Annotated in this window: 108 protein-coding genes and 6 pseudogenes (1 of these 114 running past the window's edge); 25 read left to right on the plus strand and 89 right to left on the minus strand. The window is 32.5% G+C overall.

The genetic code is table 11. The features are described from left to right. Window positions 1-525: 525 nt before the first annotated feature. From VF726_RS26250 to VF726_RS26265, 4 genes are all read right to left on the minus strand, one after another. A complete protein-coding gene (locus VF726_RS26250; protein WP_440173098.1) occupies window positions 526-2,007 on the minus strand; it encodes a UDP-N-acetylmuramoyl-L-alanyl-D-glutamate--2,6-diaminopimelate ligase in 1,482 nt (493 codons plus the stop codon). 280 nt (window positions 2,008-2,287) lie between these two features. Beyond that, the gene (locus tag VF726_RS26255) at window positions 2,288-2,917 is read right to left on the minus strand and encodes a methyltransferase domain-containing protein (RefSeq protein WP_440173100.1); all 630 of its coding nucleotides are present in this window, start codon (window positions 2,915-2,917) and stop codon (window positions 2,288-2,290) included. 221 nt (window positions 2,918-3,138) lie between these two features. Continuing rightward, window positions 3,139-3,306 (minus strand): hypothetical protein, encoded by a 168-nt coding sequence (locus tag VF726_RS26260; RefSeq protein WP_440173101.1) that lies wholly within the window; start codon window positions 3,304-3,306, stop codon window positions 3,139-3,141. Window positions 3,307-3,524: 218 nt separating this feature from the next. Continuing rightward, window positions 3,525-4,451, minus strand: coding sequence for an alcohol dehydrogenase catalytic domain-containing protein (locus VF726_RS26265; protein WP_440173103.1), 927 nt, complete (start codon window positions 4,449-4,451; stop codon window positions 3,525-3,527). A 111-nt stretch (window positions 4,452-4,562) separates the two neighbouring features. Between VF726_RS26265 and VF726_RS26270 the strand changes: the two genes are divergently transcribed. Then, a complete protein-coding gene (locus VF726_RS26270) occupies window positions 4,563-4,805 on the plus strand; it encodes a hypothetical protein (protein ID WP_440173104.1) in 243 nt (80 codons plus the stop codon). A gap of 27 nt (window positions 4,806-4,832) precedes the next feature. Here the strand turns inward: VF726_RS26270 and VF726_RS26275 are convergent, their stop codons facing one another. The 3 genes from VF726_RS26275 to VF726_RS26285 all read right to left on the minus strand — a co-directional run bounded on the left by VF726_RS26275 (window position 4,833) and on the right by VF726_RS26285 (window position 6,951). Further along, on the minus strand, window positions 4,833-5,036 hold the full coding sequence (locus tag VF726_RS26275) for a hypothetical protein (RefSeq protein ID WP_000290888.1): 204 nt from the start codon (window positions 5,034-5,036) through the stop codon (window positions 4,833-4,835). 176 nt (window positions 5,037-5,212) lie between these two features. Next, window positions 5,213-5,560, minus strand: coding sequence for a carboxypeptidase regulatory-like domain-containing protein (locus tag VF726_RS26280; protein ID WP_440173105.1), 348 nt, complete (start codon window positions 5,558-5,560; stop codon window positions 5,213-5,215). Window positions 5,561-5,580: 20 nt separating this feature from the next. Then, on the minus strand, window positions 5,581-6,951 hold the full coding sequence (locus VF726_RS26285; protein ID WP_440173107.1) for a PLP-dependent aminotransferase family protein: 1,371 nt from the start codon (window positions 6,949-6,951) through the stop codon (window positions 5,581-5,583). A gap of 127 nt (window positions 6,952-7,078) precedes the next feature. On the opposite strand from VF726_RS26285, the pseudogene VF726_RS26290 reads away from it, so the two are divergent. Both VF726_RS26290 and VF726_RS26295 read left to right on the plus strand, forming a co-directional pair. Beyond that, window positions 7,079-8,016: pseudogene (locus tag VF726_RS26290) on the plus strand (DMT family transporter). Window positions 8,017-8,033: 17 nt separating this feature from the next. Beyond that, window positions 8,034-9,725 (plus strand): M3 family oligoendopeptidase, encoded by a 1,692-nt coding sequence (locus VF726_RS26295; RefSeq protein ID WP_440173109.1) that lies wholly within the window; start codon window positions 8,034-8,036, stop codon window positions 9,723-9,725. A 14-nt stretch (window positions 9,726-9,739) separates the two neighbouring features. Here VF726_RS26295 and VF726_RS26300 read toward each other — a convergent pair. After that, window positions 9,740-10,828 (minus strand): annotated as a pseudogene (locus VF726_RS26300) (helix-turn-helix domain-containing protein). 190 nt (window positions 10,829-11,018) lie between these two features. Here VF726_RS26300 and VF726_RS26305 point away from each other — a divergent pair. Further along, entirely contained in the window at window positions 11,019-11,966 is a 948-nt protein-coding gene (locus tag VF726_RS26305) for a phosphotransferase enzyme family protein (protein ID WP_440173110.1), read from the plus strand. A gap of 40 nt (window positions 11,967-12,006) precedes the next feature. Here VF726_RS26305 and VF726_RS26310 read toward each other — a convergent pair whose 3' ends face one another. From VF726_RS26310 to VF726_RS26320, 3 genes are all read right to left on the minus strand, one after another. After that, window positions 12,007-12,801 (minus strand): VOC family protein, encoded by a 795-nt coding sequence (locus VF726_RS26310; RefSeq protein WP_440173112.1) that lies wholly within the window; start codon window positions 12,799-12,801, stop codon window positions 12,007-12,009. A gap of 259 nt (window positions 12,802-13,060) precedes the next feature. Then, window positions 13,061-13,813, minus strand: coding sequence for a class I SAM-dependent methyltransferase (locus VF726_RS26315; protein ID WP_440173114.1), 753 nt, complete (start codon window positions 13,811-13,813; stop codon window positions 13,061-13,063). Between the two features lie 264 nt (window positions 13,814-14,077). Then, the gene (locus tag VF726_RS26320) at window positions 14,078-14,410 is read right to left on the minus strand and encodes a winged helix-turn-helix transcriptional regulator (RefSeq protein WP_440173116.1); all 333 of its coding nucleotides are present in this window, start codon (window positions 14,408-14,410) and stop codon (window positions 14,078-14,080) included. 195 nt (window positions 14,411-14,605) lie between these two features. Here VF726_RS26320 and VF726_RS26325 point away from each other — a divergent pair, with 195 nt between their 5' ends. Continuing rightward, on the plus strand, window positions 14,606-15,322 hold the full coding sequence (locus VF726_RS26325) for an SDR family oxidoreductase (RefSeq protein WP_440173118.1): 717 nt from the start codon (window positions 14,606-14,608) through the stop codon (window positions 15,320-15,322). Window positions 15,323-15,364: 42 nt separating this feature from the next. Here VF726_RS26325 and VF726_RS26330 read toward each other — a convergent pair whose 3' ends face one another. Beyond that, window positions 15,365-15,940: an NUDIX hydrolase gene (locus tag VF726_RS26330; protein ID WP_440173120.1), complete on the minus strand. Its 576-nt coding sequence runs from the start codon at window positions 15,938-15,940 to the stop codon at window positions 15,365-15,367. A 512-nt stretch (window positions 15,941-16,452) separates the two neighbouring features. On the opposite strand from VF726_RS26330, the gene VF726_RS26335 reads away from it, so the two are divergent. Further along, window positions 16,453-17,109 carry a hypothetical protein gene (locus VF726_RS26335; RefSeq protein WP_440173122.1) on the plus strand — a complete coding sequence of 219 codons (657 nt, stop codon included), beginning with the start codon at window positions 16,453-16,455 and terminating at the stop codon, window positions 17,107-17,109. Window positions 17,110-17,224: 115 nt separating this feature from the next. On the opposite strand, the gene VF726_RS26340 is transcribed toward VF726_RS26335, so the two are convergent. The 13 genes and pseudogenes from VF726_RS26340 to VF726_RS26400 form a co-directional block, all read right to left on the minus strand. Beyond that, window positions 17,225-17,857, minus strand: a complete 633-nt coding sequence (locus VF726_RS26340) for a type 1 glutamine amidotransferase family protein (RefSeq protein WP_440173124.1) — start codon at window positions 17,855-17,857, stop codon at window positions 17,225-17,227. Window positions 17,858-17,931: 74 nt separating this feature from the next. Then, complete coding sequence (locus tag VF726_RS26345; protein ID WP_440173126.1) at window positions 17,932-18,894, minus strand: helix-turn-helix transcriptional regulator; 963 nt, start codon at window positions 18,892-18,894, stop codon at window positions 17,932-17,934. Window positions 18,895-18,957: 63 nt separating this feature from the next. Then, window positions 18,958-19,195 (minus strand): annotated as a pseudogene (locus VF726_RS26350) (helix-turn-helix domain-containing protein); the annotation flags it as partial. 231 nt (window positions 19,196-19,426) lie between these two features. Continuing rightward, the gene (locus VF726_RS26355; protein ID WP_440173128.1) at window positions 19,427-20,236 is read right to left on the minus strand and encodes a MerR family transcriptional regulator; all 810 of its coding nucleotides are present in this window, start codon (window positions 20,234-20,236) and stop codon (window positions 19,427-19,429) included. A gap of 115 nt (window positions 20,237-20,351) precedes the next feature. Next, entirely contained in the window at window positions 20,352-21,803 is a 1,452-nt protein-coding gene (locus VF726_RS26360) for a serine hydrolase (RefSeq protein WP_440173130.1), read from the minus strand. Beyond that, on the minus strand, window positions 21,803-22,315 hold the full coding sequence (locus VF726_RS26365; RefSeq protein ID WP_440173132.1) for a hypothetical protein: 513 nt from the start codon (window positions 22,313-22,315) through the stop codon (window positions 21,803-21,805). Before VF726_RS26365 ends, VF726_RS26360 begins: the two co-directional genes overlap by 1 nt. Next, window positions 22,312-22,653: a PadR family transcriptional regulator gene (locus tag VF726_RS26370; RefSeq protein ID WP_000376290.1), complete on the minus strand. Its 342-nt coding sequence runs from the start codon at window positions 22,651-22,653 to the stop codon at window positions 22,312-22,314. The genes VF726_RS26365 and VF726_RS26370 overlap by 4 nt, the downstream gene beginning before the upstream one ends. Window positions 22,654-23,038: 385 nt before the next feature. Beyond that, complete coding sequence (locus VF726_RS26375; RefSeq protein WP_440173134.1) at window positions 23,039-26,209, minus strand: ATP-binding cassette domain-containing protein; 3,171 nt, start codon at window positions 26,207-26,209, stop codon at window positions 23,039-23,041. 79 nt (window positions 26,210-26,288) lie between these two features. Continuing rightward, complete coding sequence (locus VF726_RS26380; protein ID WP_440173136.1) at window positions 26,289-26,768, minus strand: SRPBCC family protein; 480 nt, start codon at window positions 26,766-26,768, stop codon at window positions 26,289-26,291. A gap of 263 nt (window positions 26,769-27,031) precedes the next feature. Continuing rightward, window positions 27,032-27,592 carry a class I SAM-dependent methyltransferase gene (locus VF726_RS26385; RefSeq protein WP_440173137.1) on the minus strand — a complete coding sequence of 187 codons (561 nt, stop codon included), beginning with the start codon at window positions 27,590-27,592 and terminating at the stop codon, window positions 27,032-27,034. Between the two features lie 186 nt (window positions 27,593-27,778). After that, window positions 27,779-30,013, minus strand: a complete 2,235-nt coding sequence (locus VF726_RS26390; RefSeq protein ID WP_440173139.1) for a SpaA isopeptide-forming pilin-related protein — start codon at window positions 30,011-30,013, stop codon at window positions 27,779-27,781. Window positions 30,014-30,151: 138 nt separating this feature from the next. After that, window positions 30,152-30,955, minus strand: coding sequence for a class C sortase (locus VF726_RS26395; protein WP_440173141.1), 804 nt, complete (start codon window positions 30,953-30,955; stop codon window positions 30,152-30,154). Between the two features lie 92 nt (window positions 30,956-31,047). Further along, window positions 31,048-32,709: a SpaA isopeptide-forming pilin-related protein gene (locus VF726_RS26400; RefSeq protein ID WP_440173143.1), complete on the minus strand. Its 1,662-nt coding sequence runs from the start codon at window positions 32,707-32,709 to the stop codon at window positions 31,048-31,050. Between the two features lie 544 nt (window positions 32,710-33,253). Here VF726_RS26400 and VF726_RS26405 point away from each other — a divergent pair. Continuing rightward, the gene (locus VF726_RS26405) at window positions 33,254-34,480 is read left to right on the plus strand and encodes a helix-turn-helix domain-containing protein (RefSeq protein WP_440173145.1); all 1,227 of its coding nucleotides are present in this window, start codon (window positions 33,254-33,256) and stop codon (window positions 34,478-34,480) included. Between the two features lie 261 nt (window positions 34,481-34,741). On the opposite strand, the gene VF726_RS26410 is transcribed toward VF726_RS26405, so the two are convergent. The 7 genes and pseudogenes from VF726_RS26410 to yqeK all read right to left on the minus strand — a co-directional run bounded on the left by VF726_RS26410 (window position 34,742) and on the right by yqeK (window position 41,684). Next, window positions 34,742-37,399 (minus strand): M4 family metallopeptidase, encoded by a 2,658-nt coding sequence (locus VF726_RS26410; RefSeq protein WP_440173147.1) that lies wholly within the window; start codon window positions 37,397-37,399, stop codon window positions 34,742-34,744. Between the two features lie 170 nt (window positions 37,400-37,569). Next, window positions 37,570-37,944 (minus strand): hypothetical protein, encoded by a 375-nt coding sequence (locus tag VF726_RS26415; protein ID WP_440173149.1) that lies wholly within the window; start codon window positions 37,942-37,944, stop codon window positions 37,570-37,572. A 108-nt stretch (window positions 37,945-38,052) separates the two neighbouring features. Further along, the gene (locus tag VF726_RS26420; protein ID WP_440173151.1) at window positions 38,053-38,901 is read right to left on the minus strand and encodes a GNAT family N-acetyltransferase; all 849 of its coding nucleotides are present in this window, start codon (window positions 38,899-38,901) and stop codon (window positions 38,053-38,055) included. Between the two features lie 102 nt (window positions 38,902-39,003). Next, complete coding sequence (locus VF726_RS26425) at window positions 39,004-39,639, minus strand: SDR family oxidoreductase (RefSeq protein ID WP_440173153.1); 636 nt, start codon at window positions 39,637-39,639, stop codon at window positions 39,004-39,006. A 15-nt stretch (window positions 39,640-39,654) separates the two neighbouring features. Continuing rightward, complete coding sequence (locus VF726_RS26430) at window positions 39,655-40,392, minus strand: phosphorylase family protein (protein ID WP_440173314.1); 738 nt, start codon at window positions 40,390-40,392, stop codon at window positions 39,655-39,657. Continuing rightward, window positions 40,392-41,062, minus strand: a pseudogene (locus tag VF726_RS26435) (DUF3885 domain-containing protein). Before VF726_RS26435 ends, VF726_RS26430 begins: the two are co-directional and overlap by 1 nt. A gap of 13 nt (window positions 41,063-41,075) precedes the next feature. Then, window positions 41,076-41,684, minus strand: coding sequence for a bis(5'-nucleosyl)-tetraphosphatase (symmetrical) YqeK (gene yqeK / locus VF726_RS26440; protein ID WP_440173155.1), 609 nt, complete (start codon window positions 41,682-41,684; stop codon window positions 41,076-41,078). A gap of 192 nt (window positions 41,685-41,876) precedes the next feature. On the opposite strand from yqeK, the gene VF726_RS26445 reads away from it, so the two are divergent. The 3 genes from VF726_RS26445 (at window position 41,877) to VF726_RS26455 (ending at window position 44,917) form a co-directional block, all read left to right on the plus strand. Further along, complete coding sequence (locus VF726_RS26445) at window positions 41,877-42,572, plus strand: response regulator transcription factor (RefSeq protein WP_440173157.1); 696 nt, start codon at window positions 41,877-41,879, stop codon at window positions 42,570-42,572. Further along, the gene (locus VF726_RS26450) at window positions 42,562-43,719 is read left to right on the plus strand and encodes a sensor histidine kinase (protein WP_440173159.1); all 1,158 of its coding nucleotides are present in this window, start codon (window positions 42,562-42,564) and stop codon (window positions 43,717-43,719) included. Before VF726_RS26445 ends, VF726_RS26450 begins: the two co-directional genes overlap by 11 nt. A gap of 181 nt (window positions 43,720-43,900) precedes the next feature. Next, entirely contained in the window at window positions 43,901-44,917 is a 1,017-nt protein-coding gene (locus VF726_RS26455; protein ID WP_440173161.1) for a D-alanyl-D-alanine carboxypeptidase family protein, read from the plus strand. 88 nt (window positions 44,918-45,005) lie between these two features. On the opposite strand, the pseudogene VF726_RS26460 reads toward VF726_RS26455, so the two are convergent. From VF726_RS26460 to VF726_RS26475, 4 genes and pseudogenes are all read right to left on the minus strand, one after another. Beyond that, window positions 45,006-45,092, minus strand: a pseudogene (locus VF726_RS26460) (alpha/beta hydrolase); the annotation flags it as partial. Further along, complete coding sequence (locus VF726_RS26465; RefSeq protein WP_440173162.1) at window positions 45,085-45,645, minus strand: hypothetical protein; 561 nt, start codon at window positions 45,643-45,645, stop codon at window positions 45,085-45,087. The pseudogene VF726_RS26460 and the gene VF726_RS26465, both read right to left, overlap by 8 nt. A 51-nt stretch (window positions 45,646-45,696) precedes the next feature. Beyond that, the gene (locus tag VF726_RS26470) at window positions 45,697-46,236 is read right to left on the minus strand and encodes a GNAT family N-acetyltransferase (RefSeq protein ID WP_141525978.1); all 540 of its coding nucleotides are present in this window, start codon (window positions 46,234-46,236) and stop codon (window positions 45,697-45,699) included. A 106-nt stretch (window positions 46,237-46,342) separates the two neighbouring features. After that, window positions 46,343-46,699, minus strand: a complete 357-nt coding sequence (locus VF726_RS26475) for a hypothetical protein (protein WP_000535574.1) — start codon at window positions 46,697-46,699, stop codon at window positions 46,343-46,345. Between the two features lie 571 nt (window positions 46,700-47,270). On the opposite strand from VF726_RS26475, the gene VF726_RS26480 reads away from it, so the two are divergent. Beyond that, entirely contained in the window at window positions 47,271-47,735 is a 465-nt protein-coding gene (locus VF726_RS26480) for a hypothetical protein (RefSeq protein WP_440173164.1), read from the plus strand. 294 nt (window positions 47,736-48,029) lie between these two features. Here the strand turns inward: VF726_RS26480 and VF726_RS26485 are convergent, their stop codons facing one another. The 15 genes from VF726_RS26485 to VF726_RS26555 all read right to left on the minus strand — a co-directional run bounded on the left by VF726_RS26485 (window position 48,030) and on the right by VF726_RS26555 (window position 64,665). Continuing rightward, on the minus strand, window positions 48,030-49,970 hold the full coding sequence (locus VF726_RS26485; RefSeq protein WP_440173166.1) for an AMP-binding protein: 1,941 nt from the start codon (window positions 49,968-49,970) through the stop codon (window positions 48,030-48,032). A 49-nt stretch (window positions 49,971-50,019) separates the two neighbouring features. After that, a complete protein-coding gene (locus VF726_RS26490) occupies window positions 50,020-51,561 on the minus strand; it encodes an acyl-CoA carboxylase subunit beta (RefSeq protein ID WP_000886752.1) in 1,542 nt (513 codons plus the stop codon). Window positions 51,562-51,563: 2 nt separating this feature from the next. After that, complete coding sequence (locus tag VF726_RS26495) at window positions 51,564-52,352, minus strand: enoyl-CoA hydratase (RefSeq protein WP_440173168.1); 789 nt, start codon at window positions 52,350-52,352, stop codon at window positions 51,564-51,566. Window positions 52,353-52,356: 4 nt separating this feature from the next. Then, the gene (mvaB, locus tag VF726_RS26500; protein WP_440173170.1) at window positions 52,357-53,268 is read right to left on the minus strand and encodes a hydroxymethylglutaryl-CoA lyase; all 912 of its coding nucleotides are present in this window, start codon (window positions 53,266-53,268) and stop codon (window positions 52,357-52,359) included. Window positions 53,269-53,289: 21 nt separating this feature from the next. Continuing rightward, window positions 53,290-53,505, minus strand: coding sequence for an acetyl-CoA carboxylase biotin carboxyl carrier protein subunit (locus VF726_RS26505; protein WP_001985297.1), 216 nt, complete (start codon window positions 53,503-53,505; stop codon window positions 53,290-53,292). Between the two features lie 26 nt (window positions 53,506-53,531). Continuing rightward, a complete protein-coding gene (locus tag VF726_RS26510; protein ID WP_440173172.1) occupies window positions 53,532-54,869 on the minus strand; it encodes an acetyl-CoA carboxylase biotin carboxylase subunit in 1,338 nt (445 codons plus the stop codon). A 15-nt stretch (window positions 54,870-54,884) separates the two neighbouring features. Next, on the minus strand, window positions 54,885-56,030 hold the full coding sequence (locus VF726_RS26515) for an acyl-CoA dehydrogenase (protein ID WP_440173174.1): 1,146 nt from the start codon (window positions 56,028-56,030) through the stop codon (window positions 54,885-54,887). Window positions 56,031-56,245: 215 nt separating this feature from the next. Beyond that, window positions 56,246-57,214, minus strand: a complete 969-nt coding sequence (locus VF726_RS26520; RefSeq protein ID WP_440173175.1) for a YbgA family protein — start codon at window positions 57,212-57,214, stop codon at window positions 56,246-56,248. 4 nt (window positions 57,215-57,218) lie between these two features. Beyond that, window positions 57,219-57,872 carry a TetR/AcrR family transcriptional regulator gene (locus VF726_RS26525; RefSeq protein WP_440173176.1) on the minus strand — a complete coding sequence of 218 codons (654 nt, stop codon included), beginning with the start codon at window positions 57,870-57,872 and terminating at the stop codon, window positions 57,219-57,221. A 24-nt stretch (window positions 57,873-57,896) separates the two neighbouring features. Next, on the minus strand, window positions 57,897-58,916 hold the full coding sequence (locus tag VF726_RS26530) for an ABC transporter permease (RefSeq protein ID WP_440173178.1): 1,020 nt from the start codon (window positions 58,914-58,916) through the stop codon (window positions 57,897-57,899). After that, complete coding sequence (locus tag VF726_RS26535) at window positions 58,913-59,638, minus strand: ABC transporter ATP-binding protein (protein WP_440173180.1); 726 nt, start codon at window positions 59,636-59,638, stop codon at window positions 58,913-58,915. Before VF726_RS26535 ends, VF726_RS26530 begins: the two co-directional genes overlap by 4 nt. Window positions 59,639-59,822: 184 nt before the next feature. Continuing rightward, the gene (locus tag VF726_RS26540) at window positions 59,823-60,074 is read right to left on the minus strand and encodes a hypothetical protein (protein ID WP_000548621.1); all 252 of its coding nucleotides are present in this window, start codon (window positions 60,072-60,074) and stop codon (window positions 59,823-59,825) included. A 208-nt stretch (window positions 60,075-60,282) separates the two neighbouring features. After that, complete coding sequence (locus VF726_RS26545; protein WP_440173183.1) at window positions 60,283-61,125, minus strand: metallophosphoesterase; 843 nt, start codon at window positions 61,123-61,125, stop codon at window positions 60,283-60,285. 256 nt (window positions 61,126-61,381) lie between these two features. After that, window positions 61,382-62,329: a class A beta-lactamase Bla1 gene (bla, locus tag VF726_RS26550; protein ID WP_440173315.1), complete on the minus strand. Its 948-nt coding sequence runs from the start codon at window positions 62,327-62,329 to the stop codon at window positions 61,382-61,384. 206 nt (window positions 62,330-62,535) lie between these two features. After that, a complete protein-coding gene (locus tag VF726_RS26555; protein WP_440173185.1) occupies window positions 62,536-64,665 on the minus strand; it encodes a peptidoglycan D,D-transpeptidase FtsI family protein in 2,130 nt (709 codons plus the stop codon). A gap of 330 nt (window positions 64,666-64,995) precedes the next feature. Here VF726_RS26555 and VF726_RS26560 point away from each other — a divergent pair, with 330 nt between their 5' ends. After that, a complete protein-coding gene (locus tag VF726_RS26560; protein WP_440173187.1) occupies window positions 64,996-66,759 on the plus strand; it encodes a peptidoglycan D,D-transpeptidase FtsI family protein in 1,764 nt (587 codons plus the stop codon). A 14-nt stretch (window positions 66,760-66,773) separates the two neighbouring features. Here the strand turns inward: VF726_RS26560 and VF726_RS26565 are convergent, their stop codons facing one another. The 6 genes from VF726_RS26565 to VF726_RS26590 form a co-directional block, all read right to left on the minus strand. Next, a complete protein-coding gene (locus VF726_RS26565; RefSeq protein WP_440173189.1) occupies window positions 66,774-67,601 on the minus strand; it encodes an SH3 domain-containing protein in 828 nt (275 codons plus the stop codon). Beyond that, a complete protein-coding gene (locus VF726_RS26570) occupies window positions 67,591-68,124 on the minus strand; it encodes an RNA polymerase sigma factor (RefSeq protein WP_440173191.1) in 534 nt (177 codons plus the stop codon). The genes VF726_RS26565 and VF726_RS26570 overlap by 11 nt, the downstream gene beginning before the upstream one ends. A gap of 353 nt (window positions 68,125-68,477) precedes the next feature. Then, window positions 68,478-70,445: a penicillin-binding transpeptidase domain-containing protein gene (locus tag VF726_RS26575; RefSeq protein ID WP_440173192.1), complete on the minus strand. Its 1,968-nt coding sequence runs from the start codon at window positions 70,443-70,445 to the stop codon at window positions 68,478-68,480. 391 nt (window positions 70,446-70,836) lie between these two features. Next, window positions 70,837-71,430 carry an SGNH/GDSL hydrolase family protein gene (locus VF726_RS26580; RefSeq protein WP_440173193.1) on the minus strand — a complete coding sequence of 198 codons (594 nt, stop codon included), beginning with the start codon at window positions 71,428-71,430 and terminating at the stop codon, window positions 70,837-70,839. 379 nt (window positions 71,431-71,809) lie between these two features. Then, window positions 71,810-73,123, minus strand: a complete 1,314-nt coding sequence (locus tag VF726_RS26585; protein WP_440173194.1) for a D-alanyl-D-alanine carboxypeptidase family protein — start codon at window positions 73,121-73,123, stop codon at window positions 71,810-71,812. A gap of 463 nt (window positions 73,124-73,586) precedes the next feature. Continuing rightward, window positions 73,587-74,246, minus strand: a complete 660-nt coding sequence (locus VF726_RS26590; RefSeq protein WP_440173195.1) for a CatB-related O-acetyltransferase — start codon at window positions 74,244-74,246, stop codon at window positions 73,587-73,589. Window positions 74,247-74,700: 454 nt separating this feature from the next. Here VF726_RS26590 and VF726_RS26595 point away from each other — a divergent pair, with 454 nt between their 5' ends. Next, window positions 74,701-75,171, plus strand: a complete 471-nt coding sequence (locus VF726_RS26595) for a DUF5065 family protein (protein WP_440173197.1) — start codon at window positions 74,701-74,703, stop codon at window positions 75,169-75,171. Window positions 75,172-75,755: 584 nt separating this feature from the next. Here the strand turns inward: VF726_RS26595 and pepD are convergent. Continuing rightward, complete coding sequence (pepD, locus tag VF726_RS26600) at window positions 75,756-77,225, minus strand: beta-Ala-His dipeptidase (RefSeq protein WP_440173199.1); 1,470 nt, start codon at window positions 77,223-77,225, stop codon at window positions 75,756-75,758. A gap of 216 nt (window positions 77,226-77,441) precedes the next feature. Here pepD and VF726_RS26605 point away from each other — a divergent pair, with 216 nt between their 5' ends. Beyond that, window positions 77,442-77,831 carry a YxeA family protein gene (locus tag VF726_RS26605; RefSeq protein WP_440173200.1) on the plus strand — a complete coding sequence of 130 codons (390 nt, stop codon included), beginning with the start codon at window positions 77,442-77,444 and terminating at the stop codon, window positions 77,829-77,831. 18 nt (window positions 77,832-77,849) lie between these two features. Here the strand turns inward: VF726_RS26605 and spoIISB (VF726_RS26610) are convergent, their stop codons facing one another. Then, complete coding sequence (spoIISB, locus tag VF726_RS26610; RefSeq protein ID WP_410985837.1) at window positions 77,850-78,026, minus strand: stage II sporulation protein SB; 177 nt, start codon at window positions 78,024-78,026, stop codon at window positions 77,850-77,852. A 318-nt stretch (window positions 78,027-78,344) separates the two neighbouring features. Between spoIISB (VF726_RS26610) and VF726_RS26615 the strand changes: the two are divergent. From VF726_RS26615 to VF726_RS26625, 3 genes and pseudogenes are all read left to right on the plus strand, one after another. Beyond that, window positions 78,345-78,573 (plus strand): annotated as a pseudogene (locus VF726_RS26615) (hypothetical protein); the annotation flags it as partial. Window positions 78,574-78,576: 3 nt separating this feature from the next. Next, window positions 78,577-78,837: a hypothetical protein gene (locus VF726_RS26620; RefSeq protein WP_440173316.1), complete on the plus strand. Its 261-nt coding sequence runs from the start codon at window positions 78,577-78,579 to the stop codon at window positions 78,835-78,837. A gap of 26 nt (window positions 78,838-78,863) precedes the next feature. Further along, on the plus strand, window positions 78,864-79,139 hold the full coding sequence (locus VF726_RS26625; protein ID WP_440173201.1) for a hypothetical protein: 276 nt from the start codon (window positions 78,864-78,866) through the stop codon (window positions 79,137-79,139). A gap of 43 nt (window positions 79,140-79,182) precedes the next feature. Here VF726_RS26625 and spoIISB (VF726_RS26630) read toward each other — a convergent pair whose 3' ends face one another. The 5 genes from spoIISB (VF726_RS26630) to VF726_RS26650 form a co-directional block, all read right to left on the minus strand. After that, entirely contained in the window at window positions 79,183-79,359 is a 177-nt protein-coding gene (gene spoIISB / locus VF726_RS26630) for a stage II sporulation protein SB (protein WP_440173202.1), read from the minus strand. Window positions 79,360-79,434: 75 nt separating this feature from the next. Next, window positions 79,435-79,560 (minus strand): D-alanyl-D-alanine carboxypeptidase, encoded by a 126-nt coding sequence (locus VF726_RS26635; protein ID WP_113741361.1) that lies wholly within the window; start codon window positions 79,558-79,560, stop codon window positions 79,435-79,437. Between the two features lie 111 nt (window positions 79,561-79,671). Then, a complete protein-coding gene (locus tag VF726_RS26640) occupies window positions 79,672-80,409 on the minus strand; it encodes a type II toxin-antitoxin system SpoIISA family toxin (protein WP_142286541.1) in 738 nt (245 codons plus the stop codon). 188 nt (window positions 80,410-80,597) lie between these two features. Further along, window positions 80,598-81,335, minus strand: coding sequence for a 2,3-diphosphoglycerate-dependent phosphoglycerate mutase (gene gpmA, locus VF726_RS26645; protein ID WP_440173203.1), 738 nt, complete (start codon window positions 81,333-81,335; stop codon window positions 80,598-80,600). 166 nt (window positions 81,336-81,501) lie between these two features. Then, window positions 81,502-81,984 (minus strand): MarR family winged helix-turn-helix transcriptional regulator, encoded by a 483-nt coding sequence (locus tag VF726_RS26650; protein ID WP_440173204.1) that lies wholly within the window; start codon window positions 81,982-81,984, stop codon window positions 81,502-81,504. A 107-nt stretch (window positions 81,985-82,091) separates the two neighbouring features. On the opposite strand from VF726_RS26650, the gene VF726_RS26655 reads away from it, so the two are divergent. Then, on the plus strand, window positions 82,092-83,777 hold the full coding sequence (locus VF726_RS26655) for an alpha-keto acid decarboxylase family protein (RefSeq protein WP_440173206.1): 1,686 nt from the start codon (window positions 82,092-82,094) through the stop codon (window positions 83,775-83,777). Between the two features lie 121 nt (window positions 83,778-83,898). On the opposite strand, the gene VF726_RS26660 is transcribed toward VF726_RS26655, so the two are convergent. From VF726_RS26660 to VF726_RS26690, 7 genes are all read right to left on the minus strand, one after another. Next, window positions 83,899-84,681: a class I SAM-dependent methyltransferase gene (locus tag VF726_RS26660; protein WP_440173208.1), complete on the minus strand. Its 783-nt coding sequence runs from the start codon at window positions 84,679-84,681 to the stop codon at window positions 83,899-83,901. A gap of 338 nt (window positions 84,682-85,019) precedes the next feature. Beyond that, window positions 85,020-85,427, minus strand: coding sequence for a VOC family protein (locus VF726_RS26665; protein ID WP_440173210.1), 408 nt, complete (start codon window positions 85,425-85,427; stop codon window positions 85,020-85,022). A 119-nt stretch (window positions 85,428-85,546) separates the two neighbouring features. Beyond that, window positions 85,547-86,257, minus strand: coding sequence for a class I SAM-dependent methyltransferase (locus VF726_RS26670; RefSeq protein ID WP_440173212.1), 711 nt, complete (start codon window positions 86,255-86,257; stop codon window positions 85,547-85,549). A 101-nt stretch (window positions 86,258-86,358) separates the two neighbouring features. Continuing rightward, entirely contained in the window at window positions 86,359-87,120 is a 762-nt protein-coding gene (locus tag VF726_RS26675; protein ID WP_440173213.1) for an ABC transporter ATP-binding protein, read from the minus strand. A gap of 11 nt (window positions 87,121-87,131) precedes the next feature. Continuing rightward, window positions 87,132-89,471: an ABC transporter permease gene (locus VF726_RS26680; RefSeq protein WP_440173215.1), complete on the minus strand. Its 2,340-nt coding sequence runs from the start codon at window positions 89,469-89,471 to the stop codon at window positions 87,132-87,134. Window positions 89,472-89,477: 6 nt separating this feature from the next. Beyond that, entirely contained in the window at window positions 89,478-90,731 is a 1,254-nt protein-coding gene (locus VF726_RS26685) for an MFS transporter (protein WP_440173217.1), read from the minus strand. Window positions 90,732-90,792: 61 nt separating this feature from the next. Continuing rightward, window positions 90,793-91,428, minus strand: coding sequence for a TetR/AcrR family transcriptional regulator (locus VF726_RS26690; protein ID WP_440173219.1), 636 nt, complete (start codon window positions 91,426-91,428; stop codon window positions 90,793-90,795). Between the two features lie 449 nt (window positions 91,429-91,877). On the opposite strand from VF726_RS26690, the gene VF726_RS26695 reads away from it, so the two are divergent. Continuing rightward, window positions 91,878-92,090: a hypothetical protein gene (locus VF726_RS26695; protein ID WP_440173220.1), complete on the plus strand. Its 213-nt coding sequence runs from the start codon at window positions 91,878-91,880 to the stop codon at window positions 92,088-92,090. Between the two features lie 586 nt (window positions 92,091-92,676). Next, window positions 92,677-93,180 carry an exosporium protein ExsF gene (exsF, locus tag VF726_RS26700; protein WP_001257912.1) on the plus strand — a complete coding sequence of 168 codons (504 nt, stop codon included), beginning with the start codon at window positions 92,677-92,679 and terminating at the stop codon, window positions 93,178-93,180. 1,533 nt (window positions 93,181-94,713) lie between these two features. On the opposite strand, the gene VF726_RS26705 is transcribed toward exsF, so the two are convergent. Then, window positions 94,714-96,078 carry a DEAD/DEAH box helicase gene (locus tag VF726_RS26705; protein WP_440173222.1) on the minus strand — a complete coding sequence of 455 codons (1,365 nt, stop codon included), beginning with the start codon at window positions 96,076-96,078 and terminating at the stop codon, window positions 94,714-94,716. A gap of 73 nt (window positions 96,079-96,151) precedes the next feature. Next, window positions 96,152-96,421: a hypothetical protein gene (locus VF726_RS26710; RefSeq protein ID WP_440173223.1), complete on the minus strand. Its 270-nt coding sequence runs from the start codon at window positions 96,419-96,421 to the stop codon at window positions 96,152-96,154. A 29-nt stretch (window positions 96,422-96,450) separates the two neighbouring features. On the opposite strand from VF726_RS26710, the gene VF726_RS26715 reads away from it, so the two are divergent. Next, complete coding sequence (locus tag VF726_RS26715) at window positions 96,451-97,239, plus strand: hypothetical protein (RefSeq protein WP_440173224.1); 789 nt, start codon at window positions 96,451-96,453, stop codon at window positions 97,237-97,239. 45 nt (window positions 97,240-97,284) lie between these two features. Here VF726_RS26715 and VF726_RS26720 read toward each other — a convergent pair whose 3' ends face one another. Together VF726_RS26720 and VF726_RS26725 are read right to left on the minus strand one after the other, a co-directional pair. Further along, window positions 97,285-97,971 (minus strand): MBL fold metallo-hydrolase, encoded by a 687-nt coding sequence (locus tag VF726_RS26720; protein WP_440173225.1) that lies wholly within the window; start codon window positions 97,969-97,971, stop codon window positions 97,285-97,287. Window positions 97,972-98,144: 173 nt separating this feature from the next. Next, window positions 98,145-98,405, minus strand: coding sequence for a hypothetical protein (locus tag VF726_RS26725; RefSeq protein WP_071712235.1), 261 nt, complete (start codon window positions 98,403-98,405; stop codon window positions 98,145-98,147). A gap of 597 nt (window positions 98,406-99,002) precedes the next feature. Here VF726_RS26725 and VF726_RS26730 point away from each other — a divergent pair. Then, complete coding sequence (locus VF726_RS26730) at window positions 99,003-99,332, plus strand: YkvA family protein (RefSeq protein ID WP_166705456.1); 330 nt, start codon at window positions 99,003-99,005, stop codon at window positions 99,330-99,332. 60 nt (window positions 99,333-99,392) lie between these two features. On the opposite strand, the gene tdcB is transcribed toward VF726_RS26730, so the two are convergent. The 8 genes from tdcB to VF726_RS26770 form a co-directional block, all read right to left on the minus strand. Beyond that, window positions 99,393-100,394 carry a bifunctional threonine ammonia-lyase/L-serine ammonia-lyase TdcB gene (gene tdcB, locus VF726_RS26735; protein ID WP_440173227.1) on the minus strand — a complete coding sequence of 334 codons (1,002 nt, stop codon included), beginning with the start codon at window positions 100,392-100,394 and terminating at the stop codon, window positions 99,393-99,395. Window positions 100,395-100,480: 86 nt separating this feature from the next. Further along, a complete protein-coding gene (locus VF726_RS26740) occupies window positions 100,481-102,064 on the minus strand; it encodes an aminotransferase class V-fold PLP-dependent enzyme (RefSeq protein ID WP_440173229.1) in 1,584 nt (527 codons plus the stop codon). A gap of 69 nt (window positions 102,065-102,133) precedes the next feature. Then, window positions 102,134-102,682 (minus strand): glycerol-3-phosphate 1-O-acyltransferase PlsY, encoded by a 549-nt coding sequence (gene plsY, locus VF726_RS26745; RefSeq protein ID WP_440173230.1) that lies wholly within the window; start codon window positions 102,680-102,682, stop codon window positions 102,134-102,136. Between the two features lie 132 nt (window positions 102,683-102,814). After that, window positions 102,815-103,714: a BadF/BadG/BcrA/BcrD ATPase family protein gene (locus VF726_RS26750; protein WP_440173231.1), complete on the minus strand. Its 900-nt coding sequence runs from the start codon at window positions 103,712-103,714 to the stop codon at window positions 102,815-102,817. 19 nt (window positions 103,715-103,733) lie between these two features. After that, window positions 103,734-104,882 (minus strand): anhydro-N-acetylmuramic acid kinase AnmK, encoded by a 1,149-nt coding sequence (anmK, locus tag VF726_RS26755; RefSeq protein ID WP_440173233.1) that lies wholly within the window; start codon window positions 104,880-104,882, stop codon window positions 103,734-103,736. A 16-nt stretch (window positions 104,883-104,898) separates the two neighbouring features. After that, on the minus strand, window positions 104,899-105,165 hold the full coding sequence (locus tag VF726_RS26760) for a hypothetical protein (RefSeq protein WP_440173234.1): 267 nt from the start codon (window positions 105,163-105,165) through the stop codon (window positions 104,899-104,901). 78 nt (window positions 105,166-105,243) lie between these two features. Further along, window positions 105,244-106,527 (minus strand): PTS sugar transporter subunit IIC, encoded by a 1,284-nt coding sequence (locus VF726_RS26765; protein ID WP_440173236.1) that lies wholly within the window; start codon window positions 106,525-106,527, stop codon window positions 105,244-105,246. 11 nt (window positions 106,528-106,538) lie between these two features. Further along, a complete protein-coding gene (locus VF726_RS26770) occupies window positions 106,539-106,844 on the minus strand; it encodes a PTS sugar transporter subunit IIB (RefSeq protein ID WP_440173238.1) in 306 nt (101 codons plus the stop codon). A 226-nt stretch (window positions 106,845-107,070) separates the two neighbouring features. Between VF726_RS26770 and VF726_RS26775 the strand changes: the two genes are divergently transcribed. Continuing rightward, complete coding sequence (locus tag VF726_RS26775; RefSeq protein WP_440173240.1) at window positions 107,071-108,624, plus strand: glycoside hydrolase family 10 protein; 1,554 nt, start codon at window positions 107,071-107,073, stop codon at window positions 108,622-108,624. Between the two features lie 55 nt (window positions 108,625-108,679). On the opposite strand, the gene VF726_RS26780 is transcribed toward VF726_RS26775, so the two are convergent. The 3 genes from VF726_RS26780 to VF726_RS26790 form a co-directional block, all read right to left on the minus strand. Next, window positions 108,680-109,513 carry a DUF3974 domain-containing protein gene (locus VF726_RS26780; protein ID WP_440173242.1) on the minus strand — a complete coding sequence of 278 codons (834 nt, stop codon included), beginning with the start codon at window positions 109,511-109,513 and terminating at the stop codon, window positions 108,680-108,682. Between the two features lie 24 nt (window positions 109,514-109,537). Beyond that, the gene (locus VF726_RS26785; RefSeq protein WP_141539182.1) at window positions 109,538-110,650 is read right to left on the minus strand and encodes a toxic anion resistance protein; all 1,113 of its coding nucleotides are present in this window, start codon (window positions 110,648-110,650) and stop codon (window positions 109,538-109,540) included. 314 nt (window positions 110,651-110,964) lie between these two features. Continuing rightward, entirely contained in the window at window positions 110,965-111,558 is a 594-nt protein-coding gene (locus tag VF726_RS26790; RefSeq protein ID WP_440173243.1) for an O-methyltransferase, read from the minus strand. A 303-nt stretch (window positions 111,559-111,861) separates the two neighbouring features. On the opposite strand from VF726_RS26790, the gene VF726_RS26795 reads away from it, so the two are divergent. Then, window positions 111,862-112,020 (plus strand): hypothetical protein, encoded by a 159-nt coding sequence (locus VF726_RS26795; protein WP_001100983.1) that lies wholly within the window; start codon window positions 111,862-111,864, stop codon window positions 112,018-112,020. Window positions 112,021-112,060: 40 nt separating this feature from the next. Here VF726_RS26795 and VF726_RS26800 read toward each other — a convergent pair whose 3' ends face one another. The 3 genes from VF726_RS26800 to VF726_RS26810 form a co-directional block, all read right to left on the minus strand. Further along, window positions 112,061-112,924 carry a sigma-70 family RNA polymerase sigma factor gene (locus VF726_RS26800; RefSeq protein ID WP_440173245.1) on the minus strand — a complete coding sequence of 288 codons (864 nt, stop codon included), beginning with the start codon at window positions 112,922-112,924 and terminating at the stop codon, window positions 112,061-112,063. Further along, complete coding sequence (locus tag VF726_RS26805) at window positions 112,902-114,212, minus strand: phytoene desaturase family protein (RefSeq protein WP_440173247.1); 1,311 nt, start codon at window positions 114,210-114,212, stop codon at window positions 112,902-112,904. The genes VF726_RS26800 and VF726_RS26805 overlap by 23 nt, the downstream gene beginning before the upstream one ends. Window positions 114,213-114,304: 92 nt before the next feature. Further along, complete coding sequence (locus VF726_RS26810) at window positions 114,305-114,610, minus strand: luciferase domain-containing protein (protein WP_429606261.1); 306 nt, start codon at window positions 114,608-114,610, stop codon at window positions 114,305-114,307. 229 nt (window positions 114,611-114,839) lie between these two features. Between VF726_RS26810 and VF726_RS26815 the strand changes: the two genes are divergently transcribed. Then, on the plus strand, window positions 114,840-115,343 hold the 5' portion of the coding sequence (locus VF726_RS26815; protein WP_440173248.1) for a cupin domain-containing protein. It continues 129 nt past the right edge of the window; the window shows 504 of its 633 coding nt (coding positions 1-504); it begins with the start codon at window positions 114,840-114,842; the stop codon falls past the right edge of the window.

Raw genomic sequence — 115,343 nt, forward strand, 5'->3', positions numbered from 1 at the left:
CGCTTTATGGATAAGCACCGCTTTTCACCTCACTTCCTTTTTTTATTTGTTTACAATCTTTTTCATGATATACATGGGAACGATATCATGATATAACCAAATAATACTGATCACGTATTATTTCTTCTTTTTTGTCGAAAGTCCTCTGTCCCTTTCAAAAAAATACAAATGAAACAATTTCGTAGATGTAAAAATTCCTCTGAGCTATAACATTTTCTTTCTATAGGAACGAACTGATTACGATACCGGTACCTTATACTGATTCTTCACCAAGAAGAACCTTTAGCTGTTGCCTAGCCGTCATTCAGCTCCCACCTACTCATTGGAACATGTCCTACCCATTCCTTGAGGTGGGAGTTTTCTGTCGGGAAATGATAAAAGGTAAGGTTTTCCCCTCATATATTCATAGAAACACCCTTACCTTTCAATTATAAATTCTTCAAAAAATTGCTTCGTTATTAGTTTTAGTTTCATCTAAAACATTATTTTTATTAGAAATACTATTTAGCTATTAATTGAATCCATTCATTTTTTATTAATAATTGCTTGTCGAGCTTTTTCTTTATCGTCAAAATGAATAGTCGAATCTTTTAAAATTTGATACGTTTCATGCCCCTTCCCAGCAACCAAAACAATATCATTAGAAGATGCCATGTTTATTGCATGATTTATTGCAAGTTCACGATCTACTTCTACTTTATAATTCAAATTATTATTTTGTGAAAATCCTTTTTCAATATCTTTAATGATTGCCTTTGGGTCTTCCGAACGTGGATTATCAGAAGTAATATAAACAAAATCACTATAACTTCCAGCAATTCCACCCATTATAGATCGTTTTTTTGCATCTCTATCTCCACCGCAACCGAAAACAGTAATAATTTTACCTTTTGAAAACTCGCTAATTGTAGAGAGGACATTTTCTAACGCATCTGGTGTATGAGCATAGTCCACGATTACAAGGAAATCTTGATTTTCGTCTATGATTTCCATTCTACCTTCAATGCTCTTTACACTAGATAAACTGTCACTAATGTTTGTAAGCGGAATACCTTCAACCAATGCAGCTGTTATTGCTGCTAATGCATTATATACATTAAAACGGCCTACCAGATTTAGATGGGTTTCTATTTCTCCATTAAAGGATGCGACTACAAAACGAATTCCTTTTGGGCTTAAAGTTATGTTCTTCGCTTGAACATCAGCTCTATTATGTATCCCATATGTAATAACCTCAGCTGAAGTAATTTTTTTAAAGTATTGTACCGACGGATCGTCTGCATTCAATACAACAAATTTTTTATCTGTAGTAGAAAAATCATTTCCTAATCTTGAAAATAGAAGACCTTTTACATGCTTATATTCCTCAAATGTTCCATGGTAGTCCAAATGATCTTGAGTTAAATTTGTAAAAACAGCGGTTTTAAAGTTACACCCTTTAACTCTTTCCATATGTAAACCCTGTGAGGTAACTTCCATAATACAATAATCTGTATTATGATTTTTCATCGTTTGCAAATTCCGCTGAAGTATCGGTGGTTCTTGCGTATTAATATCAGTAGGATACCATTTCGAACCAACTTTCACTCCGTTATTCCCCATAAGCCCTGTTTGAAATCCATAATCAGTCAAAATCTTTTCAAGTAAATAGGAAGTAGTTGTTTTACCATTTGTTCCTGTTATTCCAATTAGCTTAATTTTATTAGATGGGTAACCATAGAAATGTGACGCAATAACTGCCATAGCATACCTAGCATCTTTAACAATTATTTTAGGTATTTCAATATTTACATCTCTTTCTACAATTAACGCCACAGCGCCATTTTTCATTGCATCTTCAACAAATTGATGTCGATCTTCAAGAAACCCATCGATACCTGATACACATATAAATAAATTTCCATTAGTTATTTTTCTAGAATCCATTTCTAATCCCGTAATTTCTATATTCATATCCCCAATGGTATCTTTAATCAATAACAAATCCGCCAGCTCTTTTAGTTTCAAATCCCTCGCCCCCTTACACATTTACCCTACTTATTTTACCACTTCATATAAAATAATGGTTTAAAATTCCATTTCAGTCGAACGAATTTTAATCATCTTCAATATACATAAATAAAAGAGCACTTGTTTCCGCAAGTGCTCTTTTCAGGGATTTTGAGATGCCCTATTAACGAAAGTTAAGGTTACTTAAAGTTAAGAGGTATTTATATTATATGCTTGTCCTTTTTAATTGTGCATAATCAATATATAAACATCTTTAGTAATATTTAATAACTTTTATTTATAGTTTTTTCTTACATTTTACCATTAAGAAATTAATTGAAGGCTTATTTTCCATGATCTTATTTGGTTCGTCAATTTCTGAAACTTGTACTAATCCATATTTAGTAAAATCTTGTTTTATAGATTCAGAATCATAAAAGAACATTTTTACCCCTTCCATTATCTCATAATAGTCTTTACCCAACTCGCTTCCTTTTCCATACATTGGAGCTTTTTTAGAAACTGTTGTAAAAACCATATACCCACCTGGTTTTAACTGATTATAACAATCTTTAATAAATTTCTCTCTTTCCTGCTCATTCAACAAATGAAGAAGTGCATGACTAAATATCCCATCATATAGTTTATTATCAAAAGGCATTTCGTTTACTGAACCGTGATACATACGAACATCTTCTAATCCATTTTGTTTTGCTAAATCAATAGCTGTTTTTGAAATTTCAATACCGGTTACATTTATACCATTATCGATAAACACCTTTGCGTTTCTACCGTATCCAATACCTGGAACTAACATGTCCTTAACGTTCTTTTCTAGAAAAAAATCTTTTGTCAAAATTGCAGATTCTGTAGGTTCAAATCCCCACATCATTTGTTTTTCAATAAAGCTTGATTCCCAAAATTCCATTTATATTTCTATCTCCTTATTCTTATCTCATGCTTAGCATCACATGAAAGACCTATTAATTTTAACGCTGCTGTTTTCACCACAGTCACTATAGGTCCATTGAATATAGCATATTAATAAGCCTATATCTATTTTAAAGATTGGTTGAATATCTATTCTACATATCAATTTTACATTTAGAAAAAATAAAAAGCACCCGAATGGATGCGTATAAATTATACTTATTCATTATTACTTTCTCCACTTTTATCATCAACTGATTTCAAGTCTAACATGCTACCTATATCAGGTGGTAAAGCTAACTCTATACCAGCTACTGGTTGATTATCTTCATTAAACCATTGTTTCTTAAATTTACTCAATTCTTCATTTTTCTTATTTTCATCCATATTACCCCGCCTTTTATGTACATGATATTAAACACTTTACTTAATATGTACATTGGGAAAGATAATATACGATTTGTACATAATGAAAGAGCAACAACCAACCTCTATTTACAGAACGCGTTGTACCTATTAAGAACCTCCCGTACATGCTCCCCCTCGTTTTATTATCATATTAATGACAAAATATATGTGAACTACATGACAATTACGTTGTCATTTTATTCATATGAGACAAATACTTTTAAAGGAGTAATTATTCCTTCACTTAATTCCTCAAAACATTTTTTTATTGCAGTATAATGGATTTCATGTTGAAAAATCTCTTCTATCCATGGCGTCTGTTCTATTTGATTAAAAAACCAATCTGCATGTTTTTGATAATCATATCCGTCACTTGAACCAATGATTTGCAATTCATTTCGATAAAAGTCGGCGGTTAATGTTAAGTCTTCTATATTACCATCAGAAAGAATACATATCGCCCCATTACTTTTAACAGCCTTTTGCAATGTGTGAAACCCTCTATTTGTAGCAGAACATTCGAAACCGTAATTATATGTTTCTATTATTTGTTCTTCTGAATCATATATGTTTTTCACACCAAACTTCTTTGCAAAATCTCTTCTATTTTTATTAGGTTCAACTACATCCACTTGCTCTACACCTACATAGTATTTAAAAAAATAACAAGTGAGTAAACCAATCACTCCCATTCCAGTTATAAGTACCTTTTCATCCTTTCGCGGATTTAGTTTTAATACTCCTTTAGCAGCATCACACGAAAGAATAGATAATAACGCAACTTTAGGTTTTATATAACTAGGCACTCGAATTACTTTATCCCCCTTGACTATTCCTATTGTTTCATGTCCATAAAAAGAAACTACTTTATCACCTACGTTTAAATTTGTTACTTTATTACCAACTTGAATGACTTCACCATAACTTTCATATCCAGTTTTTCTTGGATAAATAGGATTTGTATCTGTAACATCCGATTCTTTATACTGTGGTAACTCTGCTCCAATACTTATTGCACCTGCAATTGTTTTAACGATAATTTCATCATCCTGTATAGACTTAATTTCGCGCGTTTCCCACTTAAGACGTTTTGGTCCTTCTAAAACTAATTTATTTTGTTCCATTTATAACCCTCACATTTTATAAAAATATATTCTCACTACATTTCAAACAATGTATAATAAATTCATCTAAAATTTAAGCTATAACGTTGGCTAGCACCCAACAGTGATAATATGATAATTGAATTTGATGGATATGGAATTAATGAGTATGTTTTTGGCCGTAACTGTTCTCTTAACAAGTTAAAAACAATGTATTTAACTGTTAAAAATAAAGAGTTATCTAATAAGGATCTTCTACGTTTATTTTGTTTACACTATCATTATGAAATTATTCCAAAGTCACTACAAGAAGACGGCACGAGCGATGTTGTCATCGATTTAGACACAGACTATATTTATATTCCAAAAAGATAACAGTAAACTAGATTGAGTGAATAGAAATTACGATTCAGCTAAGTGTTTAATAAAATAAGTCATTGCCCAAATTAATGTCGCAAATTGAGTGACAAAATACATTGTCCATTCAAAACGAGTCAATTTTCTCTCTCGTTTCACTTTCTTTAAGTATCTGTAAAATATAAATGTACTTAAAAACATAAGTAACAACGATAATTGCTGTAAATCATCGACTATACGTACTGCCATAGCCTCCATCACCCTCCTATTCAAAATAAATGCTACACTTTAAGATTAACATTTATTGGTAGTTTATTTCCATTTAAATTACTTATGCCCAAAATAAAAAGAGCACTCAGCTATTGGGTGCTCTAAAAAATATCAATTTAACACATTTTTCTTGTACTGGCTGCATGTAATTTCTATTACTTTTTATACCTCAGTTCTATCACTTCCGGTATATGGTTGCTATCATATTTCCTCGTATAGATTTCACCATCTGGAGTAACGAATTGTAATGCAAGCTCACCACAAACTCCATTTAGTATTTCAAATTCGCCTTGTGTATTTGAAATACTGTGTTCCTTACTTTCGATTGAATCTTCATAAATTTTCACATTAGATATAGGTTCGTTATTTTGATCTACGATAATACCTCTTGAATACTTACCAACTGCCATGCATTGATCCTCTTTTTTATTATATTTCGTTACAACCACCGCTCCAATTATTATAGCGATACACCCAATCAAGAGAATCAATTTGCGTCTCACAACAATCCTCCTTATTCATTTTATTCTTTTTTAAATTGAAAATTTAGACGTTCCACTTGTTTGATTTCCTCAATTACTTTATGAATTCCTTCTTCAATCCTATCTTCCTTCACATTTGATACGTTTAACTTTAATAGTCTTTCTTTCGGAAAACCTCTCACATAATTTTTATCAATCGTATCAATACATATTTGCATTTCATTTAATCTTTGGAATAACTTTTCAGAAATACTTGTTTTCTGTAATTCTAAACAAGTGTGAATTCCAATTGTATTATGTTTTTTATATGTGAATAAAAGCGGATTTTCACTATGCATTCTTTCTAATGCTTCTGCTAGTTTTTTAGATCTATTATTATAGGAAGATTTAATTTTATTTTTATGACGTTCAAACATGCCACTCTTTATATAAATTTCTAAAGCTGCTTGGGATATCATTGGGCTATCGATATCTAAAATCTTTTTATATGTATGGAAAGCACTCGAAATAACCGGTGGAATAACTGCTACACCAACTCGTAAACCTGGAAAAATAATTTTCGAATAACTTTTCAAATATATGACATGATTATCATGATTTAAGCTATATAACGGATCAGCTTTTGAATCCGTTTCTAAATCTGCTAAATAATCATCTTCTACTATAAATACATCATATTTCTTAGCCAATAATATGATTTTTTCTTTCTCATCTTTAGAATAAGTAGTTCCAAGCGGATGATGATATCTTGGTATTGTATAAAAGAATTTTATTTTACCTGTTTGAAAAATACGCTCCAATTCATTTAAATCAATACCTTCATTCGTACGTTTAATACCGATTACCGGAATTTTGTTTATTTCTAGGTACTCAATATATAGATGATATGTTGGTTGTTCAATTAATATCGTTTCATTTTCATTTGGAAATGGTATAGAAGTTAAGATTGCAAGAGCTTGTTGTACACCTGACGTTATAAAAATATTTTCTTCTTTAGTGAAGACTTGATAGTTTGCTAATTGCTTTTGAATAACCGGAATTAAAGACGGTAAACCTTTTGGCGTTCCATATACAAACAAGTCATTTTTATATGTATCAATGGCTTTATTAATACAATGTTGAAAATCTAAGTATGGAAAAACATCTGGATCTGGTGCTGAAGAAGCAAAATCAATTATCTCGTCGTTTTCTATAGTACTCCCTGACTTTCGAACAACGTAGTATCCACTTTGAGGGACGGAATAAATAATATGACGCTTTTCTAATTCATGTAGTGCCCGTATAACTGTCGCCTTATTGCATTCATATTGCGTAACAAGCGATCGTATAGACGGTAATTTCTTTCCTTCTTTTATCACTCCATGTTGAATCATGTTTTCTATATCGTTAAAAATATGTAAATACTTATACATCATTACCACCTCAACATTTAATTTGTACCGGTACAGTTTGTATTTGTTCACATTGTAGCACTAGATTATAAAGATTACTATGTACGTATACTGGCCAGTAAAAAATCAGTTACTATGAGGTGTAATTATGAAACTTACAACAAAGGCATATTTATCAGCTTTAGTCTATTCATTTATTATTGGATTCTCCTTTATGTTTGTGAAATTAGCACTAACAGTTACGAACCCCCTTGATACTCTTGCTCATCGTTTTACAGTTGCTTTCGTAGCTGCAAGCATTCCCATTGTTTTCGGTTTCGTAAAGTTAAATATGTCATTCAAAAATATACTTGCCCTATTACCACTTGCAATATTTTATCCAGCACTATTTTTTGCTTTCCAAGCATTTGGCTTAGTGTATACAAGTTCATCCGAAGCTGGAATTATACAAGCGGCGATTCCTATATTTACGATGATGTTAGCTTCCTATTTTTTAAAAGAGTATACAAATACATGGCAAAAAATATCTGTACTCATTTCTGTCATCGGTGTCATTTATATATTTATCATGAATGGTATAGGGATTCATGAAACTAGTTTCATAGGTGTTATTCTTATTTTGCTATCGGCATTATCATCTGCTTTCTATAATGTGTTAGCTAGAAAAATGACGAAGAAATTCAAACTAATGGATTTAACTTACACAATGACAGTAATCGGCTTTATTAGCTTTAATTTAATCGCGTTCGCCAGCCATATAAGCAAAGGTACAATAACAGCATACTTTAAACCGTTTACGAATGGAACATTTCTTATCTCCATTTTATATTTAGGGTTACTATCTTCCTTGCTGACGGCATTGCTATTAAATTATTCCTTATCATATATTGAAGCCGCTAAAATAAGTGTTTTTAGTAACTTATCTACACTTATTACAATTATCGCAGGCGTTGTTTTTTTACACGAGAAAATTTCTTATTTTCATATCATTGGCACAATAATGATTATTTTTGGTGTAATAGGTACAAATTTTTTGGGCAAAAAGGAATTTTAGTGAAAAAAAAGAATATCTCCATGAATAAATAAAAAGCGAGGGATATATAATGCAGCGCATAAATACGATTGATATTAATAATGTATTAGAATTAGAAAAAGCTCTTTCTACTTTATTAGATGAAGTGATTTCTTCAAAACTAGAACTTGAAAACTGGTTAAAAAAACAATCTACAGTCATTTGGGAAATCGAAGAACAATTAACATCGCACTATATCGCCTTTCAATGTAATACAGATAATAAAAAAATAAAAGATACTTTTGAATATGATCAGCAATTTGTGAGACCACTTTTGAAACGTTATCAAAATTCATTTGATAATAAATATTTAGAGTCTCCTTTTCGAATGGAACTTGATCCAAAAACATATAGCTTACTAGATAAAAAAATTAAGAATGCGCAAACATTATTTTGTGAAAAGAACATTGATTTAGAGATAACTGAAGACAAACTAGTAACAGAGTACTTCGAAATTACAGGTGGTTTAACTGCACTATGGGACGGTGAAGAAAAAACAATTACTGAACTACAGTCTTACTTACAAGATCCTAATCGTGATATTCGAAAAAAAGCAAAAACACTCATTTCTGAAACATTCTTATCTGTTGAAGATACATTACAACATATATTAAATGAATTAATCACAATCCGTCACCAAAAAGCAAAAAACATTCAATTAGATAATTATCGTGATTATATGTTTAAAAAACATGAACGTTTTGATTATACACCTGATGATTGCTATGAACTTGCTGAATCTATTCGTAAATACGTAGTACCACTTATTGATAAAATATTTAATGAGAAAAAATCTGAACTTCAAGTAGATTTCCTTCGTCTGTGGGATGTAAAAGCAACCTCACCAAAACAAAAAGCATTAAAACCAATCGAAGATGCCAGTGAATTAATCGAAAAAAGTTCTCATATTTTACACAAACTAGATCCTGAATTTTCTACATTACTGGACCGTATGCGTAAAAATAATTGCTTAGATTTAGAAAGTCGTAAAGGAAAAGGACCAGGAGGATTTTGCGAATATTTACCTGCTTCTCAATTATCTTTCGTTTTCATGAATCTCAATCATACACATTATGATGTTACTACTTTCCTCCATGAAATGGGTCATAGTATTCATAATGAATGTATGAAGCAGTTAGAACTTCAAAAATATTTGGAAATCCCTTCTGAATCAGCAGAACTCGCTAGCATGACAATGGAATTATTTTCGATGGAGTATTGGGATACATTTTATGAGAATACAGAAGAATTTATAAAAGCAAAATTAGATTTCTTTAAAGATATTGTTAAGTATTTACCACCAATGCTTATCGTTGATCAATTCCAGCATTGGATGTATGAGAATCCTAATCATACTGCCAAAGAAAGAAATGCAAAGTATTTAGAATTACATAACACTTACCAATCGAACGTCGTAAATATTGAAGGGTATGAAAATTGGATTGCAACTGGTTGGTTACCTGTACTACACATATTCGAAATACCATTCTATTACATCGAATATGCTATTGCACAACTCGGTGCGTTGCAAATGTATAAACAATATAAAGAAAATCCTAAACAAGCAATAGAAAATTATAAAAAGGCTTTATCATTAGGTAGCTCTAGATCTTTAACGGAAGTATATGAAGCAGCTGGAATTCGTTTTGATTTTTCTAGCGAAACAATTAAAGAACTAATGTTATTTATAGAGAGCGAATTAGCGTTACTTGAACAATTGTAAGAAGGAAGCTGTTCCTATATTTTAGGTTCAGCTTCCTTCTTTATTTTATTTATCAGTTCTATGTATTGAGAATCACCATATCCGATTGTTGGAAAAAGTTGAAACAACTTTATTAATAATTCTTGATTTGATAAACCTTGATTTTTAAAGATGAATTTCATTACGATATTATCTTCTTTTAGCATTTCTAAATATAAGTCTATAGCCTGATACATTACAGATGGTACCTAATGAGAAGTCTTTTTATGGTTTACTAATACTTCATTATATCTGGAAGAATAATTTCCCAATTCAAGTTCAATTTGATTTACTTTAAATTCATCCTCTCTGAAACTATTTAAGTATACTTTCCCTTCATAACAAGACTGTTCCAGGTATGAAAGTATAGTAAGTAGATTCATTTGGCAAAACATATCTTCACCAAACCATAAAACAATGCATTTATACTTTTTCGTAAAAAGATTTTCTAACGGATCTATGACCTTTTTTGTATAACTTTCTACTGAACTGTTATGACCTTCTGCTCTTATTTTAATAAACTCTTCATCAAAAACTTGTGCAGTAGCGCTATTTACACACATGGCCTCATTAAATGGGGCATAATCAGACTCACCCATTAGCTTCTCCGTTTTAAATTCTTCATACATCATTTGACCATTCAATATGTTAAGTACATCTTTATCAAACAACTCATTATTATTGCTACGTAACTGCTCAACCTCTAATTTTCTAGAAATATTCATTTTTAACTCCTCTTCTATTTTTAGTTTAATAAATGATTGAATAGGCATTTTGTTAAGTTGGAATTCCCTTGGATTCATTCCAAAAACATTTTTGAAAGCTCTACTTTAAGCCTCTTGCGAAGAATAATTGTAATCCAATGCAATATCTATTATCTTTCTATCATTCTTCAAATCCCCCGTAGATAAATACAGTCTTCTTAAAAGAATATAACGCCTAATACTAATGTCTGTTACTTGGTGAAATCTAAAAGAACAGTAATACGGAGAATAACCCATATAACGCGATAATTCATTTAATGAAAATTCTTCTTTTAAATTGTTCTCAATCCAATCAATCATCTGTTGTATATGTTCATTCATTTCCTTCATTCCTTATTTATAAGTATAAAAGAGAGTCGTTTCTTTCTTTTGATATTTCTTGTGTTTTATAACATGGGCCATTCATTACATCGCTTCATTTTAAAGGATATCAAAAATAAAACACGAATGTTGTAAATTAAGAATCTTTTCGTTCTATAGAAAAAAATTAAAGTTTGGAAAGGACGTTACAATGAACGAGCTAGAAAAAGAAATACTCCAATTAATAAATGAACGCTATCCATTAAATTTTATTAACATTAAACCTATAACGAATGAAATGTATCAATGTCACGCACAACAAGGTACTTACTTCATTAGAATTACAAACTACAAAACATATGAAGAACAGTTAGAAGAAGTTACATATACGAACTTTTTATATGAAAACGGTTTAGCAGTTCCTCCAATAATACCTTCTCTTAATGGGAATTTAGTAGAAGGGTTAACATTAGACAAGGAGATTTTTTCTGTATTATATAAAGCTGCGCCTGGTATACATTTACCAAGGTGCGAATGGAATTCTAATATATTTAAAAACCTTGGTAAACAAATTGGAAAATTACATCGTATTTCTAAAAGTTTTGAAAAGGCCAACCCGGTTAAACATATAAACGATTGGTATGAAAATGAAGAATATAATTTTCTTAAGTATATCCCTAAAGAAGAAACTACTATAAGAGAAATTTCATCTGACGTTTTAACTTCTATAAAAAGGCTAGAAAAATCCACTTCGAATTACGGCTTAATCCACGGTGATTTATGGTTAGAAAACATTTTAGTTGAAAACAACTCAAACTTAACAATGATTGATTTTCAAGACTGTGAAAAACATTTTTACATATTTGATTTAGCAGTTCCTATTTATAGTGCGATAGAATATTCATTTGCTGGAAATGGGAATATCGCAGACTATGAGCGTTCTATTACAAAAGCAATATTTGACGGATATCAAGAGGAAAATGAACTATCTAAAGAGATGATAGACAAGTTGCCTATCTTTATTAAATTAAAGGAGATTTTTGAATATAGCTTAATGCATATGTATTGGGATAAAGAAGAAATAACTGAGGAACAAGTACGGATAATGAACCTTTATAGAATGAAGATCGAAACTAAATATACCTATATCAATGTTTAAAAATGCTGTTGTTTAACTACAAGGAAACCACTTTCTATTCTTAAATAGAAAGTGGTAAGTTTAGTTGTTTAGGAATATCAGAATGCAACTCTGGTCTATACAAAACGGTAAATGAATATCCCTGTTGAATGAACGATACTTCATTATGTTTACACTCAAATGGAATACTATTTTTCTTAAATTTATTTTGGATTCGTTGTAAAAATGCTTGATCAGGAGTTGCGAAAGAAACATGTACTTTCGGTGGTAAAGCTTTCATCGCAATTGGAATCCACGGTCGCTGCCACCAAGTTGCAACAATGTATGCAGTGCCACCTATAACAAAGTTAAAAATATCCCCATCTTCCATCGTTTTCATATTTAGATTTGATTTTAACCATTCCGTAAATACAGGTACACTTTTAACGGGAAGACCGATTTCTCTTACATATAAAATGTTTAATGGTGAATGCGGTACTAATACATCTTCTTTAACATAGCTATGCGCGATGATTTCCAGAAGATTCCCATCTCCGTCTTTAAAGTATAAATTGAATAGATCGTTCTCCTCACCAATTGTATTTCCATCTTTCCATTTCACAATAAGTAACCCAGACTTTTCAAGCCATTTTGCAGTTTCATGAAATTTTGAATATGAAATTTCAAAAGCGAAGTGAGCAGGTGCAAGTGGCTCATACACTTCTTGAAAGCTAATTGTTGTATAAGGTGTTACCTCAAATTGAATAAATGACGCTGTTTCTTTTTTTATTGGAAAAGATAATATGTCCTTATAAACTTGTTTTACCCCTTCTATGGAAACCGTTTGTAGTTTTATATCTGATATATGTGTAATCACGTTACATTCCCCCTTGTTTCTTATTATCTATTCGTATTGTATTACACTTATAAACAGATGAAATCAAACGGAAGGATTGATTTTTCATATAAGAACTACAACTTTAGTATGAATATGTTAGCTTCTTTCATTGTTAGTACAGTAACGTTTTAAAACAATTATCCTCCATATTTCTATTTTTTCAATTTTCTCCTGCATTGTTTCCATATAAAAAAGCTGCCTTTCCTTAAATGAAAAGCAGCTTTTTTAATATAATACATTAAGATTTCACAGCAATAATTATAAACCTTTTTGAATTTGTACGAATCCCTTTTTCAGAACTATTTGCATCAATGAAATTTTGTAAAATAGTAAAATCCTCTTCCTCTTCTCCAAATCTAGGAATAATAGGTGTATGTTTTAACAAGAAAATAAGATCTTCAGGCGAACTGTAATAATCAGTAACATTATATTCACTTACTTGCACGAGTTCAAATCCTGCATTTATAAGTTCACCCATATACTTTTCTTTTAAAGTTCCATCTCTTTCACCTAAGCATTGTCCTCTTCCAAATGCCTCTTTCAGGTTCAATTTATCATGTTCGCTAACTTGTTGTGTTAAAAACAGAGCACCTTTTTTCATTACTTTTGCTAATTCGGATGCTACAAATGGTGCATGACAACTTGAAGCTATATCAAAATGTGCATGTGGAAACGCTAAAGCTTCAGAATCCATTTGAAGAAACTCAACATTTTGTACACCTAATTTTTTCAAGTTAGAATGTGCTGTTTCAATCATTCCGGTAGAATTATCTACTCCAATTAACAATTTAGCCGAAGTTGCTATGTTAAGTATATTTTCTCCTCCGCCTGTACCAACATCAAGTAAAATATGTGATGGTTTGCATCTTTCTTTTACCTCTCTATAAAAGTCCCATGAATCTCCTACAGTTTCACATTTTATTTTACTAAAATCCCATCCATTTAATCTTCCTACTTTATCATAAAAGTTTTTGTACTCTAATTCGTTCATTTTATTATTTCCCCTTTGTTACTATGTATGAAATGTTTAATCCTGAAGCCCCCGAATTAGACTCATAGTTTATATTTTCGTAAATCTCTTTTTAAATCCGGTACACATCTTTCAGTTTCAAACAACTACTTTCTTTGAGCAATACATAATTTCATCTATCCCATCTCAATCAAAAGATTATACCATCTAATTATACATATTATAAAATACAAATTATTGAAATAGCAACTTTCTGTTTTTTTAATTTACATAATAAATTTATAGTTAATCTCTATTGATATATTCTAAATGTTTCCTTCCCCAACCACACATACTATCCAAAACAACACTTACTGTTTTTCCATGCTCAGTTAAGCTATACTCCACTTTAGGTGGTATTTCTTGATAAATTTCGCGTTCTATTAGTCGATCTAACTCTAATTCTCTAAGTTGCTTCGCTAATGTGCCCTGAGATATATCATGTATTAATCGCTTTAATTCACCAAATCGTTTCGTTCCATCTGTTAGCAAAATAAATAAAATGAGTGGCTTCCATTTTCCACCGATTATTTGTAATGTTGCTATTACCCCTTTTAACTTTGGTTCTTGTAAATCCATTTTTCTCACCTCTCCTCAGATATCATAAACCATATTTAGCAATTTTTCATATTACTTATCCGCATGAATAGCAATTAGTACGAAATTTGCGACTATGTACATATAAAGTGCGTACTTTTCACTTGCTATCTTTTAGCGAATAATAAAGGCATAACAGTTTTATTTTAAAGTTTTTATTAAGGGAGTGGCTTAAATATGTCTATAACTACATTAAAAGGTAGCCGTATCGTTATCATTGGTGGGAGTTCTGGCATTGGATTCGCAACAGCAGAACAAGCAATTGAACAAGGAGCACATGTAATTATTGCAGGACGTTCGAAAGAAAAGTTAATGGTTGCTCAAGAAGTGATAAATAACAACCATCTTCAAACTTATGTATTGGATAATCAGGATAAAAACCAATTACAAGATTTTTTCAAACAGGTTGGGAATTTTGATCATTTATTTACACCAGGAGCCTCTTACACACTTGGACCAATAACCACTACTGATGATATTGCTGAAAGCAGCTTCATTGGAAAGTTTTGGCCTCAATATTATGCCGTGAAATATGCAATTCCTTTTCTTTTAGACTCTGGATCTATCGTATTAATGTCCGGTGCATTTAGTCAAAGGCCACTTAAAGGAGCGCCTGCTTACGGAGCATGTAATGGCGCTATTGAAAGTTTAGGGAAAGCTTTAGCTGTTGAACTAGCTCCAATTAGAGTTAATGTTGTTTCCCCCGGAACGATACAAAGAGAGAATGAACAAAATGAAAATAGACTAGCTGCTTATGAAACTTATAAATCTCTTTCTCTTGTAAAAAGACCTGGGCATAATGATGAAATTGCACATACTGTACTATATTTAATGCAAAATAGTTTTTCTACAGGTAATGTACTGTTTCCTGATGGAGGATACACTTACCATTAAATTATGTAAAACAAAAGCCACTTATAAAGGTGGCTTTTGTTGCTAATTTAGAAACTGCTGAAGTAATACAGGATCCTCTTTTAAAAGTTCTGCTAAAAACATAAATTGCGGATAAGGTTGTAAGATTAAGTCTATATCCATTTTTTCTTTCAATATAGCTATTCCACCTTGCTTAATATAATCTTTTAGTGTTATTTCCTTACTACAAATTAGCCTAATATCACTTAAAGAGAGTAATAGTAGCCCATTCGTTTCAGAAGATGGATTTGGCTCATTTTCTGAATGTGCCATATACATAATAGATAAAGTTTCATCTGCACTATCAATAATTAATATTGGATTGATTTCATTTTCTGCCTTTATTTTCTTTGATTGCGCATTCCAATTCTCTTTATAATATGTACTTGGTGAACTCAAAATAGTAATATCGATAGTAGCTTCTTCTCTCACTTCTCTTTTAGCAGTTTCTACTGCTATTTCATCGGCTTCTTTATGTCCCCCCAGCCTTATTACACCTAATGTATCCCCTTTACTCGTTGGACCAACTTGAAAAACAAATAAATTTTTATACACTACATACGCACCAGCTGTTCGCACATTCCTATCTATTTGTATCAATATTTTCCCTCCTAACGACCTTTGAACAAAATAGTTTACTATAATTTTATTATGTATTTAAATTATCTTCAATCCAACACACTGCATCAAGTAGGTTTTGCGCTATATACTCAGGTACTGTTTCTTTCCACGAATTTCTATACTTTGTTAATGAGCTTTCTCCCCATCCTGTTCATACTAAAATCTTTTTCATAATACTGCCTTCATTTTCATTTCCTCCTTTAGATTTTAAAATACCTCTAAAAAGTAGGATTCATCTAAAAATTACAGAATTCTATACATAACAAGTATTGGACGGATGATTTTCAAATTCCTCTATATAAAGCGACTTGATCCATCCAGTATGCAATGACGCATTTTAGGATTTCCACATACTTATTCCATTAGCTATGCCACCGGGAACATTAGTAGATCATTTTTTTCAGCTTGCAATCATTTGCTGTAGCTACTTTTACTAAATTTATAACATTATGTACCCGATAAGAAAACTATGATGAAAGGAAGTTATATGAATGTTTGATTGGTTAATTGAAATAGATGAACCAAAATACTCGGAATCAAATATAGATGAAAATTTTCATATTAAAAAAATTCCAACAGTCTCATCAACACCTAATATAAGTCCAATTTGCCAACTTTTCAGTGGCATGGATGTCATACTTAAAGAAGACGTTTATACGTCCTTTCCCATTACAAATGACGTTACTTTAAATATAGTTAAAAATGAATTAACCCCTCATTATAAAGATGTGAAACAAGTTTTTATTAATAATGAATTGCATGAAATTTTCATGATAGGTTTAAAGGAAGAATCAAAACAAACTTTAAAAGAACTTCTAACAAACGGTATATATCCTGTAGTGCCTGATTTATACCGAAGTTGTTCTTTTAATAGAATTGTCGGTAGAAGAACATTAAAATATTATTCTGTACTATTCGATTGCATTGATCCGATGTTCTTAAAAGAAACTCAAGAAATAGCATATTTCCTCAAACATTCATTCTTTGAAAAAGAGGATTGCATTTCTTTAGTACCAACAGGTTGGATTTTAGAAGATTCATTAAAGGAGTCCATTACACTCCGCTCATTTTGTACATTTGCAAATAAAATTGTACTAGTAGTTGACGAATCGAATCAAGAAGTAATTTCTCTTGATATTTACGGATAAATTGATAAATGGCTAGCGTCAGGAAAATGCGGATTTACAACGATAAGGAAAGTCCAAATTAAAAAGCTCATTATCTCTACAAATCGAAATAGAGAAAATGAGCTTTTCAGTTACTTCATTTATTTATTGAATTCATTAACTGGAAGAAGTATTCAGGTTTATGAGTCTTATTTAGGTTATACCATGCATGTAATGTATCTGGTGTAAATACATCTATTTTTCTCAGTACCTCCATTGCAAATTCCAGAGGAGCTATTCCTGATGCAGTAACTAAATTCGCATCAGATACCGCAGATCCCAACTCATAGAACTTTTCTCCTTTATAGTTAGGACATACCATTTTAGTATATTCTAAGTTATTACTTGTATGCTTTCGAGTATCTAAGTATCCCATATTCGCGAGGCCCTCAGTTGCACCACAAATTGCAGCAACAATAGTACCAAGATTTAAAGCGTGGCCAATTCTTTCCAAGATGGGTTGATGAATTTCTTCACTCCAAGTAGTCCCTCCTGGTAAAATTAAAAGATCTTTACTCTCAAGAGTACATTCATCAAGGGAAATATCTGGTTTTATGCTCAGTCCTCCCATAGTAGTAATCATTTCTTTATTGGCTCCTACTGTAATTACTTTTAAAGGTGCTAAATCTTTTTTGAAATATCTTCCTGAGTTTAATTCAGCAATTAAATATCCATATTCCCAGTCCGACATTGTATTAAATACATATAGAAATGCTTTTTTTGTTTGCATCCAATAACACTCCAATCACAATTTATATAGCTATTATAATATAACTTCCCTGACAGTTAACGTCAGGGAAGTTATCATACTTGATGAAATTTTATTAATTCCGAAAGAACTTCAATAAGCCTTTTCTTAAGACTTATTGGCTCAATAACTTTAATAGATTTATTGTACGGTAAAAGTAAATAAGGTACATATGTATGTAATATATCTTTTTCAAGAAGAAAAACTGCTTGATTTGAAGTCCGTTCTTGTAAATAATGTCCTAAAAACCAATGTTGGCAAATATCAGCCAATACACTTTTATCCCCATTAATAACCAAATAAATAGTCCCTTCCTTATCTTCTATAGTTGGAAGAAGACCATTTATAAAAAAGTCACGTGCTGAAAAATTTTCTGGTCGGTTAAACTTACTTTCTGTAAGCATTAGACTTTCAATTCGATCTACTCTAAAACTACGGATATCATTCCTAAGATGACAAAATCCAATCACATACCACTTATTATTCCAATAGATAATTTTATACGGATCGACCAATCTATAATTTAATTGCTTTTCGCCACTTTTATAGTAAAGAATTTTTACTGAGTAGCCGTCAGCTACGGCCTGCTCCAACTCCTTCAAAAAAAGTTCCATAGAGAGTGAACTTAATCCACTTATTACTTCAAGACTAGCTAAATGTTGGTTTATCTTTGTTTCCTGCTCTTGATTTGAGTATTTACTTAGTTTTGAAATGGCCCTATTTAGTGCTTCACCTCCATAATATCCGGCTTCTTCTGCAAAAACAGCAGCGTGAAATAGTGCAGTTTGCTCCTCAAAATCAAAAAAAAGAGGAGCCTCAATAAAATTGTTCAATAAAGTGTATCCACCGTTATTTCCTGGTTCTGAAACGATAGGTACGCCACTTGTTGAAATTGTATCAATATAACGATATACAGTCCTTATATTCATCTCTAACTTTTCTGAAATTTGTTTTGCAGTAATTTTTTCACCTGAACGAAGCATCCATAGAATTGCTAACATATTGTCAATTTTAGGCATATAATTCCACCTCTATATGAAATTTATTTTCTATTATATATTCCCTATTTTTAGTATAACTCATCAACTGTTCCTTTCCGATAGCTTTCTATATAATGAGACCCTAGACACATTTGTAATTTCACAAATTTGATTTACAGTCATATCTCCCTCTTTATAAAGCTTTACTGCAGAATTTTTATGGTACCTTCTTTAACCGACCCTTACACTTTCCTTCTTTCTTAGCCAATTCAATTCCTTCACGCTGTCGCATATAGATAAGATCACGTTCTAATTGGTTTACACCCGCCATAACCGTTATATTGCACCATATTTCACCTTTAGGCTGGGAATATTAATTTGCTAGGAGAATAACATTTTAATTCGGAGAAAGTGATCTCATTAGATTCTTTAAGACCACTGAAACTTTCTTAACATTGTTAAAAACGAGAGTAACGTCATGACTATAGGCTTAGCGTTGTCAACCCACTTTTCCCTGACGGTACCCCACAAAGAAAAAAAGGCATATAATTAATGCCTTTTTTCTTTGTCATCATTTAACTGGATAACAAACTTCTGTAACCCATTTATTAGGATCCGATTCCATCGCTGGACTCACATGATAAATATTAAACATCGGACCTGCTAATTTGTAACCTTCTGTCTCAATCCATTTTGCTGCAGCCTCATTTACAGCTGTCATCTGTTCATAACTTCCATTAACCGTTATGGAAGCTACATGAGTTGATTCAATATTTTTAAATGTAACGTCTTTTGTATTTTCGTACTTCCCTAAAATACTTAGTTGTATTTCTACATCTACATTATTTTCTTTGTATTCTTGATCATGGAAGACAGCGATACTATAACTCGGATGGGCCATACTAATATTTTTAATATGAATTTCTCGCATCAATATACTCCATAACTCGCCTTCACAATTATACGATGGAATAATCTTTCTAACACTAGCTACATTTCTTTCTGGAATTGCTTTTATTGAAACGTGGTAATTCATCTCAACAACATCCTCTCTCATCGTTTTCATTGAACCTTCGAGGAGACGTAATTGTTTTTGGAGGTTAGTCATGTCTTCTTTAATTTGAGCACTACGATTTAAAAATTGCTTCTTAATACCATCTATATTATCGCATTCTATTATTTCTTTAATGGTAGCGATATTAAACCCCATTTCTTTTAACGTTTGAATTTGATTTACTTTCTTTAATTGGGCTGCTGAATAGTATCGGTACCCACTCTGCTCATCAACTTTTATTGGTTGTAATAATTCCACTTTATCGTAGTGTCTCAACATCCGAATACTAATTGAAGATAGTTTTGAAAAGTCTCCTATTTTAAACATGATTTCCTCCTATAAGTTACATCTACTTCGAAGCTCAACTTCATCTTAAACAATGACATTGTGTGAGAGTCAACTGTTTATAACACTTGAATTATATTTCTTTAATTATTTCTCCTTATACTTTCTTCCTTCTTAAGGCTATAAGAATTGATATTAGTCCGTTCACAGCTAATAAAGTTACAATAATACTTGTAACTAAAGCTACGTCTGGCGCAAATATTTTAATCGTACGCCATGGTGAACTTGTACTATAAGTAAGTAGTGAGATGAAAACAATAGATATTAGTAGGGATAGACTCCCTATGAATAACCAAATTAGCTTTTTTACAGTTTTCATATGTTTATACTTTTTAATTAACATAATTGATATTATGAAAAGAATAAGTGTAACTATCAACAAAACAATTTGTATTAATGGTGTGTTTTTAGGGATATTAACCGGTTCTTCTCCATTCAAAATACTAATAATCCCATTTTTCAGTACTGATAGTGCGGTTTCTTCTAATACATGATTTTTATTCGTTAAAATTACACCACCCCAGCCACTTTTGTTTAAAGTAAATAATTCAGCACGAGCATCGGGCGTTGATCCTGAATGCCAAATCATCGTTTCGCTTTCATTTATATTTGTTGTTCTTAATCCAAAACCATAACTTTTTTCTGAATTTATTTTATAAAGTGGTGATAAATAAAGATTCATGTTTTCTTGCTTTAAAAATTGAGCATCCTCTGGACGATTCAAAAACATAATATATTGAATCATATCTTCTAAATTTGCAGTAATATAGCCATAAGGTGCCCCGGCATTATCATAGGACACTACACTTTTTCTTGGAATGCCAAACCAAAACTGATAACCTGTTAAATAACCTTTTTCATATGCAGTTTCTTTACTTGCTGCCGCACCATTCATATTTAACGGCTGAAAAACATGCTTTTCCATATATGATGAATACGTTTCATTTGTGACCTCTTCAATAAGTGCACCTAAAACAATATAATTCGCATTACTATATTGATATTTTTCTCCTGGTAGGGCATTTAATTTTACATTTAAAAGTTTCTTTACATTTTCTTTTATAGCTGAAGAACTTTTGGATTGTATATCTGATAATGCCAAACCTTCGTATGTGTTTATTCCGCTTGTATGAGTTAGTAGGTGTCGGATTGTTATAGTGGAGGTTAATTGATTGTCTTTTAGTTTAAACCAAGGAAGGTGTTGTTGAACGGGATCCTCTAATTTTATTTTTTTATCTTCTATTAATTTCACGATAGCTAAAGCTGTTAAAGATTTACTTATTGAGCCGATTGCAAATGGAGTTTTACTAGTTACCTTTTTTTCAGATTCTCCAGTAATCCCTATCGTTTTTGTGAAGAATACATCTTTATTATGTACAATTGCAACAGAAGCTCCCGGAATGTTCTGCTCTTTTATAAATTTTTCAATATACTTATCTAATGTAACTTTAATATTTTGCTGAGCATAAACTTTTGAATCTGTAATACATAACATTAATACATTACAAAGAATATAAATTAGAGACATTTTATAGATCGTATTCTTCATTATGCTTTAGACAGATTTCTTTTTTTATAACTTACTAAACTAATAAATACTACTACAGAGAGCATAAAACTAATCATTATTAATAATGAATTCCACCATTGATTTTCTGAAATACGATATAAAAGATTATACTGAAATGTATTTTTACTATTAGTTGGATTAAATGATCTAGTTAAAAATATTGTGAATGTAGTTTGCGAGATGAGGTAAGTAATAATTGCGATGAATATGCCGCGTAAGATAGATGTGTTTAATTTCCCCTTTTCATTTTTAAGTTTTTTCATTTTAACTTGTAAATCAATCTCATTTATTTCTAAATAATCTTGAACAAATAATTGAGGTGTACCTAAATCATCTATACTATCTTCACCATGTTCATGACATTCTTGAAAATGTTCTAATATTTGTCGCTTAATATTTTCCCTTTCTTCTAAACTAATATCGTATTGCTTTAATTCCTTAAGTACGTCTGTTAAAAATTGTTTTTCTTTACCTAGTAATCTATTCCTCATTTCAGAAGGTCTCCTTTCAAACCGCTTTTTAATAATGTTTGAATATCCGATTGCAATTCTAACCACTCATTAATTTTCTTCTCAAGACGTATTTTTCCGTTTTCATTAATTTCATAATAAATCCTAACTTTACCACTGTCTGTTACTACTTGATAAGTATTAACCCACTCTTGATTTTTCAACTTAGTTAATATGGGGTAAATACTTCCTACTCCTTTCAATTTTAAATTGTTTACTTCAAGTTCTTTCATAATCTCATAGCCATAACTTTTCTTTTTCGACAAAATAGATAATACACACATTTCTAAATGACCTTTAATTAAACTTGTTCTGTCCATAGGATAAATTTAACAGAAATATATACTTCATTCAAGTATATATTTCTGTTAAATACAAAAAATCAGACAATAGAACAAAGATATTATAAGCAAAAGATATTACTTGCAAACTGTTTTCACCCCTAAAAACCACTTTTATAATATAATAATTACATAATATATCAACTGTTTGTCCCTTTAATTTTTCTATCTCTCTTCCATATCTTAGTTGGAAATATAGTATACGGGACATAAAAATACTAAAAAATCCAATCCCTTAATTTTCACATTAAGAAATTGGATCTTCTTTCATTACCTTGTAATACTCATACTGCGTTATTATAAACATTATAAAGAATATACGTTTTATATAAGTTTTGTTAATAACACATAAACTAATATAACTTTACTGATTACTCTCAAGACATTCATAAACCGCCATCATATCTCGTTTATCCAATTCGCGAATACGATTAAAAATTGGTATTTGCGAAACAGCTTCTGTTAATAAGCTCTCATCCACAACATCATTAACTTTTCCAGTTAACCATGTTTGTACATCTACGCCCTCAACAACTTCTTTTAACCCTTCGTCATTAATACCAGTTGCATTACAAGTTACACATGGGATTGTTAATTTAAAGACACCATCATGTAAATTATCTTCCGTTATAACTTTCTTTCCTTTACAAAATGGACATGGATTACTTTTTTTAATTTTATTAATTTGGGTAACTAACTTTTTGTATCCAAACGCTTCGTATACATACGTAAGTTTTTTATATTTACCATTTGTGAAATACTTATCTATAATGTTTTCTCTCGTTTCATATACATTCGGGAAATCACAAACAGTTACTTTATTATTAACACTAATAGATTCAATATTTCCTTTTATTTCGCCCCAAAATGGTAAGACATTTTGTAACACCATTTCATAGTTTGAAAAGCTAGCCTGTTCTAATTCAAACATTTTCAGTGCAACTTGTGCTTTTCTTGGCAATAACGAAACATCTTCTGTCAATTTCATATCGCCACCAACTATAGACTTTAATTTATGAAGTGCAGGTAAATCACCGACTATTTTCAACAAATCATCAACTGGTTGATTGATAATTTCACGAATATCGAAGTTACCAAATTTAAGCGGTTTATGATGATTTAATACCGTTCCCTCACAAATTGGACATGTCATCATTTCTTTAGAAGACTTAATTTCTTCTTTAATAGCTGCTTTTGAAATAACAATATACCCACCGATGATTGTATTAAATCCTACCCATGTTCTGCGTGTTTTTCCTTTTTTATCATAAAATGATTTTTCAAAATATCCGTACCAAAACGTATGCTTTTCTTCCTCTGACATACCGTTATAGCTCTTTGATAAATCGTGACCAAGCTCATTTTTAATTTCTTCAAATAAAAATTCTATTTTTTCATATTGATAAAATTTTAATACTTTCATGATTTCTGGATCAAATAAACCATCCCAAAATGGAATGTTTTTATCTTGAATTGTAATATCTTTATCGAAAACTTCAATTTGAAGACGTCCAGAACAAGATGGACAGTGATTGTCCTGTGAATAGAAATCAAAACTTCCCGTATCTTTATTAGTTGGATGAGCAGCTACAATATGATTAATTAGTCCCCCAATCTCATATAAGAAACTATATTGACTATATAAATGTCTTTCAAGATCAATAGCAACAACAGGTGCAATTGTATCTGATTCATATTCGCCATAAATTAAACGGGCCATTGATGATAAACTTTTTAAAATACCACCCTTATAAATGTTTTCCGCATTTTTAAAATAGTTAATATGATTTTCTTCTAAATAGTGAACGCCTTCTTTATGTTTAAGTGCTGAAGAAATATGTATTTGCTCAGCATGATTCACACTACTTTTTTGACGATAATAATCTTCATGACTTACTACATCAAGATGTTTTATAGATTCAAGCTGTCTTTTCCCGAAATCTACAATATAATCAGAGTTTTCTAACATATAGCTATTATGTTCAATCATAATGATAGAGACCGATTCATCTTGTAATATCCCTCTAACACTATCTATAAATTGATTTAAAATATTTTGTGATAAACCTTTTGAAGGCTCATCAAAAATAAATAATGTATGTGGATTTCTAGTGTTTGCAAATAACTCCGAAACTAAATGAACACATTGAAACTCACCTGTTGATAATGTTTGTGTTTTTCGCTCTAACGTTAAATAACCAAGTCCTAATTTAATTAGCAGACTTAAGCGTTTATACGTAATATCTTCATTTGGGAGTTCATCTATAATATCCTCAATCGAACGCTCAAAAATATCCTCAATTTCTTCGCCATACTTTGTTAGTTTCTTTTTAATATCTAGGAAAGTGGCTACAGTTGATCGACTTGTAATAGATTGATTTCGATCTTGTCCTACCATAACTAATTTATCTTTTGGATATCGTTTCATGAAATCTGTAGCTAAACATTCGTTAACAAGTGTAGATTTCCCGCATCCAGATTCTCCTGTAACCGTTACAAGCCTATTTTTAGGAATTTGAAACTCCACCATTTGGATATTACGGCAATATAATTCTTGGAATGTATAATATTCTGTTGGCACTTCTTTATTTAAATCCCACAGTATTGGTTTTGGTCTTGGTGACTCTTTCACAATTTGCCCACCATATTTCCCGCTACCAGGTCCAAAAAACAATTGCTCATCTGTTGTATCCAATACCGTATCTGAATGATCAATGAGCCAAATTTGATTTTTACACCCTAACTGCTTAATCTCTTCTAATATTTGTAATAATGTTTCATGATCAAGTCCGACTGAAATCTCATCAATAATAATTACAGCATTTTCACTTACTGCCATGAATTCAGCCAAATATAGTCTTGTTAACTCTCCACCTGACAACGTACCCATAATTCGATTTAATGTTAAATAACCAATGTTCATATTAATTATATTTTGCAATATATGTTGCTTCGCATCACTAATATTTAACTCTTCCGCTAACGAGAGAATAGACTCAACACTTAAATCATTTATATTTGAAATTGTATGTGGTTTAGCAAATAAATCTATCGTATGTTGTTCGATTTCTTCACTATAACGTTTTCCTTTACATTTTTTGCACTCAATATTTTTAGTAGTACCTCGACCTTTACAGCCAGTACACCAGCCTAACTGGTTATTGAATGAAAAAACCTCAGGTGAAAGATGAAATACATCGGCAAGTTTTTCACGTACCTCTGTGAAAACACCAGTATGTGTACCGATTGTTGAACGTGGATTGGAAGAAATCGATGATTTTCCTAGAAAAAGAACTAAAGGCATATCTTCCATCTTAATAGCACTAAAATTCGTTTCCATAATGTTAGGAAATAAATATTGATATTCAGCCTTTGGCAATAAAGAAACTAATCGTTTTTTTGATTCTTCGCCAATCGTTTGGCAAAAAGTTGTTTTACCTGATCCTGATAAACCAGCAATTCCAAACGACTTATTAAATGGAATTGCTGTATCTAATTTATTTATGTTATTAGCAATTAATTGATTTACTTTCATATTAACCTCTATTCTTATTTTTCATTAAAATCATTTTTACAGTGTAATAATTACATAATTAATATAACCTTTTATATAATTACCCTCTCACTTCAAGGATCTTATCCTTATATATTTCAAACCATTGTTGCCATTCATCTTTAGAAAATTCTTTTTCTTTCCCTTCTAGTACGGAGGAAAAAAGATTTAAGCAAATATGCCAACCAGCTATATCTTTTGGAGTATGATCCGTTAATTCATGAATGTACTCTTTAAGAAGTAAAAGAGTACCATTTTCCTCTTTATGTATTTCAAATCGGACACGATCTTTATCCCAGGTAAATTCAAGTAATGAGTTTACTTGACACTCTAAAATAGCAATATTTATAAATGAACCGTCCATCATGTCAAACTTGATTATTCCACCTGTTTTAAGGCTTTCAATCTGCAAATTAGACATCCATTTTTTAAGCTTACTGTTTTCTGTTAAAACAGACCAAACTTCCTCTATTGTATATGGAAATTGGCATTCGAATTTTACAATATACCCATCAGTTACTTTTTCAATTTCAGCTATCATATTGATTACCCCCTATATAGAATGTATGTTCTCACTTTATTTTACACGAATATAAATATAAAATAAATATTTATGTCACCGAAGTATTAATTTAAAGTTAATGGCGCTGAAAAACTTAAATATTTTCTAAATCAAGTTATATTTTGTTAGGAATTAAATATCATGTATGTCCATTTCCTTATTAAATATAAACTTACGTACAAAAAAAGCCGCATTTGCGACTTTTGAAATGATAGAATTTACTCTTGTTTTTGTTGAATGATTTAGCGCTTAATCGCATCGACAATTAGCGATGGAAAACCAAGTTTATCGCCTTTATTTCTAGAATCATACCTTTTAGAACGGAAAATAACACCTTCGTTTGCATCCCATTCGTTGTAATAAAATTGACCATTTTCATCACAATATTCAAGTAAAACCACCTCAAATCCAGCAGTTTCAAACATTTGCGTTAATGTTTTATAATTATGAACGATTTTATGACTTGCTGCTGGATGATCTTTCGGACCTGGTCCGCCTATTTGAACTATATTTTGGTACGCTTCATCTTGGAAAAACGCATCAGGAACACCGCACCGAATGTGCCCTGCTGGCTTTAAAAATTCATAACAAATTTCTGCTGCTCTTACACCTTCTTCAAACGTAAGGTGTTCCCATACATGCTCAGCTAAAATAGCCGAAATAGAATTGTATTCAAATCTTTCTTCCCACGTAGCTTTATCTAGTAAATTAAGTTCATCTTCTTGCGTTTGAATCCAACCTGGATTATTATTAAACACTCCAGCTCCAACTACTACTTTAATGTCTTCTTGTATCATTGCCATAACTTTCACCTCGTAAACATTTTAATTATTAATATATTCTATGTTTACTAATATCCTTCCTTCTTCAACAAATTTATTAGCATGAATCCAGTACAATACCGAACTCATGCCCCAAAAACTATCTAATGCAGCGATTTGTCTAACTTTATAAAATTAGTTCATAATATACAACGGTTTTTATACTATTTATATACGATTTTTCATACATAAACATAACACACCAAACATTAACATAAAACCAATCACGTAAAAACTTGTTGTTCCGCTGCCACCAGTATTAGGGATTATCCAGTTATTTTTCACATTTTCCACCGTTAGTTTCTGTATCCTTACCGCTTCTGTAATTTCTATTTCTATTGGATCTCTAAGTAACATATATCCGTTTGGTGCTTTTATTTCTTTAATCATATACTTTCCAAGTGCTAATTGGTTGGAAATCACCTTTCCTTTTTCATCCGTTGTTAATCTACTAACTTCTTTATCTTCTTTATCTAAGACTTGAAATACAGCACCTTTTAGTTTTAAATTATTATCCTTATCATCGACTTTCTCAATTTCAATTTGCCCAGTCAGATTTTGTAATTTCCTATTTCCTATTCTAATTTCTACTACTACATCTTTTTCTATTTTTATAGCTGTCTTATTTTTTAATAATTCATAACCATTTGGTGCTTCTACTTCTACTAGGTTATAGTTACCTACTGGTAGATCCTTTGATATCGCTTCTCCTTTTTCATCTGTTACTAGCTCTCCAACTACTTTTCCTTTAGAATCTTCAATATGAAACTTTGCTCCTGCTAGTTTTTTATTATTATCGCTCGTATCTACTTTTACTAACTTCATTTTCCCCATTGGATCTGGTAATTTCTTATTCCCTATTTTAATTTCTACTACTGTATCTTTTTCTATTTTTACAGCTATTTTATCCTTTAATAATTCATAACCTATGGGTGCTTCTACTTCCAATAGGGTATAGTTACCTATTGGCAATTCTTTTGATATCGCTTCTCCTTGTCCATCTGTTACTAACTCTCCAACTACTTTTTTATTTGAATCTTCAATATGAAACTTTGCCCCTGCTAGCTTTTTATTATTATCGCTCGTATCTACTTTTACTAACTTCATTTTCCCCATTGGATCTGGTAATTTCTTATTCCCTATTTTAATTTCTACTACTACATCTTTTTCTACTTTTACAGCTATTTTATCTTTTAATAACTCGTAACCTTTAGGCGCTTCTGTTTCCACAAGAGTATAGTTACCTATTGGTAATTCTTTTGATATCGCTTCTCCTTTTTCATCTGTTACTAACTCTCCAACTACTTTTTTATTTGAATCTTCAATATGAAACTTTGCCCCCATCAATTCTTTATTATCATTATTACTATCAACTTTTTTTATTTTTATCTTTCCTGTACTAGGCTTGTTCCATTGTTGCCAGTTAAATTTGAAATTGTGAAATTCAAATCCACCAGTTTGTTGTACAGTACTGACAAATGCTTGTCCATTAATTGAGCCGCCTTTTGTTTCTAATACAGCATTTGGAGCAAACACACTCCCAACAACACCATACCCCTCTGTTGTGATCTTTTTCGCATTAGGAAAAACCCAAATCATTTTCCCATATAGCTCAGTAAACGGTGAATTAGGAGAATAGGGTTGAGATGTAGGAATTATATCCGTAGCCCTTCCAATATTGTTCGTGTCATATAGAATGGACCCATTTTTAAATGTAACCTCTATTGCATCCGAATACATAACGATAAAATCTTTTCCTTTAGCATTGGGTAAAAATACATCTCTTATATCTAAATTGATTTTCCCTGTCAATTCTGATGAAACATAAATATTAGGATTGTTTATATCTTTTCCGATTCCATAACTCATATTTGGAATTGGGGTATTCGTTTTATATTGACCTGCATTTTTACTGACTTGGTTCACTATGTTGTGAAATTCATTAAATTTCGCGTCAATTTCTAGTTTTTCTTTATAAACGATACGATCATAAGAAGAATGTATGATACGATCTGGATCACTCTCTTTTGTCATTACGACTATTCCGTTTTGAATGATAAAAGATTCCTCTCTTGATTTTTTAAATTTTCCAGACAATAACAAGGATGGATATCCCTCATCACTCCATTTTTCACCTACTATATTAGATGTTCCCGCTGCTGCACCTACAATTGTATAACCAGATGCATCCATATCACCTTGAACTGCAATTGCGCCTTCAATATCGCCACCTACTGCTTTATGGTTACCAAAGACAACAGCATTATAACGCGATATATCACCTAGACCTTCTAAGTTTATCGTGGATCCATACGCTTCTTTTGGTACATAGACGACAAAACTTACACATAACATCAACAAAGCCATAAAATGAATACTTACCAGTTTTAATCGTAGCCTCAATTCCTTTATTCCCACCTTTACCGTATTTTTCTACAGTCGAATAAAGTGCACTTTTATTAGTGATCCTTCCCTACATACGTTCTGTGCTTTTCCCTAAATTTTCGGATACATTATTCATTAATACGGGATAGATACATTCTATCTAATTATTTTTTTCTTATAAATTACGACCAGAAGCGTACATAACAATAGGATTGGAACTATTACCGTCCACTTATTAAACATAGATACCTCTGTACTGATTCCTTGCTTTTCTTCCTGGTTGAACTCTACACGCTCACCTCGAACCAGTAATCTATTTGTGTTTACTCCATAAGGCGTACATGTAATTAATGTTATATAATCTTTATTTTCCACAATTTTTAAATCGTCCGTTTCGTGTGGTAACACTACTTTAATTTGATCTACTTTATAAGCAAGAATTTTGTCTAAAGAATGAATATAAAAAAGATCTCCTTCACTCAACTTATCTAAATCTGTAAATAATTTTGCTGATGGTAAACCACGATGCCCTGTTAAAATAGTGTGCGTATTTTCTCCACCTACCGGAAGTGAAGAATAATCTAAATGACCTACCCCGCGATTTAAAACTTCCTCAGAGGTCCCTTGATAAATTGGTAGTTTTATATTAATTTTCGATATTTCAATATACCCCATTACATCACCTAAATTTAACGCATCAGCATACGCTTGATGATTACTTTTTTCTTCAGAAAATGGATCTGCAAATGTTTTCATGGAAGTTTGAACTTGTTTATTATATTCGGTTGCTTCTTTTTCCCTACGTTCAACTTCTTTCTTTTGTAGTGCTTTGATCCTCTTATCGTAGGAGCTAATCTCAGAATAATGTGCACGAGTCGCCAACCAATTACTAATAGTAGGATATAAAAATATAGATAATCCAAATAAAAAAATACCTCCTAAAACAAGATTTCGTTTCATATTTCCACCTCTGTATATACTAAAATATCGAAAAGAGGGAAGCATTTTGCTTCTCTCCTTTTCAAATCACTTGGTTACATGTTCCTAAAACCTTAATTATTAGCAAACTTTTTTCTAAAGAAAACAAATGCCGCTGTAGCCATTAACGCAAGGCCTAGTACAGTAAATAGCGTTGTTCCGATACCACCCGTTACAGGAAGAATCCATCCACTTTTATTATTTTCAATCGATAATTTAACCGTTTGATTATTTTCGCTAATCTTTACATCAATAGGGTCCTTTAATAATTGATATGAAGCTGTTGTACCATCTTCTTTTGTATAAGTTGGTGCTTTCGTTTCAAAAATTTGATAGTCTCCATACGGAATGTTAGTCCATTTAATAACACCATTTTCATCTGATATACCTGTGACTTCTTTACCTGCCACAACAACTACTTTTCCATTTTTATCTTTAAGTACAAACTCCGCACCTTTTAATTTCTTCTTATCAGCACCATCTACTTTTGTTAACTCGATAATTCCAGTTGTCGGAACAACAACTACAGGTTTAGATTCCTTTTCTCCAATTACATCATTTTTATTTATAAAATCAATTTTTGCTGTATTTAAAATTTCGGCACCAGAAGCTACTCCTTCTTTTACTTGTGATTTAATTTGCAAATGAAATTCTTTTTTACCATCTAATTTTGTGAAATCTTTTACTGTAGCTGTTACTTTTTGACCTTCTACAGCTACCTCTACAATACTTGTATTTACTTCCGCTCCATCAATCTTCACAATTGGCTTTCCTTGAACCATTAAACGATTGTCCAAAGTATCTGTTACTACATATTTTTTGTATTCTTTAATGTCTTCTGGTATTAATGTTTTGATATCATAATTGTAATTAGTTAACGGATTTATTGGTAACGCTTCCAAATTTCCGTTAATCTTTTTATTAATAGTTGGTTCTTCATAGTTTTTCACTTCTACTTTAACTACTGTACCAGAAGTAATTGTTCCATCTTCATTAATAGTTCCGGTGTTCTTTATAAAAAACTCTCGTTTAGTCGGATCTATTACATACCCTTTCGGCGCCTTTGTCTCTTGGAAATAGTATTCCCCATACTCTAATCCTTGCACGCGAATATGCCCATTACCATCTGTTGCTAACTCTTTTTTCACTTCTGTACCATCTTTTTTAAATAAAGAGAATACTGCACCTGCTAATGCTTTTTCATTTGCACCAGTCTTTACTAAATCAACTGCACCACGTTTAATCTCATTTTTCGGATACATATGAACATCATAGTTTAGTACCTTACCCTCTTTATTCGTTAATGGAATATCCACTGTATACGTATTTGGATTTAGGTTAACATGCGGAGGTCCTGCCACTTCTTTCACTTCATAACGTCCTAGCGGGAGATCTTTTAATACAGCTTGTCCGTTATCATCTGTTACTACTTGAGTTGGAGTTGCTCCCATTACAGGCTTCACATCTTCTTTCACGATTTTCCCATCGTTTGAAATTTTTTCAAACGATGCAACCCTTTTCACTTCAAACGTTACACCTTTTAACGGTCTCGCATTTGTTGGTACCTCTTGATTTGCAGAGCCATCACCTTCTAGTCCTGGTGCGCCATCTTTTTCTTGTTCATATTTATGAATCGTTAAAGTACCTTTGGATGGTGAAGCTGCCTTTACTAATACACTAGACCATGTAGAAAATGTTAAGAAAAATACTAAAAGCACACTAAATATTTTTTTCATTTCTCTTATCCCCTTTACTACTTCTATCATTTTATTAATCTCTTTATTACTATTACCTTCTTAAAAGTAATAGTGTGCCAAGTATCAGGTTTAAACGAATAACATAAAACATAGCCGTCTAACAATCCATTGTTTAGAATCACTTATTCACTCTTCTTATTTTCTATTATTACGTTGTCTCTCCGTATGCTATATGTAGTTTTCTCCCCTGAATTATACTTATATCTCTACTTCAAAAATCGTTACATATTAACTTCTATCGCTAATTTTCATTATTCTCTCCCTTCCTATCCCTATTTAAAATCCCACCTTAATCATTTTTACATATAAGCAATAACCGGCAAATAAGTGTGACGATTCATATTTTACGTTACTCCTTAAAACTATTACCTGTATATTCAAATAATATGTGCTATTCATGTTAAATTATGGTATTATTCTTAGAAGTTTATAATTTTTATAGCTAAAGTTTTTCCGTTTCTACTTTTGAAAAAAGGAATATGTAATCATTCAACTATTACGCACAACTGTAAGGAGGAATAATATGACTAAAAAGCTCAGTCTAGTTGAGATAGAGTACATTTGTAATATGTTTTTCCAATCTTTTGAAATTCCAGTTTGTTTTTTAGATTGTAACCAAAATATTCTTATTGAGTTTACATCAAAAAATGATTCACATTCGTGGTATGCATCAAACATAGAGCAGTTACATGTGCTTTTACAGAAAAATGATACATATAATTTCCCTATCTTCAGAACTCACCAACATTTAGGGCACTTTATTTTAATTCACATAAAGAGCGATTATATGATGAACGGTACTGTTATTATTGGGCCCTTAACACATGTAAATTTTTCTACAAGTAAAACGGATAGTAACCTTAATTTTATTTCTAATTATAAAAAAACAATTAACCATTATTTTCCATCGTCAGTCAAAGATCGAAATTTCTTTGTAAATATAGCAATATTGTTCTATAACATTCTCTATAAAAAAAATTCAGATGTAGGTACCTTTTCAAATAACAGTGACTCATTTCATGTAAGTCATAGCAGTATCTTAAACGAGGATGTATATATTTCAATGCAAAAAGACGAATCTATTTGTCATAACTTGTATATAGAGCAACAACTACTTAGAGCTATAGAAAACGGGGATAAAGAAACCGTACTCAAATATTATTACGAATTCCAACGAGAGACTCTTTCATCCTTATCTTCATTTCATCAATTAAGACGTCATAAAAACATTTGTATTTCATCCATCACACTTGCTACTAGATATGCTATAAAAGGAGGTCTTCCTTCCGGGATTGCTTACAAGATTTACGATCTACACATTCAAAAGACAGAGGATTTAAAAGACACAGAATCTGTTTGGGATTTATTAAGAAATGTTTTCTATACTTTTGCAGACCGTGTAAAAGCACAAAAAGTACAAAAACACTCAAAGACTATCGCTATTTGCAAAAACTATATTTTTGAAAATATTTACAATCAAATATCTGTTAAACAACTTGCTAAATTTGCAAACGTAAATTCAGATTATTTATCTATATTATTCAAAAAGGAAGTCGGTATTTCATTAATTGAGTACATTCAACGTGAACGAATCGAAGAAGCTAAAAAATTATTAACTTTCACAACCCATCCCTTATCAGACATATGTGCTTCGCTCAACTTTAGTGATCAAAGCTATTTTACTAAAATTTTTAAAAAATTCACTAACGAAACACCTGGTAAATACCGGAAATCCCATGTTGTCATATAGAGTTAAACTTTCATGAAAACTAAGTGTTTTCAGTAACTTATTAATGAAAGATTAGAATTACTCTCACATTCATGACATTTTGGGTTTAGGCTATTTATCAATCAAAAAAACACGTAACTATTCTTTTATTTGAATGAGAATAGTTACGCGCTTTATATGTGTAGGTCTGTAGGCAAAATACACTACTTACATACTAAGATCTTATTAAGTAAAAAATTCATCTAATAATTATTGTGTGAGAAATAATCCATACTATTATTTTTATACCTTTCTAAATTTGCGAACCAAAGTGAGTACTGTACCGACAATAATCATCCATATGCCCATTGCTGTACTGTTCGTTTCACTTGCACCCGTGTTGGGAAGCTCTTTATATGTAAATTCTTTTTTATCGGAATTACTATTGTTCGGGATATTACCGTTATTACTGTTATTAGTAATACCTTTATCCTTCACTAATACTTTTTGTATTGTATGTACCTCATTACCTACAGAATCTGTGACACTATATATTATTTCAAAAGTACCAGCTTTAGTGGTATCTAAAGCTCCTTCATAAACTACTTTAGAAGTAAGGTCACCGTTCTCCTTATCAGTAGCTGATACTCCTGCCATTGGATCGAATTGATCCCCCTTAGTAATTGTAGTTGTAGTAGGTACTTTTAATATTGGTATTTCATTCTTAACTTCTTCTCTAACTTTGACCGTTACAGTTTGTTTAGCAGTTCCTTCATGACCTTTAGAATCTGTAACTGTATACGTTAATACATAAGTACCTGCTTTAGATGTATCTACTTTACCATCAATTTTTACTTTAGAAGTAAGATCGCCGTCTTCTTTATCAATGGCTTTTACTTTCGCCATTGGATCGAATGAATCTCCTACATGAATTGTCGCTGCAACAGGTACTGTTAATGTAGGGTTTAGATCTGATGTTTCTCCATTTCCCTCTACAATTACAGTCTGTGTTGCCGTTGCATTCCCACCTTGAGAATCAACAATAGAGTACTCCACAATGTATTTGCCTGGTTTAGAGGTATCTACATCACCTTTATGTTCTACTCGATTTGATAAATCACCATCTTCTTTATCAATAGCTTTTACATTACTCATCGGGTCAAACATATCACCAACATGTAGTGTAATTGTAGGCGGTACAGTTAATTCAGGGACTTGGTTTTCTGCAGTTTTTTCATTTTCTTTCACTGTTCCTTTAATTTTTGCTGCATCAAAAGCTTTTTGGACCGTTTCAACCTCAATTGAATTTGCCCCATATTTATTTGTTGCAACTTTAAGACACGCTAATCTTAATTCAGAGAAATTAGAAGTCATATTCAATTCATCAGTATTTGCATAATAGAAAATATCAAACATTTTATCTTCACCAATACCATTTACAGTTACATCGTTTTGAGTGCCACCTTGTGCAATTAAATACGCGACTTTATTAATAATATTTGAATTGAAATGAACACCCTCATTATCTTCTCCGTTTAAATCACTAAATTTACTATAATCATCTGGATATGGTACTCCATCAAAAAATTTGACTGAAGATGGATTTTTCATATTACGAAGAATTGATCCACTTTGTTCTCCTATTGTCCAATTAAAATCTCCATTATTTATATATTTTTCAATAGCCGTTCCCATAATATCAGATAATGCTTCATTAATTGCCCCCGATTCCCCAAAGAATTCAAGATTAGATTCGCTAGATGTAACCGCATGTGTAAATTCATGGCCCGCTATGTCAAACGCTTTAACCATTGGATCACCATATATAAGCATACTAACATTGTTAATATTAGCACTAAATGCATTCCCCCAATTTTTAGGATCATCTGTTTCTCCTGAATGCCATGCATGTACAACTGATACTACTTTTTTCCCCTTATTATCAAAACTATTACGTTTATATTTGTCTTTATAGAAATCATATACCTTTGTTGCTAAGAAATGAGCACTTACCGCCTTTGGATCATTAAACGTTGTTGAAGTACTAGTTGCTAATATACCAGGATAATATTGTTCTTCAAAATTAATATCTCTATAATTTACATCATACGTCTCAATTCCTTGCCCTCTTGTATAATCAACAAGTGCATATTTTCCGTTACTTTGCTCAGAAATACCAAATGAGCGAGTTATACCTAAGTCATCTTTTCCTGTTCCAGTTAATGATATGGAATTGCTTTTTTTACTCTCCTTTAAAGATTCAAGATGCTCTTCACTTACTTTTAAACTTGATTCTTGCACCATATTTTTTAACATATCACCATTATGAGCATTCACTAAATAAGTTCCAGATACATAGTTTGGTGTTGCAGCAGCAAATGTAACTTGATATGCATTTGTAGCCTGCACACGATTTTCATCAACAAAAATAACTTCCTTAACTTCTGGCTCAGAAATAAATTTAATATCCTTTCCATACTTCGTATAAATATATTGTTTTGCTTCTTCCCTTGATATATTAATAGGATTCTTTAAATCTTCTTTTGCTAAATTTTGTGCACTGTCTCCTGAAACACTTTTAATAACACCTTTTTTATCTACATGAGCAGTCAATTGGTATCCATATACTTCTTTTCCTTCATATACTTGTTGCATACGCAAAAGTGTCGTCCCATCATATGAACCACGTTTTTGAAGAACCTTGTAATCTACCCCTTCGTCTCCACTAACTTGTTTTGGAGACAAAGCATGCTCCGTCTTTTCCTTAAGTGCATCTTTCACTACATTTTCTGGCATCTTTTGTGATGGTTGTGTAAGTTCACCGGTACGGAACGAATCCTCTTGAACATCAACTTGCATTTGAACCGTTTCCTCTGCATAACCTACCCCATATGGTGTTACACTTGTTAAAGCTAATCCTGTTGTTAATGCAACTATAGCTATTTCTTTTTTATTTTTCATGTTATTTTCCTCATATAATTTTCTAAAATATGAAACTGCTAAAATTCATACAATTTATTCCTATCATAAAAAGATGACTTCTGTAATCAACAAAAGTCATCCCTTCAATATGTAATATCCTTAATATATTTTTAATGCATAATTTCTATATAAACAGAAAAAAGTATTCATTAACGAGCATTTTGCATTACTTTTATTAGGTCATTTATATTTTCAACTTTCTGCTGAAACTGATCAAACCTGCTATGTAACAATGAAGGATTTTTATCTTCAGTTGAAATAACTTTTTTTAATTCCTGTTCTAATTTATCATATGTATCAAAGAAATTATCAAATTCTACACTTACAAGTTCTTCATTTTCACGATAAAATCTTTTTGCTTCTATATAAGTTATATATGATTTATTTAAAAACCCTAATGAAATTAAATATTTAGAAGTGTTTTCTTGATAAATAGCAATATCAGATGATATTTTCATATCAGAATAAGTCTTTTGAACGAAACAGTGCAACTCAAAAATCTTAAACTTTAATACATTATTCATTTCATTCCCTCCCATCCTATCTATTCTACATAAAAAAAGAATATTATACAAAGTAAAATATCAATATAGTACAAAAATAATAAGCGAAAGAATAAATTCTCCCGCTTATTATATCAATAAATACATTTCATATTGTGCTAAAGAATTCTTTTCAAATCCGGATTTCTTTAAAAATCCTTCTAGTAAATTGTTATTTGGAAATCCAATTGATAAACTTTCTAAATTCAACTCATCTCTTGCTACTTGTAATAATTTTGATCCAATACTACGATTTCTATAATCTTTGCCTACGAAAATAAAACTAATTTTACCTTGTTCATTCATACATATGGCACCTTTTAAATCATTATTGACATATGCGCCGTAAAATGTATGATTTGTTTTTTCGATATAATCCATATCATTTTGCCAATTTATATGGAAGTGTAACCATTTCTGAACTTCAAGTTTAAAAGATATAAAATCTAATTGTTTTACTTCAATTCCCTTGCAGTCTTTATTTATTATTTTAGTCATATCTTTTAAATTATAATAAGATAGATCGTACACTTTTTCATAGCCTAATTTCGTATAAAAATGAATCGCTCGGTCATTACCTACAATGACTTCAAGGAAAAGTTGCTTACACTCATTTTGAATCGCCTCTTCTTTATGCAGTTCAAATAACTTTTGACTCACACCAATACCGCGGTAACTCGGATGAACCGCTAATGTTCCGCAGCGCATTGTTTTTATACTTTCATAAACCTTAATACCACTAAGTATTACACCAACTGGCTTGTCACCATCTAAAGCAAGAAACGAGTGTTCTAACGAATTCCCTTCTGCTCCAAAAAATCTTTTTATAAAATCTTCTTTTGAAACTTCCATCTTAATAATATAATCTGAAAACCCATCCCTAAAAGCCTCATACACTAAATCTATATTTACTTCACTACACCTTTTGTATTGAATCATATAAAATTATCCCCCACTCACTCGTGTTAAACTTAACATACAAATACATATAATGTACTAATTCCACTTTCCCCATCATTCTTTAACTTTTAATTCTATCCCTTAATTTGAAATGAACGGACACTTCCCTATATATCTCTCACTATTTATTTCTTTTATAACAAACGATGCAATATCACCATTTTGTATTTTGATTCCTGGCATATCAACTAAACTCTCTTTTATATTTCCAATACCATTTCTATCTATAACAAATGGTAATCTAACAATTGTCCAATCTACATCACTACCTTGAATAGTTTGCAATTCTTTATATTTATCTTGCATCATCTTTGGTAAAAACAATTTAAATAAGGTAGCTCCTATTTTATTTACCATTCCCTTCTGATCTCCCGTAACATTTAAAGAACCTCCGGAAATTACAATATATCTTTTTATTTCAAATTCTTTCATTACTTCTAAAATATGCTTCGTTACTGTGCTAAAAATATAAGATTCATTTTTTGGTTGACCTACCGCATTAATTACAGCTCGACACCCTTTAAGTAATTTGCGTATTGAAGCAAAATCACGTGCATCTCCATTAATAATCTCTAAATTTTCATTTTTTATTTTGATATTATTAGAGTTTCTTGTTAATATTTTCACTTGATATCCCTTTTCTAACGCTTCGATTACAAGGAATTTTCCGGCTTTTCCGTTTGCGCCCAAAATAGCTATTTTATTTGTACTTTCCAATATTAACCCCTCTTACTATCTATTATTTACTACATTAATCTCATACACACGTAAAAAAGCAATTAAATGCTCGCACGCTCGTTCACATGCTAACATTTTATAGATTTTTTGTTCCTCTTTCGTTTTATCATTCGCTTGATCTGAAGCAGCTTTTAAACATAGAAAAGGTTTTTTATTGATTTGGCACACATAAGCGAATGCTGCGACTTCTTGATCAACCGCTAACGCTCCATATACAGTATGGAGTAAATATCTCATTTCTGAACTACGGATACGTTGATCTCCAGATAAAAATGTACCGAAATGAATCGGATCATAAGATCGTATCTTTTTTACTCTTCTTACAAGTGACTTTGTTGTTTCAATAGGTGCTGTTCTACCATTATATAAATTAAAAACATCTTCCCCCGAACCAGCAGCAGTAACGTCATGTTGTATTGCATTAAGGGCTACTACAATATGACCATTTTTCACCTTATTTGATAGACTTCCGCATATCCCTGTCATAAACAACTCATCTGGCTGAAACTCACTAATTAATAATTGTACACAACTAGCACAACTTACTTTGCCAACTCCAGTTATAACGGAGATAACTTCCAAATTATTCATATAATGAAAATGAAATTCCCAAGCTGCTCGTTTTTCAATACGTTCACTTGGATAATATTGATGCAAATACGTAAGTTCTGGTTCCCATGCGGATACGATTGCAATACGTTTCATTACACGCTTCACTTCCCCTATTGTTATCATGTAAATACTTTATCTATACCTTCTCGTTCATAATCTGGAATCCACTCTTTATATTTCTCATATAAATTTCGTATTGTTTCTTTATTCTTCACAATTACTTCACATCCTCTATCATCGTATATAAACATGATAATATCTTTCGTTACATTTATAAAAAATACATCTGGATAAGAAACCTCTTTTTTGCGTCCAAAACGAGGATAAAGACCTGGAAAATTTTCATGATTCACAGTTTGAATAAGCGGTATATACTTTATATCGCAAGCAAAACATTTTAGTGAAAATTGATAAGTACAATACAAGTCAGCTTCTTCTTCAAATAAAAAGGTATTGTTTCTTGCCTTATATGATACTTTAACTCTCTATTATGAATAAAACGTCTATATATATTAATTTTCTGCGGATTTTTCACATTTTCCTTTATAAATCGATAAACATTTGTAACTAAAAATACTTCATCTTCTTTTGAAAATATATCTTCAAATAAGTGATTATTATATATATTAAGTTGAGAGAAATATTCCATATTTAAATCATCGGTTCTTTCGACATTTGGACATTTCCCTTTCCAAAAATGAAAATGCAAATGATGTTTCCACTGAAAGTATATATGTGGTACTAATGTAACTCCAGGAAATGTTTGATTCATATATTCTTTTAATTGCATTCTTATATCCTTTCTACTCTACAATCTCTTTTAACTGCCAATATGCATCTTCTAGCCACGGATGTAAAACTTTCAACGTATCTTTTCTATCCCATAAATATGAAATATATGCAAAAGCAGCATGTTCTAAAGATTTTTCTAATCCTTTTTTTATTTCTACTAAATATGATGGTGTCCCATTTTGATCCCATTCTATTTTATCAGCAACAAATAACACTAAATCCATCTTCGTTGCATGTTTACGCAGTGTAGTATGACAACTAATGGCATTTAAAATTTCTTCATCTTCCACTTTAAATATCTCTTTTGCAATTACTTTCGATATCTTTTGATGAATTATCATTGGGAATTCTCGTTCTTCTTGTAATATCTCTATTCCAAATTGCTCAGCAACTGCAATCCGATCTTCATTCGGAAAAATTGCACTAATATCATGTAAATATGCTGCAATCCCTGCCTTTGCTTCATTTACATGATACTTAACTGCAATTTTACGAGCTTCATTTGCAACCCGAATTGAATGTTTATATGTGAGTTCTTTATTATATTTTAATAGAAAAGCTTTTATATCATTTTCAATTTTCCCAGTTGGAATAAATGAATAAATATTCTTATATAACATCGTAAGTCCTCCTTTTTCTTAACTCTCAATATAACGTTGTATTTAAATATTCTTTTTATTTGTATTCGTTATGAATGTTTTAATCCCTTTTTTATACGTTACATGAAATTTTATGGGGAATCATTGCTACAAAATACATAAATGTTTGATATTATAGTAATGTTAATGATTTGTAAGGAAAGGAACTACATAATGAATAAAAATATATTAATTATTGATGATGATAAAGAAATTGTAGAGTTGCTTGCTGTTTATTTGCGAAATGAAGGCTATAACATTTATAAAGCATACGATGGCGATGAGGCATTGCAAATGATTTCTACATATGAAGTTGACCTTATGATTTTGGATATTATGATGCCAAAACGAAATGGATTAGAAGTTTGCCAAGAAGTTCGTGAGAATAATACTGTACCTATTCTTATGCTGAGTGCAAAAGCCGAAGATATGGATAAAATATTAGGTCTTATGACAGGTGCCGATGATTATATGATTAAACCATTCAATCCATTAGAATTAGTAGCTAGAGTGAAAGCTTTACTGCGAAGATCATCTTTCCAAAATGCAACGTCTCAAAAGAATGAAGATGGTATTATTCATATTCGTTCCGCTGAAATACACAAACATAATCATACAGTTAAAGTAAATGGAGAATACATTAAACTTACATCTATTGAATTTGATATTTTATATTTACTTGCGAGTAATTCGGGAAGAGTATTTAGTTCCGAAGAAATTTTTGAACGCGTTTGGAATGAAGATGGTTATGGTTCAAATAAAACTGTAATGGTCCACATTAGTAATTTACGGGATAAACTTGAAACAGGAATGAATGGAGAGAAGTTTATTCATACTGTTTGGGGAGTAGGATATAAAATTGAGAAATGAAGCATTTGATATATTAAAAGATATCCCAAAATGGAAGTTGATTTTTTGGTTTATGTTAGCAATTACACTTACTCCTATTACTGAATTAATTGTATATCGCCTTGTTACGAGTGTAATTGAAAGTTCACTTACGTTAAGTGAACTCGGCAAAGAATTCATTAGAATTTTCGGATATGAAAAATATAAAGGAATAAGGGAATCTCTATGGATGATGATTGTATCTTATTTATTTTTATTTTCTATTTTCTCATCCTACCTATACATTTTTTATCGTCATGAAAGAAAGCTATACTATGAAACTTGTATTAAAAAAATGATAGAAGAGATTCGTTATATTGCAGATGGAAACTTCAATCATAAAGTTTCTATCGTAAATCATAATTATCTGGAAGAGTTAGCGACCGGGGTTAATCACATTGTTGAACAATTGAAAGTCTCAATTGATGAAGAGAGACAGGCGGAACAAGCTAAAAGTGAATTAATTACAAATGTATCGCATGATTTACGTACTCCTCTTACGTCTATAGTTGGATACGTAAATTTAATCCACCATGATAATTATAGAGATGAAGTGGAATTACGCTATTACATACAAGTCATTTACGATAAAGTAACACGTCTTAATGCATTAATGAATGACTTGTTTGAATATACACGTGTTCAAAATAAAGAGTTAAGCTTATATTCTGTTCCCATTGATATCGTAGAGTTACTTGGACAATTAACTGTTCAATTCCGTATACAAGTTCAAGAAGCTAATATAGAATGTCGACCTTCTTTTCCATCTCAAAAACTCATGGTATTAGCTGATGGAGACAAATTAGTTCGCGTATTTGAAAATCTAATTATTAATGCTATCGCTTACGGTAACGACGGTGGATATATCGACCTTGCTGCCTATGAAAGCAATAATATGATTACTATAGATATTACGAATTACGGCCAACCTATTCCTAGTACGGATTTACCTCATATTTTTGAACGTTTTTATCGCGTTGAAAAATCTCGCTCTACGAACACTGGTGGATCTGGACTCGGATTAGCAATTGCAAAAAGTATTGTTGAATTGCATAAAGGAACAATTGAAGTATATAGTGATGATAAAAAAACAACTTTCACTGTAAAACTACAACAATATAAATGTTAATAGAACTTAACTTTAGGTCCAATTCCTTATCATATAAGGAATTGGACCTTTCATTTTCCATTAACATCCAAAATTTAATAATCCTTTATAATTCTTTAGAAATTCTTTACCTTTTCTTTCTTCCTAATTAAGCATTCCTTTTTACAATATTATTATCGAGGTCATAATAGGAGGATCACTTATGCAATTCTTGAAAAAATTCACAATTTTATTGTTATCTTTTGTTATTACAGTACTTATCGTTTTATATTTTTATCTTTATGTAAATGGTCCAATTATTCAAGCTAAATCAGCTATTTTAATAGATGCTAATTCAGGTGAAGTTGTTTATAAAAAAAATGAAGAAATTCCTATACAGTCAGCTACTTTATCTAAATTAATGACAGAGTATATCGCAATGGAACAACTGAATGAAGGAAAAATACAATTAGATGAATTAGTAAAAATAAGTAACGAAGTTTTCCGAGCAGAAACGAGTCCTATACAAGTAACTTCGGAAGATAAAACGACAGTTCGCGATTTACTTCATGCATTGTTTTTGACAGGGAATAATCGTTCCGCACTTGCCCTTGCAGAACACATTGCTGGAAACGAAGATAACTTTACACTTTTAATGAATGAAAAAGCAAAACAACTAAAGTTATCACAACCATCCCCGTTCCTAAATGCTACTGGTATGAATAACGATACAAATAAACAATCAAATACAACAGCGATAGATGTAGCGAAACTAGCGACACAACTAGTAAAAGACTTTCCAGATGTATTGAATATTACGAAACTAACCTCTTACCAATTTACCTTCAAAGATTCAAAAGTTTTCAACACAAATAAAATGATTTATTCCCTTAATAAAAACATTAATCTCCAAGGTGTTGACGGCTTACAAACTAGTTTTTCAACTAATGGTAATTATAGTTTTGTCAGTACCGCAAAACGAGGAGATACTAGACTCATTTCAGTAATATTAGACGCCGAAAATGAAAACAGTACGTTTATTGAAACAAAAAAGTTACTTCAGTACGGCTTTGATCCTTCTTCTTACTCTGCACTCCAAGCGTTTAAAGATGCTGTTACATCTTGGGCAGTTTTGCTTCAGTTTGAAAATTTGATTATACAAACATTGTTGATTTTCTTCATTATAACAATTTTAATGTTCTTACATATACGTCAGAAAAAATCCGAGGATTTCAACTAGGAAATCTTCTTATATATAAAAAACGGCTTGCATTTACAGTGCAAGCCGTTTTCTAAATCTATAGTCCTCTCCCAATTAAATTCGCTGAAACAGGCTGCAACTTCTTTCCTTGAAATACTTTTGAATACATTTTAAAATCATCAACTTGTATATATTCCTCTATACATTTAACCATGGACGATCACTTCTCTCCGATAAAGTTCTTCTTCAATTTGATTAATTATTTCATCTATAGATAAAGATCCATCCAAAACAATATCTGAATTTGGCTTTACAGTATGAAGCGCCTCCAAATAGCCTTTTCTAGCATATGTTATATAATGCTTTAAATCATTATGTATTTCACTCATTGTTTCTTCCTTAAAATCTCGCAAAATTCTTCTAGCCATCGCAATATCTAAAGGCGTATCGATAAATATAGTTACATCAATGAACTGTCGCATTTCACTATTTAAGTATGCAAAAGGATAATCTACAATAATATAATCTACATTACTATCTCGTATAAGATGCTGAATATCCTTAATTAATGGTGTGAGTACCCATTCATTATAATTTGCTCCATCATCAATCCATTTACAAATATCAGCAGGACAGTTATCAAAGTTATAGCTATCAAAATATAGAGCTTTTGAATTCATTAATTTATGAGTTAATCTTTCAGTAACAGTAGTTTTACCTCCTCCTGAAACAGCTGCAATTGTAATGATTTTCGTCTTTTTATTCATCATTTTCCCCCAATCCCCTTTTAATTAACATAATATAATTATAGAAAACAATTATATTTTAGCTCTCCATTCATATTCTAACATACTCATTTCCCATAAATTCCAATACGTTTCCCCTACTTTTTTTGAATCCCTTAATAAACCTTCTTTTACAAATCCTATCTTTTCATAACAAGAAATGGCGGACGTATTAAAATCATAAACACCAAGTGTTACTCTATGTAGTTTTAATTCTCCAAATGCAATATGAAGTACTGCTTTCATCATATGTTTCCCTATAGAACGTCCTCGCATTTTCGTATCACCAACTAGTACTTTTCCAATTCTTGCAGATCTATTTATATTATCAATTTGTCCAAGTGAAATATGACCAATTACTTCTTTGCTATCTTCATCTATTACTTTGAATGCAAGTGTATTTGTACTTTCTATATATTGTTCTAATTGCTGATCATTTAAAGGATATGTAAATGCATTTCCTGACCATTGTATTAAAAATTCTTCGGAATTAATCCAATTTATTAATTGTTTGAAATCGGATCTTTTTAAGGGTTCTAATTTAATCAACTCCATTCTCCTTTCATACACCATTCTATATATCCTCAAACTTATTTCTATATATAAAATATATTCTCCTTTTATACGAAATGAAAATAAAGCCATTCATAAGAATGGCTTTACAAAAAACATAGCCTAATTATGCTTTATTTGCTACATCGACACCGTTAAAATCAAACTCAGCAGTAACCGTTGTAACAGGTGGGAAAATTGCTTCAATTTTACAAATGGAAATAATTACTCCAACCGATCCAGGAATAGCTGCAAGCTTAACTACATCACAACTTACAGACGAAACAGTACCTACATAAGTACGTCCCTCTGTATTAATTTGAACTGTTCGATTAATTAATTTCTTAAGTTCATCTCTAATTCCTTGTACACAAGAATTATCACATTTCTCATGCTGTTCTTTTTTACACTCTTCGAATACTTCCCAACAATCATCCTGTTTACATGTACACTTCTTTTTACAATTATTAAATCGAGAACCCAATACCTCACCCCCTAATCCTTTCTATTAGTAAAGTATGTCCACTAGCTTAAAAGGGTACGAGGCAAACACATAGAAAGAAAAAAACAAACGATTGTACTAAACTCTTCTTTCATTATTAACTATAAAAACATACCTCTCCTAATTAACAGCTTGTTTCATTAGACGCCGTGAATTTAGTCCTACTTCATTTAATGTTTAAGCACCACTTTCTAAAACAAATCTTTTTTCTTTTAAATAAGTCGCCCCTTAAAGGTGCCCAGATTTCCTCTTCGCTTCACATATACATAGACTTTGTTTGCATTAATATAGTATATTTTCCTTCGCTATTATGAAATATACATTCAGAAAAACGTACTTGAAAATAAGATATTATTTGTAATCAGAACGCTTTCTTCAACAAGTGTTTATTGAACAATATCATAAATAATAGTTCTCTCCACTTTCTCTTAAAAATTAGCATAGTTTGTATGAACTCTATATCGAGTAGAAAACACTCTATCATATAAAGATAAAATAGTAGGTTAATAAACAAGCCATTTTTTTATTAAAACATAGAATAATATGAACACTATTGAAAGGAGGTAGAAATGAATGTCCTGGAAAAATGATTGCTGGAGTTCTCAAAAAAAGCATTGTTGTAATGATTGGTGGAAATCTAAAGAAAAGCATCATTGTGATGATGATTGGAGTTCTCAGAAAAAGCATTGTAATGATGATTGGTGGAAATCTAAAGAAAAGTGTCATTGTGATGATGATTGGAGTTCTCAGGAAAAACATTGTAATGATGATTGGTGGAAATCTAAAGAAAAGTGTCATCGTGATGATGATTGGAGTTCTAAACGAAATAAGTGTCGTTGTAAATGTTTCTTTATTTGTTGCCATTGTAAAAAGAACAATTGGTAATATTTTCGATGTCAACTTAAAGGTAAGAATATGTCTTTTGGAACCAATCGGGCTTTTCCGGAAAGTTGATCCCACACCTACTTCCTTGCTTTCGCTGAATTTTGAGGTGGGGGCATTACTGCCCGGCAAATAGCGAGATAAATACTAGAATGTAATATATAAAAAGCTGACTGAGTATAGTCAGCTTTTTATATATGAACACGTAAAGGTTTAAACAGACATTTAAGCAGTCACGCTTTGTCTTCACCTTGTTGTTGTAAATTAGTATTTCTCCATTGAATAAACATCCCATAATATCGTATTTAGATTAAAACTATAAAACATACTTAACACCAATAGTAGAATTTTTCTTCTTCATCAACTGCACTTCTTCTCTTTTCATAAAAATAAAAAAGGAGCACTATTTATATAGAGCTCCTTTCTAACTTTATAATTTACTAGACTGCAACCCCTGAATAAACGGAACTACTTCAGGATTTACAAGTGATGATAAATCACCTAATTCTTTCCCTAAGTAAGCAGCTTTAATGACGCGTCGCATTACTTTAGAATTACGTGTTTTCGGTAAATCCTCTACAACGTGAATATCTTTTGGACATAATGCTTTTCCAATATGAGAGTTTACTAAACTCATTAATTCTTTCTTTAATTCTCCTGTAAATGTTACATTATCTCTTAATACTACAAAACAATGACAAACTTCACCTTTTACATCATCTGGTACACCAATCGCAGCAGCTTCTATGACGTCATTATGCTTTACAAGAATTGATTCATATTCAGCAGGTCCGATACGTTTCCCAGCAATGTTTAACGTATCATCTGAGCGTCCTGTAATAATATACTGCTCACCATCATAAATTACCCAGTCACCATGAACCCATTTATTTTCAAAACGTGACCAATATGTGTTCACATAACGTTCATCGTCTTCCCAGAAACTCTTCGTCATACCAACCCAAGGTTTCTCTAAACATAATTCCCCAACTTCATCACGAATTGGATTACCTTGATCATCGAGCACTACCGCTGCCATTCCTGGTAAAGAAGCGTTAAAGCTTATCGGTGCAATCGGTTTAATGAGGACGTTTCCGAAAATCCCACCAGAAATTTCAGTTCCGCCTGAGTAGTTACAAATCGGCACAATACTTTTTCCAACCGTTTCAAATAGCCACATCCAAGGGTCTGGATTCCAAGGTTCACCTGTTGAAGCAAATACCTCTAAACTCTTAAGCGAATGTTTATTTACATACTCATCACCTTTTGCCATTAACGCACGAATTAATGTTGGTGATATACCGAGATGTGTAATTTCATATTTATCAACTGTCTTCCATAAACGATCTGCCTCCGGGAAGTCAGGTACGCCTTCGTACATAACCATCGTTGCTCCATTTATAAGAGAGCCGAATAGTAGAAATGGTCCCATCATCCATCCCATATCAGTTACCCATAATACGCGGTCGCCTTGTTTGATGTTCATCCCAAAACCTGCATCAAATGCAGCTTTCAAAGGGAAACCAGCATGTGTATGTACTGTTCCTTTCGGTTTCCCAGTTGTACCTGATGTATAAATGAGCATTAATGGATCATCACTATGCATTTCTTCAGCATGTACAAATGGCTTTTCTTTTTCTAACGTGCTCCATGAAAAATCATAATTATGCGGTGTAAATTCATTTCCCGCATGTCGAACAATAACAACTTTTTCAACAGTTGGACAATGTTCACACGCCTTATCTACTTCGTCTTTTAATGAGACAACTTTACCTCGGCGTGAAAAACCATCTGCAGTAATGATCATTTTCGATCCTGCAGCTTGCACACGTGTCATGACTGCATCAGACGCAAATCCTGAGAATATTGGTGAAATAATTGCTCCGATTTTCATTACAGCTAGCATCGCAACAACTGTTTCTGGAATCATCGGCATATAAATTGTTACACGGTCACCTTTTTCAATACCCGCATGTCTCAAACCGTTTGCAACTCGACTTACCCAGCTATCAAGTTCTTCATATGTAAATGATTTTGAAGTTCCATTTTCCCCTTCATACTGAAGTGCTGGTTGTGTTCTTGTTTCATCATCTGCAAGCCAGCGTGATAAAACCGATTCTACAACGTTACATGTTCCGCCATTATACCACTGTGCAAACGGCGTACCATTTTCTAGATCTAGCACTTCTGTATAAGGTTTCATCCATTGATAGCCAACCGCTTTCTCAGCTTCTCCCCAAAACCAAGCTGTTTCTTCAATAGATTTATTATAAAACGTTTCATAATCTTCATAGCCCAATGATTTCATCCAACCATATAAACGTGTTTTTTCCTTATACTCTTCTGTTGGAAACCAAACTGCTTGTTTCAATGTTTTCCCCTCCTTGACTTTTTGAGCAAGAAAGCCCTAAATAGGGCTTTTAAACTGGATAAACAGGATGTTTACGATCCGTAAATACTTGATATTTACTCATATACATTTCGAATCGTCCTTTTAACTCTTCTCTTAAATTGTTTGGATGAACTATACCATCAATGACCATTTCTGATGCTAAATGGTAAATATCAATATCTTTCTTATACTCTTCTCGTTTTTCAGCAATGAAGCTATCACGCTCTTCTTCTGGTAAAGCTGCAATCTTATTTGCATATACAGCATTAACCGCCGCTTCTGGACCCATTACCGCAATAGAAGCTGTCGGTAATGCAAGGCAGCAATCTGGTTCAAAGGCTGGACCTGCCATCGCATATAAACCAGCACCGTATGCTTTACGAACAACGATAGAAATTTTCGGCACAGTTGCTTCACTCATTGCAGAAATCATTTTTGCGCCGTGGCGAATGATACCAGCACGTTCTACTTTTGTACCAATCATAAATCCAGGTACATCTGCAAGGAATAATAATGGAATATGATATGCATCGCATAAATTAATAAACTTCGCTGCTTTATCAGCTGAATCGTGGAATAATACGCCGCCTTTCATTCGCGGTTGATTTGCAATAATACCAACTGGCTTACCATCAATACGTGCTAAACCTGTTATTAGTTCTTGAGCAAATAATTTTTTCACTTCATAGAAAGAACCTTCATCAATAACTCTATTAATGAGATCTTTCATATTGAAAGGAGCATTTTGATTTTCTGGAATGATTTCTTCTAACGTTTTATCGAATTGTTTCGGTTCTTGAGGTGTAACCAATGGAGTCTTTTCTAAGTAGTTATTTGGAAAATATGAAATGTATTGTCTTGCTTGTGTAATCGCATCTTCTTCTGTCTTACATAAAACATCTCCGCATCCTGATACAGAGCAATGCATACGAGCTCCGCCCATCTCTTCTAACGTTACCTTCTCACCGATAACCATCTCAGCCATACGAGGAGATCCTAAATACATAGATGCATTTCCCTCTACCATCATTACAACGTCACAAAAGGCTGGAATATAAGCACCACCAGCTGCAGAAGGTCCAAATAACAAGCATACTTGAGGAACTTTACCTGATAATTTTACTTGATTATAGAAGATTCTTCCTGCCCCGCGGCGCCCTGGGAACATTTCAACTTGATCAGTAATACGTGCTCCAGCAGAGTCAACTAAATAAAATAACGGAACACGTAATTTTTCTGCCGTTTCTTGAATACGCAAAATCTTTTCAACTGTACGTGCGCCCCATGATCCTGCTTTTACAGTTGAATCATTTGCCATCACACATGCTGTGCGACCATGTATTTTACCCGTTGCAGTTATAACACCATCAGCAGGTAATCCTGTTTGTTCACAATTTGCAAATAATGCATCTTCTACATATTCACCATTATCAAATAAAAGAGCTAAGCGATCTCGAACGAATAGTTTACCTTTCGCTTTGTTTTGTTCATGATATTTTGGTGCGCCGCCTTGTTTAATCGTTTCAACTCGTTCTTCAAATGTATTCGATTGTTGTTTTTGGTCTAACATATTTACTCCCCCTTATACATTGGTGTGCGTTTTTCCTTGAATGCCTGTAATCCTTCTAATCTATCTTTCGTATGGATTACACCTTCATACGCTTGTTTTTCCATTTGTAATCCGGTATGTAAATCAACTTGAATACCGTTTGAAATTGCTTCTTTTGCTAATCGAACAGCAATTGGACCATTACTAGCAATTCTCTCTGCCATTTCAATCGCTTTCTCTTCAAGTAAATGAGCTGGTACAACGAATTCTACTAGACCATATTCTTTCGCTTCTTGCGCCGAAATGCGTCTGCCTGTATAAATTAATTCTTTTGCTCTACCAACACCAATTAATCTTGGCAAACGCTGCGTACCACCTGCTCCTGGTATAATTGCAAGAGTAGTTTCAGTAAGACCAAGACTTGCAGTGTCTGAAGCAATTCTAAAATCACAAGCTAAACTTAATTCCGTGCCACCACCAAGTGCAATTCCATTTATAGCAGCAATAACTGGTTGTGGTAATTGTTCAACCATTTCCATAGTAGTGCGAATCATACTAACAGCATGACGAACTTGTTCTTCATTCATGCCAGCACGTTCTTTTAAATCAGCACCAGCACAAAACGCTTTTTCACCAGCCCCTGTTAAAATAACTACACGAGTATTTGACTCTTCACTTATTTGAGTTAGTATGTTTTGTAATTCTTCTAATAACGCTAAAGATAATGAGTTTGCTTGTCTTTCACGATATAATGAAATCTTTACAACGTGAGGTGTTACATAATCAACTGAAATGTTTTGTAATTGTAGCATCTTCTCACCTACTTATCGTTTTATGTTGAAGCGCTCTATACACATGACTCGGTAATTGGATATTTAATTTACTTTGAATAAATTGACTCGCTCTCAATAACTTCTCTTCATCAATATTCGTTTGTACCCCTAACTTATGGAGCATATGAACTAAGTCATCAGTTGCAACGTTTCCTGATGCTCCTGGTGCATATGGACATCCCCCAAGGCCACCACAAGAACTATCAAACGTTGTAATACCATATTCTAACGACTTAACTACATTTGCTAAAGCCATACCATACGTATTATGGAAGTGCATTGCAAACTGCGAAGCATCATATTTCTTTAATAAAAGCTCTAATACTTGCTCTACTTGTAGTGGATTTGCTACTCCGATTGTGTCGCCAAGAGATACTTCATAAATGCCGTATGAAAATAGTTGATTACATAATTCGTCAACTGCTACGAGACTTATATCCCCTTCATAAGGACATCCAAATACAGTAGAAACATAGCCTCTTACTTTTTTCCCTTCGAATAATGCCTGTTTTGTTATATCTTCAATTACAACTAATGCTTCTTTAATTGATTTATTAATATTACTTTTATTATGAGATTCACTTGCTGATAAAAAAACATTCACCTCATCTACATTTTGCAAAAAAGCTCGTTCCAAACCATTTTGATTTGGAACAAGCGCTGCATATGTAACATTCGGATCCCTTTTCAGCTCAGAAAACACATCATTTGCATCTGCTAATGCAGGGACCCACTTAGGGTGAACGAATGAGGAAACTTCAACGTACGATAATCCAGCCTCTGTAAGTAGTTGAATCCATTTTACTTTATCTTTTGTGCCAACAATCTTTTTTTCATTTTGTAAGCCATCACGTGGCCCGACTTCTTTAATGACAGCAAAATTAGGTAGTTTCAATTCGCTTCCCCCTATATCTCCCTATTCAATTTCTAGTAATACATCTCCTTCATTTACAAAATCGCCTTCTTGCACATTAATTTTCATAACTGTGCCAGCTTCTTCTGAAACGATTGGAATTTCCATTTTCATAGATTCCAAAATGACGACATCCTGCTCTTCCTCTACTGTATCTCCTACTCCTACAACAATCTTCCATACATTTCCTGCCATCGATGCATATACTTTCGTCATCATTTTTTCCCCCTTAATATTGTTAAACCTTATTTTTTAACAAGTTGTTTCGTTACAAAACCCGTCGTATAAATACCGCTTTTGAACACATCATCTTCTAAAACTTGAATTAACATTGGCGTGTTCGTTTTAATACCTTCTACTTTTAATTCTTCTAAAGCATCATGTAATTTCGAAATTGCTTCTTCACGAGTTTCACCATGAGCAATGACTTTCGCAATCATTGGATCATAGAAAGGTGTAATTGTTACTTGATTCTCCAAAAAGTGATCAATACGTACATTTGTTGGAAGCGTTAAATCTGTAATTTTCCCAGGTGATGGGAAGAAAGTTTTCGGATCTTCTGCATAAATACGTGCCTCGATGGCATGACCACTACGCTTTACATCATCTTGTGTAAACGATAATTTCTCACCATATGCAATTAAAAGTTGTTGTTCTACAAGATCTAAACCAGTAATTTCTTCTGTAACTGGATGCTCTACTTGTAATCTCGTATTCATCTCTAAGAAATAGAAGTTTTTCTGATCGTCAACTAGAAACTCAACTGTACCAGCATTTGTATATCCTAGAGCTTTGGCAGCTTGTACAGCAACTTCACCCATCGCTTTTCGTGTACCTTCATCTAAAAATGGTGAAGGTGCTTCTTCAATCACTTTCTGATTTCGGCGCTGCACTGAACATTCACGCTCCCATAAATACACTGTGTTACCATGTGTATCTGCTAAAAGTTGAATTTCAATATGATGCGCATCTGCAATATAGCGCTCTAAATACATTTCTCCGTTACCGAAGAAGTTTTGCGCTCTTGTTTTGTTACTTTCAAATGCTTTGGTGAGCGTTTGCTCAGTTTCCATCAACTGCATTCCAATGCCTCCGCCCCCTGCGGATGCCTTCAACATTAATGGATAACCAATCTGTTTAGCAATTTCAATTGCTTCTTCAGCAGTTTCAATATTTGTAGTAATCCCTGGAACTACTGGGACATCTGCAGCTTGCATTGCAATACGTGATTCGATTTTACTTCCCATCTTCGTAATGATTTCTTCTGATGGTCCGATAAATACGATTCCTTCTTCTTTACAGCGAACCGGAAAAGATGGATTCTCAGATAATAATCCATATCCCGGATGGATTGCTTCAGCATTTGTCTTCTTAGCTATCTCAATAATTTTTTCAAGGTTTAAATAGCTTTCTTGGACACGCGGCCCACCTACTAAGTAAGCTTCATTTGCCATTTTTACATGAAGGGCATTTTCATCAGCCTCAGAATAAATAGCAACAGTACGAATGCCAAGTTTTTGACAAGTTTTCATAATACGAACTGCGATTTCTCCGCGATTGGCAATTAATATTTTTTGAAACATAGTGATTCCTCCCCTTTATCTACATCCTAAATGTCTAGCAATTACGAGACGTTGAATTTCAGAAGTTCCTTCACCAATTTCTAATAGTTTCGCATCACGAATATGTCGTTCCACTTCATATTCACGCATATAACCGTATCCACCGTGAATTTGTACTGCTTGATTTGCAATACGGCTTGCTGCTTCAGATGCAAATAATTTTGCCATAGCCGCTTCTTTACCGAAAGGTTTATCGTTATCTTTTAACCAAGCTGCTTTATGTACTAAATTACGCGCTAGCTCTACTTCAGTCGCCATATCAGCTAATTTAAATTGAATCGCTTGGAAATTAGAGATTGACTTTCCAAATTGTTGACGTTCTTTCGCATATTGCAATGCACGTTCAAATGCAGATTGTGCAATACCAACAGCTAATGCTGCAATTGAAATACGTCCTCCATCAAGAGTATATAAGAATTGTTTAAATCCTTTATTTACATCACCAAGAATATTTTCTTTCGGTACACGTACACCATCAAGTACGATTTCACATGTATTAGAAGCACGAACACCCATTTTATCGTAAGGACTTGTGATCGTTAACCCTTCACTTGTAGTCGGTACGATAAATGCCGAAATACGTTTTCTACCATTGTCTTCAACACCGTTGACAGCGGTTACAATAATTGTATTTGCATACTCCGCATTTGTAATCCAACACTTTTCACCACTAATTACATATTCATCGCCATCTAATACAGCTTTCGTTTGTGTACCACCTGCATCGGATCCCGCGTTCGGCTCAGTTAATCCGAAAGCACCTAAAGTTTTACCTGATGCCATTGGAACTAAATATTTCTGTTTTTGTTCTTCTGTACCGAAATAATAAATTGGAGAAGCACCTAATGAAATTGTTGCAGCGTAACTTAATCCTGTGCCACCACAAGCACGACCAATTTCTTCAACTGCTAACGCGTACGATACAGTATCGCCACCTGAACCTCCATACTCTTCAGGGAATGGGATGCCTAATAATCCTAGTTCGCCCATTTTTTGAAATGTTTCATATGGAAATTCCGCAGTTTTGTCATAATACACAGCTTTCGGTGCGATTTCCTTTTCAGCAAAGTCACGTACCATTTCTTTAATCATTTGTTTTTCGCGAGTTAGAGTAAATTCCATTCCGCTACACACCCCTTATCGAATATTGAGTTTCGACAGCGTGCGAGTTTCTACTACAAACATTACGAATTAAAAGACAAAAACATTAGTTAGATAATTGTTATAATTCTGTCATAACTTAATTTTAAAACAGATTCTGTACTAATGCATAAAAAAATTCCTACATTGTTCTACAACAACATAGGATTTTTTTGTCGAATTATGTAATTTATTGTTTAATAATCTCTACCTTTTCCCGAATCTGAAATCTCTACTAAAGATTCAGGGTATGGTTCGAAATAGGTTTGTCTTAATAAATACTTTTCATCAAATCGAAGAGCCCATGATTTTAAAATTGTAAGTAGGCTACTAAGCGGGATTTTCTTTTCTTTATATTTTTGTATCAAATCGAAAAAGTGATCTTTTTCTTGTTTTTTCAGCTTTGTTTTAAAATATCCAAAAATATGCTCACATACATTTATATTCGATGTATAGCGGGGTGTGCGCATAAATAATTCATATAAAATCTTCTCATATTTATCAAATACAACTTCAATCGTTTCATTTTTATGATTTGCAATAATACGCCCTAATTCCTTTTGTCTTACCTGATTATATGCCATAAATAAATATTTATTGTCCGACTGAAACGATACAAGTTCTTTCATATTTTTATTAGGTTTAATCATTTTGTAATATGCGATTGTAAATAACCTTGTAAAGAAATGTTCTCTAATAATAAAATTCGACAATCTACCTTCTTCTTCAATTGGAAGATGCGAAAATTTTTTTATTACTGCTCCGCCAAATAAACCAGATCCCTTTCCTTTTGCTGGCGCCTTTTCAAAACCAGAATAAATTTTCACATCACGCGTACCACAACTTGGCGAACGATTTTTTAAAATAAAACCATCCACGTCAGGTATCGTCTGTAAAAAATCATTTGAGAATTGCTCCATTTTCCCAGTTACATCTTCCCGTGTCGACGGCTGCACAAGTCTATTCACACCGTTTTCTTCTACAATTCGTATCGTTTCACGAGGAGTCCCCAATCCGATCTCGACTTCTGGGCAAATAGGTATAAATGTAACAAATGGCTGCAAATTTCGTATTGTTACATCTGGAATCATCTCGCCATTATAACGACAAGCGTCAAATTCTAAACATTTACTAACAACAATTTTCGGTTTTGCAAATTGGCGCATTACATTACCTCCGTGGCGTTAATCCGTATAATATAAATTGAATCGTATTTTCAATTTCCAATTCATCATCCCACTTTTCTTCAGGCAATAATAAAAAACGTGTTAATAGTAATCCTAATACAGCTGTTAAAGTAAGTCGTAATACAGAAGATGGTGGTATTTCAATAATTTCCCCTTCCTCTTGAAACTTTACAATTAACTTTTTAAAATGTGAAAGTAACTCAGTTTCTACTAAATGTTGTATTTCATTTTTCAGTTCTGGCTGAAATGGCACTTCTTGAATTAATATCTTTATCATTGGAAAATGCTTTTTTGCAAAATCAAAACGATTATGAATAACAACTCTTAGAAGCCCTTCATATGATTCATACTCCGATTTAAATATCTCCTTTGCGAAAGCTTGTACGAAAAATGGTGCAGCAAACTTTGTTAGTGTCGGCATGACGACTGCTAACAATAAATCTTTTTTCGTTTTATAGTAGCGGAAGATTGTTCCTTCCGCTACACCAGCACGCTTTGCAATTTCACTTGTTGAAGTTGAAGCGTACCCTTTTTCACCAAACATATCAACAGCCGCCTCTAATATACGCATTTGACGTTCATTTCGTTTATCCGTATTTGTTGCGGCAATTAATTCTTCCAGCCAATCCTTCTTCATCTATAATGCCCCTTTGTACCATCATTATATTTTCCGATGTTTCTTTAATGCAAATACATTTCCTATTGCAAATAATAGTGAAAAAAGTAGTAATACAGTAAGATCTAATGCAATCTCTGTAAATCCTTGATTTCGAATCATCACTTGTCTCATTGCGTCAGCACCATATGTGAGCGGAAATAATTTCCCTAACATTTGAAGCCACTTATTCATAGATTCAATTGGAAACAACCCCGAAAAGAAAATTTGTGGCACGATGACAAGTGGTATAAACTGAATCATTTGAAATTCATTATTTGCGTACGCTGATAAAAACGTCCCTAAAGTTAATGCTGTTAAAGAAAGCATGCATGTAATAAGTAGCGTTAGCCATATGGAACCAGCTACATACAAGTCTAGAATATAAACTGAGAAACTTACAATTATAATGGATTGTATAAATGCAAAGATCCCAAAACCAATAATATATCCAACAACTATTTCCCATCTTTTAATTGGAGTCGATAATAACCTTTCTAAAGTACCACTTAAACGTTCTCTTACGAAAGAGACCCCTGATAAAATAAATACAAAGAAAAATGTAAAGAAACCAATTAATACAGGCCCAAGCCCATCAAACATTGTAAAGTCTTTAGAGCCATGTAAATAATTTACTTCAGATTTCATAATCGATACATCGTTCTTCTCTGTACTTGTTTGTAAGATTTGAAGTACAGCACGATTTTTTGACGAATCACTACCTTCTAATTCAATATTCATTTTCCCATTTTCTAAACGTATTACTGCATCTACCTTTTGTTTTTCCAATTCAGACATTGCCTTTTCTTTACTATATTCATAAATCGATGCTTCCTGATTTTTCATTACTTTTACTACCTGAGCAGGCATATCAACAACAGCAATATGCGGTACATAGTCTTTTTGAGTAAACACTAGTGACAATAACCAAAGTAATAACATTGGTGCCCCAAACATCATCGCTAACGAACGCTTATCTCGAAAAAATTGACGAATAATACGAATGATTACACCGGTAACTCTCATGATAGGGCCTCCTCATCCAACAAAAAGACATCTTCAATCCGTCCTGATGATACCCGCTTTTTCAATTCTTCAGGCGTTCCAGTCGCAACTAACTTTCCTTCTCTAATTAATCCTAATCGTTCACAAAACTCAGCTTCATCCATAATGTGCGTCGTTACAATAATGGTAGTACCTTTCTTTTTAAGATCATAAAATTTTTCCCAGATCGTTTTTCTAAGAAGCGGATCTATCCCCACTGTCGGCTCATCTAAAATTAATATTTCAGGTTCATGAATGAGTGCTATCGCTAATGATAAACGCTTCTTCATTCCGCCTGAAAAATGCTGTACTTGTTTTTTCATATGTTGTGATAATTGTACAAGATCAAAAGCCTCTTGTATTCTTTCTTTTTTATGCTTTCCCTTTAATCCATACATTGTTGCCATAAAATCTGCATTTTCATATGCTGATAATTCTTCGTATAATGCATCAGCCTGAGCCATATAGCCAATTCTTTTCATTTCATTTAAATTAGGCATGTTCGTGTTGTAAACAAACACTTCACCTTCCGTTACCTCATTAATACCTGCAATCATTTTAATAAGAGTCGTTTTTCCTGAACCAGAAGGCCCAACTAAACCAAATATCTCTGCTTTTTCAACTTGCAATGAAAGATTGTGTAACACTTCTTTTTTGCCAAAACTTTTTGATACAGTCCGTAAAATAATGGCAGGTTGCTGCATGTTTTCTTCCCCCTTTTCAAAATGAGTGAGTACTCACTTTTATTTTACTCTTGCGTAATTATATGTCAAACTTCATTGATTAGTATGTAATTTCCAACAACAATATTAAACAATGAAACAGAGTCGACATTAGAATATCATTTCTTAAAGTCGACTCTGTTTCATTTAAATAATATATTTTATTTTACGTTTTTAAATTCATATATTTCCTAATTCTAGCAACATCTAAAGAATATTCGATTACTAATTGCTGTAACGGTAAAATAACTGTGTCGGGATATAAATGGGCATATTGTAACGTTTCTGCATATTTTTCTAACCTTTTTTCTAAATACTTTATAATTTGATCAGGATGACTTACTAATAAGCATTTACAATAATAATGTATTTGTTCCTCAATCGCCGTATACTCTTCAATTTCATATTCTTTATGCATGTGTACACCCCTTTAAGTTTTTTTATAAATTCCTTATCACAATTTTCACTCGACAAATTTTAAGTTTTTTGATTATTTACACTATAACAAACTCTTCGGGTCAAATTTTGTTACTTTATGTAACGTAGAAAATTTTTAACAAAATTGTAATGTTAACTTGTATAAATTTCATATGACCTATTTTTCTCTATACAAAAAGTCGTACAGTTCAATTTAACTGTACGACTACAAGTTCTGGCCTATTAAAAATTCTTTGCGGAATGACACTGTTACCTAAGCCTCTATTCACTACCATAGATGTATTTTGTTTTTCATATAAACCGGCTGTATATGTAGGAAATAGCCCTTGATTCGGAGCAACTAATCCTCCGATAAATGGCAATCTAACTTGTCCTCCATGAGCATGCCCTGATAACACTAAATCTATTTTCTCATTAGCATACTCTGCCAGAAATTCAGGTCTATGGGATAGTAATACATTATATGTAGCTGGCTTCATTTCAAATTTCGCTTTTGAAATTTCATCTTTTACAACATTTCCTTCATCACGGTTTCCAGTTACAAATTCCGGATCATCAATACCAAGTAAATTTATTTTTTGTTCCTCTTTTTGAATCGTTACATGTTCATTTCTTAAAACAGTAACATGGTGTTTCTTTAGTTCTTTCTCTAAATCATTATATTTTCCTGACCATTTTTCATGGTTTCCTGTCACAAAATATATAGGATACTCCATTACAAGTTCTCGTATTAATTCCATACTTACATCTGCATCGTATGATTTACTGTCAATTAAATCACCTGTAATAACAATAACATCTGGATTTTCACCTTTTACTTTTTGAATTAAAGTTTCTTGATTGTTGCCAAATTTTTTATTATGTAAATCTGAAATTTGTAGAATTTTAAAGCCTTTAAATGTAGAAGGAATTTTACTAGATTTTATATTAACTTTAGTTATGCTTATTAAATTGTTCTGTACATATAAAAAGATACTAGAGCCTACTAATATGGCAATAAACAATATGATTCTATTCATATTTTTCTTCATATTCTCTCCCTTTTATTTTCATAAAACACTTATTTATGTTACCTAAATTATATTATACATTTTTGGAATTGTTTAAGTTAATAAAATGCAGTACATGAAATTTCAAATGAATTACGTAATAAATATTTGAATTTGTTTACTTTTATCCATTTCAAAATAAGAATACAAAAACGATTCTTTTCACACGAAAAAGAATCGTTTTCTAACTTTATTTCTTCAATAACATTATTTTTAAAAATGTAAAACTCATATACTATCACCTTAAAGCATTAACTATAACTTCAGCTGCATCTGCAATAAGTTGATTATCATAGGTAGCCTCTTTCTCATCTTTACTAGATAAAATTGCGATGATAATTGGTGCTCTATTCGGCGGCCAAACGATAGCGATATCATTTCGTGTTCCATAACTTCCAGCTCCTGATTTATCTCCAACTATCCAGTCAGTTGGTACACCCGCACGAATAAGTTTGTCTCCAGTTGCATTTCCTTTCATCCACTCTGTAAGAATATTACGCTTATGAACCGGAAGCGCATTTCCGACCGTAAAAGATTTAAGATTGGTAGCAATTGCTTTCGCTGTACTAGTGTCACGAATGTCACCAGGAATAGCCTCGTTTAATTCTGTTTCAAAGCGATCAGACATAGTAACCCGATCCTCCATCTGTCTAAGCGCTTTTTCATATCCTTTCGGTCCGCCTATTTTATGGAATAAAATGTTCCCTGCAGTATTATCACTGTAACGAACAGCAGCCTCAGCAATTTCTCCTAGTGTCATTCCAGTATCTACATGTTTCTCGGTAACAGGTGAATAATCCACTAAGTCTTCTTTCGTATAAGTAATAACTTCATTTAATTTCTCAGTAGAGTTTTGCTGTAGCAATACTCCTGCGGCTAAAGCCTTGTAGGTTGATGCGAAGGCAAATCTTTCGTTATGTCGATAAGAAATTGTTTGATGTGTACCAGTATCAATCGCATATACACCTAATCGAGCATCAAATTTTTTCTCAAGTTGAGAGAATTCTTTATGCGTCGCCTGATTTTTATGTTTCACTTGTCCAGTCTTTTCTTTCGCTTCAACTTGCAGTGACCCACCTGTAAAAGTTTCTAAGCTTGTAAGACTTAAACCTAATATACCAACGCATATTCCTATTTTTAGCATCCTCTTGTTTTTCAAAATCATCATTCCTTTCAAGTTCTTAATACTTTTTTACTTACACATAATAGACAACCACTGAAACAAGTTTGTTCCATAAACTAAAAAAACTTTATAACTAATATCGGTATTATTAACAAAATAAAAGATAGCAACTATGATAGCTGCTATCTCTTATCTCAAATCTTCTTTTAACTTTTAAAGACTTATATATAAACAGGGTCTCTTCCCCTGAGAGAAGTACTCACATTTTACTAATTTTGATTAGAATTATCTATACTAGCAGCTTCACCATGTATACGTTGCTGTTTTAAATCAAAGTATACATCTAAAACTTCCTTTCCAATTATAGAATTAATTCCACTTTTATCATCATGAAGCCATGGGACTACAATAGAAAATGCCACTTCTGGATTATCATATGGAGCATATCCAACTAATGTTAAGTTGTAACATTCCATACGTTCTCCTTTTGCGTTTCTACCAATTGGATCATCTCCACCATATACAGTTTCGGCTGTCCCTGTCTTTCCTGCTGGTTTATATGGCGCGTTTTTGAAATACTTCACGCCAGTTCCATCACCTTCTTGGAATACCCATCTAAACCCTTCTTTTATTCGATCAATATGTTCTGTCTTCATATCAACTCGATTTAATACGACAGGCTCTATAGAGCGTATAACTTTGCCAACCTCTTCTTTTATTGATTGTTCTCGTATTTCTTGTACAATTTGAGGTTGCATTCTATAACCGCCATTAGCAATTGTTGAAATGTATTGCGCTAATTGCAACGGCGTATACGTATCATACTGACCGATAGAAAAATCTAGTAAAAATCCAGGCTGACTATCTACTTTTCTAGTTTGTCCAATTATTTCATTCGGTAAATCAATACCCGTTGGAACTCCTAATCCAAATTGTTTAAAATAATAGCGCATCGTATTAAATGCTTCTTGTTTTATATCCAATGAACCATTTGGTACGTAATTAACTCCCGCAATTTTTAAAGCTGTCTGGAACATGTATACATTCGAAGATACTTGTAGCGCTCGTAAATCATTAATATTACCAAATCCGGATACATTCCACGATTTCTTAGCTTGTGTACCTTTAAATTTCATCGGTGCATCATAAAATTGATCTCCTGGTTGTATTGCTCCTGTCTCATATCCAGTTAATAAAGTTGCACCTTTTACAGCTGACCCTAGTTCATACGAAGTTGTCATATTACCTAATGCCAAATCCTCGATTTCTATTTTTCCTTCTTTCTCTACAATCCTTTTGCCTGCCATAGATAAAATCTGTCCGTTATTCGGATTCGTCATAACAACAAAAGCTCGGTCCAATAGTGGCTCTGAACTCTTAAAAGCTCTCAAGTTTTTCTCTATACTTTCTTCTACTTTCTTTTGTAATTCCATATCAATCGTTAAAGTTAAACTATTACCACTTTTTCCTTTAGAAATTATTTCTGTGTTTATAATATTTCCAGAATTATCAGTGATGTTTTTCACTTCTTCTTTCGTGCCATGTAATACATCTTCATATCGTTGTTCAATATAACTTTTTCCTACACGATCATTACGGTTATATCCACGTACTAAATAAGAATCTAAATTTTCTTTCGGTAATCCTTCTTCACTACTCGTAATATTTCCTAATACAGAACGAAATAAATTACCATTTACGTAATTGCGTTCCCAATCAACCGTTGCATCTACTCCTGGAAAATCCGCAAGGTTTTCACTTATCCGCGCATACTCTTCATCTGTTACATCTTTTTTAATAATTTGTGGTGTCAGTTGATAACCTGAACTCATTTTACTTTTAATAGCTAATACCTTTAAGTCTTGTGTTGTTAATTCTGCCAATTCAGCTTCTGTAACACGACTTCGTCTTAATTCTTCTATTTTTTTATCTAACTCTTTCCCCTCTATTCCCTTTTCTTTAAACTTTTCTATATCTTTTTTGGTAATCATTGTCTCCGCACGTTTCGTATTCAACTGCATCCAAAAATCTTTTTTATCGATATCTGTTAATTTATTTATATCTTGTTCGGGCATTTCAAGTACTTCTGCTAAGTCGTTTGCTGTTTTTAAAATATCTTCATTAGTAATTCCCTTTCCCCTTGTATACGTAATCGTACGAAGGGACTTATTATTAACAACTGTTTTCCCTTCTCGATCTAGTATTTGTCCACGCGGAACTGGAATGCTAGTTGTTGCATTTTGACTACTTTCCACTTGATTCTTATAAGCCTCCCCCTCTACGATTTGCACTTTTCCTAGCTGCATAATAATAGCTGAAAATAATAAAAATATGCAAAGGAACATTATATTTAATCGAATAGATATATATGTCTTGTTCTTTCCTTTTTGCTTTCCCATAAATCCTCCATATATTTGCTTCTATATTACATAACGATGGCCGATTATAAATATCGGTTCGACTTTTTCACTAAACCCTTGTAAGCATCCATTTCTTTTCGTTTTGCTACGTAATTCAAAACTCTCCAGTCTTGTTATCTCTCTTTTTTTGTCGCTCGCATTAGAAATGCTACACTGTATAATGACTCATATTAAAAGTAAATTTTCATACTAATTATTCCTTTCTTCATGCTGTAATACTTAATAGACAACCTAAATAAGAAAGTTGTTCCACATTTACAAAAAAAATAATTAACTATAATATGGAATAGGCTAAAAAGGGAGGGTTTTATGTTACATACAAAAATAAAAAAATGGAGATTTATAGCGGTTCTTTCTATTATGGGTGTAATTTTAATAATTTTATTAAAAAGCCATTTCATTTCAATTACTATCGAAACTTCTTCAGCTGAAAGAGGAAAAATACTAGATCAAAATGGAGTAATACTAGCTACGGATAAGAAAGTTAAGTCTCTATATTGCACCTTTAATGATGAAAAGATATCGAAACAAGATACAGCAAACGCATTAGCTTTTTTCAATCAATTTTCAAGCGAGTTTCAACATGACATTTCTGCAAAGAACATAAAATCTCAATTACAGCAATCTTGTAAAAAGCAGGCTATGAATGATATACCGTTATACTCTGATATAACTGAGAATGAACTTGCATTCATAAACAAAAACAAACCCAAAAATGTAATAATTAAAGATGAAGTGATCCGATATTATCCTAAGCATGAAATTGGTTCACAAGTAATTGGGTATGTAGAAAATGACTTTAATTCAAAACATATGGCTGTTGGAAAAAACGGGATTGAGCTACAATACGAAAATGATTTAAAAGGAAAACCGAGTAAAACTCTTATTTTTAAAATGAATAATAAAAAGTTCTTATGGAACATTCAAAAAGTACAAAAAGGAAAAGATATTCGGCTAGCTTTAGACTCTAAGTTACAGCAAAAAACAGAGGAAGCATTAAGATCTCAAATTAAGAAAATAACTGATGTTAATGCTGGTTATGTTGTAGTAACCGATGTGAAAACTGGCGCAATTTTAACTATGGCCAACTCAGCAGTTTTTGATCCAAATATATTAAATACACATGTATCACCTAAAATAGAAAACATTAAATCGCTTTCGCAAAATAAAACAATTCAAAAACTAAAGTATGGTGAATACTATGTAAATATGGCATCTACTATAAAACCACTTACTATTTTAATTGGATTAAACGAAAAGCTTTTTCAACCTGAAGATACTTATTTAGACAAGGGTACTTTTGAGTATGATAATCAAAATAACATTACGAATGCACCTGGAACACCAATAGGTGAAATTACACCGAGGCAGGCTATCATTAATTCATCTAACACATTTATGACAGCAAAAGTAGCTCTGCCCTTATTCAACCAAAATAACGGGAATATAGAAAAAGTTGCACATATATGGACAGAGTACTTAAAGCAATTTGGCCTTCGTTCTAAAACCGGGATTGATTTACCCTTTGAAGAAGACGGACAATATGAATTTCATCCAACAAACAAGTTTGAAAATGGAATCTCCGCTTTATTAAATGCCTCTTGGGGAGGAAATGAAGTACACACTCCTCTTCAACTCGCCCAATATGCAGCCACTTTGGCAAGTAAAGGTGATAAATATAAACCTCAAATCGTAAGTGCTATTATTGGTCCAAATGGTAAGGTAACAAAAAATTTTAAACCAATTTTAGAAAGTTCAAATCATTATCCGACGGACTTTTGGAATGTCGTGCAAGGCGGAATGAGCCAAAATATAGAAGAGATTAAAAAGCTACCCTTTGACGTCGCAGGTAAAACAGGAATTACAGGTTTTCCGAATGAGCAAGCAAGGATGATCAATCATTCTCTTTTCATTGCATATGCTCCTACCGAAAATCCACAAATTGCCGTTTCTGTCGTTATTCCTGGTAGTAATTCAGAAAAAAACATTGCTGCTCTCGTTACATCAGAAATTTTAGAGTACTGGAATACTCTTCAAAAAGAGACTAAAAATAAAGAGGAAGGTTCACTTTAATGAACCTTCCTCTTTTACCATATAGAATCTATATTCGTTATTTTCCATTTACCTTCACGATCCTTTTCGAACATAAATGAATATTTAATATCAGTTAAAACATACTCTTTTTGTACATATCCAGTATTACCGCTAATAGTCGATATTTTTATAAATCCATCACTCTGCACTTTTTCTGGAATCCAAGCTTTTACCATTTCATTAGATACTTCATATAAAACTCGTGATTCTCGCTTTGGTTCAGCTAATATTTTTGTTTTATTTCCAGTAACAGTTGCATATATAAAATGAGCTTGCTTTGGTTGATTACTTTCTGTCAATCCACTTGGTACTTTGTATACTTTCTTTGTATCATTTGCAAACTCTCCCCCCATTGTAAGAGCGACTTGCAACTCATGAAAAATATCTTCATCGAACTTCAGTTCATCCTTCTTATAACTCTTCCCTTTAAATAGAACTTCATCATTTAACACTTTATACAAGTCATTTTCATTTTTTACATTTGTACTTTGATATAACTCATTCATAAACTGTTTTAATGTTGGATCTTGATCAGACTCATCTTTTGTTTTAGGCTTAATTTGAGTACTACTTTGTACCGGTGATTTATTATCATCAAGCCAAGGTTGTTGAACAATAAAAAATAAAAATGTACAAGCTAAAACCACTACAATTGGTAATGCTTTTTTACGAAATGGTCTTGTCTGTTTTGGAGAATATCCCTCATTACTTTGGTATATAGATTGCTTTATTTTATAAATATATTCTTCTTCATCTTTACGGTGTTCCATTGGGCCTTTTTTTAATTTTTTATACCAGTCAGGATTTTGTTTATTGTTCATCACTACTACCCTCCCCTATTAATTTTGAAACCTTACTTCTCGCTCGGCTTAATCTAGATTTTACAGTTCCAATGGATACTCCTAGTGTTTCGGCCATTTCTTCATAAGATAATTCATATTTCGCGTCTAAAATTATTATTTCACGGTGTTTTTTAGGTAGTTTTAATACAACTTTCCACGCTTCATTCATTTCTTCTTGCTTAAAAAATTCTTGTTCTGCCGATTGGGATTGCTTATCGTCACTAAAAAATCCTATTAAAGATATCCTTTTAAAATAGGAGGATTTCAAATAGTTTATTGCCGTATTTCTTGTGATTTTTAATATCCAAGTTTTAATAGATGACTCCTCTCGAAATGAATTCCAATTTTTAAATACCTTTATAAATACATCTTGCGTGATATCATCTGATAAGTGTGGATCTTTCGTAATAATAAATGAATAATTCCATACATCTTGCCAATAATCTTTTATAATATAGTCCAGCTCATCATGATTACACTTTTCAATAAACGTCTGTTCCATTTCCACACCTCAAACTTATTTGAATAAACATAAAACTGCCCTCACTTTTATTATGGTTTCAATATATAGACAAGATACAAGCTTCATTTGTTCCATTGATTATCTTTTTTCCATAGAAGAAGCTTTAAATAATCACCTATATATTCTCTTAAATGACAGGTTCCATAATATCACATTTAAAACCAAAGAATTTGATTTAAACAATATATGATGAAGCATCAACTTCCTCGAGCCATAATAAAATAGAAAAAGCATTCTCGATTAAGAAGAATGCTTTTGTGATACTTAATTTTTCTTTAAGTTAGGCAAAAGTATAGTGAATTTACTAAAAGATTTCCCCTTATACTAAGGTATTATTTCTGAAAAACATGTTTTACTTTTTCACCTGGAACATTGCTTCCGCCTCTTCCTTTTACATCTTCAATCATCATTGTAACAATCATATCTGGCTCATTTGCATCAAAAGCTGCAAACCATCCAAGTTCTTTTCCGTCTGCTTCTTTCGACTCTTTCAGCTCTGCTGTACCGGTTTTACCCGCAAGAGTTATACCTTCAACCTTAGCGATTCTCCCTGCGCCATCAGGGTCATTAATGACTTTTGTTAATGCACTCTTTAATATGTCTTGATTCTTTTTAGAAACCACATTTTCTTTCCAATTTCCCGTTACTCTTGCTTCTTTTAAAAGATGGGGCGACGGAATATTCCCTTCATTCACAATCGGTGCATATGTTAATGCTAAATGAAGTGGTGTCATTAATACTTGTCCTTGTCCGTATCCCGTGTCTGCTAGTTGAATATCATTTTTTATCCCATCTCTTGCAATGATTGACATAGGAAATTCGTATTCGATTGGTAATTTTTCATGAAAACCGTATTTCTTCAGTTCATTTATATACTGATCTTTTCCTATTTTCAAAGCTTGTTGAGCAAAATAAATATTATCAGAGTACTTCATCGCCTTATCAAAATCAATTGGACTTGCATCCTTCACACGTGTTATATAATAATTTCCCCAAGATGAATCTTTTGTCCACTTGAATCCTTGAATATTAAATTCTTCCTTAGGATTTATTGCGTTTGTTTCCAAACCAATTGCACCTGTAATCGTTTTAAATACGGAACCTGGTACAAATGCTTGTGTGAAGCGATTCATCATTGGTAGTTTCGCGTCGTTAGTCCACGCTTCTCTTTGTGCTTTTGATGCACCTCGCACTAGTGTATTCGGATTATAAGCAGGGCTACTTACAAGTGCAATTGTTTCACCCGTTTTAGGATTAACCGCTGCACTAGATCCTGCTTCATTTTTCATCTCATTAAAGATTTTTTCTTGAATTGCAGCATCAATTGTTAACGTAACATTTTCCCCTTCTTTTGCTTCTTTTTTTGCTACGTTCTTAATTTCTTTCCCACTCTCATCTTCTATAAATACGCGTCCACCCTTTTCACCACGCAATTTATTCTCTAATACTTTCTCTAAACCTGTCTTACCTATTAAATCATCTGCTTGATATCCTTTTTTTTGAAGCGATTTTAACTCCTCTGCATTCACCTTTCCTATATATCCCGTTAAGTGTGCGGCTGCTTCTCCTAATGGATACGTCCGAATATTTACTGGGCGAGATGAAACTCCTTCTAATTCAATATAATCATTCTGTCTGGCTCCCTCTTTTAAAATACCAATTGGTACAAAGGAGTTTGGTTTTATCCATTTCGCTGTGAGTTTCTGTTCGATCTCTTCTGTAGACATATCAAGTAATTGTGCTACTATTTCTTTTGTTTGCGCCGCCGTTTCTCCTAGCTTCTCTGGAATAATTCCAACCTCAGTCGCTTTTCCATTCGTTGCAAGACCTTTCCCATTTCGATCATATATTTCTCCGCGTTTTCCTTTTTCTAATTGCATACGTACTTTGTAATCTTTTTTCATACCTGGAAAAATGAAATCTGGTGTCCAATCTATTTTCCAAGATTCTTTTTCTTTTACAAGTTTTGCTTCATGGATAAATGAAGCTGTTCCTCCATCCGTATCCATCTTAACTTCAAAAAGAAAAAGTTCCTTATCTTTCGTATTCTCTCCTTTCGTTTTAACTTTTAAATTCTTAACTCCAATACCTTCATAAATTTTTTGATATTTCTCTGTGAATTCCTTTTTAGAAATCGTTTTTTTGGTATGTTCTGATAAATGATCATACATATTTGCAAACTTTTTATCATTCCATAAATTGATATATTCTTCAAATGCTTGTTTTGATGGTTCGCTTTTATTACATCCTATCAACATAACTGCAAAACAAAAGAAAAGCAGCATCCATAATTTTTTCAATTCAATCTTCTCCCTTAGTTAAAAATGTTTTTTCCTTTCTAGATCTATTAAATAAAAAATGTTGTAACGCTTAATAGACAGTGTAAGAAGTGAAATTGTTCCACATTTACAAAAAAAATTTATGATTAAGTTCCATTCGAAGGAGAAGATATTAATATTCTTACAAACAAAAGGAGCCTATCTATTTAACACTATTATTTAAAATATCTTTTTGTTTAGATTCCCAGCTCTGATCCTTTTTATAGATATTTAATACAAAAAAGCCCCTTATTCTAAGGGGCCTTCAACAAAAAAATTACTTAAATTTTAATTTATAGACGCTGTATATCCTTCTATTTCGCATCAAATCCCTTGTGCTGTATGCGACTGGGGGATTCGTTCACTCTAAAGTTTATTTAGAAGAGTCATGTACAGGTAAACTACTATGAATTAATTCAGCAACTTTTACATATCCTTTTGAGTTTGGATGAATGAAATCCTTAGACCAAAGCGTATTGTCATTAACTAATTGATGATTCCAAAAATCAACATGATGAAGCTTATACTCTCTGCTTAATGAAAGGATAACTTCGTTTGCCTCTAATAATTGTTCTTTTAACATATGTTTTTTTTCAGAAGAAAATGGAAGCCGAACTGTAAAATCTGGAAGGCTCGCTATAATAATATCCGCATCTGTTTTACTTAATGTATCTATCATAAATTCCATTTCGTTCTTATATTCTTTATGATTCCAACGTCCTTTTAAAACATCGTTTGCACCAGCAATTAGACTAACCAAATCTGGATTAAACGTTAATGCCTTTTCCAATTGCTTTGAGCGAATTTCTTTCGTTACTAACCCACGCTTTGCAAAATTGGCATATTCTATATCGTTTACACACAGTTGAACAAAATGATCTACCCAGCTTTTTAATGCTATACCCTCAACTTCATCCCCTATCCCCTCTGTAAAACTATCACCAATCGCTACAAATCGCTTCCACATATGTATGCCCCCTTTTTGTATTCATATCTACACTATATAATAGTTTACAGCGTATATCTATTTCCATTGTAATTTAATTGAATAATGAATCTTCTTTCGTCCTGTGTAACTTTATTAAACTATCCTTGCACCAGAATGCTTTGAATCAAAAAATACATAATAAACGCCATCCTTTCTGTATATTTCTACAAAAAAAATAGCGTTTTTTGATTATATAGATACAAATTTAATTTAGCTTGATAGCACTACCACTACAAATAGTTCTGAAGAACCAAATTTGAGAATTAATGCACTCTACCATTCCAAGCTATCTACATAAAAATCCATAATACTTTGAAACTCCGTATTTCAGATTAATTTTTAGTTTTATCTGATAAAGTTAGCTTTTTACTATATCAACCGCACTATCCCATATACCGCTAAAGAAAGATCCAATTTGGCGCATAAAACGTGTAAACCAATTTGCTTGTTCTACATCAGATTTTGTTACAAGGTCTATTTGTAATGATTTACCTGACAAGAACCCAGGATCTATATTATCTTTAGGCGAGATAATCATTTTACTTATTGTTACACCTTTTTTAATAGGCGCTTCTTGTTCTTTATTCAATACTTTAAATTCTTTTTTATAAACATCTTTATTGCTCTTTGGTATTGGAAGTGAAACAGCTTGCTTCGTTTGAACTACTACATCTTTGTCTTTTGCATTTGGTACTCGCACTGTTTCATGCCCTTTTACTATAGTATCTTTTCCATATAGCTTCTTCACTTCAAAATTCGTAAATCCATATTCATATAATTTCTTCGTCTCATCAAAACGTGCTGTATGAGAGTTTGCTTTTATCACTACAGAGATTAGGCGCATACCGTTTCTTTCTACTGTACCAGTAAAGCAATCACCGGCTTCTGGAGTAGTTCCTGTTTTCAACCCATCTACACCTTCATATTGCTTAATTAAACCTTTTAACATCATGTTAAAATTCACCATATCAATTGGATACTTGCCACCCTTTTGGAATGTTTTTTTGGGAATTTTTGCTGTATCTAATATTTTCGGGAAGTCTTGAATAAGACGTTGTGCTAAAATCGCACAATCTCTTGCGGACATTTTATTTTTCTCATCTGAAGTTGTCCCTTCTGGATGATGTCCTTTTAAATCATAATTTGTTAAACCTGTAGAGTTTACAAATTTGTAATTTTTCATTCCAAACTCTTTTGACTTATCATTCATCATTTTCACGAAATCGGCTTCTTTTCCAGCAATTTCTTCAACTAAAGCAATTGTTGCACCGTTTGCAGAGTAAATTGCCATTGCCTCATATAACTCTTTTACTGTATAAGAGCCACCATTTTCTAATGGAACGTTTGATAATGAGCGATCTTGTGAAATCTTATATGCATATTCAGAAATTTTAACTTTTTGATCCCATGTAAGTTTTCCTTTATCCACCGCTTCATGAACTAAATATTCACTCATCATTTTTGTCATACTAGCAATTGCTAGTGATTCATCTGCATTTTTTTCATATAAAATTTTTCCGGAATTTGCTTCTACTAAAATTGCTGATCCTGCTTCTACGTCTAAAACAGGGACTGTTTCCGCTGATGCTCTTCCAAATGTAACGACCATGCTACAAAATAGTGTAAGCACTGTTACTATTACAATAATTTTTTTGTAAAACATACCTTTCAATTCTCTTACCTCCCATATCTTTGAACTCAAAAAAACGTTATTCTAGCATAATCACTATAAAAATAGACAATTTAATCAAATTCTATATACATATAAGATGTTGGGATCACTTTCATATAGACCATTCCATCCTTTTAGGCGCACTGATACGTAGTATCCCCCACACATCCCTATTTTTAATACCCTTGTATTATTAAAAATGATCCGTAATTTCATATTTTTTAGGATTACAATGAATAGACAATCTAAAGAATAAGTTTGTTCCACATTTACAAAAAAATAAAACCAGTGTGTCCCGATTAGATATCAAGCCACACTGGTTTTATTAGCTATCAAAGATTTTAATTATTTAATTCAGCTATTTACAATACTCATACCAGAAATGAATTTTCCTTAGTCTAGACTATTAATTTTTTATTATAAAAAAACTACATCCTGTATAGAATGTAGTTTTTTCACAGATTTATTTATTTTTTACTTCCTTTTTATAAAAATCATATAATAATTTAATAGATGAACTAGATAATATAGGCATTGCCTTCTCAACTAATTCTCTATCCCAATCAAACCAACGCATTTCCATTAGCATATTGATTTCTGTATCAGTGAATCGTTTCTTTATTTCCTTAGCAGGATTTCCACCAACTATTGTATACGGCGGAACCTCTTTACTTACGACAGATCCTGCTGCAACGATTGCACCTTCACCGATTGTAATGCCAGGCATAATAATAGCATTCATTCCAATCCAAGCATCACTTTTAATGACTGTATCACCCTTCGGTTCATATGAATGTTCAATTTGCTCAGCGAATGGATAGACTGTAATCCATTCTGAGTGATGATTATGATTACCACCCATTAAAATGACTACTCCACTGGCAATACAAACATAATTCCCAATAATGAGTTTGTCAAGATGCCATCCCATCTGTTCAATTGGATTGAACAGCGCTCGGGACCTAGCATCTCCCCACAAATACCTTACACAACCATCTTCAAAATTTTGATGACCATAATATCCTGAATAATAGGAGTACTCTCCTACCTCAATGAGCGGATTTGTTACTATATCTTTTATATACTTTGTTTCTGACCAATGATTATATAATGGATGCTTCATACCTTTATTCCTCGCTTCTAAGTATTGTAGATTCTTGTAATTCACTTAGAAGCTTACTACGACTGCTACATTTTTTAGCTTTCTCAAACGACGAATCATTATATTCAAGCCTTTCTTTTATAATAAAAAAATCATAACGTGTTAAATTACATAAGTCAAATTGTAAAATTATGTACTAAAACTTAAAGTGTGAATTGAAATTTCAACATTAAAACAATCGAGTTTTCAAATAACAAATCCCAATTACATATGATAAAGATTTCTTAACTATACATCTAACTTCTTTCCTGTATTAGCCGTAACTTCCTCGATTTAGTTTAATTATTCATTAATTTGTCAGATAAATCAATAAATGTTAATATGATTATAGAAGATATTATCATCCATTAGATTTCACAGCTTGTTTTTCACAAAAAAGATTTCTGAATCCTTTACTAACTAGGAGGTTTAGAAGATGAAACTTTTAAAGAAATCAACAATTATTGGTGCATTGACTGTTGGAGGAGTTTTATTATCGAGTACAATTTATACAATCACACCTGTGTCTGCACAATCGCAACTTACACAAAAAGTATCGCCATTTTTAGATAATTGGCAGTGGCAAAACTATTTTTTATTACATCATAATGCAGATTTTATAGAAGAATTAGCAGTTGGTGACTTAAAACAGGGAGATACATTTGATGTTACTATATATACTGGTGGTAAAGATACTGGTATTGTAAAAATATATCAATTGAGCGGAAATGAAAATGATGACATAAACTTGCATAGATATAAAACCATTTATGACTCAGGTTTAAAACATGATTATGGTAGATTTGTAACCCCTATTACTAAGGCTTATAATCCTGGAACATATGTAGCTGTTATGAAACTTGGAGACAATTATTATTATGGAGGCAGCTTTAAAATCTCAAAATAATTAAACCTCATCAAAAAATATTGAATACTATTTTTATTAGACAAAAACCATTTTAAAAGGTCCTATACCTTATATAAGATATAGGACCTTTTGATTATTTTCCCTTTTTAAAGTTTAAAAAACCCTTACTTTCTTTATAAATTATATTTTTTATTCAACAACTGTTTTCACCTCATAAAGTTCTACAATCTAATATGCAATATTGCATATTCTATATATTCACTCTTTAAAAACGCAATAATTTATCTATAAAAATATTTAAAATTGATATTAAAAGGAGAATATTACATGTCTTTCTATTCTTGGTCTCCACTTATTTTCTTAATAGTTGTTGCAATTAGCATTTCTATTCAAAAGACTAAGAAACAATAATTTATTAGTTGGAGGTGTAAAGATGTCATTTGCAGCATGGAGTGCAATTATTATGACTTTAATCGGAGCGATATCCGGAGCAATCTTTGGTACAATCTCTTTTAGAAATAAAAGCAAAAATTAAATACTTACATAAAAACGAATTTCTAATAAAACTCTATACAAAAAAATAGCCTATAAAATTTTATAGGCTATTTTTCATTTCATCATTATTACTTAGCTAATTCTTTCGTACCCTTCATTACATCAACGAAGAATCCCCAGTTATTCACAACAGAAGAAATACTAATATGTTCATCTGGAGTATGGACGTTGAATATATCTGGACCGAATGAAATTGCATCTAATTCAGGCATCTTTTGAACAAATGCACTACATTCAATACCTGCATGCACTGCAAAGATTTCAATATCTTTATTGTATTTTTCTTGATGCACTTTTTCAAACAAATTGCGAATTAGTGAATTTGGATTGTATGGCCATTCTGGATACTCTGACTCTATTTCAAATGTTGCACCGACTAATTCGGCAATACATTTAATTTCATCTGCAACATGTTGTTTTAAACTACTTACAGAACTTCTCACTTCGTTACGTAATTTAATTTCATCTTGCAACGTTTCAATAACACCTAAATTTGTTGAACTTTCTACTAGACCTTTAATATCCAAACTCATACTTTGAATGCCGTTTGGAATTAAGAATAATGATGAAATAAGTTGCTTTTGTGTCTCTTTTGCAAATACTTTTTCTACTTTCTCATCCAATTTTGTAAGTGTAACGTGAACATCTGGATCAACAGCACGCATTTCTTCTTGTAATACTCTAGTCCAAGATACTAGTTTTTCTTCTACTTTCTCTAAATCTTCTGTACGTAATACAATTGTAGCTACACTTTCACGCGGAATTGCATTTGTTTTTAATCCGCCGTGAACTTCACTTATATCAAATTGAACATTTGCTGATAAATCGCGTAATACTCGTCCTAATACTTTGTTCGCATTACCACGTTGTTTATCAATTTCCATACCAGAATGTCCGCCTTTTAAACCACCAACATATAGACGGTATGCATCCGTATTCGCTGGCGCTTCATCCCAAATTACTGGAATTGTTTCAACAGCTTTCGCACCACCTGCGCTACTTACAAGTAATTTATGATCTTCTTCAGAATCAATATTAATAAAAATCTTACCATCAAAGTGATTTGCATCAACAGCAAAAGCCCCGCCCATTGTTGTTTCTTCTTCAGTAGTAATAACTACTTCAAGTGCTGGATGCGGAATGTCTTTTGAATCTAATAAAGCCATCGCATACGCCACTGCAATACCATTATCAGCACCTAAAGTCGTTTGATTTGCATATAACATGTCACCAATGATGCGTAATTCAATTGGATCTTTTTCAAAATCATGTACGGTTGCTTGATTTTTTTCACATACCATATCCATATGCCCTTGAATGATAATAGCTGGTACATTTTCATAACCAACAGTTGCTTCTTTTTTAATAATGACATTCAATGCTTCATCTTGAATCACTTCTAAGTTCCGCTCTTTTGCAAAGCTCACTAAATAATCACTAATTTCCTTTTCATTACCCGATCCTCTAGGAATCTTTGAAATTTCTGCAAAATGATAAAATACAGGGTGCTTTGTTAATTGTTCTAAAGTAGAATACATTTTTAAGCTCCTCTCAAAATGACAAAATAATATGTAAGTCTTTTATCATTATACCATGATTCATTATTTTACCTTTCTTTTAACTTTTTAATATATTGTTCATTTTATGGACAAAACACTTACAACATTGTAAGTGTTTTGTAATCTATATCGATTTTTCTCATTTCATAATAGCCGTATACTGTGTAAAGAAACAAATTGAAGGAGATAAAGAAAATGAAAAAGTTTTTAGCGATTATTACACTATGTTTATTATTTTCTAGTTTTACTATTGGATGTGAAAGAGCATCACTAAATCGAATTGGTAAAGATGTATATTACGTACAGATACAGGGCGAGGGAACTATCGAAAAAGTTGAAGGTAAAAACTTAAGAAATTACACACTGCCTGCTTATGACGAAGACGGAGTAAAAAAACAAATTACATTTAGAAGTAAGAAAGCATCAAACGAACATAAATTAAATGAAAATGCATTTTTATGTCTTTATGTAGATCAAGATGATAAGAGCAAAAATGAAATATCATCAATTGAAGTGAAGTCATATGAAGAGGTTCCGGAAGCTGATTTACCTGCAAAAGTAAAAGAAAAGTTAAATGCTAAATAAAAAACAAAAGAAAATGCTCTATGCATTTTCTTTTGTTTTTGTCACTCGTATATATTTTGAACTGCTATTATTCATCAGTTTCTCTAACCGATTTATATTTTCCGTTAATGCACCTTTCACAAGAGAGAAATCTGTATTCGGTTCTTCTTTCTTTTCTTTAAAAAATGAAGACTTTTGTACATTTAATTCAGCCATCTCTTCTCCCCCTTTTCAAAAAGATACAATCTTCTATTTATATTATATAGCAAATGCAGAAAGAGTGTACACTTATGATTTTCTTTTTAATTCTTCTACTTGCTGCAAAGTATCTCCTTTTATTAACAAGAAAACTGATGTACCTTTAACTCCTACCTGGAATTCTCTCTTTTTTATTTTTGTTAATTATTATAAAATTAACAATATTAATCTACTATTTTTTATAATATTTGATATTATAAAAAATAGATTTTAATGGGATTATAATCTAATATATTTTTGGTTAAAATCATTTTTCACAAAAGGAGGTTAACCATATTGAATATTATCGTGACTCCAGAATTATTAGAAGCTTCTGCTAACAAGTTTAAAAGTGCTCAAGAGCAAGAACAATTTACTAACCTTCGACAAGATATCTCATATCTGGAATCAATTACAGCTAGTATTTCAGCAAGAGGAAAAAGGAAGTAACATTGTAGGAACTCTTCCAAACCATATCGTACAAAGTATTGAAAAGTTTTTCCCTTTGTCTATTCAAGAAGGGAAAACAATGTTAATAGAGAATGGATTTAATTCCTTATATGCTGAAAATTTTATAATAGATTTAAAATCAACACATTCTATTTACACTATTATGCGTCTAGATACAACCGAAAAGAATGAGGTTATTTCTGACAATGGATTCTTTGTTATTGAATCATCAAACACCCAATGGCTATTAACTCGAAATATAATAAATGATTCCTTTGATATAACCTATTTAACCAAAAATCATTTCGAAAATGAAATAGCAAAACTAAAAAAACATTAATCCTTTAAGATGGGAGTATATTTATATTGAATAAACAACAGCATTCTAGCAAAAAAAAGGAAGGTTTTTTCGAAAATAGGATATTACCTATCATCACTGTTCTTTCAGGTGTCATTCTACTAGTGTACAAAGGGTTAGAATTTATTTCAAAGTATGTATTAATTTTAATCTTATTTACCCTAATTATTGCTTCGTTATACTTATTGTTTATGAAAGAAATAGTTGGTGCTGCTATTGGATTCATTTTTGCAGCCCTTGGGTATTATATGTATAAAATCATTTTTAAGCAAAAAAAGAAATAACGCATAAACAAATCATAAAGAGGTAATTTAAAAGAGAATATTTTTACGCATTCTCTTTTAAATTACCCTCTTTTATATACTTATATGGAATTGCCTCTACAAATTTTTCTAATCTATCCACACTTTGAGTCAATGCACCCTTCACAAGAGAGAAATCTGTATTGGGTGCTTCTTTTTTTTCTTTAAAAAACGCAGACTTTTGTACATTTACTTCAGCCATCTCTTCTCCCCCTTTTCAAAAAGATACAACCTTTTATTTATATTATATAGCAAATGCAGACAGGGTGTACACGTATCATTTTCTTTTTAATTCATCTTCTAATTCTTCTACTTGCTGCAATGTATCTCCTTTTATTAACGAGAAATCTGTTGTATCTTCATTATCTTCTTTAAAAAAATCATTGTCATAATCTTTTATCACTACAATCACCTCTACGTGCTAGTGTAGGAATGATTGTCCGATTTTATACAAGATTGTCTAAATTTACTTTGTCTTTATGTATAAGTGAAAAGGACAGAAAAAATCCTGTCCTCATTTACTAAAATAACTATGATGTATTGTTAAATTATATACATTTTCAAAATCCCGATCTTGCAGATTATTTTTCTTCCCATCAATAACAATAAAAACATCACTCACTATTTTTGCTGGTATAATTCCGACATTTTCTACTTGCACCGCTTTCTGCTCATTCAATTGCTCAATAGGTTCAAATGGAACGATAATACTAAATTGTGAGCGGATACCGCGAAAGTTTGTATTTAATTCCTTTGCCGCTTCAAATACAACAATTTTTGCCCCAATCTTTTCTCCATACGAATCTAAAAATGCGTTTAAGCTTTTTGTATATTCTTCTTCCGTATGCCATTCCATCGTACCGAATACTGCTGGATTCACATTCTGAATAATTGTTGTGTATATTTCTCCTCTTGCTTTAGAAGCAATTAATGACCGTTTTATCGATTGAACAGTCTTGCCGATATCGCTAAATTTCGCTCCCCATATCTCTGAAATATTAGGTGTTAAAATAAATGCAATATCAACGAAAATAACCATTGCAGTGAACATTAAAAGATTTTTCCAGAGGGTTAAATCAATTCCTTTTATCATGAAATACACGGTGACTGATACTATAAACAACCCATACCAAGTCTTTCTAATCCGTTGCTTCTTTTCCTCATACAATTCTTCATTTCTCCAGTAAAAGAAAACAAGAACTAGAAAAACGATTGCTAAAATAAATAAGCCGATTCGAATGTTAGAGATCACCAATGACATCACCCTCCATTCAAAAACTACTCACGATATCATTACATGCACAAGCAGCTCTCTTTATGACAAAAGACGTGGACAAGCTTCTAAATTTAGCAATATCGCATATACATTAGAAGGTACCACGTCTTTTATCTTGAATCTACATTGTATATGTAGACAAGCATACGTTTCAAATTTTCATGTTAAAAAGAAATATGTTTCGGAATTTCCCCTTCTGGTACTTCTCCGTCCATACTTAAGTAATAATGACGAATTGGATGTAAATTATCGTCTAATTCATACACGAGTGGTATACTCGTTGGAATATTTAATGAAACAACACCATCACTTGAAAGGTTATCTAAGTATTTAACTAGCGAACGTATTGTATTACCGTGCGATGAAATTATCACCTTTTCACCACTTTTTAATGACGGCGCAATTTCTGAATGCCAATATTCAAGTACTCTTTTCTCCGTATCCACTAAACATTCAGTCAATGGAAACTCACCTTTTTTCAGTGCTTTATATTTTGCATCATTCATTTCATACCTAGGATCATCCTCAGTAAGAGCAGGTGGTCTTACATCAATACTTCTTCTCCAAATATGAACTTGCTCCTCACCATATTTTTTCGCAGTTTCATCTTTATTCAAACCTTGCAATGCACCGTAATGTCTTTCATTTAGCTTCCAACATTTATGTACTGGCACCCAAGCAAGATCCATCTCATGAAGTACAATCCATAACGTCCGGATTGCTCGTTTTAATACAGATGTATAAGCGACATCAAAAGTATATCCATTTTTCTTTAATATCGCTCCTGCTTCTCTCGCTTCACTTAATCCATTCTCTGATAAATCTACATCTGTCCATCCTGTAAAGCGATTTTCAAGATTCCATAAACTTTGTCCGTGACGAATAAGTACAAGTTTTATCATAATAATTCCCCTCTTGGAAATGTGAATTGTATTGTTCCATTGCGTACACGTATAAAGTATCTAGTAATGTATCTTTTTATCTATTCACTCTATGACCAATCCATAGTTGCCAAATGTACGGATAAAATTTGTTGTTTTTCAAACTATAAAACAGATGTATTTCTTATCATTTTTGATCGATTGCAACTTCCCGTTTCGAAATCCAAGCATCAAAACCTGATCGGCTATTTGCCATTTCATTCATAACTTCATGCCAATTTTCTTCACACGATTCACCAAATTTTGAAAAAATAGCACCCATTTGTTGTCTTTGTACATCGCTCAATTTTTTCTCTAATTCGGTACCTTTTTTTGTTAATGATAACTGCTTCACACGACGATCATGTGTAGCTTCATTACTCTCAATTAAACCCTTTTCCACAAGTTGTCGTAATGGTCCGTGTAGAGCTTGTTTACTTATTTCTAATAGTGATAATAACTCATTTACACTTATCCCTGGAAAGCGTGCGATAAAAAATAAAATCCGGTGATGTACTCTTTGAATACCATACTCTTTTATAATTTCATCTGGCTTTTCAGTAAATGTTTTATATGCAAAGTAAAATAATGCTAATGCTTCATTCATCTGTTCTTCTTTATGTTGTGTCATCTACTTTCCCCCTGTATGTAAATTATACCACAATCCAGTAATCAATATTTTAATGAACGCATTGGAACTTCTTTAGCCTATTGAAATATTCATTGCATAAGTAGGAGATGATTCAATTGAAAACGCAATATACTGTTAGTACATATTTATTAGATCGATTAAGTGAATTAGGAATTGAACATATTTTTGGTGTCCCTGGTGATTATAATTTGGCTTTTTTAGATGAAGTACTAGCACATGAAAAGCTAAAGTGGATTGGAAATTGTAATGAATTAAATGCAGCATATGCTGCTGATGGATATGCTCGTATAAAAGGAATCGCCGCTCTTATTACCACTTTCGGTGTTGGAGAGTTAAGCGCCATTAACGGCGTTGCTGGCTCATACGCAGAGAACGTACCTATTATAAAAATCACAGGGACACCACCAACAAAAGTAATGGAAAATGGAGCACTCGTTCATCATACGTTAGGTGATGGAAAGTTCGATCATTTCTCCAATATGTATAGAGAAATCACGGTAGCACAATCAAAATTAACACCTGAGCATGCCGCTGAAGAAATTGACCGTGTATTACGTGCATGTTGGAGTAAAAAACGCCCTGTTCATATTCAATTACCGATTGATGTATATAAAAAACCAATTAATAAACCTACGGAACCAATTTTACATAAACCAGTTGTAAGTAATAAAGATGCGCTAGATAAAATGCTTCTACATGCAACTTCAAAAATAAACAGTGCCAAAAAACCTGTCATTTTAGCGGATTTTGAAGTAGATCGATTTCATGCTAAAGAATATTTGTATCAATTCGTAGAAAAAACTGGGTTTCCTATCGCAACATTGAGTATGGGAAAAGGAATATTTCCTGAAAAACACCCTCAATTTATAGGAATTTATACTGGTGATGTTAGTTCTTCATACTTACGAAAAAGAATTGATGAATCTGACTGTATTATTAGTATTGGCGTAAAATTAACTGATACTATTACTGGTGGTTTCACACAAGGTTTTACGAAAGAGCAAGTAATAGAAATCCATCCCTATACTGTGAAAATTATAGATAAAAAATATGGACCCGTTGTAATGAAAGATGTTCTAGAACAATTAAGTGATTTAATCGAACATCGCATTGAAGAAACACTTGAAATTAAGTCGTTTATTTCAGAATCACTATCTATAACAGAAGAGTTCAACCCGAAAGCACAAATGCTTACACAAAAACGCTTTTGGCAGCAAATGTACCATTTCTTACAGGAAAACGACGTCTTAATTGCAGAGCAAGGAACACCTTTCTTTGGTAGTGCCGCTATCCCTTTACCAAACAACACTACATATGTAGCGCAACCATTATGGGGATCGATCGGCTATACATTACCTACTCTACTTGGTACACAGCTCGCTAATTTATCGCGGCGTAACATTTTAATTATTGGTGATGGTTCTTTCCAATTAACTGTCCAAGAGTTATCGACTATACTACGTCAAAATTTAAAACCGATTATATTTTTAATCAATAACAATGGTTACACTGTTGAACGTGCAATTCACGGTCAAAACGAATCATATAATGACATACAAATGTGGCATTACACAAAACTCGCAAGCGTATTCGGATCAGAAGAAAAAAGTCTAACATTTAAAATAGAAAATGAAACAGAGTTAGCAGAAGTTTTAACGAATATAACTTTAAATAAGAATCAACTTATCTTTATTGAAGTTGTAATGAGTCAAGGGGATCAGCCTGAATTGTTAGCTAAACTTGGGAAGAGATTCGGCCAACAAAATTCTTAATATAAAAAGCATAACCTAATTATATAAAAGGAAAAGGATGGAAGGTGCCACCCTTTTCCTTTTATATATACTATTTTAAGAACCTTCTTCGACTAACGTCTCGTGTGACAAGTCAAAATTCTTAATCAACCTTTAACTTTATAGCTTTTGTAGCAATAAATGTTTTAATATGCTTATCTAATATCCTTGTTCCACCAAAATCATCCTCATAAAAACCTGTTATAATAAAACCCGCTTCAATTTGGCCTTGGATTTGATCTTCTAGTGTATGCGCATATTCTATTGTTTGATTTGAATCGATGTAATCTTGAACTTCATCCTCTGGTAAATAATCCAATGTCGATGAAGGGATTGAATGTTTTACATCAAGAATACCTTTTTGTTCTTGATTATCATCAAAAATCCATAGTAACGGATTTGTAAATCCAGAAATGAGAATACCTTTATTCTTTAAGACCCTTGAAACTTCATTCCATACAAGATGAACATCTTTTACAAATAAATTAGAAACAGGATTTACAACAATATCAAAATATTCATCCTCAAAATCATTAAGGTCTGTCATATCTCCTTGTACTGTTTTTAAAGTTAAACCATCTCGTTTTGCTACCTTTTCATCTTGTTCCAATTGCTTCTTGGATATATCAGTAACTGTTACATCTGCTCCAGCAGCAGCTAGAACTGGTGCTTGTTGTCCGCCACCTGATGCTAAGCAAAGTATCTTTAATCCATTTAATGACTTTGGAAACCAATCTCTAGGAACTGATTTTTCCGTAGTCACTGTAATCTCCCATTCACCTAATTTGCTTTTCTCAATAACCTCACTACTTACAGGTTGCGTGTATCTAGAACCTTCTTCAACCTTCTTATCCCATGCATTACTGTTTTGTTGTGTAGTATCCATTACAGTTATTCCTCCTAATGACCTAGTTGCATTTTAAGTGTAAGCTTATTAATTATTTATGCTTTCCTTTTTCTATTAACCTGCCTGATAGTTATTACATAGTTGTCTATATTTATATTAACAGATAAATGATAATAATTACTAAAAATTATAAAAACTCACAAAATTATATATCCATTTACTTAAAACAACCGTAGAATTGGTAGTTTCAAACCACTCACTTACACATAAAAAGGCATTCCAAACCTGTTGACAGTTGAAATGCCTTTTTTAATGTTATTTAATTTCTCAAGCTCTTAACTGAACCCATTAAACAAATAAGCTACAATTTTTCTTTTTTATTCAGCGAGCGTTAACTGCCAAGACACACCATACTTATCATTTAACCAACCAAATTTTTTACTAAACGGATAGGCACCTAAAGGCATAAGTACCGCTCCCTCCTTAGCTAGTTTATTAAAAGCTGTTTCAATTTCTTCTTCCGTATCACAAGTTACATAAAGAGACATAGCTGGCGTAAATGTAAAATTATGATTTACATAACTATCTATGCACATGAACTCTTGCCCGTGTAATGTAAACGTTGCATGAATGACAGTACCCTCTTTACCAGGTCCATTTTCATCGTAGCGAGAGATATTTACAATTTCTGATTGATCGAATAACGACGTGTAAAAATTCATCGCCTCCTCAGCATTACCTTCGAACATTAAAAACGTAGTAATTTTTTGATTTGTAGTACTCATATAGAAACATCCCCTTGATATGTATTTATGTAAAACATACATCGGCCAACAAAACCGAACGTACATTCTTATAAGTGTATTGTCTATAAAAACGATACGTTTGTCAATTATCTACTCTCTTATTTCTTCTTAAATAATGCTGTCCAAAGAAATGATTCTCCAAACATAGTATTTGGTTGGTCAATTTGCTTCATCTTTCTAATTTCGATCACTTCAAACTCGTCAAATATCGCTCTTAATTTTTCTTCTGAATATGCAAGGCCACCTTGTAGACTCCACCCTCTATATACGTCCCAATCCGTTATTTCTGATCCATTTCGCTCATCTAAATCGCCTGCTGCAAAACATGTTAAACCAAAATAACCACCCGGTTTCAATGATTTTTTAATTAAATCCACATAATGTATCCTTCTATGTGGTGGAATATGATGTAAACAGCCCGAATCGTATACAAAATCAAAATCATTTTGACACTCTAGATTAAAAATCGAATCACAAATAAAATCAATTTCTATTCCTTTTGCTAACGCTCTCTCTTTCGCCCACTTTATACCTTCTATAGATAAATCCACTGCTGTTACTTCAAATCCTTCATTCGCCAAATAAATTGCATTTCTTCCTGGACCACATCCAAGCTCCAGCACTTTCCCTTTGGAAACCCATCCTATTTCTATATATGAAACTAGATTTTCATCCGGAACATTTTCAAAAAACGGAACATTTTTTTCTCTATTTTCATAAAATTCATTCCAAAATGGTTCTGCTGGTCTTAATAATGAATCAAGCATTTTAATAATATCTTCTTGCGTGTGCAACGTTTCATTTTTCATTCGTACCCCTCCAAATTTAAATAATCAGAAAATTATTATATATCTTTTAGAACTTTCAGACAAAGAAAAAAAACCCCTACATTCAATAGGAGTTTTTCTCTTTAAAATCCAAGTACAGCTAACCATTTTAACAACTTCTTTTCTCGCGCTTTTAAATCATCGTTCCTAAGCTTACCTAACTGTATTTCACTAACAATTTCTCCGTCCGCCATAAAAAGAACCCTTTCTGTTTTCGCTGCTACCTTTACATCATGAGTCACTAACATAATAGTAGTTCCATCACGATTAATATTTAATAAGATTTGCATTACTTCTTCTGTTGATTTTAAATTTAGAGCACCTGTAGGCTCATCAGCAAAAATAATGTTTGGATTATTAATGAGCGCTCTACATATAGAGACCCTTTGTAATTGCCCTCCAGATGCTTCGGTTATATAATGAGACGCTATATCACTTATCCCCATTTTCCTCATTAGCTCCAGAGCACGTTGATTTACTATTTTCTTACTCTCACATTTCGCTAAATATGCTGACAAGATGATATTATCAAATAGGTTCAAGTTTCTAAGAAGGTTGCTCTGCTGAAAAATAAATCCTATTTCAGTCAGGCGCAATTTGGCTAACGCTTCTTCTTTCATACAAGATATTTCTTTACTACCAATTTTCACACTTCCTGATGACATTTGATCCATCCCACTAATCGTATATAGTAACGTCGATTTCCCAGAACCAGAAGGCCCCATAACCGATACAAATTCTCCCTCATAAACCTCTAAATCTATATTTTTTAGCACGTGATAATTTGCATTTCCATCTATTGAATATGTTTTGTTTACTTGCTTTACTTCTACAATTTTTTTCAAGTGATACACCCCTACTCCCCATTTGGCTTTACATCGTTTGTTTGCTTCATAGTAAAACTACTGAAAAGTATTGTTGCAGTCATACATATAAATAATATAGCTGGACATATTACATAAGAAACGATAGGACTTACGACAAACTTTATATGAGCTGCTCCCATAAATGAGCCTAACCAACTTACTAACATTTCACCAAACGTAGCAGCTATATATGTCCCTGTCACAATGCCTAATAATACAATCACAATAGAACGAGTTATATACTGTATACGAATATCGTTATAAGAAAAACCGATATTTTTCATAATTAAAATTTGCGAAGAATCTTTTGCTAATAACATTTTAAAAAACATCGCAGTAATTAAAACTGATATCAATATCGCAATCAAAATAGCCACTTGCGTCACGAGTCTTAATTGTTTAATTGTCTCTCCTAAAGTTTGCGTTAAATAATCATCCGTATCTGTTATTTTTGCAGAACTAAAATTCTGTTTATACTCCTTCACTTTTTCTTGCAAATCCACATTAGGTTGCAAATCTACATTTACTACATACCATAATATGTTTTCGTTATTATAAGAAAAGTTCGCTTTAGCTGTCTTCCCGCCATTCGTTACATCTTGATATATACCACTAATCTTAAGTGTTTTCTCTTTCCTATCAACAAATAAAACGATATAATCCCCTACATTCTTTTTTAATTCATTTGCGTTCATATAAGAAAGAGCAATTTCATTTTCATTTTTTGGTGCCCTACCTTGCATATAGTCTAATGGAAATGTAGTGAAGTCTCCCACTTCTACATGTAAGTTTTCATGTGTACCATCAGCGCTAACCATTTTAAAGGTACTCGTTACAAATGTTGCATATTTTTCTACTTCATCATCATTTTGTAAATATGATATAACGTCCTTAAATCGTTTCTCTATATTTTCAGTTTGCTGTAAATCTATTCGAATATCACTTTTTCCTGTTCCCATATAATTAACAAACTTCGGTGACTGAATCGTATACAAAAAGTTAACAGGTACCACAATCATAAACACAGCTATTATTAATACGATACTTAATACGCGATATAACTTAAATCTTTTTATAACATCTTGTATACCAATAAATATATTTATATTTTTAGATTTAGATCGATTGAGTGAAAAAGAGTTTCTACGCTTTCTTATCCCTAGTTTATTTCTTGATTGCAAAGCATCTATTGCTGTAATTCCCCTAAATTTCCGCAAAATGATACGACAGAACAGGATAACGACTAAAAATAACAATGTTGTGATTATTAACGACACAACATTGTGTAAAATACTTTTATCTGCCGCCCCCATATAAAGAGTGATATTAGAAGTGAATATCTTTGTAACAAATAGTAAAAGTATATATCCACATACACATCCACCAGCTGAAATAACAACATATTTTGTTACATATAGTTTTTGAATATCTTTACTTGTAATGCCGATAGCTTTCATAACACCAATTTCCCGATAATCTTCTTCCATCGAAGTAGTAATCGTAAATCTAATACATAACATTGCAATTAACATTAATAATGCACTTATTATGATAAGTACTGCAGCTATTATTCCATCCGTTAATGAATTGAGTGTTTTAAATAGTGAATACGTAATAGAGGGACCTTTTTGAGGTAAGTTCGATGATTGGTATAGCGTTTCAAATTCATTTATTTTATTTACATCTGTTAGCTGGAATTCAATAAGATATTCACTTTCTTCAAAATTCCCCTTTATTCTTTCGAAGTCTTCATCACTTATTACAAATCGTTTTGAACTAACGATTGATGGGTTCATTTGAACATCACGAACAAATTCCGATATAGTAAATTCTAGTTCTTTATTATTTTTAACAACCCATATTTTATCTCCAATACGCAAATTATATTTTTGCATATAATAAATTGGTACACCTATTTCCCCTTTCCCAACATCGATCACTTCATTATTTAAATTTAATAAAAAGTCAAATTTACTATTTTGTTTAACGAAGCTAATGTCCATTACACTATTATGTTCCGCTTCATTTTTCTTATTAATAAAAATGTTAGACCCGCTAATTTGAACCATCTCAGCCGTTTGTTGTTTTTTTACAAAAGGAGTTTTCGCTACAAATGAGTCGATTGACTTTTGATTTATTTCTCCGGCATGCATTTGTACAAAGTGCGGTGCGTTTGATACTTTAAACAATTGATCCATTGAGTTCAATAGATTTATAACGTTACTTGAAGCACTAGCCATTAAAAGACTTGATAACATGATAAACATAAATAAAATGGTAATTATCATTTTATTTTGAGAGAAATCCCTTTTTAACATTCTTCTAATCATATGAAGCTAGTTCCCTTCATTCCATAATATTTTCTTCGTCACGATCGCTATTGTTATCATTATGAAACTAATAACTAATATAGGTAAATAAATTTTCATACTGAATTCTTCAAACATAAAACCATAAATAACTTGCCCAATTGGCGCCATACATTGAGATACCGCTGTTATAATTGCCATTACTTTTCCTAAGTTTTCATTTGGTGTTTTCTTTTGGACTACAGTAATTACATAGATGGATATAATTGTCATGATCATTGCAATTAGAATAGAAGAGAGTATAAAGAGGATAAATGGTGGATAGTGTCCTAAATTAAGAATAAATGGTGTAACTGATAGTGCCATTGGTATTACTAATAAAGCTATTAAAATCATCCAATAATACAATGTTTTCATCTGTAGCTTTTTCGCAAAAAAACCTATTGATAATGCACCTATTATAGTAGCAAAATCGATTAATCCCATTCCAATGCCATATAACGTGTGGCTACTTTCCATTGTTACTCGTATAATAATTGGAGCACCAACAACAAATAGCGGCGTCAGTATTAAATTTAGTAATGCGGCTAAAAGCATAGATTTCAAAATAAATGACTGTTTTAAAACGTATATAAACCCTTCTTTCATATCCTTTACAATTGTCGGTATGATATGGCTTTCTTGCACCCTCTTTATAAAAGGTATTGTAATAAACATTTCTAAAATCGCAGATAAAAAGAAAGCAAAGCAACTTATTATTACGAGCATTTTCAAACCAATTATGCCGTACAATATTCCTCCTAATACAGGAGCAACTATATTAGATAATGCTTGCACACCATTTACGATACCGTTCGCTTGTTCTAACTTTTTCTCTGGAACTAATTGCGGAATACTCGCCATGACTACCGGTGAGTACATTGCACTAATGATCGCCAGTAAAAACATAATTGTTCCGATCAATAGAATAGATACAGATCCAGTAAATAACAAAACTATAAAGCTTAATACAATCGCAGCGTTTATAAAATCAAATATAACCATTACATTACGGCGATTGAAACGATCTGCTATCGCTCCTCCCAGAGGAGCTAGCAAAAACGGAATACTCGTACTCGTTACTGCATATAATCCTGCGAATATATCAGCACGCCCAGTTATATCTAGTACATATAATGACAGCGCAAAACGTAAAAGTGTTGAACCCAAAATAGTAATAATTTGCCCACTCACCATTAAATAAAAATCTTTCATCGAAGGTTTTATACTAATAAATATCATAATCACGCCCTTCATTTAACCTAGACCGACTGTCGGTCTATAATAAACAAACAGAAAAACATTATTTCTGTTTCATTAAAACCTCCATCATATAATCAAAGGATCCTTCTTTCGCTCCAACAGATACTTCCATCATTTTAATATAAGCTTTAGCTCTCCTCATCATTTCTTCCGGTTTCCATTGGAATAACCCATCATCAAATATGACTTGCGCTGAGGATAGTAATAGTTCAATCGTTTCTTGTGGGTATGAAGTTGAAAATATCCCCTCCTCAATTCCTTGTTCTAAAACTTCCGTTAATACAGGAGATAAATGAATAATAGATTGTACTAAACTTTTTTGATGCATTTCTGCATTATTTGGTTGATGAAATTGCTCAATCATTTTATCTTTTACATCCCCTGATTTTGGCGATTGCTCCATTAAAACTCGAAATAACTTTTCTAACACTGGTATATTTGGATTAGAGACGATTACTTTCGCTTTAGCAACATCTTCTTTAATAATCCTCATAATAATTTCATCCATTACCTCTTCTTTCGACTTAAAATAATGATAAAATGTCCCCTTTGCTATCCCTATCTCTTTTAAAATGTCATTTACTGTTGTTTTCGTATAACCTTTCGTAATAAATAAACGTTCAGCCGTTTCTAAAATTTCTTTTCTTCGCTCCTCATACTCCTTTACAATTCGCATTCATGTTCTCCTTCCCACCAGACCGACTGTCGGTCTATTTAAATTATATGTTTAGTTAGTAAAAAGTTTCCTATTATTGTATATATACAACATCATTCTTTCTATTTCCTTTATGAATTTTATTTTTTAACGTCCTTTCAATTTGTTTTAAGCGCAACGCCTGTTTCTTATCGCGCCTTTCATTTTAGAAAAAAACGATGCCTCCGCTTGATCCTGTTCTTCTTGATTCTTCAACCAGACGTACAATGCTTTATATGTTTTCAGCTCTTTCACCACAAGAATACGTATCTCCTTTTTCATCAATGGCTTCAAAAAATGACAATTGATTCATACGATACGTTTCCCCTCTGTTCGATCTATTTATGAATGGATTATTTTGTTGAGTCCCAATATGCAATATTGTACATTTCGCACTTTATATATATAAATTATTAATAAGGGTGATTTATATGAGCAAGTTCCAAAATAAGATGATTAAATATTTGCAAACATTTTGGGGATGCTTAGCATTTGGTGTATTAATGTTTGCTATCTTCTTAATTATGGATTTAACAGATGCATCTTTAAATACATTAAGCTGGAGAGACTGGCTAGGTTCTGTAGCAGGCGCAGCCATTTTATCTGTTGGGATGTTTACTTTAAATAAATTGGATTTAAAATAAATATTCGGTCAATACTGAATGTAGGCTGTATGCCAACATTCATGTAAAGTAGTCTTCTCTGTATCTCCTTGTATTGAGCAGTTAGCTTTTGCTAGCTGCTCTTTTATTTCGTTCCAGTTCTTACCTCTTAAAGAACTCTTTAACTACGTTTTCCCAATAAATACACATATCTATTCCCCTTTGCTATAAAATGAAATCTTTATTTTGTTATACGCTTCCATTCGTTCCATATGTATTCTCCCTTTCTCAACTATTAACCAGACAAGCATATATTATTGTATGGAGGAATCCACTCATAAAAATCTACCTTTCTTGTCAAAGAGCATGCTTATATGTATGTTCCTTTTTATTATGTTTCCTTTCATTTCTAAATAGCATTTTCAACTCTATTCATACTATTTTTTCAACTTTAGGTTACAAACTATTTCTGTAAGCGTAGTATCTCCTTTGTACAATAGGCAATTAGTGTTACCCATAACAGTACACTTCTGCACTATTCACTATAAATTTTCATATATTGTATTGTGCTTGTCCAAAACGTGAGGTTGTTACTCACGCAATCTAAATGAAAGAAAGGAATGAAAATATGCGATCATCTAGTCGTAAGCTCACAAACTTTAATTGTAGAGCACAAGCCCCCAGTACACTACCAGCTCTCGGTTTTGCTTTTAATGCTACTTCACCTCAATTTGCCACACTATTCACGCCACTACTACTACCTAGTACGGGCCCAAATCCAAACATTACTGTCCCTGTAATCAATGATACAATTAGTACAGGAACTGGTATTAGAATTCAAGTAGCTGGTATTTATCAAATCAGTTATACATTAACAATCAGCCTCGATAATGTTCCAGTAGCCCCGGAAGCAGCGCGCTTTTTCTTAACACTAAACTCATCAACTAATATTATTGCAGGATCAGGAACCGCAGTCCGTTCTAATATTATTGGCACTGGTGAAGTAGATGTATCCAGCGGTGTCATTCTAATAAACTTAAACCCTGGTGATTTAATTCAAATTGTACCCGTTGAAGTAATTGGTACAGTAGATATTCGTTCTGCCGCTTTAACAGTTGCACAAATTCGTTAATAAAAACAATATGCTTGGCTAATTAACATTTAATATTCCTTATACACCCCAAAATATATGTTATAGATTTGACACACATTTATATCAAACAAGCATATTTTATTGTATGGTGACTATGTAGTCACACAAATCTAAAGCGTTCATAAGAGCACACTTATATGTGTGCTTTATTTTTTATGAAAATCAAGCTTTAATATAGCTATTCTGTTTTACTTTATACTCATCACTCTTTTGAACATTTACCTTTTTATTGTTATATTTGCTCATTCTTTTTCTACTTTGTTTTACTAATTAGTTGATCAATTTCGCAAACACCATTTATTAAACATTCCATGTTTCTTCACCCCCTGAATATTTTCCAAATAAAAATACATACTATTTTCAAGCCACCGTGTCCACGGCTAATACTTCTTTCTTTTGTTACCGCAGAAGCAGGTAGGTCCTTCACTTATCTACTTCTGCGGTATATTTTTTTAGAAATCGAAAATAATACCAACAAGCTGTTCGAACTAGCAGCTTCACTCTTCTCGTAATGGGGATGCAATTTATCACAATTAGCTAACTCATTGAACTCACTGGCAGACAACAAAAATCGTTGTCTGCTTTTTGTATGAGATTTTTCATTTTACATATACTACTTTTGAACCTGCATACCAATACGAGCCATTTTGGTGCTTGGGATTTCCCTTCCGGGGATAAGTATTTTTTACTTATCCCTTTTTTTTGTATAGACACTTATATTTAGGGTAAAACTAATTACAAGCAGATTTTCTGTTTATGCGTAGTTCTAAACAAGATTACTTTTTCTCCTATTAAAGGACAGCAGGTACGACTGCTAGTCCTTTTTTCTTATATCACTTTCCATTCTGGTAGTTTCACACTACATTACCTTCATCGTCGTAAGTAAGCAATTTCCCAATAAGAATGGCAGTTGTGCTTCTCGAGTTCCTCATCGAACAAAACTAACAAATTAGTTTTTCAGTTTCCAACGTTCGTACCCCCATACGAGTTAATTCCTTCATAAACTTCTCTTGTTCCATTTCGATAATTGCGGAATGTGTAATGAAAATACTCGCTCACTTAAATACCTTTTCTTTCAACCAAAGTGGTCTACTGAAATAGTAGACATTATAAGTTCTGTTCTCTTTTTACTGTAGCATAACATTCCCGTATCGTTTGAATGTGTTATAAATTTCTTTCACCAAATCATCCAATTCTTTATTAGCAAAAGATATTTTCGTATCGTTATACCAATTGATTTTTTCATAATTCGTATCATCATCAGAGGAGCTAGTACGAATTGCTTTCTCTCGATTTTTTTTCGATTAAATATTGTCCACACGTAAGTTGCACTTGTTCTTGAATTACGACATGGTTGTAATACCCTTGTTCTACTGGTTTTGGGTTATAAAATTTCCTTTATAAGTTTTAAATACGGTGAATGAAATTTTTGTTTTTTCTTGCTATCATCCTTGTTCTATACAAACAAAAAAAGAGCCACAATATTTTGCGACTCTTTACAATTATAACTATTTAACGGCCACGTCTTTGCTGACCTTGCTTTGTACTACCTTTTTTATTACTTGGCTTATTAAATGATCGGTTGTTTTCATTTCTTGAACTATTTCTTGAATCACTTCTTGAGCCATTTCTCGAACCACGTCTTGAATCACCTCTTGAACCTTCACGGCTATCTCTTTGACGATATTGATCTGATTTCTTTGGGGCTGGCTTTGGTAGCGGTTTTCCATTTTCATCTACACGTTTTATCTTCGGTTGTTCGATTATTTCTCTTTTCAGTGGTGCACCAAGCGTTTTTTCAATTTCTTCTAAATGTTTTTCATCTTTCGCTGCAACGAACGTAATTGCAATACCTGATCCACCTGCACGTCCTGTCCGGCCAATGCGGTGAATATAACTTTCTACATCTTCAGGGATATCATAGTTAAATACGTGCGTTACACCATCTACATCAAGTCCACGAGCTGCTACATCCGTGGCGATTAAGTACTGAAGTTTAGCTTCGCGGAAACTCTTCATGACTCTTTCACGTTTCGCTTGAGGTATATCACCATGAAGTTCAGCACAATTATAACCTCTCCCTTTTAAATCATCATATAGCTTACTTGCTCTAACCTTTGTACGGCAGAAAATAACTGCTAAAAATGGCTGATCACGATCCATAACAAAACGAAGTGCATCTGGCTTTGCACGATCTGTTGTCTCAATGACACGCTGCTCAATTGTATTTACCGTTACTTCTTCACTTTGTACTTGAACCATTTGCGGTTCATCCATATAACGCTTCGCCAATTTTTTAATATCTTTTGGCATCGTTGCTGAGAATAACATCGTTTGTTTACTACCAGGTGTCTCATCTAAAATATCTTCAATATCATATAAGAAACCGAAATAAAGCATTTGATCCGCTTCATCTAGTACAATCGTTGAAAGATTACTTAAATCAATTGTTTCACGACGTATATGATCTAATAAGCGTCCTGGTGTCGCAACAACAATATGTGTATTACCTTTTAACTTTCTCAATTGTTGTGCTACATCTTGACCGCCATAAATCGCTAGTACATTAATATCTTCTCTTTGAACAAGCATTTTTTTAATTTCAGTTGTAATTTGCAGTGCTAGTTCCCTTGTTGGCGCAACAATTAAAGCCTGAACATCACTAGACTCTGGATCGATTTTTTCTAAAATCGGTAACACGAATGCTAACGTTTTACCCGTTCCTGTTTTCGCCTGCCCAATAATGTCTTTACCTGACATAATAACAGGAATTGCCTGCTCTTGAATTGGTGTTGCTTCTGTAATTCCATTTTCACGTAATGTATGATTAAAAGTTTCACTAATTCCTAATTCTAAAAAGTTTTTCAAATAGACCACTTCTTTTCCTTATTTTTCACATTAGCTTTCATTGTACCATTTGTTTCGCCAAATATGAAAAATAAAAAAATTCTTATCTTCTTTTTTTATATTCATCGTGTACTAGTTGGACAAATTCTTTTTGTTTTTTCTCGGAATTTATTAATGCTTCCATGTTAGTAGTAGACAAAATGAACTTTTTAATTTTTCTATTACTCCAAATTAATTTCGTATACTTTGTATCTTCATGTAACTTTCGAAACCAATCAAATTCACTTAACTTTGCAATATGATGTTTTAATTTCATATCATTTCGTGGATAAAATATAATTATGTCCATTATTAGATCAAATAATAAACTCATCTTCTCTCCTCCTATACATATATATTTCAATGTTACGGGAATATAGTTATAGGGTGATAAAATTGACCACTACATTCATAAAAATTTTTTGCATATTTATCTTATTATATTTTCAATCCACCACAATTATTATGGCGAAACCTCAAACAGATGTAATCAGTGAATTCAAACATGCCTTACTCAAAAATGATAAAAAATTAATGCAGTCATATGTAACAGAAGGAGTTGAACTACCTACTTTCCAAAAGGAAAAACCTGTTCATGAAATTAAAATAGTACCATCTCCAAAAGAAGATACTACAATTCTTATTTCTTATTTTAAAGGCACTAATGATGAATTTACTATCGGTTTCATTTTAGAAATAGTAACAAAAAATAATAAAATATCTCAAATGAATCAAATTTATGATGGCAATCCACTTATGAAAGAGGCTACTATCGTAAAAGAATATGAAATAAAGTGTAAGGAACATATACTTACTCCTACAAAATTCCCGTTCGAAATTCACGAATTTCAAGGGTACATCTATAACGATTACTTAAACCTCCAATACTACAATGAAGATATTAATGGGATTTTTAAAATCACTGTTTCACCAGTTCAAAACAAATTAGGCTTCTATGTACATAGGGGAGCTAAGTTCTACAGCTTAAAAAATAATATAAAAGCATTATATAATCCTCATTTTGATTCAGCATATGAGCTCCTCTTTCAGAAAAATGGTTTTCAATACACAATTGCAATTGGTAACAAACGCTATATAAAAGGCAAATATAACGTAAAGGATTTAATTCAAATTGCAGAATCTATGAATTAAAAAAACCGATCTTTTCGATATTGGGAAAGATCGGTTTTTATTATTTTATATATTGAATTTCCCTCCATGATAGCAATAATACTTTATAGCTTTAAGGTCTTTAATCCTCTTTAAAGACTCTTCCGCTTTTTCTATATCTAAACAAAAATCCGGATTAGCTATTACTAACTCACGATTATCTTGAACGGCTGCATCCCCTGTAATTACACTATCTAAGTCCGGAAAATATAATGAAATATGCCCCGAAGTATGTCCTGGTGTTGATACTATTTGACATTCATTATTCAAAATCATTTGTCCATCATATACTTTTTCATCGACGGAAATATGTTTTATATTTTTTAACTGTTGTATAAACCATTTACCAAATTCTTTTTCTTCATTTGGCATACGTTCTAACATTTCTTCAGCTTGAACTAGTCTCTCCGATTTTATTTCACCATTAATGTAGTTAGATTCAACTTCACTAGCAATAATATTAATGTGAGGATATTTCACTTTGAAATCATATAAAGATCCTATATGATCATCATCATAATGGGTAATAATTATATTTTTTAAGTTTTTCATCTCATATCCATGTTTTAATATTGCATTTTCAATTAAAGGTAAAAAACTTGGATATCCTGTATCGACTAACGTTAATTCATTATGTAATATAATTAAACTTGGATAAATACATTGTTTTTGCCCGTTAAATTCGAATTCAATTGGTAGTTCTATTATTTTCATTTTTCTTCCCCCATACCGCTTATAACATGCATAATAATAACTAAATCATACACATACATTTTACTATACATATCAAAAAATAATTTGAATCCAAATATCCACTTAGTTCAAATTCATGTTTAATGCATAATTTCTATATACCAAAGAAAAAAGCATTCGTTATGGATACTTCCTTATCTTACCTGCTCAACTACATAAATCAAATTGGGTCTATCCGAAACCTGATATGTATAGTCTTCATTTTTATGCATATATGTTTCTATCCTATTTATCACTTCAAACATCCTGTCTGAATTCGCACTGAAACGAGATACTGAATCACATAAAACTATTGACCCTTTCTTATAAAAATTAATAATTTCATAAATATCTCGTTCTAAACAAACTTCCCCTACTTGCAAATCCTCTTTCGCTTCATAGTTATAAATCCCCATTCTCATCTTCCCCCTCAAATTGTATTTTTTTCTTACGACATCCCCTTGTTATATAAATAATACCACGATAAAATCACAAAACTCAAACTCATCAGATTTATCTGAGAAAACAAAAAACCATCACCGAAGCGAAAACCTTCAAGAAGATGGGAGAACAGCGAGGGAAAAATACTTCAAAACAAAGTAACACCTAAAATGCTAGATGAAGTGGCTAATCGTGCAATTAATACAAGAATCCCATTAGAAGCTTATGAATCACCAGCGAGTAAAAGGGGCTATTCAAGAATTACAAAAGTTCTCATCAATACATGTACCATTAGATTATTTAAAAGTAATTCAACATTGTACGCATACAGAGATTAATGTAAAAAATGAACTTTTCTACGCATTACCACCAAACGTTATCTGCGTAGTACCTTTACTTGGAACGAACACAGACACTGTAAGTCATTATATAACCAACATTCTATTATTTCGAACAGGTAATTCCCTATTTTTATGGAAATATACAATAAGAAAATCAATAAAATTGATTATTTACTCACTTCTTTGTCTATCCTTTTAAAAAATCTATGTTTTTGTAAAAGGAGTGTTTATATGGAGAAACAGACACTTTGGAAAAAATTCAAAAAAAGCTCAGCAAACCTCGGGAAATCAAGTGTATATGAAAGTATTATTTTATACTACACAATGAGAAAAAAAGGGTTACCTACTAAAGCGAAATTCATCATATTAGCCGCTTTATCTTATTACGTATTAACAATCGACTTCATTCCAGATATAGCTGCTATTATTGGGATTGGCTTATTAGATGATGTTTTAGCAATCGCTATAGCGCATAAATTTGTAATGCGCCATGCAGATGCTGAAATTCGAGAAAAGAGTAAAATAAAAATGGAGTCATTATTTACTTCAGCTCAGGCATAATTAAAAAGAGCTAAGATCAATCCTCTTAGCTCCTCATTCTTAACACTATTTTTAAAAATACTATTTCACTTCATTAGCTACAAAGAATTGCTCACAAACGCTGGAAATGCGCTGCAAGTCTACGTTTCCACCAGATATAACCGCGACTACTTTCTTCCCTTTAATATATGGATCCACTTTCCCCGCAAGTAGAGCAGCAGTAGCTAATGCGCCAGCACCTTCTACAACAGCTTTACCACGTTGTAATAAGTCTTTCATCGCTACTTCTAATTCACCTTCTGATACCGTTACGATATCATCTACTAATTCTTTTACTACTTCAAAAGTTAAATCGCCAGGTATTTTAACTGCGCAGCCATCTGCTATTGTAGGTGCCTCATAATGTTCTACAATTGTACCTTTGTCATAAGATGCCTTCATCCCATGAACATTGTCTGCTTGGACACCAATTATATTAATGGATGGATTAAAAGATTTTAATGCAACAGCAATACCAGAAATAATTCCACCTCCGCCAATTGGTACAATGACAGTATCAACATCCCACATATCATCAAGAATGTCCAAACCGATTGTACCTTGACCAGCCATTACCTCTACATCATCATATGGATGTAAGTATGTTTCACCTGTTTCCTTAATAATCTCCTCACATTTTGCCTTCGCATCATCAAAAGTTTCACCATATAAAATCACTTCTGATCCATATCCTCTAGTTGCTTCAACTTTCGCCTGAGGTGCAGAAATTGGCATAACAATTTTACTCTTAATACTAAGTAAATGAGCAGATAATGCAATTCCTTGTGCATGATTTCCAGCAGAACAAGCAATTACTCCTCTCTCTTTTTCCTGATCTGTTAGCTGTGACATTTTATTAAATGCACCACGGAATTTAAAAGAACCCGTTAATTGCATATTTTCTAATTTCAAGTGAATTTCTCCGCCCGTTTTACTAGTCAAATAAAAAGATTTTACTAATGGCGTTTTACGGGCATTTCTGTCTAAAATGTTTTGAGCTTTTTTAATGTCTGCTATATGTAATGGTAGTTTTTTAGTTATCATACTAACACCTCTTCTAATGTTCTATTCCTAAGTTTTCGTAAGTCGCAGCTCCTTTATACGAAACCATCTACGTTAAAGGCAATTCTTTATATATGAACCCCGCTCTGTAATACACACATTTGCAAACAATTCAACATCCTCTTCATATCACGCTCTTTATAATGATTCAGGCATGCAATTTGGATCCAGTTATTCTTTTGTAAATACGCTGATTCATAATGGACGATATATCCTTGTAACGCTAACGCATCTCCTACTGCTTTAGAAGAGAGACCTTCGCTTAATACAATAGTAAGTATAATTGGCGCGGCATGTTCTTTAGGTGAAACAAGTTTTAACCCTATACTAGTAATAGCTTCTTCCATATAATCATATGTTTCTTTAATTTTCACATATACTTTTTCATCCTCAAATCTCTTCAATGCTTCTTGCAAAGCATAAATTAAATTCCATGAATGAGAATATGGAATGCTTTCATTTTCTTCGTACATACCAATGTCCATATAGGCTGGTAATGCCTCATTTACTTTCACATTGTGATTATGAAAAACAAAAGATACTCCAGTAAACGATTTAATTGCCTTTCCACTAACACCGCTTGCAAAATATACACCCTTTAAATCTATCGGTATCGCTCCAATTGAACTGATACAATCTACACATAGTTTTACTTTATACTTTTTACATAAAACATTTAGCTCGTCTAGATCATTTAACATTCCGGTTGATGTTTCATGGTGAACGAACCAAAGCCATTCATAATTACCCGTTCCCAAAATTTGTTCTAACTCTGTATAAATAAATGGTTCTCCCATTTCTTTTTTATACGTATCAAAATGTAATTGCGCACGAGCTGCATGTCCAACTAATCTATTACCAAATTCCCCATTTGTTAATACTAGTCCTTCCCCTTTTAAAGAACGTAACTGTAAAGCAATGGCATCATTCGCTAACGTCCCTGTTCCTAACATGATCTGCACACGTCTTACTTTTGTCATTTGCAGTAAACGTTTTTTCACATTTTCCATCGTCACTTGAAATGACTTAGAACGATGTGAAATAGGCTTATTAGAAAATGCCTTTCGAACATTGTCTTCAATATCTACTGGACCAGGTAAAAACGTATACTCTTTCGTCATAATACCCCCAACACTCGATGCTTCAAACATAGCAGGAGTAACATACATTGGCTGGAAAGCTGCTTCTTCTGTACCGACTAACGTATGGAAAGATTTGAATCCCATTTGCTCATATAAAGGTAGTTCACGTGTTGTAGCAGAAATGAGTGCCAATTCATATCCATTTAGAAGCAAATAACGATGTAAAAAGCGAATTAAACCTAACAATGCTCTTCCATTTCGATATTCACGTTCTACTGAAAGTAAACGAATTTCATATACGTTTTCTCCATGTTCTTGCAAATACAAATCTAGATTTGTAATTTTATAGTCTAACGAGAATGGTCGTTTTCCTCGCAACGCAACCATACCTACTAACTTATCGTCATCTAAACAAATTAAATATGTATTTTCTTCATGAAAACGATCTATACGAACACGATCTTTCGATTCTTCATGTTGCGGAATTTCTTCTACAAATGTTTTATAATTTAATCTATGTATATGTTCAAATTCCCAAGCTTGATCAGCAACTTTATAAATTAACCCCATGTCGTATCTCCTTTATGTATTTAATAAAAATTATAAGTGGAGCTTAACTCCACTCATTAAAAATTCATTTCATTCTCGATTTACATATAAAATAAGTACAATGATAAGAGCACTTAAAATAGTCGTAACAATAGAATAAGAATACAAAATCATGCACACTGGTAAACAAGCGATTGTAATTAAACCTGGCTTCGTAAATCCTTTAAAGATTAAATAAAAAATAATAAAAACAGCAACAAGAGTAAGCGCTATCAAATAATCAAATGCGATTAATCCTCCAATAAATGTTGATATACCTTTTCCACCCTTGCCTTTAAATACAATTGGGTAAATATGTCCAAGTAAAACAGCCAGTAAAGCTAACATTACAAATGTAGAATCTTCAAAAAGGTATTTTGCAATAGAAACTACAATCGCCCCTTTAATTGCATCACCTAAAAATGTAGCGACGAAATATCCTTTTCCATATACGCGCCCCATATTTCTTGCACCAGGATTTCCGCTTCCTTCATCCCGAATATCAACGTTATGTCTCCATTTCGTTACTATATAAGCGGTCAATATGTTTCCAAATAAATAAGAAACCACCAAATACAAAAACTGCATACTATTAATCATGTAATCATTCACTTTCTACATGGGAATACATATACAATATTCAAGAACTATATATATCGTACTTTTTTATCTACATCCCTTCATACATTTTAACATCATATATTTACAAATCATACAAAAATTCTCATACATTTATACTTTAAAATATTTATTTTTCATTAAATAGTATGTTCCTTTCGCCGCTAGTTCTGATTGTGGTACAAATGTAATATCTCCCATACTTTTCTCACAGCATCTCTTAAATTCAGCATATATTTCAGGAACGAAACGCAAAATGCTGCCACTTATTGCAATTGAAGTTGTTACATCAAACTGCATTTTATTGTAAATATTCACCGTAATTCTCGTTAATTCCTTAGCCGCTTGCACTATAATTTCATGTGCATCATCATTCCCATTTCTCGCTTCCTCAATAATGAATGGTGCAATTGCTGCCACTTTATCTTTTGAAGAACTATAAACTAGTCTTTTTATATGAGACGACGTCAAAAGTTGAAACTCATCTTGAATCCTTATGCTTAATGGGCAAAGTGTAACCCCTTGATCAAATTGCTTTGCCATCCTCTTTAAACCTTGTAACGCAATCCAATACCCACTTCCTTCATCCCCTAAAATATGTCCCCATCCACCGCTATACTCGTACACTTCTCCTTTCTTTCCAATACAAATTGCGCCTGTACCGCCAATTGTTAAAATTCCATCTTTCCCTTTTAAGGTAGCTGCTTGTGCGATCATTGCGTCATTAAATATTTCAATTGGTGTTCCATACTTCTTTTTTAAACGTACTGTTAATTCATTTGTATTTGCTCCACTTACACCCGCTAATCCTAAACAAATGCAAACGCAATGCTCATTTAATAATCCTTTTTGACATTGATCAATTGCTTCCATAATATGAAAAAGAGCTTCTTCAAAATTTATTAATATATTCCCAAAACCACTTGTAGCTATTACAAGTTCGTTTCCGTCTTTATCAAATGCAATTGCTTCAGTCTTTGTTCCCCCGCCATCTACTCCAATCATATATTTCATATATTCCGCCCCATTCATTTCAAATTGGAGGGAATGTTATATTCCCTAGAACTACAGATAGCTTAGCACCAGTTGCGCTCGGCACATTACTCGGATTACGATGATACGTTTCATTTGCTAAAATGGCAAAGGCGATAGCTTCCTTCGCTTCTGAAGAATAACCTATATCTTCTTGAAGGAATAATGTACATTTTTCTTCTTTCAATCCATGCCGTATCATTCCTACAAGTGTATCATTATAACTTCCGCCACCACCTAGAATTACCTCATCGATTTCATAATACGGCAGAATAAACTCCTTATAATGATAAACAATCGAACTTGCAGTAAACATCGTAACAGTCGTCAATATATTTTCTTTACTATGCTTTTCAAACCGCTTCAATAACTCACTGACAAATTCTTCTCCAAACTGTTCTCTACCAGTTGATTTCGGTGGATTCATTTTCAAAAATGGATGGTTCATACAATATGTTAACACCTCTTCTACAACTACTCCCTGTTTTGCAATCTTACCATTTTGATCATATGACAACTGAAATAATCTTTGACATACTTCATCCATTATCATATTCCCTGGACCAGTATCAAAAGCTATAACGCTCTTCTTACTTAGTTTACTTGGTATAACGGTAACATTACCGATCCCGCCAATATTTTGTAGTAGTCTATTTTTAGTTTGGTGGCGATACAAAATAATCTCTGAATATGGTACAAGTGGTGCACCTTGTCCCCCTGCTGCCATGTCCATCGTTCGAAAATTCGAAATAACTGTCGTATTCGTTTCATACGCTATAACTGCTGGTTCTCCAATTTGTAATGTAGAAGGAATCATACAACCATCTTGCTTTGGCTGATGATAAATCGTTTGTCCGTGAGAACCTATTAAATCTAATTGTTTCAAAGGAAAATTGACATCTTTACAAACTTCCTTTACAGCATTGGCAAAACATAAACCGAGTTTGAAATTTAAACTACATATGAGTTGGACATTTGAATTTTCTATTGATAATGCTTGTTGTATTTCATTTTTCATATCATTACAAAATGGAACTGTAGTAAAATGGATGAGTTCGACCTTAGACTCTACACCACTCCCTTCTATATGAACGAGCGCTACATCTATTCCATCTAATGAAGTACCGGACATAATCCCAGCAATATACATAACGACCTCCCCTTTACTAAAAAACAATGATGTAAGTTACGAACGTACAACCGACCGAAAATAATATAAATCTAAAAAACAACTGAGTTTTTGATGCAAACGATCCATCAATAAAAGAAACAACTACTGTAAGCAAAATACTTGCTGCGATGCTTGTAACAAGCCACACACTATGCATTTGTGATAGATTTAGCATTCTTAATAAAGGTACAAAAAGGAAATTCGCACATATCACTCCAAACAGCAATAAAAATACACCTTTATAGCTAAATTTTATATTCATCCCATCTCACCCTCTCTGAATTTCATGTGAAAGAAGTGATAGGCAAAATACCTATCACTCATACATACAGTATAAAACTTATGAATTAACAGATTCTCCGTCCCCATTCTTTTCAATTTCAAGCATATTTTTGTCGTACATTTTAAAAAATGGTAGATAAATAAGGAATGATATTGCTATATTTATTAAAACTAATACAACTGCACGCCAATCTCCTCCTGTAGCTAAATATGCACCAATTGGAGCTGGCAAGGTCCAAGGCGGCATAATATGTGTTGGCGTTACAAATCCCATTGCAGTTGCAGAATAAGCTATAGTAGCTGTTACTAGCGGTGTAATAACGAAAGGAATAATTAAAATGGGATTCAATACAATCGGTAAACCGAAAATAACTGGTTCATTAATATTAAAAATGCCAGGCACTATACAAGTTCTTGATAGTGCTTTCGAATATTTTGATCGTCCAAATACAATCATAGCTAACACAAGTCCTAACGTTGCGCCCGAACCACCAATCCAAATAAACCATTGATAAAACGGCTCTGGTGCAATGAATGGAAAATGACTTGCCCCACTTGCTACTGCTTCACCGTTCTTCCCTAAATACACATCCCAAAGCGGCCTTGCGACAGTACCTACAACAGATACACCGTGTATTCCGAAAGACCAGAAAAATGTAATTAAAAATACAGGGATGATAACACCAAAGTAACTATCACCGGCTTTAACTAACGGTGCTGCTAATTTATCCACAACGTAATGTACATCCACTTTAAAAACAACCGTAATAAGACTCATAATTATAATAACGAAAGCCGCAGGTATAAGTGCTTCAAATGAACGCGCTACTGATGGTGGTACTTGTTCTGGCATTTTGATCGTTACGTTTTTCTTCTTACAAAACCTTAAAATCTCCACTGATAAAATAGAAACAATCATCGTCACAAATAATCCATGACCTCCGAGATTTGTCATCGGAAGCATAAACCCTTTTTTATCAATTAATTCAGGCGTTAATGTTAATAGTAATGAACATACTGCAAGCTGTGCCCCTGATAAAGCATCTAGCTTATAACTTTTCGCTAAATTATATCCTATTCCAAATGCTATATATAAAGACATAATAAACATCGTTAAACGATATGGTATTAATATACTCGTTTGATTTTTTAACGCCCAAACAGATATGAAACTATCTTTCGGTAATGGTGGAAATGCTAGGATTAAAAAGAAACTTCCTACAATAATAAATGGTAACGCAGAAATAACTCCATCACGAATTGCTTGTAAATGCCTCTGTTCAGAAAGCCTTGCCATCGGTCCAGATAAATTTTTATCAAGAAACGTGACAAACTTATTCATAACGCTTCCCCCTAACTAATTAAATCATTTACAGTTTTTAACAAAGTCGGTCCACCAAGCGGCGTGTATGCTTGCGGCGGTATGATACCGCATGGGATAGATTCCTCTTCTGCAAATTTTTTAACAGAATCAAATCTATGTCTGATTTGAGGTGCAACCATTACAACGTCCCAGCCATTTTTTACTTCTTCCTCTACCTCACTTGTTCCAATTGCATGGACTTCCATGTTTACACCTTTTTTCTCCGCTTCCTTTTTTAAAGCGTTTACAACTATTGCACTGGACATTCCTCCAGAACAAACGAACAATACTTTCATTTATTAATCCTCCTATACTTATAATTTATTCCCCTTCAAATGAAAGGAAGTTTCACTTTACTAACAAGCATATGAAGTAATGAAACGATTTAGTTATAATGAAAGTAAATTTCAATAAAAATATTTTTCCTATTAAATTAATGTTTCAATATTTATTTTCTCAATTGCAAGGTCAACCCCACCTCAGATAATATATTAGATAATCATATGATAGGGAGGCGTATAAATGATCGTTAAACGTATATTAATGATATGTTGTATCGTCATCTTTTTTATTCCTTTCATGTCCCCTCATTCAACTTATGCTGAAGTAAATACTACGTACAAAAAACATGAATTACGTGCTGTATGGATTGCATCTGTTCTTAATATTGATTGGCCCTCAAAAACTGGCTTACCTATTGAAAAGCAAAAACAAGAGTTTATTAGATTATTAGACGATGTAAAAAACACTGGTATGAATGCAGTCGTTGTACAAATAAAACCAACCGCTGATGCTTTTTATCCTTCTAATTATGGTCCTTGGTCTGAATACATTACAGGCACACAAGGAAAAGATCCTGGATACGACCCGCTCGCATTTATGATTGAAGAAGCACATAAAAGAAATATAGAATTCCACGCATGGATTAACCCATACCGAATAACGATGAATCATACTGATATAAATCGATTATCAGACAATCACCCTGCAAGACAACATCCCGATTGGGTTGTATCATATGGCGGAAAATTATATTACAACCCTGGAATTCCAGAAGTGAAAAAATTTATAACAGAAGGTGCTTTAGAAATCGTACAAAATTACGATATTGATGCGATACATATGGATGATTATTTTTATCCGTATAAAGTAGTTGGTGAAGAATTCCCTGATCGAAAAACGTACGAAACGTATAATAACGGTAGATTTACAAATATAGAGGATTGGCGACGTGACAATGTAAATGAACTTGTCAAAGGTTTAAATACTGCTATTAAACAAGAAAAATCATACGTAAAGTTTGGCATAAGTCCGTTTGGTGTATGGCGAAATATAGCCGACGATCCGACTGGTTCTAACACAACCGCAGGTCAAAGAAACTATGATGACCTTTACGCTGATACACGTGAGTGGATACAAAAAGGATATATAGATTACATTACACCGCAAATTTACTGGAATATTGGTTTCACACCAGCTGCATATGACATATTAATAGATTGGTGGGTAAAAGAAACAAATAATAAACCGATTCACCTATACATCGGTCAGGCGGCCTATAAAATTAATAATAACTCTGTCCCTGCTTGGTCTGATCCAGAAGAATACCCAAAACAAATTGGATTAAATCGGTTATATCCTGAAATAAAAGGTAGTATGCATTTTAGCTTAAAAGATATGAATAAAAATCCACTTGGAGTTAAAGATAGACTCGCAAATGACATATATAAACACCCTGCACTAATCCCCCCTATGCCTTGGCTTGATCATGATCCACCTAAACAACCGACTTTAAAAGGTGCGATTCCACGAGATGAAGGTATTGCTGTAGGTATCATTGACAATAGAGAGAATGACTCTGCTTATTACGCCATTTACCGTGTGAATGGAAAAAATGAAGTGGATATACAAAACCCAAAAAATTTACTTACTACTGTAAGAAAAACAAAACTTGGAGAGATTTATGTAGATAAAACGGCTATTTCTGGAGAAACGTATACGTATGTAGTAACTGCAGTTGATCGATTGCATAATGAAAGCGTTGCTTCTAGTAAAACTACAGTTAAAGCAAAATAACAGCTAATAAAAAAACGCCTTAAAAGCCCAGTATTATAGCTTTAAGGCGCCTTTTTTATTTATTCTTAAACTTCTCAGTCGCTGCTCTCATCTTCACATTCAAATCGTGATCAATCGAGTCACGAATGTCTCGCTCAACTACTTCCATTTCTTTTTGGAAATTTTGCAAGTAGTTTTTTAATTCTTCTTCTTTTTCTGGTCGTTGTGAAGGTGGTAATTGTACGACTAACGATAGCATCGCTGTTAAATCTTTCATTAAAAACGTTTCAAGTTTATGTTGTTGCTCAAACATGCGTTGTTCTTGATAATACGGAAGAGCATTTAATACTGAAATTGTAATATCATCAACCGTTCGTTGTAATGAAGGATTTATTGAGCGTTTATACGCTTGAATTGTATTTAATGCATCTGGATATCGATCATAAAAATACAATTTATAAAACGATAAGTCTGTCGGTTTTACTGTTTGCTGCGTTTCTTGTCTTAAAAAATCTTTTACTTTCATCGCCGCTACATCAATATCTTCATTTGTAAGTTTTTTCGTTTTTTTTGCCATTACATGTACTTTTTTCTGTTTTTCTTTCGGTAACATTGAAAATACTTGCTCTCTAGTACGTTGCCCAGATGCACAGAAAAGAGTGTTTAATGTATGTTGTTCTTTCTTTCCTTCCGTACGAATCCAGCGATAAAAGAGTGGATGTTGTGTAAATTCTTGTAGAAATGGTAATGATTTATTCGATAACTTATCTAAAGAATCGTGTGCTCTTTTATATGGCTTCGCCCATGAAAAATACAGTTTACGTCCGAAATATACAACTAAAACAACGACAGTAAATGCGATTAAAAGCAATGTACCCAATAGTACTAATACGGTTTGAATGAAACTCATTTTTTCACCTCCTCTAAAAGTCTGCTATTTTCTTGGGCGCTGAATGAGTTTTTGTTTCATTTCATCATTAAATGTATCTAGTTCAATAACAAACTTCTTACTTGACTCGATAATACGTTCTGATGATTTTTCAGATGCTTCAATTGCAGCGAATACGTTTTGGAATGACTCGCGTAATTTATCCATGCTAATTGCAGGATTTTCAAGAAGTTTTGTTGTTTCTTCTGTATTTTGTTTTAATGCTTGAGAATTGCTTAATACCATTGATTCAATTGCTTCATTTGTCGCATTCACTGCATCAATTGTTTTACGTTGATTTGTTAATGCTAGTTGGATAGCAGCAGAAACTGTTACAACATTTTGCGTCATCGTAATGGCATTACGAATTGCCTCCGTTAACTTTTCATTATTTTTCTTAATAATGTCTACCGATGCGATAGATTGTAATAACACACTCTTCGCTTGCTGCATATTACGCGTACGCACTAAAATCTTTTCTAATGCATCATTAATTAATGGAATATCTCTTTGACGTTCTGGATTTTGTTTCTCAGCTTCCAGCATGCCAGCAAGTTTTTTCCCTAAGTATACTTGCTTATCAAGTGCGTGAATTTTATCGTGTGATTGCTCTTTAAGCATTTCAAGACCAACTGTATCTTCTTGTAAGTTGTCACGACCAATTAGAAGGGATCTTATAATCTCCTCAATTTGCTTATCTATAGATTGATATTTATGCACGTATGTTTCAAGTGGGTTTTTCTTGAATACTTTAAACATAATTTTCTTCATACCACTTGCTTTTAGTGAATTCGGATCAAGCTCTGATACCACTTTGCGTAATTCTAACAATGTATTTGGAATTTCTTCGTTCTTTCCATTCATCATCGCTGTAACAGGACGTTTTAATGCTGACAACGTTTGTCCTGCTGCTTGTTGCTCTTTATCCCCTAAATCTCCTAGCTGAGACAATACTTTTGATAAATCTGTATTTTGCTCGCTATTTAACTTTTGTACATAAAGATCAGCTTCTTTATTCAGTTCCTCTAATTCCGCATCTTTTATAACTGTATCAACCACTATTTCTACGTTATTATCTTTCACAATCGATACAGGTTCTTTTTTCTCGAGTTCAGTCAACAAAATCGCTCCTTTATTTATATGTGCGAATTTATATGCACTATATTTCATCTATTATATCGTATTTCATATTCATTCTGATTGCTTGAAATCGATTTATTTAGAAATGCCTGTTTATGCAGTCATTCCCTGTTTCTTACTATAAGTATACCTGTAATCAACATAATTTTCCTCAGACTTAAGACCTAGAGAACAACATGCTGAAGGCGGATTCTTCGTATGTTACGTATATAAAGGATGTTCTTCCTATACTACTGTACTCAATCTTTTGACATACACCCTTTTTCAATGTGATAATTATATTACGCTTTATCTTATTTCTTCTTGCGCGCTACAAATGCTCCGTTTTGAAATGCTAATAACACCGTTTCAAACATTTCATCTTCTTCAATCATTTTTCTAAACTCGGCTAATTCACTTGCATGAGAAGTTGCATTATCAACAACAAGAATACCTTTTGGTTGTAAAATGCGTTTTATATGCTCAAGCCACCACATGTATTGCGTACGCTCTGAATCTAGGAAAATAAAATCAAATGAACGATCTAGTTGCGCATCTAAAAATGCCCCTGCTTCTTGATTATGAACATCAATCCTTTTTATAAGGTTCGCCTTTTCAAAATTAACAAGTGCCTCTCCAACTCGTTCTGAAGAAAGCTCTACAGTTGTTACATTTCCATTTGTTTCTTCTACCGCGTTAGCTAACCACAATGTAGAATAACCATTAGAAGTTCCAATTTCTAAGATGTTTTTTGCGCTACACCCTTTTGCTAAAATTGATAAAAACTGCCCCATCTCACGAGAAATATTCCGTAATTTTTCTTCCCTTGTTTTTTTATTTCGATCATGCTCTTCTCCATATTGTTCAAGTTGAAATAATAATGAATCTAACGTATCCATTCTTTTCATCGCCTTTCCAAAGCAATATGATGAAAAAGCTCTTGCTGCCCGTCTACTTTCATTATATGCGAAACGAAAATCTTTTTCTCGTTATACGACAAAGATTTAAATTTTTTTATAGCATATTGTTTCGTTTTTTGGTAAAGTTAATTTCTACGTGCAATTATTCCATTCATACTATTTTTAATTCAATTGCAGTTATTAAATCATATAAACCCCAATTAAATGAATCGGTATTTCAAATTCAATTAAGCGCCCTTTCCGGACGCATTTTCTTTTGTTTATATATTTCTAGAAGAAAGGATGCTTACAATGAACGTGATTAGCTTAGATGCTGCTCGAAAGCGAAAACAGCATAAAAAATTAATGATTACTATACCGATTATTTCACGTATTTATGAAGAAGACGGGGAAATTAAATTTGAGGTAGCCGGCGAAAAAGATGTACCTCTTGAAATGTTAGAGAAATAATAAAAAAGACGCACTTCTAAAGAAATGCGTCTTTTTTATACTATTCATTTAAGTGTATAAGTTTTTCAGGATTAACCATCATATAAATGTTTGCGATTTTTTCATTCTCAAATGTAAATGAAAGCACGTAAGTCACTTTATTTTTCACTTTAACAATAACACCAGGGGCACCATTTACTATCTTATACTCAACATTGTACACTGGCGGGAACTTCTTCCCAATCCCAAAGAATAAACGTATAATTCTATCTGCAGAGTAAATTGGATGAACTGCAGTTGTAACTTTCCCCCCACCATCTGCTTTCAATATCGCATCTGTTTTTAATACTTCTAACATGCCTTGCGCATCCCCACACTGTAATGATGATACAAACTTTTCAACATAAGCAGCCATTTTTTTCGTACTTAACTTTGACTGCTTCGGCTTATCTAAAATACTTTTTCGTGCTCGTTGAAAGATTTTTCGGCAATTCACACTACTCTTATCAACAATTGAAGCGATTTCTTCGTAGTCATAACCGAAAACCTCTCTTAATATGAAGACAACCCTCTCTACCTCTGACAATTGTTGTAAAAGTAATAAATATGCTGTAGAAATTGATTCTTTCATTACAAATGACTCTGTTGGGTCATCAGTCTCTTCCACAAATGGTTCTGGTAACCACATTCCGACATATACGTTCCGTTTATGTGCTGCCGAGCGTAATTTATCAATTGAGCGATTGGTTACCATTTTACATAAATATGCTTTCATATTTTCTATAGATTGAACGTCCTCTATATTATTTAACGAGATAAAAACGTCATGAACGATATCCTCAGCATCCATAACACTCCCAAGGATTCTGTATGCTAATGAAAATAATAATGATTGATACGCTTCATACAACTGCTCCGTTTCCATGATGTACTGCCCCACTTTCGAATTGCTTTAAAATGTGTAACGCTGCACGTTTTCCGCTTGCTACTGCAGCATCAGCTAATATTTCATCGTGCCCTGCCCAATCTCCTGCAACGTAAATACCTGGCATTTCATGTATGTTAGGGCCTGGTTTTTCAACACGGTCAATATGAGGAAAATCATGTACTACCGTAATTTTCGGTAAATATTGCTGTGCGACAACTTCTCTTCTCCAGTTCGGATGTAACAATTCCATCATACTTTCTAACTGTTCTTTATCTTGTTGAAAATGATTCAATTCTAGCACAGGGTTATGATACTTAATTAGACTCACTGCAATCGATCCATCTTCACTTAATTTAGCTGCTCTCGATTGATTTGTGAAAAATATTGGTTGATCTAATCCCAAAGAAAAATGATGCATAGGATTCGGTAATTGTTTTAAACCAATATCTAACGCTGCCACGGTCACTTGTATAGATTGTTCACACCATTTTTGCAAACTTGTTCCCTCTGCACCTTTTATTATTTTACAAGCTTCTTTCGGCGGAGTTGTTACAATGACGGCACCTGCTTCAAATACTTCATCGTCAAAACATTGTATTCTTTGTTTCCCTTCACAATGCTCTATTTTCAACACATGCTTTTTAGACAGAAATTGCACACCACTATCACTCGCAATATTCCTTAAATTTGTTATGATCGTCTCCCAACCACCATCTACATAAAGTACTCCTTCTTTCATAGAAAGCTGTATTTGCTTTAGTACCGAAGATGCTAATTGTATTGTAGGAGCATACGTATATGTTGTTGTACGGCATAATGCATAAAATATATTTCGAACCATTGGATCTTTAATTTCCTTTTCCGCCCATGTAGATAGACTCATTTTCGACACTTTTCCTATATCTAAATTCCCTAAATGAATCATTAGACGAGAGAACTGTACTTTTGCAGACCAAGAAAGTAACGGTGTTGATAAAATAGAGCGAAAATCTGTTGGGATGGTAAAAATATCCCCTTTCCATATTCCATGTGCTTTTGTAGATGGAACTCCACCTGGCAGATTTACACCTAGCTCATTAAAAGCTTTAAACGCTTCTCCACCTCTATATAAAGCATGTGCACCAAGATTCATACAAATGCCATTTTTATTTATAGTCCTCCCTCGACCACCGAAGTGACTGGACTTTTCTAATACAATAACCTTCCTTCCAGCTTTCGCTAAATATATAGATGCTGTTAATCCAGCAAGCCCACCACCAACAATTACTACATCAAAATTTTTCATAATAAAATCCCTCCTTATCCGTTCTACATACAAGACGAACGATTAATGAGGGATGTGACATAAAGATTTTTTTATTACTCTACTTTATTTCATTACTTTTTTATTCGGTCATATTGCATACGGAATAGCTCAATTGCAAATGGAATATCTTCTTCACACTTTATATAATAACTTATCCAACCTGATTCTGGTAATACGTGATGTGGTTTCACCAATCCTTGGTTCACTAATTCATCTCGCTTTAACTTTAGAAATGGTAAATCAACTAACTTATCCCCATGCAGATGACCAAGTTCCTTCTTACCATAATTTATTTCAATGCCACCAAATCGATGCGGTTTTTCAGAAACACCCGCCCAGCTGAGCACTTCATTTCTAATCATTTCACTAAATGACATGGACATTCACTCCTTATAAATGATTGATATAATTTTAAATTAACACTTTCATTACTTTTTTCCATCAATCCAAAGTATGAACGTGAATACGAATATAGTTTAATCTTAATACCTTATTCTTTATAGAATAAGCGAATTTATTAAGCTGCCAACAATTGCACAAAATAAACACTAGACACATACCCTAATTTTGTAACCTAACTTACTTATAGAAAGGCGGGTAATACAAATGACTTCTACTATCGACTACACTTCCCCCTCAACTAATTTCACTCATGATTTAAGTAAAAGTAATTTTTTCCAGAAAGATGCACAAAATTATATAAACGTACTTGGTGTGAAACAATTAAACACTATAGAAAATACTTCTTTACTAGATATCTATTTAAGTACAGGAAATGTTATAGAGCCACACATACATCAAAATGCAGCTGAACTTGTTTACTGTATTTCAGGATCTGCAGTTGTTTCTTTACTGAATCCTTTTACAAATCAAATATTAAACTTACCGATACAACCAGGGCAAGTCGCCAACATTCCACAAGCGTGGTGGCATTATGAAGTCGCTACAGCAGATGGTACACATTTATTAGCTATTTTCAACGCCCCAACACCAGAAGTTATTTTTGGTTCTGATATGTTACGCTTAACACCCGCTAATATAATGGCTCATACTTACTGTATTGATGAACAACAATGGAAACAAGCGGTATCCCCTATTCAATCCACTACA

The organism is Bacillus sp. Brlt_9, from assembly GCF_051948935.1.
In the GTDB taxonomy this organism is placed as follows: domain Bacteria; phylum Bacillota; class Bacilli; order Bacillales; family Bacillaceae_G; genus Bacillus_A.

Bases quoted from the DNA above. Each gene is read 5' to 3' on its own strand.
- VF726_RS26255 (WP_440173100.1), bottom strand. From the start codon at position 2,917: ATGGAATTTTGGGAATCAAGCTTTATTGAAAAACAAATGATGTGGGGA.
- VF726_RS26260 (WP_440173101.1), bottom strand. From the start codon at position 3,306: ATGGATGAAAATAAGAAAAATGAAGAATTGAGTAAATTTAAGAAACAA.
- VF726_RS26265 (WP_440173103.1), bottom strand. From the start codon at position 4,451: ATGGAACAAAATAAATTAGTTTTAGAAGGACCAAAACGTCTTAAGTGG.
- VF726_RS26270 (WP_440173104.1), top strand. From the start codon at position 4,563: ATGATAATTGAATTTGATGGATATGGAATTAATGAGTATGTTTTTGGC.
- VF726_RS26275 (WP_000290888.1), bottom strand. From the start codon at position 5,036: ATGGCAGTACGTATAGTCGATGATTTACAGCAATTATCGTTGTTACTT.
- VF726_RS26285 (WP_440173107.1), bottom strand. From the start codon at position 6,951: ATGTATAAGTATTTACATATTTTTAACGATATAGAAAACATGATTCAA.
- VF726_RS26295 (WP_440173109.1), top strand. From the start codon at position 8,034: ATGCAGCGCATAAATACGATTGATATTAATAATGTATTAGAATTAGAA.
- VF726_RS26305 (WP_440173110.1), top strand. From the start codon at position 11,019: ATGAACGAGCTAGAAAAAGAAATACTCCAATTAATAAATGAACGCTAT.
- VF726_RS26315 (WP_440173114.1), bottom strand. From the start codon at position 13,813: ATGAACGAATTAGAGTACAAAAACTTTTATGATAAAGTAGGAAGATTA.
- VF726_RS26320 (WP_440173116.1), bottom strand. From the start codon at position 14,410: ATGGATTTACAAGAACCAAAGTTAAAAGGGGTAATAGCAACATTACAA.
- VF726_RS26325 (WP_440173118.1), top strand. From the start codon at position 14,606: ATGTCTATAACTACATTAAAAGGTAGCCGTATCGTTATCATTGGTGGG.
- VF726_RS26335 (WP_440173122.1), top strand. From the start codon at position 16,453: ATGTTTGATTGGTTAATTGAAATAGATGAACCAAAATACTCGGAATCA.
- VF726_RS26340 (WP_440173124.1), bottom strand. From the start codon at position 17,857: ATGCAAACAAAAAAAGCATTTCTATATGTATTTAATACAATGTCGGAC.
- VF726_RS26345 (WP_440173126.1), bottom strand. From the start codon at position 18,894: ATGCCTAAAATTGACAATATGTTAGCAATTCTATGGATGCTTCGTTCA.
- VF726_RS26355 (WP_440173128.1), bottom strand. From the start codon at position 20,236: ATGTTTAAAATAGGAGACTTTTCAAAACTATCTTCAATTAGTATTCGG.
- VF726_RS26360 (WP_440173130.1), bottom strand. From the start codon at position 21,803: ATGAAGAATACGATCTATAAAATGTCTCTAATTTATATTCTTTGTAAT.
- VF726_RS26365 (WP_440173132.1), bottom strand. From the start codon at position 22,315: ATGAGGAATAGATTACTAGGTAAAGAAAAACAATTTTTAACAGACGTA.
- VF726_RS26370 (WP_000376290.1), bottom strand. From the start codon at position 22,653: ATGGACAGAACAAGTTTAATTAAAGGTCATTTAGAAATGTGTGTATTA.
- VF726_RS26375 (WP_440173134.1), bottom strand. From the start codon at position 26,209: ATGAAAGTAAATCAATTAATTGCTAATAACATAAATAAATTAGATACA.
- VF726_RS26380 (WP_440173136.1), bottom strand. From the start codon at position 26,768: ATGATAGCTGAAATTGAAAAAGTAACTGATGGGTATATTGTAAAATTC.
- VF726_RS26385 (WP_440173137.1), bottom strand. From the start codon at position 27,592: ATGGCAATGATACAAGAAGACATTAAAGTAGTAGTTGGAGCTGGAGTG.
- VF726_RS26395 (WP_440173141.1), bottom strand. From the start codon at position 30,955: ATGAAACGAAATCTTGTTTTAGGAGGTATTTTTTTATTTGGATTATCT.
- VF726_RS26400 (WP_440173143.1), bottom strand. From the start codon at position 32,709: ATGAAAAAAATATTTAGTGTGCTTTTAGTATTTTTCTTAACATTTTCT.
- VF726_RS26405 (WP_440173145.1), top strand. From the start codon at position 33,254: ATGACTAAAAAGCTCAGTCTAGTTGAGATAGAGTACATTTGTAATATG.
- VF726_RS26410 (WP_440173147.1), bottom strand. From the start codon at position 37,399: ATGAAAAATAAAAAAGAAATAGCTATAGTTGCATTAACAACAGGATTA.
- VF726_RS26415 (WP_440173149.1), bottom strand. From the start codon at position 37,944: ATGAATAATGTATTAAAGTTTAAGATTTTTGAGTTGCACTGTTTCGTT.
- VF726_RS26420 (WP_440173151.1), bottom strand. From the start codon at position 38,901: ATGATTCAATACAAAAGGTGTAGTGAAGTAAATATAGATTTAGTGTAT.
- yqeK (WP_440173155.1), bottom strand. From the start codon at position 41,684: ATGTTATATAAGAATATTTATTCATTTATTCCAACTGGGAAAATTGAA.
- VF726_RS26445 (WP_440173157.1), top strand. From the start codon at position 41,877: ATGAATAAAAATATATTAATTATTGATGATGATAAAGAAATTGTAGAG.
- VF726_RS26455 (WP_440173161.1), top strand. From the start codon at position 43,901: ATGCAATTCTTGAAAAAATTCACAATTTTATTGTTATCTTTTGTTATT.
- VF726_RS26465 (WP_440173162.1), bottom strand. From the start codon at position 45,645: ATGAATAAAAAGACGAAAATCATTACAATTGCAGCTGTTTCAGGAGGA.
- VF726_RS26470 (WP_141525978.1), bottom strand. From the start codon at position 46,236: ATGGTGTATGAAAGGAGAATGGAGTTGATTAAATTAGAACCCTTAAAA.
- VF726_RS26490 (WP_000886752.1), bottom strand. From the start codon at position 51,561: ATGTTAGACCAAAAACAACAATCGAATACATTTGAAGAACGAGTTGAA.
- VF726_RS26495 (WP_440173168.1), bottom strand. From the start codon at position 52,352: ATGCTACAATTACAAAACATTTCAGTTGATTATGTAACACCTCACGTT.
- VF726_RS26505 (WP_001985297.1), bottom strand. From the start codon at position 53,505: ATGATGACGAAAGTATATGCATCGATGGCAGGAAATGTATGGAAGATT.
- VF726_RS26510 (WP_440173172.1), bottom strand. From the start codon at position 54,869: ATGTTTCAAAAAATATTAATTGCCAATCGCGGAGAAATCGCAGTTCGT.
- VF726_RS26515 (WP_440173174.1), bottom strand. From the start codon at position 56,030: ATGGAATTTACTCTAACTCGCGAAAAACAAATGATTAAAGAAATGGTA.
- VF726_RS26520 (WP_440173175.1), bottom strand. From the start codon at position 57,214: ATGCGCCAATTTGCAAAACCGAAAATTGTTGTTAGTAAATGTTTAGAA.
- VF726_RS26525 (WP_440173176.1), bottom strand. From the start codon at position 57,872: ATGAAGAAGGATTGGCTGGAAGAATTAATTGCCGCAACAAATACGGAT.
- VF726_RS26530 (WP_440173178.1), bottom strand. From the start codon at position 58,916: ATGAGAGTTACCGGTGTAATCATTCGTATTATTCGTCAATTTTTTCGA.
- VF726_RS26535 (WP_440173180.1), bottom strand. From the start codon at position 59,638: ATGCAGCAACCTGCCATTATTTTACGGACTGTATCAAAAAGTTTTGGC.
- VF726_RS26540 (WP_000548621.1), bottom strand. From the start codon at position 60,074: ATGCATAAAGAATATGAAATTGAAGAGTATACGGCGATTGAGGAACAA.
- VF726_RS26545 (WP_440173183.1), bottom strand. From the start codon at position 61,125: ATGAAGAAAAATATGAATAGAATCATATTGTTTATTGCCATATTAGTA.
- VF726_RS26555 (WP_440173185.1), bottom strand. From the start codon at position 64,665: ATGGGAAAGCAAAAAGGAAAGAACAAGACATATATATCTATTCGATTA.
- VF726_RS26560 (WP_440173187.1), top strand. From the start codon at position 64,996: ATGTTACATACAAAAATAAAAAAATGGAGATTTATAGCGGTTCTTTCT.
- VF726_RS26565 (WP_440173189.1), bottom strand. From the start codon at position 67,601: ATGAACAATAAACAAAATCCTGACTGGTATAAAAAATTAAAAAAAGGC.
- VF726_RS26570 (WP_440173191.1), bottom strand. From the start codon at position 68,124: ATGGAACAGACGTTTATTGAAAAGTGTAATCATGATGAGCTGGACTAT.
- VF726_RS26580 (WP_440173193.1), bottom strand. From the start codon at position 71,430: ATGTGGAAGCGATTTGTAGCGATTGGTGATAGTTTTACAGAGGGGATA.
- VF726_RS26590 (WP_440173195.1), bottom strand. From the start codon at position 74,246: ATGAAGCATCCATTATATAATCATTGGTCAGAAACAAAGTATATAAAA.
- VF726_RS26595 (WP_440173197.1), top strand. From the start codon at position 74,701: ATGAAACTTTTAAAGAAATCAACAATTATTGGTGCATTGACTGTTGGA.
- pepD (WP_440173199.1), bottom strand. From the start codon at position 77,225: ATGTATTCTACTTTAGAACAATTAACAAAGCACCCTGTATTTTATCAT.
- VF726_RS26605 (WP_440173200.1), top strand. From the start codon at position 77,442: ATGAAAAAGTTTTTAGCGATTATTACACTATGTTTATTATTTTCTAGT.
- spoIISB (WP_410985837.1), bottom strand. From the start codon at position 78,026: ATGGCTGAATTAAATGTACAAAAGTCTTCATTTTTTAAAGAAAAGAAA.
- VF726_RS26620 (WP_440173316.1), top strand. From the start codon at position 78,577: ATGTTAATAGAGAATGGATTTAATTCCTTATATGCTGAAAATTTTATA.
- spoIISB (WP_440173202.1), bottom strand. From the start codon at position 79,359: ATGGCTGAAGTAAATGTACAAAAGTCTGCGTTTTTTAAAGAAAAAAAA.
- gpmA (WP_440173203.1), bottom strand. From the start codon at position 81,335: ATGATAAAACTTGTACTTATTCGTCACGGACAAAGTTTATGGAATCTT.
- VF726_RS26650 (WP_440173204.1), bottom strand. From the start codon at position 81,984: ATGACACAACATAAAGAAGAACAGATGAATGAAGCATTAGCATTATTT.
- VF726_RS26655 (WP_440173206.1), top strand. From the start codon at position 82,092: ATGATTCAATTGAAAACGCAATATACTGTTAGTACATATTTATTAGAT.
- VF726_RS26660 (WP_440173208.1), bottom strand. From the start codon at position 84,681: ATGGATACTACACAACAAAACAGTAATGCATGGGATAAGAAGGTTGAA.
- VF726_RS26665 (WP_440173210.1), bottom strand. From the start codon at position 85,427: ATGAGTACTACAAATCAAAAAATTACTACGTTTTTAATGTTCGAAGGT.
- VF726_RS26670 (WP_440173212.1), bottom strand. From the start codon at position 86,257: ATGAAAAATGAAACGTTGCACACGCAAGAAGATATTATTAAAATGCTT.
- VF726_RS26680 (WP_440173215.1), bottom strand. From the start codon at position 89,471: ATGATTAGAAGAATGTTAAAAAGGGATTTCTCTCAAAATAAAATGATA.
- VF726_RS26685 (WP_440173217.1), bottom strand. From the start codon at position 90,731: ATGATATTTATTAGTATAAAACCTTCGATGAAAGATTTTTATTTAATG.
- VF726_RS26690 (WP_440173219.1), bottom strand. From the start codon at position 91,428: ATGCGAATTGTAAAGGAGTATGAGGAGCGAAGAAAAGAAATTTTAGAA.
- VF726_RS26695 (WP_440173220.1), top strand. From the start codon at position 91,878: ATGAGCAAGTTCCAAAATAAGATGATTAAATATTTGCAAACATTTTGG.
- exsF (WP_001257912.1), top strand. From the start codon at position 92,677: ATGCGATCATCTAGTCGTAAGCTCACAAACTTTAATTGTAGAGCACAA.
- VF726_RS26710 (WP_440173223.1), bottom strand. From the start codon at position 96,421: ATGAGTTTATTATTTGATCTAATAATGGACATAATTATATTTTATCCA.
- VF726_RS26715 (WP_440173224.1), top strand. From the start codon at position 96,451: ATGTTACGGGAATATAGTTATAGGGTGATAAAATTGACCACTACATTC.
- VF726_RS26720 (WP_440173225.1), bottom strand. From the start codon at position 97,971: ATGAAAATAATAGAACTACCAATTGAATTCGAATTTAACGGGCAAAAA.
- VF726_RS26725 (WP_071712235.1), bottom strand. From the start codon at position 98,405: ATGGGGATTTATAACTATGAAGCGAAAGAGGATTTGCAAGTAGGGGAA.
- VF726_RS26730 (WP_166705456.1), top strand. From the start codon at position 99,003: ATGGAGAAACAGACACTTTGGAAAAAATTCAAAAAAAGCTCAGCAAAC.
- tdcB (WP_440173227.1), bottom strand. From the start codon at position 100,394: ATGATAACTAAAAAACTACCATTACATATAGCAGACATTAAAAAAGCT.
- VF726_RS26740 (WP_440173229.1), bottom strand. From the start codon at position 102,064: ATGGGGTTAATTTATAAAGTTGCTGATCAAGCTTGGGAATTTGAACAT.
- plsY (WP_440173230.1), bottom strand. From the start codon at position 102,682: ATGATTAATAGTATGCAGTTTTTGTATTTGGTGGTTTCTTATTTATTT.
- VF726_RS26750 (WP_440173231.1), bottom strand. From the start codon at position 103,714: ATGAAATATATGATTGGAGTAGATGGCGGGGGAACAAAGACTGAAGCA.
- anmK (WP_440173233.1), bottom strand. From the start codon at position 104,882: ATGTATATTGCTGGGATTATGTCCGGTACTTCATTAGATGGAATAGAT.
- VF726_RS26760 (WP_440173234.1), bottom strand. From the start codon at position 105,165: ATGAATATAAAATTTAGCTATAAAGGTGTATTTTTATTGCTGTTTGGA.
- VF726_RS26765 (WP_440173236.1), bottom strand. From the start codon at position 106,527: ATGAATAAGTTTGTCACGTTTCTTGATAAAAATTTATCTGGACCGATG.
- VF726_RS26770 (WP_440173238.1), bottom strand. From the start codon at position 106,844: ATGAAAGTATTGTTCGTTTGTTCTGGAGGAATGTCCAGTGCAATAGTT.
- VF726_RS26775 (WP_440173240.1), top strand. From the start codon at position 107,071: ATGATCGTTAAACGTATATTAATGATATGTTGTATCGTCATCTTTTTT.
- VF726_RS26780 (WP_440173242.1), bottom strand. From the start codon at position 109,513: ATGAGTTTCATTCAAACCGTATTAGTACTATTGGGTACATTGCTTTTA.
- VF726_RS26790 (WP_440173243.1), bottom strand. From the start codon at position 111,558: ATGAAAAGAATGGATACGTTAGATTCATTATTATTTCAACTTGAACAA.
- VF726_RS26795 (WP_001100983.1), top strand. From the start codon at position 111,862: ATGAACGTGATTAGCTTAGATGCTGCTCGAAAGCGAAAACAGCATAAA.
- VF726_RS26800 (WP_440173245.1), bottom strand. From the start codon at position 112,924: ATGGAAACGGAGCAGTTGTATGAAGCGTATCAATCATTATTATTTTCA.
- VF726_RS26805 (WP_440173247.1), bottom strand. From the start codon at position 114,212: ATGAAAAATTTTGATGTAGTAATTGTTGGTGGTGGGCTTGCTGGATTA.
- VF726_RS26810 (WP_429606261.1), bottom strand. From the start codon at position 114,610: ATGTCATTTAGTGAAATGATTAGAAATGAAGTGCTCAGCTGGGCGGGT.